Origin of the sequence: Bradyrhizobium lablabi (assembly GCF_900141755.1) — a bacterium.
In the GTDB taxonomy this organism is placed as follows: Bacteria; Pseudomonadota; Alphaproteobacteria; order Rhizobiales; family Xanthobacteraceae; genus Bradyrhizobium; species Bradyrhizobium lablabi_A.
In genome coordinates, this window is the sequence record NZ_LT670844.1 from 7,558,772 (window position 1) to 7,671,809 (window position 113,038).

Annotated in this window: 110 protein-coding genes and 1 pseudogene (1 of these 111 only partly in view); 75 read left to right on the top strand and 36 right to left on the bottom strand. The window is 62.2% G+C overall.

Annotated features, from left to right (window positions below; genetic code table 11):
• The 14 genes in view from nuoG to mtnK are tightly spaced (at most 39 nt apart) and all read left to right on the top strand, a layout consistent with a single transcriptional unit that may run on beyond the window.
• Window positions 1-376: the final stretch of an NADH-quinone oxidoreductase subunit NuoG gene (gene nuoG / locus B5526_RS35410; RefSeq protein WP_079544266.1), read on the top strand. The gene continues 1,700 nt to the left of window position 1, outside the view; only the last 376 of its 2,076 coding nucleotides appear in the window; its start codon lies off the left edge, out of view; its stop codon occupies window positions 374-376.
• A 10-nt stretch (window positions 377-386) separates the two neighbouring features.
• Window positions 387-1,457: an NADH-quinone oxidoreductase subunit NuoH gene (nuoH, locus tag B5526_RS35415; RefSeq protein ID WP_079544267.1), complete on the top strand. Its 1,071-nt coding sequence runs from the start codon at window positions 387-389 to the stop codon at window positions 1,455-1,457.
• Window positions 1,458-1,470: 13 nt separating this feature from the next.
• Window positions 1,471-1,959, top strand: coding sequence for an NADH-quinone oxidoreductase subunit NuoI (nuoI, locus tag B5526_RS35420; protein ID WP_079545908.1), 489 nt, complete (start codon window positions 1,471-1,473; stop codon window positions 1,957-1,959).
• 9 nt (window positions 1,960-1,968) lie between these two features.
• Entirely contained in the window at window positions 1,969-2,607 is a 639-nt protein-coding gene (locus B5526_RS35425; RefSeq protein WP_079544268.1) for an NADH-quinone oxidoreductase subunit J, read from the top strand.
• Window positions 2,604-2,912 carry an NADH-quinone oxidoreductase subunit NuoK gene (gene nuoK, locus B5526_RS35430; RefSeq protein WP_079544269.1) on the top strand — a complete coding sequence of 103 codons (309 nt, stop codon included), beginning with the start codon at window positions 2,604-2,606 and terminating at the stop codon, window positions 2,910-2,912. The genes B5526_RS35425 and nuoK overlap by 4 nt, the downstream gene beginning before the upstream one ends.
• Window positions 2,913-2,919: 7 nt before the next feature.
• Window positions 2,920-4,983, top strand: coding sequence for an NADH-quinone oxidoreductase subunit L (gene nuoL, locus B5526_RS35435; protein ID WP_079544270.1), 2,064 nt, complete (start codon window positions 2,920-2,922; stop codon window positions 4,981-4,983).
• Complete coding sequence (locus B5526_RS35440) at window positions 4,983-6,491, top strand: NADH-quinone oxidoreductase subunit M (RefSeq protein ID WP_079544271.1); 1,509 nt, start codon at window positions 4,983-4,985, stop codon at window positions 6,489-6,491. The genes nuoL and B5526_RS35440 overlap by 1 nt, the downstream gene beginning before the upstream one ends.
• A gap of 13 nt (window positions 6,492-6,504) precedes the next feature.
• Window positions 6,505-7,941: an NADH-quinone oxidoreductase subunit NuoN gene (gene nuoN / locus B5526_RS35445; RefSeq protein WP_079544272.1), complete on the top strand. Its 1,437-nt coding sequence runs from the start codon at window positions 6,505-6,507 to the stop codon at window positions 7,939-7,941.
• On the top strand, window positions 7,942-8,754 hold the full coding sequence (locus B5526_RS35450; protein WP_079544273.1) for a biotin--[acetyl-CoA-carboxylase] ligase: 813 nt from the start codon (window positions 7,942-7,944) through the stop codon (window positions 8,752-8,754). It abuts the gene before it with no gap.
• Complete coding sequence (locus tag B5526_RS35455; RefSeq protein ID WP_079544274.1) at window positions 8,754-10,424, top strand: ribonuclease J; 1,671 nt, start codon at window positions 8,754-8,756, stop codon at window positions 10,422-10,424. The genes B5526_RS35450 and B5526_RS35455 overlap by 1 nt, the downstream gene beginning before the upstream one ends.
• A gap of 23 nt (window positions 10,425-10,447) precedes the next feature.
• Window positions 10,448-10,852, top strand: a complete 405-nt coding sequence (mce, locus tag B5526_RS35460; RefSeq protein WP_079544275.1) for a methylmalonyl-CoA epimerase — start codon at window positions 10,448-10,450, stop codon at window positions 10,850-10,852.
• Between the two features lie 6 nt (window positions 10,853-10,858).
• Entirely contained in the window at window positions 10,859-11,134 is a 276-nt protein-coding gene (locus B5526_RS35465) for a DUF1467 family protein (protein WP_079544276.1), read from the top strand.
• A gap of 34 nt (window positions 11,135-11,168) precedes the next feature.
• Window positions 11,169-11,516 carry a hypothetical protein gene (locus B5526_RS35470; protein WP_079544277.1) on the top strand — a complete coding sequence of 116 codons (348 nt, stop codon included), beginning with the start codon at window positions 11,169-11,171 and terminating at the stop codon, window positions 11,514-11,516.
• A gap of 39 nt (window positions 11,517-11,555) precedes the next feature.
• Window positions 11,556-12,866, top strand: coding sequence for an S-methyl-5-thioribose kinase (mtnK, locus tag B5526_RS35475; protein WP_079544278.1), 1,311 nt, complete (start codon window positions 11,556-11,558; stop codon window positions 12,864-12,866).
• Between the two features lie 111 nt (window positions 12,867-12,977).
• Here the strand turns inward: mtnK and B5526_RS35480 are convergent, their stop codons facing one another.
• From B5526_RS35480 to B5526_RS35490, 3 genes are read right to left on the bottom strand one after another with little or no spacing between them, the layout of a single operon-like run.
• On the bottom strand, window positions 12,978-14,012 hold the full coding sequence (locus B5526_RS35480; protein ID WP_079544279.1) for an ABC transporter permease: 1,035 nt from the start codon (window positions 14,010-14,012) through the stop codon (window positions 12,978-12,980).
• Window positions 14,013-14,022: 10 nt separating this feature from the next.
• Window positions 14,023-15,525, bottom strand: a complete 1,503-nt coding sequence (locus B5526_RS35485; RefSeq protein ID WP_079544280.1) for a sugar ABC transporter ATP-binding protein — start codon at window positions 15,523-15,525, stop codon at window positions 14,023-14,025.
• A 6-nt stretch (window positions 15,526-15,531) separates the two neighbouring features.
• Window positions 15,532-16,554 carry a sugar ABC transporter substrate-binding protein gene (locus B5526_RS35490; RefSeq protein WP_079544281.1) on the bottom strand — a complete coding sequence of 341 codons (1,023 nt, stop codon included), beginning with the start codon at window positions 16,552-16,554 and terminating at the stop codon, window positions 15,532-15,534.
• Window positions 16,555-16,892: 338 nt separating this feature from the next.
• Between B5526_RS35490 and B5526_RS35495 the strand changes: the two genes are divergently transcribed.
• From B5526_RS35495 to B5526_RS35520, 6 genes are all read left to right on the top strand, one after another.
• Complete coding sequence (locus B5526_RS35495; protein WP_079544282.1) at window positions 16,893-18,311, top strand: M20 family metallopeptidase; 1,419 nt, start codon at window positions 16,893-16,895, stop codon at window positions 18,309-18,311.
• Window positions 18,312-18,614: 303 nt separating this feature from the next.
• Window positions 18,615-20,408 carry a peptide ABC transporter substrate-binding protein gene (locus tag B5526_RS35500; protein WP_079544283.1) on the top strand — a complete coding sequence of 598 codons (1,794 nt, stop codon included), beginning with the start codon at window positions 18,615-18,617 and terminating at the stop codon, window positions 20,406-20,408.
• Between the two features lie 27 nt (window positions 20,409-20,435).
• A complete protein-coding gene (locus tag B5526_RS35505) occupies window positions 20,436-21,395 on the top strand; it encodes an ABC transporter permease (RefSeq protein WP_079544284.1) in 960 nt (319 codons plus the stop codon).
• Window positions 21,361-22,278 carry an ABC transporter permease gene (locus tag B5526_RS35510; protein WP_079544285.1) on the top strand — a complete coding sequence of 306 codons (918 nt, stop codon included), beginning with the start codon at window positions 21,361-21,363 and terminating at the stop codon, window positions 22,276-22,278. The genes B5526_RS35505 and B5526_RS35510 overlap by 35 nt, the downstream gene beginning before the upstream one ends.
• A complete protein-coding gene (locus B5526_RS35515) occupies window positions 22,278-23,258 on the top strand; it encodes an ABC transporter ATP-binding protein (protein ID WP_079544286.1) in 981 nt (326 codons plus the stop codon). Before B5526_RS35510 ends, B5526_RS35515 begins: the two co-directional genes overlap by 1 nt.
• Window positions 23,255-24,223 (top strand): ABC transporter ATP-binding protein, encoded by a 969-nt coding sequence (locus B5526_RS35520; protein ID WP_079544287.1) that lies wholly within the window; start codon window positions 23,255-23,257, stop codon window positions 24,221-24,223. The genes B5526_RS35515 and B5526_RS35520 overlap by 4 nt, the downstream gene beginning before the upstream one ends.
• A 21-nt stretch (window positions 24,224-24,244) precedes the next feature.
• Here the strand turns inward: B5526_RS35520 and B5526_RS35525 are convergent, their stop codons facing one another.
• The 4 genes from B5526_RS35525 to B5526_RS35540 all read right to left on the bottom strand — a co-directional run bounded on the left by B5526_RS35525 (window position 24,245) and on the right by B5526_RS35540 (window position 27,273).
• The gene (locus B5526_RS35525; RefSeq protein WP_079544288.1) at window positions 24,245-25,231 is read right to left on the bottom strand and encodes an alpha/beta hydrolase family protein; all 987 of its coding nucleotides are present in this window, start codon (window positions 25,229-25,231) and stop codon (window positions 24,245-24,247) included.
• A gap of 42 nt (window positions 25,232-25,273) precedes the next feature.
• Entirely contained in the window at window positions 25,274-25,678 is a 405-nt protein-coding gene (locus B5526_RS35530; RefSeq protein ID WP_079544289.1) for a globin, read from the bottom strand.
• A 426-nt stretch (window positions 25,679-26,104) separates the two neighbouring features.
• Window positions 26,105-26,608 (bottom strand): formylmethanofuran dehydrogenase subunit E family protein, encoded by a 504-nt coding sequence (locus B5526_RS35535; protein WP_197688396.1) that lies wholly within the window; start codon window positions 26,606-26,608, stop codon window positions 26,105-26,107.
• A gap of 275 nt (window positions 26,609-26,883) precedes the next feature.
• Complete coding sequence (locus tag B5526_RS35540; protein WP_172842176.1) at window positions 26,884-27,273, bottom strand: COG4315 family predicted lipoprotein; 390 nt, start codon at window positions 27,271-27,273, stop codon at window positions 26,884-26,886.
• 201 nt (window positions 27,274-27,474) lie between these two features.
• On the opposite strand from B5526_RS35540, the gene B5526_RS35545 reads away from it, so the two are divergent.
• From B5526_RS35545 to B5526_RS35585, 9 genes are all read left to right on the top strand, one after another.
• Window positions 27,475-27,852 (top strand): DUF2946 domain-containing protein, encoded by a 378-nt coding sequence (locus B5526_RS35545; protein WP_079545913.1) that lies wholly within the window; start codon window positions 27,475-27,477, stop codon window positions 27,850-27,852.
• Window positions 27,853-27,910: 58 nt separating this feature from the next.
• A complete protein-coding gene (locus tag B5526_RS35550) occupies window positions 27,911-28,912 on the top strand; it encodes a hypothetical protein (protein ID WP_079544291.1) in 1,002 nt (333 codons plus the stop codon).
• Between the two features lie 2 nt (window positions 28,913-28,914).
• Complete coding sequence (locus B5526_RS35555) at window positions 28,915-29,271, top strand: copper resistance CopC family protein (RefSeq protein ID WP_079544292.1); 357 nt, start codon at window positions 28,915-28,917, stop codon at window positions 29,269-29,271.
• A 25-nt stretch (window positions 29,272-29,296) separates the two neighbouring features.
• Window positions 29,297-30,256 carry a copper homeostasis membrane protein CopD gene (gene copD / locus B5526_RS35560; RefSeq protein WP_079544293.1) on the top strand — a complete coding sequence of 320 codons (960 nt, stop codon included), beginning with the start codon at window positions 29,297-29,299 and terminating at the stop codon, window positions 30,254-30,256.
• Between the two features lie 100 nt (window positions 30,257-30,356).
• Window positions 30,357-30,863 carry a copper chaperone PCu(A)C gene (locus B5526_RS35565; protein WP_433994673.1) on the top strand — a complete coding sequence of 169 codons (507 nt, stop codon included), beginning with the start codon at window positions 30,357-30,359 and terminating at the stop codon, window positions 30,861-30,863.
• Window positions 30,860-31,273 (top strand): hypothetical protein, encoded by a 414-nt coding sequence (locus tag B5526_RS35570; RefSeq protein ID WP_079544294.1) that lies wholly within the window; start codon window positions 30,860-30,862, stop codon window positions 31,271-31,273. The genes B5526_RS35565 and B5526_RS35570 overlap by 4 nt, the downstream gene beginning before the upstream one ends.
• 200 nt (window positions 31,274-31,473) lie before the next feature.
• Window positions 31,474-32,793: a proline--tRNA ligase gene (gene proS, locus B5526_RS35575; RefSeq protein ID WP_079544295.1), complete on the top strand. Its 1,320-nt coding sequence runs from the start codon at window positions 31,474-31,476 to the stop codon at window positions 32,791-32,793.
• Between the two features lie 73 nt (window positions 32,794-32,866).
• Window positions 32,867-34,147 carry a lipoprotein-releasing ABC transporter permease subunit gene (locus B5526_RS35580; protein ID WP_079544296.1) on the top strand — a complete coding sequence of 427 codons (1,281 nt, stop codon included), beginning with the start codon at window positions 32,867-32,869 and terminating at the stop codon, window positions 34,145-34,147.
• An 8-nt stretch (window positions 34,148-34,155) separates the two neighbouring features.
• Window positions 34,156-34,854 carry an ABC transporter ATP-binding protein gene (locus tag B5526_RS35585; protein ID WP_079544297.1) on the top strand — a complete coding sequence of 233 codons (699 nt, stop codon included), beginning with the start codon at window positions 34,156-34,158 and terminating at the stop codon, window positions 34,852-34,854.
• Between the two features lie 102 nt (window positions 34,855-34,956).
• Here B5526_RS35585 and B5526_RS35590 read toward each other — a convergent pair whose 3' ends face one another.
• The 3 genes from B5526_RS35590 to B5526_RS35600 all read right to left on the bottom strand — a co-directional run bounded on the left by B5526_RS35590 (window position 34,957) and on the right by B5526_RS35600 (window position 35,897).
• Entirely contained in the window at window positions 34,957-35,223 is a 267-nt protein-coding gene (locus B5526_RS35590) for a DUF3551 domain-containing protein (protein ID WP_079544298.1), read from the bottom strand.
• Window positions 35,223-35,498, bottom strand: a complete 276-nt coding sequence (locus B5526_RS35595) for a DUF3551 domain-containing protein (RefSeq protein ID WP_079544299.1) — start codon at window positions 35,496-35,498, stop codon at window positions 35,223-35,225. Before B5526_RS35595 ends, B5526_RS35590 begins: the two co-directional genes overlap by 1 nt.
• A 117-nt stretch (window positions 35,499-35,615) precedes the next feature.
• Entirely contained in the window at window positions 35,616-35,897 is a 282-nt protein-coding gene (locus B5526_RS35600; RefSeq protein ID WP_079544300.1) for a DUF3551 domain-containing protein, read from the bottom strand.
• A 134-nt stretch (window positions 35,898-36,031) separates the two neighbouring features.
• Between B5526_RS35600 and B5526_RS35605 the strand changes: the two genes are divergently transcribed.
• The gene (locus tag B5526_RS35605) at window positions 36,032-36,277 is read left to right on the top strand and encodes a hypothetical protein (protein WP_244562144.1); all 246 of its coding nucleotides are present in this window, start codon (window positions 36,032-36,034) and stop codon (window positions 36,275-36,277) included.
• Window positions 36,278-36,355: 78 nt separating this feature from the next.
• Here B5526_RS35605 and B5526_RS35610 read toward each other — a convergent pair whose 3' ends face one another.
• Together B5526_RS35610 and B5526_RS35615 are read right to left on the bottom strand one after the other, a co-directional pair.
• Complete coding sequence (locus B5526_RS35610; protein WP_079544301.1) at window positions 36,356-36,526, bottom strand: RNA polymerase sigma factor region1.1 domain-containing protein; 171 nt, start codon at window positions 36,524-36,526, stop codon at window positions 36,356-36,358.
• A gap of 480 nt (window positions 36,527-37,006) precedes the next feature.
• Window positions 37,007-37,834: a hypothetical protein gene (locus B5526_RS35615; RefSeq protein ID WP_154071620.1), complete on the bottom strand. Its 828-nt coding sequence runs from the start codon at window positions 37,832-37,834 to the stop codon at window positions 37,007-37,009.
• Window positions 37,835-38,782: 948 nt separating this feature from the next.
• Here B5526_RS35615 and B5526_RS35630 point away from each other — a divergent pair.
• Window positions 38,783-39,802, top strand: coding sequence for a helix-turn-helix domain-containing protein (locus B5526_RS35630; RefSeq protein ID WP_079545919.1), 1,020 nt, complete (start codon window positions 38,783-38,785; stop codon window positions 39,800-39,802).
• A 1-nt stretch (window position 39,803) separates the two neighbouring features.
• Here the strand turns inward: B5526_RS35630 and B5526_RS38245 are convergent, their stop codons facing one another.
• A complete protein-coding gene (locus B5526_RS38245) occupies window positions 39,804-40,649 on the bottom strand; it encodes a hypothetical protein (RefSeq protein ID WP_154071621.1) in 846 nt (281 codons plus the stop codon).
• A gap of 478 nt (window positions 40,650-41,127) precedes the next feature.
• Between B5526_RS38245 and dnaE the strand changes: the two genes are divergently transcribed.
• From dnaE to lpxB, 17 genes are all read left to right on the top strand, one after another.
• On the top strand, window positions 41,128-44,637 hold the full coding sequence (gene dnaE, locus B5526_RS35640) for a DNA polymerase III subunit alpha (protein WP_079544306.1): 3,510 nt from the start codon (window positions 41,128-41,130) through the stop codon (window positions 44,635-44,637).
• 111 nt (window positions 44,638-44,748) lie between these two features.
• Entirely contained in the window at window positions 44,749-45,483 is a 735-nt protein-coding gene (locus tag B5526_RS35645) for a carbonic anhydrase (protein WP_079544307.1), read from the top strand.
• Window positions 45,484-45,757: 274 nt separating this feature from the next.
• Window positions 45,758-48,349 (top strand): caspase family protein, encoded by a 2,592-nt coding sequence (locus tag B5526_RS35650; protein WP_244562145.1) that lies wholly within the window; start codon window positions 45,758-45,760, stop codon window positions 48,347-48,349.
• A 246-nt stretch (window positions 48,350-48,595) separates the two neighbouring features.
• A complete protein-coding gene (locus B5526_RS35655) occupies window positions 48,596-49,594 on the top strand; it encodes a 30S ribosomal protein S2 (RefSeq protein ID WP_079544308.1) in 999 nt (332 codons plus the stop codon).
• Window positions 49,595-49,723: 129 nt separating this feature from the next.
• Window positions 49,724-50,677, top strand: a complete 954-nt coding sequence (tsf, locus tag B5526_RS35660) for a translation elongation factor Ts (RefSeq protein ID WP_079544309.1) — start codon at window positions 49,724-49,726, stop codon at window positions 50,675-50,677.
• Window positions 50,678-50,715: 38 nt separating this feature from the next.
• Window positions 50,716-51,432: a UMP kinase gene (pyrH, locus tag B5526_RS35665; RefSeq protein ID WP_079544310.1), complete on the top strand. Its 717-nt coding sequence runs from the start codon at window positions 50,716-50,718 to the stop codon at window positions 51,430-51,432.
• A gap of 77 nt (window positions 51,433-51,509) precedes the next feature.
• Window positions 51,510-52,073: a ribosome recycling factor gene (frr, locus tag B5526_RS35670; RefSeq protein ID WP_079544311.1), complete on the top strand. Its 564-nt coding sequence runs from the start codon at window positions 51,510-51,512 to the stop codon at window positions 52,071-52,073.
• A gap of 24 nt (window positions 52,074-52,097) precedes the next feature.
• Window positions 52,098-52,856: an isoprenyl transferase gene (locus B5526_RS35675; RefSeq protein ID WP_079544312.1), complete on the top strand. Its 759-nt coding sequence runs from the start codon at window positions 52,098-52,100 to the stop codon at window positions 52,854-52,856.
• On the top strand, window positions 52,853-53,713 hold the full coding sequence (locus B5526_RS35680) for a phosphatidate cytidylyltransferase (RefSeq protein ID WP_079544313.1): 861 nt from the start codon (window positions 52,853-52,855) through the stop codon (window positions 53,711-53,713). Before B5526_RS35675 ends, B5526_RS35680 begins: the two co-directional genes overlap by 4 nt.
• 4 nt (window positions 53,714-53,717) lie before the next feature.
• Window positions 53,718-54,941 (top strand): 1-deoxy-D-xylulose-5-phosphate reductoisomerase, encoded by a 1,224-nt coding sequence (gene dxr / locus B5526_RS35685; RefSeq protein WP_079545923.1) that lies wholly within the window; start codon window positions 53,718-53,720, stop codon window positions 54,939-54,941.
• A gap of 44 nt (window positions 54,942-54,985) precedes the next feature.
• Window positions 54,986-56,137: a M50 family metallopeptidase gene (locus tag B5526_RS35690; protein ID WP_079544314.1), complete on the top strand. Its 1,152-nt coding sequence runs from the start codon at window positions 54,986-54,988 to the stop codon at window positions 56,135-56,137.
• Between the two features lie 176 nt (window positions 56,138-56,313).
• The gene (bamA, locus tag B5526_RS35695) at window positions 56,314-58,869 is read left to right on the top strand and encodes an outer membrane protein assembly factor BamA (RefSeq protein ID WP_079544315.1); all 2,556 of its coding nucleotides are present in this window, start codon (window positions 56,314-56,316) and stop codon (window positions 58,867-58,869) included.
• A gap of 127 nt (window positions 58,870-58,996) precedes the next feature.
• Window positions 58,997-60,064: a UDP-3-O-(3-hydroxymyristoyl)glucosamine N-acyltransferase gene (gene lpxD, locus B5526_RS35700; protein ID WP_079544316.1), complete on the top strand. Its 1,068-nt coding sequence runs from the start codon at window positions 58,997-58,999 to the stop codon at window positions 60,062-60,064.
• Complete coding sequence (gene fabZ, locus B5526_RS35705; RefSeq protein WP_079544317.1) at window positions 60,064-60,519, top strand: 3-hydroxyacyl-ACP dehydratase FabZ; 456 nt, start codon at window positions 60,064-60,066, stop codon at window positions 60,517-60,519. The genes lpxD and fabZ overlap by 1 nt, the downstream gene beginning before the upstream one ends.
• A gap of 149 nt (window positions 60,520-60,668) precedes the next feature.
• Window positions 60,669-61,475: an acyl-ACP--UDP-N-acetylglucosamine O-acyltransferase gene (gene lpxA / locus B5526_RS35710; protein ID WP_079544318.1), complete on the top strand. Its 807-nt coding sequence runs from the start codon at window positions 60,669-60,671 to the stop codon at window positions 61,473-61,475.
• A 16-nt stretch (window positions 61,476-61,491) separates the two neighbouring features.
• Window positions 61,492-62,385, top strand: coding sequence for an LpxI family protein (locus tag B5526_RS35715; protein ID WP_079544319.1), 894 nt, complete (start codon window positions 61,492-61,494; stop codon window positions 62,383-62,385).
• Window positions 62,385-63,575, top strand: coding sequence for a lipid-A-disaccharide synthase (gene lpxB, locus B5526_RS35720; RefSeq protein WP_079544320.1), 1,191 nt, complete (start codon window positions 62,385-62,387; stop codon window positions 63,573-63,575). Before B5526_RS35715 ends, lpxB begins: the two co-directional genes overlap by 1 nt.
• Window positions 63,576-63,734: 159 nt before the next feature.
• On the opposite strand, the gene B5526_RS35725 is transcribed toward lpxB, so the two are convergent.
• Window positions 63,735-64,721: a helix-turn-helix transcriptional regulator gene (locus tag B5526_RS35725; protein ID WP_079544321.1), complete on the bottom strand. Its 987-nt coding sequence runs from the start codon at window positions 64,719-64,721 to the stop codon at window positions 63,735-63,737.
• A gap of 241 nt (window positions 64,722-64,962) precedes the next feature.
• Between B5526_RS35725 and B5526_RS35730 the strand changes: the two genes are divergently transcribed.
• On the top strand, window positions 64,963-65,157 hold the full coding sequence (locus B5526_RS35730; protein WP_079544322.1) for a hypothetical protein: 195 nt from the start codon (window positions 64,963-64,965) through the stop codon (window positions 65,155-65,157).
• Between the two features lie 29 nt (window positions 65,158-65,186).
• Window positions 65,187-65,390 (top strand): hypothetical protein, encoded by a 204-nt coding sequence (locus B5526_RS35735; protein ID WP_079544323.1) that lies wholly within the window; start codon window positions 65,187-65,189, stop codon window positions 65,388-65,390.
• A gap of 391 nt (window positions 65,391-65,781) precedes the next feature.
• On the opposite strand, the gene B5526_RS35740 is transcribed toward B5526_RS35735, so the two are convergent.
• A complete protein-coding gene (locus B5526_RS35740; RefSeq protein WP_079544324.1) occupies window positions 65,782-66,762 on the bottom strand; it encodes a helix-turn-helix transcriptional regulator in 981 nt (326 codons plus the stop codon).
• Window positions 66,763-67,011: 249 nt separating this feature from the next.
• On the opposite strand from B5526_RS35740, the gene B5526_RS35745 reads away from it, so the two are divergent.
• The 5 genes from B5526_RS35745 to B5526_RS35765 all read left to right on the top strand — a co-directional run bounded on the left by B5526_RS35745 (window position 67,012) and on the right by B5526_RS35765 (window position 69,097).
• Window positions 67,012-67,251, top strand: coding sequence for a hypothetical protein (locus B5526_RS35745; protein ID WP_154071622.1), 240 nt, complete (start codon window positions 67,012-67,014; stop codon window positions 67,249-67,251).
• Between the two features lie 27 nt (window positions 67,252-67,278).
• A complete protein-coding gene (locus tag B5526_RS35750; protein ID WP_079544326.1) occupies window positions 67,279-67,482 on the top strand; it encodes a hypothetical protein in 204 nt (67 codons plus the stop codon).
• A 174-nt stretch (window positions 67,483-67,656) separates the two neighbouring features.
• Entirely contained in the window at window positions 67,657-67,851 is a 195-nt protein-coding gene (locus B5526_RS35755; protein ID WP_154071623.1) for a hypothetical protein, read from the top strand.
• 29 nt (window positions 67,852-67,880) lie between these two features.
• Window positions 67,881-68,084: a hypothetical protein gene (locus tag B5526_RS35760; protein WP_079544328.1), complete on the top strand. Its 204-nt coding sequence runs from the start codon at window positions 67,881-67,883 to the stop codon at window positions 68,082-68,084.
• Window positions 68,085-68,155: 71 nt separating this feature from the next.
• A complete protein-coding gene (locus B5526_RS35765; protein WP_079544329.1) occupies window positions 68,156-69,097 on the top strand; it encodes an ADYC domain-containing protein in 942 nt (313 codons plus the stop codon).
• 46 nt (window positions 69,098-69,143) lie between these two features.
• Here the strand turns inward: B5526_RS35765 and gltA are convergent, their stop codons facing one another.
• Both gltA and gltX read right to left on the bottom strand, forming a co-directional pair.
• Window positions 69,144-70,448 carry a citrate synthase gene (gene gltA / locus B5526_RS35770; protein ID WP_079544330.1) on the bottom strand — a complete coding sequence of 435 codons (1,305 nt, stop codon included), beginning with the start codon at window positions 70,446-70,448 and terminating at the stop codon, window positions 69,144-69,146.
• Window positions 70,449-70,610: 162 nt separating this feature from the next.
• On the bottom strand, window positions 70,611-72,035 hold the full coding sequence (gene gltX, locus B5526_RS35775) for a glutamate--tRNA ligase (protein ID WP_079544331.1): 1,425 nt from the start codon (window positions 72,033-72,035) through the stop codon (window positions 70,611-70,613).
• A gap of 137 nt (window positions 72,036-72,172) precedes the next feature.
• Here gltX and B5526_RS35780 point away from each other — a divergent pair, with 137 nt between their 5' ends.
• The gene (locus B5526_RS35780; RefSeq protein WP_433994611.1) at window positions 72,173-73,855 is read left to right on the top strand and encodes a glutamine--tRNA ligase/YqeY domain fusion protein; all 1,683 of its coding nucleotides are present in this window, start codon (window positions 72,173-72,175) and stop codon (window positions 73,853-73,855) included.
• 168 nt (window positions 73,856-74,023) lie between these two features.
• On the opposite strand, the gene B5526_RS35785 is transcribed toward B5526_RS35780, so the two are convergent.
• Entirely contained in the window at window positions 74,024-74,689 is a 666-nt protein-coding gene (locus B5526_RS35785) for a TetR/AcrR family transcriptional regulator (RefSeq protein ID WP_244562146.1), read from the bottom strand.
• A 346-nt stretch (window positions 74,690-75,035) separates the two neighbouring features.
• Here B5526_RS35785 and B5526_RS35790 point away from each other — a divergent pair, with 346 nt between their 5' ends.
• The 3 genes from B5526_RS35790 to B5526_RS35800 are packed head-to-tail and all read left to right on the top strand — an operon-like array spanning window position 75,036 to window position 78,600.
• The gene (locus B5526_RS35790; protein WP_079544332.1) at window positions 75,036-75,839 is read left to right on the top strand and encodes an SDR family NAD(P)-dependent oxidoreductase; all 804 of its coding nucleotides are present in this window, start codon (window positions 75,036-75,038) and stop codon (window positions 75,837-75,839) included.
• 41 nt (window positions 75,840-75,880) lie between these two features.
• Window positions 75,881-77,002: a DUF5938 domain-containing protein gene (locus B5526_RS35795; RefSeq protein WP_079545929.1), complete on the top strand. Its 1,122-nt coding sequence runs from the start codon at window positions 75,881-75,883 to the stop codon at window positions 77,000-77,002.
• 59 nt (window positions 77,003-77,061) lie between these two features.
• Window positions 77,062-78,600 (top strand): AMP-binding protein, encoded by a 1,539-nt coding sequence (locus tag B5526_RS35800; protein WP_079544333.1) that lies wholly within the window; start codon window positions 77,062-77,064, stop codon window positions 78,598-78,600.
• Window positions 78,601-78,699: 99 nt separating this feature from the next.
• Here the strand turns inward: B5526_RS35800 and B5526_RS35805 are convergent, their stop codons facing one another.
• Window positions 78,700-79,035 carry a hypothetical protein gene (locus tag B5526_RS35805; RefSeq protein WP_079544334.1) on the bottom strand — a complete coding sequence of 112 codons (336 nt, stop codon included), beginning with the start codon at window positions 79,033-79,035 and terminating at the stop codon, window positions 78,700-78,702.
• Window positions 79,036-79,090: 55 nt separating this feature from the next.
• A complete protein-coding gene (locus B5526_RS35810) occupies window positions 79,091-79,288 on the bottom strand; it encodes a hypothetical protein (protein WP_079544335.1) in 198 nt (65 codons plus the stop codon).
• A gap of 266 nt (window positions 79,289-79,554) precedes the next feature.
• Between B5526_RS35810 and B5526_RS35815 the strand changes: the two genes are divergently transcribed.
• Window positions 79,555-81,831, top strand: coding sequence for a ComEC/Rec2 family competence protein (locus tag B5526_RS35815; RefSeq protein WP_079544336.1), 2,277 nt, complete (start codon window positions 79,555-79,557; stop codon window positions 81,829-81,831).
• Between the two features lie 131 nt (window positions 81,832-81,962).
• Here B5526_RS35815 and lexA read toward each other — a convergent pair whose 3' ends face one another.
• From lexA to B5526_RS35835, 4 genes are all read right to left on the bottom strand, one after another.
• Complete coding sequence (gene lexA, locus B5526_RS35820) at window positions 81,963-82,670, bottom strand: transcriptional repressor LexA (protein ID WP_079544337.1); 708 nt, start codon at window positions 82,668-82,670, stop codon at window positions 81,963-81,965.
• 212 nt (window positions 82,671-82,882) lie between these two features.
• The gene (locus tag B5526_RS35825) at window positions 82,883-84,094 is read right to left on the bottom strand and encodes a molybdopterin molybdotransferase MoeA (RefSeq protein WP_079544338.1); all 1,212 of its coding nucleotides are present in this window, start codon (window positions 84,092-84,094) and stop codon (window positions 82,883-82,885) included.
• Between the two features lie 11 nt (window positions 84,095-84,105).
• On the bottom strand, window positions 84,106-84,735 hold the full coding sequence (locus tag B5526_RS35830; protein WP_079544339.1) for an HAD family hydrolase: 630 nt from the start codon (window positions 84,733-84,735) through the stop codon (window positions 84,106-84,108).
• 36 nt (window positions 84,736-84,771) lie between these two features.
• A complete protein-coding gene (locus B5526_RS35835) occupies window positions 84,772-85,899 on the bottom strand; it encodes an alpha-hydroxy acid oxidase (protein ID WP_079545931.1) in 1,128 nt (375 codons plus the stop codon).
• Between the two features lie 361 nt (window positions 85,900-86,260).
• Here B5526_RS35835 and B5526_RS35840 point away from each other — a divergent pair, with 361 nt between their 5' ends.
• Both B5526_RS35840 and B5526_RS35845 read left to right on the top strand, forming a co-directional pair.
• Window positions 86,261-87,214 carry an alpha/beta fold hydrolase gene (locus tag B5526_RS35840; RefSeq protein ID WP_079544340.1) on the top strand — a complete coding sequence of 318 codons (954 nt, stop codon included), beginning with the start codon at window positions 86,261-86,263 and terminating at the stop codon, window positions 87,212-87,214.
• 128 nt (window positions 87,215-87,342) lie between these two features.
• Window positions 87,343-87,615, top strand: a complete 273-nt coding sequence (locus tag B5526_RS35845) for a DUF4242 domain-containing protein (RefSeq protein ID WP_079545933.1) — start codon at window positions 87,343-87,345, stop codon at window positions 87,613-87,615.
• A gap of 97 nt (window positions 87,616-87,712) precedes the next feature.
• Here B5526_RS35845 and B5526_RS35850 read toward each other — a convergent pair whose 3' ends face one another.
• Window positions 87,713-88,294, bottom strand: a complete 582-nt coding sequence (locus B5526_RS35850) for a hypothetical protein (RefSeq protein ID WP_079544341.1) — start codon at window positions 88,292-88,294, stop codon at window positions 87,713-87,715.
• An 88-nt stretch (window positions 88,295-88,382) separates the two neighbouring features.
• Between B5526_RS35850 and B5526_RS35855 the strand changes: the two genes are divergently transcribed.
• Window positions 88,383-89,258, top strand: coding sequence for an isocitrate lyase/PEP mutase family protein (locus B5526_RS35855; RefSeq protein WP_079544342.1), 876 nt, complete (start codon window positions 88,383-88,385; stop codon window positions 89,256-89,258).
• A 419-nt stretch (window positions 89,259-89,677) separates the two neighbouring features.
• Here B5526_RS35855 and B5526_RS35860 read toward each other — a convergent pair whose 3' ends face one another.
• On the bottom strand, window positions 89,678-89,848 hold the full coding sequence (locus B5526_RS35860; RefSeq protein ID WP_244562147.1) for a general stress protein: 171 nt from the start codon (window positions 89,846-89,848) through the stop codon (window positions 89,678-89,680).
• 84 nt (window positions 89,849-89,932) lie between these two features.
• Here B5526_RS35860 and B5526_RS35865 point away from each other — a divergent pair, with 84 nt between their 5' ends.
• The 3 genes from B5526_RS35865 (at window position 89,933) to B5526_RS35875 (ending at window position 93,655) form a co-directional block, all read left to right on the top strand.
• On the top strand, window positions 89,933-90,205 hold the full coding sequence (locus B5526_RS35865) for a hypothetical protein (RefSeq protein WP_154071624.1): 273 nt from the start codon (window positions 89,933-89,935) through the stop codon (window positions 90,203-90,205).
• Window positions 90,206-91,029: 824 nt separating this feature from the next.
• Window positions 91,030-92,226 carry an NADH:flavin oxidoreductase/NADH oxidase gene (locus B5526_RS35870; RefSeq protein WP_079545936.1) on the top strand — a complete coding sequence of 399 codons (1,197 nt, stop codon included), beginning with the start codon at window positions 91,030-91,032 and terminating at the stop codon, window positions 92,224-92,226.
• A 94-nt stretch (window positions 92,227-92,320) separates the two neighbouring features.
• On the top strand, window positions 92,321-93,655 hold the full coding sequence (locus B5526_RS35875; protein ID WP_079544345.1) for a S41 family peptidase: 1,335 nt from the start codon (window positions 92,321-92,323) through the stop codon (window positions 93,653-93,655).
• A gap of 98 nt (window positions 93,656-93,753) precedes the next feature.
• On the opposite strand, the gene B5526_RS35880 is transcribed toward B5526_RS35875, so the two are convergent.
• Window positions 93,754-96,492: a bifunctional diguanylate cyclase/phosphodiesterase gene (locus B5526_RS35880; protein WP_079544346.1), complete on the bottom strand. Its 2,739-nt coding sequence runs from the start codon at window positions 96,490-96,492 to the stop codon at window positions 93,754-93,756.
• Between the two features lie 103 nt (window positions 96,493-96,595).
• Window positions 96,596-97,846, bottom strand: a complete 1,251-nt coding sequence (locus B5526_RS35885; protein WP_079545938.1) for an MFS transporter — start codon at window positions 97,844-97,846, stop codon at window positions 96,596-96,598.
• A gap of 96 nt (window positions 97,847-97,942) precedes the next feature.
• Between B5526_RS35885 and B5526_RS35890 the strand changes: the two genes are divergently transcribed.
• On the top strand, window positions 97,943-98,536 hold the full coding sequence (locus tag B5526_RS35890) for a CGNR zinc finger domain-containing protein (RefSeq protein ID WP_079544347.1): 594 nt from the start codon (window positions 97,943-97,945) through the stop codon (window positions 98,534-98,536).
• A 45-nt stretch (window positions 98,537-98,581) separates the two neighbouring features.
• Here the strand turns inward: B5526_RS35890 and B5526_RS35895 are convergent, their stop codons facing one another.
• The 5 genes from B5526_RS35895 to B5526_RS35915 form a co-directional block, all read right to left on the bottom strand.
• Window positions 98,582-98,875: a hypothetical protein gene (locus B5526_RS35895; RefSeq protein ID WP_079544348.1), complete on the bottom strand. Its 294-nt coding sequence runs from the start codon at window positions 98,873-98,875 to the stop codon at window positions 98,582-98,584.
• A 109-nt stretch (window positions 98,876-98,984) separates the two neighbouring features.
• The gene (gene moaC / locus B5526_RS35900; RefSeq protein ID WP_079544349.1) at window positions 98,985-99,482 is read right to left on the bottom strand and encodes a cyclic pyranopterin monophosphate synthase MoaC; all 498 of its coding nucleotides are present in this window, start codon (window positions 99,480-99,482) and stop codon (window positions 98,985-98,987) included.
• A 3-nt stretch (window positions 99,483-99,485) separates the two neighbouring features.
• On the bottom strand, window positions 99,486-100,307 hold the full coding sequence (gene trpC, locus B5526_RS35905; protein ID WP_079544350.1) for an indole-3-glycerol phosphate synthase TrpC: 822 nt from the start codon (window positions 100,305-100,307) through the stop codon (window positions 99,486-99,488).
• Between the two features lie 16 nt (window positions 100,308-100,323).
• Window positions 100,324-101,337, bottom strand: a complete 1,014-nt coding sequence (gene trpD / locus B5526_RS35910; protein ID WP_079544351.1) for an anthranilate phosphoribosyltransferase — start codon at window positions 101,335-101,337, stop codon at window positions 100,324-100,326.
• Between the two features lie 177 nt (window positions 101,338-101,514).
• On the bottom strand, window positions 101,515-103,416 hold the full coding sequence (locus tag B5526_RS35915; protein ID WP_079544352.1) for a peptidylprolyl isomerase: 1,902 nt from the start codon (window positions 103,414-103,416) through the stop codon (window positions 101,515-101,517).
• 243 nt (window positions 103,417-103,659) lie between these two features.
• Between B5526_RS35915 and tpiA the strand changes: the two genes are divergently transcribed.
• The 3 genes from tpiA to B5526_RS35930 all read left to right on the top strand — a co-directional run bounded on the left by tpiA (window position 103,660) and on the right by B5526_RS35930 (window position 106,738).
• On the top strand, window positions 103,660-104,418 hold the full coding sequence (gene tpiA, locus B5526_RS35920; protein WP_079544353.1) for a triose-phosphate isomerase: 759 nt from the start codon (window positions 103,660-103,662) through the stop codon (window positions 104,416-104,418).
• A 128-nt stretch (window positions 104,419-104,546) separates the two neighbouring features.
• Window positions 104,547-104,939 (top strand): preprotein translocase subunit SecG, encoded by a 393-nt coding sequence (gene secG / locus B5526_RS35925; protein ID WP_079544354.1) that lies wholly within the window; start codon window positions 104,547-104,549, stop codon window positions 104,937-104,939.
• Between the two features lie 167 nt (window positions 104,940-105,106).
• Window positions 105,107-106,738, top strand: coding sequence for a CTP synthase (locus B5526_RS35930; RefSeq protein ID WP_079544355.1), 1,632 nt, complete (start codon window positions 105,107-105,109; stop codon window positions 106,736-106,738).
• A 3-nt stretch (window positions 106,739-106,741) separates the two neighbouring features.
• Here B5526_RS35930 and B5526_RS35935 read toward each other — a convergent pair whose 3' ends face one another.
• Both B5526_RS35935 and B5526_RS35940 read right to left on the bottom strand, forming a co-directional pair.
• Window positions 106,742-107,017 carry a BrnA antitoxin family protein gene (locus B5526_RS35935; RefSeq protein ID WP_079544356.1) on the bottom strand — a complete coding sequence of 92 codons (276 nt, stop codon included), beginning with the start codon at window positions 107,015-107,017 and terminating at the stop codon, window positions 106,742-106,744.
• Window positions 107,007-107,240: pseudogene (locus B5526_RS35940) on the bottom strand (BrnT family toxin); the annotation flags it as partial. The pseudogene B5526_RS35940 and the gene B5526_RS35935, both read right to left, overlap by 11 nt.
• Before the next feature lie 145 nt (window positions 107,241-107,385).
• Here B5526_RS35940 and B5526_RS35945 point away from each other — a divergent pair.
• The 5 genes from B5526_RS35945 to B5526_RS35965 all read left to right on the top strand — a co-directional run bounded on the left by B5526_RS35945 (window position 107,386) and on the right by B5526_RS35965 (window position 111,267).
• Window positions 107,386-107,712: an NIPSNAP family protein gene (locus B5526_RS35945; protein WP_079544358.1), complete on the top strand. Its 327-nt coding sequence runs from the start codon at window positions 107,386-107,388 to the stop codon at window positions 107,710-107,712.
• A gap of 25 nt (window positions 107,713-107,737) precedes the next feature.
• Entirely contained in the window at window positions 107,738-108,613 is an 876-nt protein-coding gene (gene kdsA, locus B5526_RS35950) for a 3-deoxy-8-phosphooctulonate synthase (protein WP_079544359.1), read from the top strand.
• Window positions 108,613-109,845, top strand: coding sequence for an MFS transporter (locus B5526_RS35955; RefSeq protein WP_079544360.1), 1,233 nt, complete (start codon window positions 108,613-108,615; stop codon window positions 109,843-109,845). Before kdsA ends, B5526_RS35955 begins: the two co-directional genes overlap by 1 nt.
• A 25-nt stretch (window positions 109,846-109,870) precedes the next feature.
• Window positions 109,871-110,302, top strand: a complete 432-nt coding sequence (locus tag B5526_RS35960) for a hypothetical protein (RefSeq protein ID WP_079544361.1) — start codon at window positions 109,871-109,873, stop codon at window positions 110,300-110,302.
• A gap of 116 nt (window positions 110,303-110,418) precedes the next feature.
• Window positions 110,419-111,267: an HD domain-containing protein gene (locus B5526_RS35965; protein WP_079545940.1), complete on the top strand. Its 849-nt coding sequence runs from the start codon at window positions 110,419-110,421 to the stop codon at window positions 111,265-111,267.
• A gap of 762 nt (window positions 111,268-112,029) precedes the next feature.
• On the opposite strand, the gene B5526_RS35975 is transcribed toward B5526_RS35965, so the two are convergent.
• The gene (locus tag B5526_RS35975; protein WP_079544363.1) at window positions 112,030-112,974 is read right to left on the bottom strand and encodes a hypothetical protein; all 945 of its coding nucleotides are present in this window, start codon (window positions 112,972-112,974) and stop codon (window positions 112,030-112,032) included.
• Window positions 112,975-113,038: the final 64 nt, after the last annotated feature.

Consider the following 113,038-nt stretch of genomic DNA (forward strand, 5'->3'; position numbering starts at 1 on the left):
CATCTATGTCAACACCGAAGGCCGGGTGCAGATGGCCAACCGCGCGGCGTTTCCCCCGGGAGAGGCGCGCGAGGATTGGGCGATCATCCGCGCACTTTCCGAGGTGATGGGCAAGCGTTTGCCCTACGATTCACTTGCCGCGTTGCGGCAGGCGATGTTCCGCGCCGTGCCGCATCTGATGCGCATGGATCACATCGAAGCCGGCAACGCCGACGACCTCAAGACGCTCGCCGGCAAGGGCGGCAGCGTCGAGAAAGCGCCGTTCAAGTCGTCGGTTGAGGATTTTTATCTGACCAACCCGATCGCGCGGGCGTCGGCGGTGATGGCGGAATGTTCCCGCCTTGCCTCCGGGCAAATGCTGACAGCGGCGGAGTGAGCGTGACCTGATGGATGAATTCTTCGCAAGCACCTTCTGGACCGGATTTCTCTGGCCGCTGATCGTCATGGTCGCGCAGAGCGTTTTGCTGCTCGTCGTGCTCTTGATCGCGATCGCCTACATCCTGCTCGCCGACCGCAAGATCTGGGCGGCGGTGCAGATCAGGCGCGGACCCAACGTGGTCGGCCCCTTCGGCCTGCTGCAATCCTTCGCCGATCTCTTAAAATTCGTGCTGAAGGAACCGATCATTCCTTCCGGCGCCAACAAGGGCGTGTTCCTGCTGGCGCCGCTCGTGAGTTGCGTGCTGGCGCTCGCGGCCTGGGCGGTGATCCCGATGGATCTCGGCTGGGTGATCTCCGACATCAATGTCGGCGTGCTCTATATCTTCGCGATCTCGTCGCTGTCGATCTACGGCATCATCATGGCCGGCTGGTCGTCGAACTCGAAATATCCGTTCCTCGCAGCACTTCGCTCGGCGGCGCAGATGGTGAGTTACGAGGTCTCGATCGGCTTTGTCATTATCACCGTCCTGCTTTGCGCCGGCTCGCTCAATCTCTCGGCTGTGGTCGAGGCACAGAACACCCATGGGCTCGGAAGTCTGATCGGATTGCCCAGGCTGACCTTCCTGAACTGGTACTTCCTGCCGCTGTTTCCGATGTTCGTGGTGTTCTACGTTTCGGCACTGGCGGAAACCAACCGCCCGCCGTTCGATCTGGTGGAAGCCGAATCCGAACTGGTCGCGGGTTTCATGGTCGAATACGGCTCGACGCCGTATCTCTTGTTCATGCTCGGTGAATATGTCGCGATCACCACGATGTGCGCGATGGCCACGATCATGTTCCTGGGCGGCTGGCTGCCGCCGATCGCGCTGCCGCCGTTCACCTGGGTGCCCGGGGTGATCTGGTTCGTGCTGAAAGTCTTTTTCATGTTCTTCCTGTTTGCGATGGCAAAGGCGATCGTGCCGCGCTACCGCTACGATCAGTTGATGCGGCTCGGCTGGAAGGTGTTCCTGCCGCTGTCGCTGGCGATGGTGGTAGTCGTCGCCGGCGTGCTGCATTTTGCTGACATCGCGCCGAAATGAGGTCGTCATGAGTATCAACATCAATGCCACGGCCCGTTCGCTTCTGTTGTCCGAATTCGTATCGGCGTTCTTCCTCGCCATGCGCTATTTCTTCAAGCCGAAGCCGACGCTGAACTATCCCTTCGAGAAGGGGCCGATCTCGCCGCGCTTCCGCGGCGAGCATGCGCTGCGGCGTTATCCCAATGGCGAGGAGCGCTGTATCGCCTGCAAGCTGTGCGAGGCGATTTGCCCGGCGCAGGCGATCACCATCGAGGCCGGCCCGCGCCGCAACGACGGCACCCGCCGCACGGTGCGCTACGACATCGATATGGTGAAATGCATCTATTGCGGGCTGTGCCAGGAGGCCTGCCCGGTCGATGCCATCGTCGAGGGCCCGAATTTCGAATTCGCGACCGAGACCCGCGAGGAACTCTACTATGACAAGGCGAAACTGCTCGCCAATGGCGACCGCTGGGAGCGCGAGATTGCGAAAGCGATCGAACTCGACGCGCCGTACCGGTGAGGTGAGGGCATGATCCTTCCCGCGCTGTTCTTCTATCTGTTTGCCGCCGTTTGCGTGGCTTCCGCGGTCATGGTGATCGTATCGCGCAATCCGGTGCACTCCGTGCTGTTCCTGATCCTGGCCTTCGTCAACGCCTCCGGGCTGTTCGTGCTGATGGGCGCCGAATTCCTGGCGATGATCCTGGTCGTGGTCTATGTCGGCGCGGTTGCGGTCCTGTTCCTGTTCGTGATCATGATGCTGGACGTCGATTTCACCGAGCTGCGCGAGGGTTTCATCGAATATTTGCCGGTTGGGGTCGTGATCGGCGGAATCTTCCTGTTTGAATTGCTGCTGACCGTCGGCGTTTGGGTGATCAATCCCGGCGTCACCAAGTCGATTACATCGGCGATCCCAACCAATGTCAGCAATACCGAAGCGCTTGGACTCGTGCTTTACACCAAATACCTCCATTACACCGAGATGGCCAGCATGGTGCTCTTGGTCGCGATGATCGGCGCCATCGTTTTGACCCTGCGCCACAAGGCCAACATCAAGCGGCAGGACATCAACGTGCAGAACGCGCGGACGCCGGAACTTGCAATGAGCATCCGCAAGGTAGCCTCCGGGCAGGGCCTGCAGGACGCGGACGCGGCGGAGTGGGTGCAATGACGATCGGTCTTGGACATTACCTCTCGGTCGGCGCGATCCTGTTCACGCTCGGAATCCTCGGCATCTTCTTAAACCGCAAGAACATCATCGTCATCCTGATGTCGATCGAGCTGATCTTGTTGGCGGTCAATGTCAACCTGGTGGCGTTCTCGACTTTCCTCGGCGACATCGTCGGCCAGGTATTTGCGCTATTGGTGCTGACGGTGGCCGCGGCCGAAGCCGCGATCGGTCTCGCAGTGCTGGTGGTGTATTACCGCAATCGCGGTTCGATCGCGGTTGAAGACGTCAATCTGATGAAGGGTTAATTCGCGCATGATCCAGGCAATCGTCTTTCTGCCGCTGATCGGCGCGATCATCGCCGGGCTGATCGCTATCGTTGGCGCGCATGCGCGCAATCCGGGCGGGGATGAGGTCGAACATCACGTCGATGCGCATGCCGACGCCCATGCGTCGGATGCCCATGACGATGACGCCGACGACCACGGCCACGACGATCATGCGGCCGAGCCGGCGGCGGCTGGTTCGCGCGCGGCCGAATTGATCACGACGGGACTGCTGCTGACTGCGGCGGCGCTATCCTGGCTGACCCTGGTCGATGTCGGCTTCATGCACCACGACGCGCGGATCGCGCTGTTCCCGTGGATCACCTCCGGCGATCTGCAGGTGTCCTGGGCGCTTCGGGTCGACACGCTGACGGCCGTGATGCTGGTCGTGGTCAACACGGTGTCCTCGCTCGTGCATCTCTATTCGATCGGTTACATGGATGAGGATCCGTATCGGCCGCGCTTCTTCTCTTATCTGTCGCTGTTCACCTTCGCGATGCTGATGCTGGTGACGGCGGATAATCTGGTGCAGCTGTTCTTCGGCTGGGAGGGCGTCGGCCTTGCGAGCTATTTGCTGATCGGATTCTGGTACCACAAGCCATCGGCCAATGCCGCGGCGATCAAGGCCTTCATCGTCAACCGTGTCGGCGATTTCGGCTTTGCGCTCGGCATCTTTGCGATTTTCGCGTTGATCGGCTCGACCGATTTCGAGACCATCTTCGCCGGCGCGCCGGGGCTGACCGGCAAGACCATCGATTTCTTCGGCTGGCACGCCGATGCGCTGACGCTGACCTGTCTCCTGCTGTTCATGGGCGCGATGGGCAAGTCCGCCCAGTTCCTGCTGCACACCTGGTTGCCGGACGCCATGGAAGGCCCGACGCCGGTCTCGGCCTTGATCCATGCCGCGACCATGGTGACCGCAGGCGTCTTCATGGTAGCGCGGCTGTCGCCGCTGTTTGAACTGGCGCCGACCGCGCAGGCGGTCGTGATGTTCTTCGGGGCCACCACCGCCTTCTTCGCGGCGACCGTCGGCCTCGTGCAGAACGACATCAAGCGCATCGTCGCCTATTCGACCTGTTCGCAGCTCGGCTACATGTTCGTCGCGATGGGGGCGGGGGCTTACTCCGTCGGCATGTTCCATCTGTTCACGCACGCCTTCTTCAAGGCGCTGTTGTTCCTGGGCTCAGGCTCGGTGATCTACGCGATGCATCACGAGCAGGACATCCGCAACATGGGCGGGCTGTGGCGCAAAATTCCGTATACATTCACCGTCATGTGCGTCGGCACGCTCGCCCTGACCGGATTCCCGCTGACCGCCGGCTATTTCTCCAAGGACGCGATCATCGAATCTGCCTATGCCTCGCATAATCCGATGGCGATCTACGGCTTCCTGATGACGGTGATTGCGGCCGGGCTGACCGCGTTCTACTCCTGGCGACTGATTTTCAAGACCTTCTTCGGTGAACCGCATGACCCCGAGCATTACGAAGCCGCCCATGAAAGTCCGCTCTGGATGCTGATCCCGATCGGCATTCTCGCGGTCGGCTCGATCTTCGCCGGCCTCCCGTTCAAGGAATTGTTCGCAGGCAATGGCGTGGAAGAGTTCTTCCGCGAGTCGGTGAAGATGCATCCGCACATCATCGAGGACATGGAAGAGCTGCCCGTGTGGGTGAAACTCCTGCCGACGGTGATGATGGCGATTGGCGCCTATATATCCTACGTCTTCTATATCCGCAGGCCGTATCTGCCGGTCGAACTGGCCAACCAGCAGCCGCTGCTCTACCAGTTCCTGCTCAACAAATGGTACTTTGACGAGCTTTACGAGCTGATCTTCGTCCGCCCGGCGAAGGCGATCGGCCGCTTCCTGTGGAAATACGGTGACGGTTACATCATCGACGGTTTTGGGCCCGACGGCGTGTCGAAGTGGGTGCTGAACGTCACCCGCAACGTCGTGAAGCTGCAGACCGGCTATCTCTATCACTACGCCTTTGCGATGCTGATCGGGGTTGCCGGATTGATCACCTGGTTCATGTTCGGCGCGGGAGGCCAGTGATGACGACCTGGCCGATTCTTTCCCTCGTCACCTTCCTGCCCACGGTGGGCGCCGTCCTCGTCTATCTGCTGGCGCGCGGCAACGATGAGGCCGCTGCCCGGAACGCGCGCTGGATCGCGCTGTGGACGACGCTTGTGACCTTCGCGGTGTCGCTCATCCTGGTGATGCGTTTCGACCCGGCGCAGACCGACTTCCAGTTCGTCGAGAAATTATCGTGGCTGTCGAGCGGCATCACCTACCATATGGGCGTCGACGGCATTTCCTTACCGTTCGTGATCCTGACCACCGCGTTGATGCCGTTCTGCATTATCGCAAGCTGGAAATCGGTGACGGTGCGGGTGCGCGAGTACATGATGGCGTTCCTGCTCCTGGAAACGCTGATGGTCGGCACCTTCTGTGCGCTCGACCTCGTGCTGTTCTATTTGTTCTTCGAGGGCGGCCTGATCCCGATGTTCCTGATCATCGGGGTGTGGGGCGGCCCGCGCCGGGTCTATGCCTCATTCAAGTTCTTCCTCTACACGCTGCTCGGCTCGGTGTTGATGCTGCTCGCGATCATGGCGCTGTACTGGAACGCTGGCACCACAGACATTCCGACGCTGATGCACACCGCCGTGCCGCGCTCCTTGCAGACCTGGGCGTGGCTCGCGTTCTTTGCTTCCTTTGCGGTGAAGATGCCGATGTGGCCGGTCCACACCTGGCTGCCGGACGCCCATGTCGAGGCGCCGACCGCGGGCTCGGTGATCCTGGCCGCGATCCTGTTGAAGATGGGGGGCTACGGCTTCCTGCGCTTCTCGCTGCCGATGTTCCCGCTGGCCTCGCATGACTTCGCGCCGCTGATCTTCTCGCTTTCGACCATCGCCATCATCTACACCTCGCTGGTGGCGCTGATGCAGGAAGACATCAAGAAGCTGATCGCCTATTCCTCCGTCGCCCATATGGGTTTTGTCACGATGGGAATTTTCGCCGGCACCACGCAGGGCGTCGCCGGCGGCGTGTTCCAGATGATCTCGCACGGCATCGTGTCGGGCGCACTGTTCCTCTGTGTCGGCATCGTCTACGACCGCATGCATACCCGCGAGATCGCGGCCTATGGCGGGCTCGTCAACCGCATGCCGCTCTACGCGCTGGTGTTCATGGTCTTCACCATGGCCAATGTCGGGTTGCCCGGCACCTCGGGCTTCATCGGTGAGTTCATGACGCTGATCGGTACCTTCAAGGTCTCGATCCCGACCGCCACGTTTGCGACAACGGGCGTGATCCTTTCGGCGGCCTATGCGCTGTGGCTCTATCGGAAGGTTATTTTCGGGGTGCTGAAACCCTCGTTCGCCGGCATCAAGGACCTCACGCTCCGCGAGAGCCTGACGCTGTTCCCGCTGGTCGCGCTCACCATCCTGTTCGGATTCTACCCGAAGCCGGTGCTCGACATGTCGGCGGCATCCGTGCAGCAACTCGTCAACAATTACGCGACCGCCGTCACTGCCGTGAAGGCAGCGGCGCTATTGCAGTGAACCGGATAACGCCATGAGCTTTGAGAGTGCAGGATATCAGTTGCTGCCCGTGCTGCCGGAATTGGTGCTGGCATTCGGCGCGATGGCGCTCTTGATGTTGGGGGCTTATCGCGGCCAGGAGACGACCCGACTCGTTACCGGCCTTGCAATCGGCCTGCTGGTGCTCACGGGCGTGCTCGAGCTGTGGTTGCCGACAGGCAAGCTGACGACATTTGCCGGCAGTTTTATTGTCGACGATTTTGCCCGGTTCCTGAAAATCCTGGCGCTGATCGGCTCCGCGGCGACCTTGGTCCTTTCCACGGAATATTTGGCCGATCAGTCCAGGCGCATCTTTGAATACGCGATCCTGGTGCTGCTCTCGACGCTCGGCATGATGGTGCTGATCTCGGCCGGCGACCTGATCATGCTCTATCTCGGGCTGGAGCTGATGTCGCTCGCGCTTTACGTGGTCGCGGCGAGCAACCGCGACAACCTCAAATCGACCGAAGCCGGCCTGAAATATTTCGTCTTGGGCGCGCTGTCGTCGGGGATGCTGCTGTATGGTGCGTCCCTGATCTACGGTTTCACCGGCACCGTCAGCTTCGCCGGGATCGCCGCGGCGGTGAAGACCGGCAGCATCGGCCTTGTGTTCGGCCTGGTATTCCTGCTTGCCGGGCTTTGCTTCAAGATCTCGGCAGTCCCGTTCCACATGTGGACGCCCGACGTCTATGAGGGCGCGCCGACGCCGGTCACCGCGTTCTTTGCCTCCGCACCGAAGGTCGCGGCCATTGCCGTGTTCACCCGCGTGGCGCTCACGGCATTTCCCGGCATCGTCCCGCAATGGCAGCAGATCGTGGTGTTCGTGTCGATCGCCTCAATGGCGCTCGGATCGTTCGCGGCCATCGGGCAAAAGAACATCAAGCGGCTGATGGCCTATTCGTCGATCGGCCATATGGGCTTTGCGCTGGTCGGGCTCGCCGCCGGCACGGCCGAGGGCGCCCAGGGCGTCCTAGTCTATATCGCGATCTATGTGGCGATGACGCTCGGCAGCTTCTCGGTGATCCTGGCCATGAAGCGTAACGGCGTCAACGTCGAGGACATCAGCTCCTTTGCCGGATTGTCGCGCACCAATCCGTTGCTCGCATTCATCTTTGCGATGCTGCTGTTTTCGCTGGCTGGCATTCCGCCGCTCGCCGGCTTCTTTGCAAAATGGTACGTCTTTGTCGCTGCGATCAAGGCCGGATTGTTCACACTGGCTGTGGTCGGCGTGCTCACCAGCGTGGTCGGCGCGTATTACTATCTCACCATCATCAAGGTGATGTATTTCGACGAGCCGCTCACCAAGCTCGACCCGATGCGGATGGAATTGCGCACGGTGGCGGCGGTCGCGGGTCTCTTCAACATCTTTTTCTTCGTCTATCCGGGGCCGCTGGTGAGCGTGGCTACGGCTGCGGCGAAGTCGCTTTTTTAGATGGAATTTTCCCTCGGTCCCCGGGCCATCGCGGCGGGTTACCGGCTCGCTGCCTTCGATCATATCGGCTCGACCAATGCCGAAGCTATTTCGCGCGCGCGAGACGGTGAGCGCGGGCCGATCTGGTTCGTGACCTCGGAGCAGACCGCGGGCCGCGGCCGGCGGCATCGCCCCTGGATCGCGCCGCGTGGTAACCTCGCCAGCAGCATTCTCGAGGTCATCGACGTATCGCCGGCGGTTGCCGCGACCCTGGGTTTTGCCGCCGGCCTTGCGCTGGAAGCGGCGCTGCGAAAAGTAAGCATTGAGGCCTCCCTGAGGTCGGGGGGATCGGACGACATGAAGTTTTCGCTGAAATGGCCCAACGACGTACTGGCGGGGCGGCAAAAGCTCGCCGGCATCTTGCTGGAAGCCGAAGCGGTCGCGCCCGACCAGCTCGCGGTCGTGGTCGGCATCGGCACCAATGTGGTCGCAGCACCGGAGGGCACGCCGACGCCGGCGACGTCGCTGGCAGCGCTTGGCGTCCATATCGGCGCGGAAGAATTGTTCGCTGAGTTGACGGACGCCTGGGCAGAATTCCGTGGCATTTGGGATGACGGGCGGGGATTTGGCGAAATCCGGCGGCTGTGGCTGGAGCACGCGGCCGGGCTCGGCGAGACGGTCGCAATCCAGACCGGCGGATCAACCGTCGAAGGGACATTCGACACCATTGATGAGGCCGGCTGCATGATCGTGCGGACGTCAGGCGGCACGCGGGTCCCGATCTCGGCGGGCGATGTCTATTTCGGCTCGGCCGCCTCTATAGGGGCAGCCTGATGGCGCGCCCGGATGAACTGACCTTTGCACCGCTCGGGGGCGTCGGCGAGATCGGCATGAACCTGTCGATCTATGGCCTCGGCAACCGCCATCAGCGCGCCTGGCTCGCAGTCGATCTCGGCGTATCCTTTGGCGACGAGGAACATCTGCCGGGCATCGACCTGATCATGCCCGATATCCAGTTCCTTGAGAAAGAGCGCAAGAACCTCATTGGCCTCGTGCTGACGCACGCCCATGAGGATCATTTCGGCGCCATCATCGACCTCTGGCCGAAACTAAAGTGCCCGATTTACGCGACCCAGTTCAGCGCCGCTTTGTTCGAGGCCAAATGCGCCTCCGAGCGCAATCCGCCGAAAATTCCGGTCACGGTGGTGCCGTCGGGCGGCCGTATCGATCTCGGGCCGTTCAATGTCGAGTTCATTCCGGTCGCGCATTCAATTCCCGAATCGCATGCGCTCGCGATCCACACCGAGGCCGGCACGGTGCTGCATACCGGCGACTGGAAGATCGATCCGACGCCGATCATCGGTAAGCCCACCAACGAGCGGCGGCTGCGCGAGCTCGGCGAGGCCGGCGTGTTGGCGCTGATTGGGGATTCCACCAACGCGGTGCGGGAAGGGCGCTCGCCCTCGGAAGCCGAAGTTGCAAAAACCATCACCGAACTGGTGAAGGGAGCAAAAGGCCGCGTCGCCGTGACCACCTTCGCCTCCAATGTCGCCCGACTGCGCGCGGTGGCCGATGCCGCCAAGGCCGCCGGCCGTGAGGTCGTCGTGGTCGGGCGCGCCATGGAGCGCGTGGTGCAGGTGGCGCGCGAAACCGGCTTTCTCGACGGTGTGCAGAACTTTCGCGGTGCTGATCTCTACGGCCATTTCCCCCCCGACAAGGTGCTGGCGCTGTGCACGGGAAGCCAGGGCGAGCCGCGCGCGGCGCTGGCGCGCATCGCCAATGACGATCATCCCGAAGTGACGCTGAATAAAGGCGACTGCGTGATCTTTTCCTCGCGCACCATCCCAGGCAACGAGAAGGCGGTCGGCGCCATCATCAACGGCCTTATCACGCAGGGCGTCGAGGTCATTACCGACCGCACCCACCTCGTCCACGTCTCCGGCCATCCACGCCGCGACGAGCTGCGCGACATGATCTCCTGGGTCCGCCCGCAGCTCCTGATCCCGGTCCATGGCGAGGCGCTGCATCTGTTCGAGCATGCGAATCTCGCGCGCGCCGCCGGCGTGCCGAAGGTTTTGGTCTGCCGCAACGGCGATCTGGTCAAACTCGGGCCGGGCGATCCCGGCGTTATCGATGAACTGCCGTCGGGGCGGCTCTACAAGGACGGCACGATCCTGGAGGATTCCAAGTCGCGTGCCGTGGTCGAACGGCGCCGGATGGCGTTTGCCGGTTGCGTCTTCGTGGCGGTTGCGGTGACCGAAAAGGGCGAGTTGGCCGACGATCCCGAGGTTGATCTGGTCGGAATCCCGGAGAAGAATGCGGCCGGTGAAGTCATCGACGAGATCGTGTTCGACGCCGTGGTTTCGACGGTCGAGAACCTGCCGCGGGCGCGCCGGCGCGATCCCGATGCGATGGCGGAATCGGTGCGCCGGGCGGTGCGGTCGACGATCAACGAGCATTGGGGCAAGAAACCCCTGTGCTACGTTCATGTGCTGACCGTCTGAAGTAACCGCGGAGGAGGAGTGTCATGCTTGGTCGGCTCAATCACGTCGCGATCGCGGTCAAGGACGCCGAGAAGGCCGCCAAAATCTATGGCGCGGCGTTCGGCGCCGATATTTCGAAAGCCGTAGCGCTGCCCGAGCACGGCGTCATCACCGTGTTCGTGACGCTGCCCAACACCAAGATCGAGTTCATCCAGCCGCTCGGCGAATCCTCCCCGATCGCGAAATTTCTCGAGCGCAACGCCGACGGCGGCATCCATCATATCTGCTACGACGTTCCGGACATCATTGCGGCGCGCGACACCTTGATCAAGGAGGGCGCGCGGGTGCTAGGCGACGGCGTGCCCAAAATCGGCGCCCACGGCAAGCCGGTGCTGTTCCTTCACCCGAAGGATTTTTCCGGCGCGCTGGTCGAAATTGAGCAGGCCTGAGGCGCGATGGCCTACACCATCGCCACTGCGTTTGCGATCTACTTCGTCATGTGGTGGATCGTGCTGTTCCTGACGCTGCCGTTCGGCGTGCGCAGCCAGCACGAGGACGGCGAAGGCGCGCCCGGGACCGATCCCGGCGCGCCGATCGCGACCAAAATGGGCCGCAAACTGATCTGGACAACGATTATCTCGGCGGTGATTTTCGCCATTGCGTGGCTTGCCTATAATGCGGGTTATCTGAATATCGAGCGGCTCTCGAAACTGATGGGGATGCCGTTCTGAGCGTTCAACAGAACGCCGTGTCCGGGGGGAGGAAATGACGTTTCAGCGAACAGTAATCGGGCTTTTGGTCCTTCTCATCATTGGCCTTGCGGCGGCTTTCTACATCGACTGGAAAATAAACGTCCAGGTCAGGACCCTGAAAGCCTTTGTCGAAGGCTCGGTCTTTGCCGAAGCGGTTGCGGCCTGCGAGCGCGCGCAGAGCTCGACCCCGTTCAAATGGAATACCGGCAAGAACACCTCCGTCGTCGGATTGAACTCGGTCAAGCTCGACAAATACACGGTGATTGCAAGTTACACGCTGCTCGCCGATGGCGTGTTTTGCGATTATGATCCGATCAAGAAGAAGGCCGATATCGGATCGAACTTCCTCGAACGGGATTAAGGCGGTAATTCCCGCTGGGAGCACTGGAGACGACATCCAATGATCTCGCAGCATCGACCGTTGGACCCCTCCCGGCAGGAGCAATACCGGATCCTGCGCGATACGGATTTGCGGGACTATCTTGCGAAGCTCCCGGCGGTCGCAACGAAGCTCGGGGGATGGCCGACGGACTGGTCGATCAGCGAGGTCGGCGACGGCAACCTCAATCTGGTGTTCATCGTCAAAGGGGCGGAGCGCGGAATTGCCGTCAAGCAGGCGCTGCCCTATGTGCGGCTGGTCGGCGAGAGCTGGCCGCTGCCGCTGTCGCGCTCGCATTACGAACATCTGGCGCTGGTGCATCAGGCAAGACTGGCGCCCGGTCTGGTGCCGGCGGTGCTCCACCACAATGAGGCGCTAGCGCTGATCGCCATGGAGCTGCTCGAGCCGCACATCATCATGCGCAAGGGGCTGGTGGCCGGGCTCCGCTATCCGCGCTTCGTCGACGACATCACGACCTTTCTGGCACGGACGTTGTTCTTCTCTTCCGACCTCGCGGTGCCGGCGGCGCGGAAGAAGGAAGGAATCGCCGCCTTCTCCGGCAATCATGCGCTGTGCAAGATCACCGAGGATCTGATCTTCACCGAGCCGTATTTCCCGGCCGAACAGAACCGCTGGACGTCTCCCTGGCTCGATGCGACCGCGGCTTCCTTCCGCGAGGACCTCGACCTGCATGTCGCGGTCTCCAGGCTCAAGCTCAAATTCATGGCAAGCCCGGAGGCGCTGATCCACGGCGACCTCCACACCGGATCGATCATGGTGACGGAGACCGAGACCAAGGTGATCGATCCGGAATTCGCTTTCTACGGTCCGATGGGATTCGATCTCGGCGCTATCATCGCCAACCTCATCATGAGCTATCTGGCGTCGCCCGGCCACGAACGCTCGGCTGGTGAACGGCGGTCGTTCGAGGCTTGGGTGTTGGATACGATCGAAGCCGTATGGACCGAGTTTTCCCGCAAATTCGTCGAGCTTTGGCGCACCGAGGCCCATGGCGACGCCTATCCCGCACCGCTGTTTGCCGGAGAGGCCGGCGCGGCGCGTCTTGAGGCCGAGCGGCAGGCCTATTTGGACCGGCTGTTCCAGGACACCGTGGCGTTCGCGGCTGCGAAGATCATTCGCCGTATCCTCGGCCTTGCGCACAATATCGATTTCGAATTGATCGAGGATCCAAAACTTCGGGCGGTCTGCGAGGCGCGAAGCCTGCATCTCGCCCGTATGATGATGCTGGACACGCCGTCGTTCCGCACCATCGGCGCGGTGACGCAAGCGGTGCGAGAGCTGCGCGATTGGCAGCCGGATTTCGACCGCTAAAGCATGATCCGGAAAAGTGGGTACCGGTTTTCCGAAAAGATCATGCTCAAACAAAAAGTTAGAGCGGGATGACGTTTCAAAGAAAAGTCATCACGCTCTAGGGGTAAAGGCTTATTCGATCGTCCTGGCCCGCAGCCTCTGCGCATAGACGTTGATGACGAGCGCCGCGAGCAGAATGAGGCCGCGGATCAATATCTTCAGGAAGCTATCGATGTTGACGTGATCGAGCCCGTTGTTGAGCACGCCGAGCACGAACAGCCCGACAATGGTATTGCCGATGCCGCCGCGGCCGCCGAACAGGCTGGTGCCGCCGACCACGACGGCGGCGATCGAATCCAGGAGATAAGTGTCGAACTCGTTCTGCTGGGCGCTGCCGAAATGCGCTACCCCCAGCATGCCGCCTATCCCTGCGCAGACCGCCGAGATCACCATGACGCTGCCGAGGATCAGCTTGACGTTGAGGCCGGAATATTCCGCCGCCTCGCGGTTTCCCCCGACCATGTAAATGTAGCGGCCGAAGCGCGTATAGGTCAGCACCAGATGGCCGCCGAGCAGCATCAAGGCGGCGACGATGACGATCCATGGCACGCCGCCGATTGACGACGATCCGAGCGTGGCGACCAAATCGGGCACCTTGTAGGCGATCTGCCCGCGCACCAAGAGCGCCGAGATGCCGGCCGCGATCTGCATCATGGCGAGCGTCATGATGAAGGAGGGGATGCCGATCACCGTGAGCCCGAGCGCGTTGACGAGACCGAGCGTCGCGCACAGCGCAAGCGCAAGCCCGATGGCCGCCCATCCCGGCATCGGGATGTTGGCGATGTTCACATAGGATTCCTGCTGGGTGAAATAGGCGACCGCGATGCCGGTGACGTTGGCGATGCTGGCGATCGACAGGTCGATCTCGGCGCACAGGATCACGAAGGTAAGGCCGACGGCGATGATGCCGGTGACCGAAACTTGGGTGAGGATATTGCCGACATTGTCGAGCGTCGCAAAGGAGGGGCTGGCGGCGGCGAAGAAGCCGGAGAGGCAGATCAGCGTCAGGAACGGTGCGATGTTGCGCATCTGGGAGCGCAAGATCACGGCGATCCGATGTGGACGCTTGTGATCCACGGAGGCTGTCACGCTTTCACCGGTCGTCATCTGCCTCTCCTCACGCCGCTTCCAGCAGGCGATCCTTGCTGATCGCTTCACCTGCGAATTCGCGCACCACCGCGCCGCGCTTGAGCACGATGATGCGATCGGCGAGCGACAGCACGGTCTCGGGCTCGGTCGAGAGCACGATGATTGCGAGGCCCTTCGCGCGCAGATCCCTGATGATGCTGATGACGTCGCTCTTGGCGCCGACATCCATGCCGCGCGTCGGCTCACACAGCACCAAAAGACGCGGCGGATAACTTAGCCATTTCGCCAGCGCGACTTTCTGCTGATTGCCGCCGGACAGCATTCCGAGGTCGAGCTCGACGGCCGCCGGCCTGATCTGCAACTGCTCGACCTGCCGCTTGGCGATTGCGCGCTCGCGGGAGGGCTTGAGGAGCAGGGACGAGATGCGATTCAGGATGCTGATCGAGATGTTCTTGTAGACCGGCTCCTGGTGGAACAGCATGGCCCGGCGGCTCTCGGGAACGAAGGCGATGCCGGCGCGCCGCGCAGCCGCCGTGCTGGCGAAGGTCTTTTGGTCGCCGGCCACAACAAGGTTGCCTTGGTCGGGCCGGAGCTTGCCGAACAGGATCCTCGCCAATTCGAGCTGACCGCAGCCCATGAAGCCGTAGATGCCGAGCACTTCGCCGGAACGCACCTTGAATGAGACGTCCCGAAGACCACGGGCGAGCGACAGCCGGTCTGCCTCCAGCACCACCGGACGATCGCTCCTGGGCGGCAGCGGGATATCGTCGGTGTAGCTCTCTTCCAGCGCCTCGCGCCCCTTGCCGATCATGGCTTCGATCAGGCCGGCCTTGCTGGTCGCGGCGGCTTCGGCGTCGGCGACCTTCCTGCCGTTGCGGAACACCGTCACGGTGTCCGAGACGCGGAGAATGTCCTCGATGAAATGCGAAATGAAGACGATGGCGGTGCCTTCGTCGCGAAGCCGCCGCAAGGTCGAAAACAGCCGTTCAACTTCCGGTGGGGAGAGGGCGGAGGTCGGCTCGTCCAGGATAATGATGCGGGCGCCCGAGAACAGCACGCGGGCGATTTCGATCAGCTGCTGCAGGCCGATCGGCAGGTCGCCGAGCCGCGACGTCGGATCGACGTCGATGCCCAGTCGGGCGAGTTGTTCCCCGGCTTGCCGCGCCATGCGCCGCCATTGCACGAGACCGAAGCGGTTGGTCGGCTGCGCGCCGAGAAACACGTTCTCCGCCACTGACAGGTCGGGCGCCACGCTGAGCTCCTGATGGACCATGGCGATCCCGGCCGCGCGCGCGTCGCGTGCCGAGCGAAAACGGGTATCCTTCCCGTCGATCACAAAACGGCCGGAAAATTCCGTATGCACGCCGGCGATGATTTTCATCAGCGTGCTTTTTCCAGCGCCGTTTTCGCCGACGAGACCATGGATCTCGCCGGCGGAAAGCGCGAAGTCCACACCACGAAGCGCCTCGACGCCGCCGAAGGCTTTTGTGATCTGGTGCAGTTCGAGGATCGGTGAGCGGCCTTGCGACATAGCTGCTCAGATCAGGAAGTGATCCTCCATCCACTGCATCCCCGCCGCATTGGCCTTGGTCACGACCGGACCGTCGGTTACGACGCTCTTCGGGATATCCTTTCCGCTCTTTTCGCCCTTGGCGAGGGCTGCTACGCCGGCCACGATGGCTCCGCCATGGATGCGGCAGGAAGGATTGCGGACGGTTGCGAACATCCGGCCTTCGCTCACCGCCTGGATCGCCGGCGGCATCGCATCGACCCCGCCGATCAGGATGTTGGTGCGGTTATGCGCCTTCATGATGTTGTAGGCGGCCAGCGCCATGTCGTCATTGTGGAAGAAGGCCGCGTCGATCTGCGGGTATTTTGTCAAATAAGTCTCCCACAGCCGCGCCGTCTTGGAGACGTCCCAATCCGCGGGTTGCGTATCGAGCACTTCGATGCCCGGATATTGTTTGACGACCGCGTTAAAACCCTTGGCGCGGCCTTGCGCGCCGGTGTGGCCGAGCGCGCCCTGGGTCATGATCACCTTGCCCTTACCGTTGAGGGCATTGACCAGGGCCTGCGTCACCGAGGCGCCCATGAATTCATTGTCGGGCGCAAGGAACGAGTGGACGTTGATCTGGTCGAGCGGCGCGATCAGCGTGTCCATGTCGATGACCGGTATGCCGGCATCGATCATCTTCTGCACCGGCTGCGTCAGCGTGCCGATGCCGAACGCTTGAATGGCCACAAAATCCCATTTCTGCGAGGCCATGTTGTCGATGGCGGCGCGCTGCTTGACGGCGTCGAGCTGGCCGTCGAACCAGGTGACCTCGACGTTGAACAGCTTGCCCCAATATTCGGCCGCCTGCTTGCCCTGGGCGCACCAGGTGGCCTGCAGCCCTGCGTTGGAGAACGCGGCCTTCAGCGGTTTCTCCGAACGTCCCATTTCCGCCGCGAGCGCAGGGCTTACGCCCAAGCCGCCGAGCAGCGCGCCGGCAGCACCGGCGGTCGCCGCCACTTGTAGAAGGTCACGCCTGGTCGTTGAGGATTTTTCAGTCCCGGACATTGTTTGCTCCCTCGCTATGTTGTTGCCGATGGCGTCGTTTGGATGCGCCGCGGACGGGGCAGTGTCTCACAATCGGGATGTTCGCGCCACCTGAGCCTGATCGGATGTCCTTCTCAACCCGCCACGTTCTTATGCGGAACCGCGAGGAGGACAGGCGCCCGCGCTCTCGCGGTGCGATGCCTCGAGTGATGCCTCGAGTGATGCCTCGAGTCTTGCACGAACCATCCGCCCACGTTTCCTTCTTGCTGGCCGCATGGCTGGTGCCCCGGCCGGCGCTAGGCGGGGCCTGGCGAAGCTGATAACGATTTCACTCTCACATTGGATCGGGGGGCTGATAGATGGACAACCGCAGTGACATTTGGCTTGGCGTTGACGCTATCAAGGCGCGTTTCATCGCCCTGAGCGACAAGGTCTGGGCGACGCCCGAAGTGTGCTACACCGAGGCGCGCTCCTCCGCCGAACATCTGGCCGAGCTGCGCCATCAGGGTTTCCGCATGACAGAGAATGTCGCAGGCATTCCGACGGGCCTGATGGGCGAATGGGGTGAGGGTGGCCCTGTCATCGCCTTCCTTGGCGAATACGACGCCTTGCCCGGTCTAAGTCAGGAGGCGGGCGTGGCAGAGTCTCGCCCGGTGGAGGTGGGAGGGCATGGCCATGGCTGCGGCCACAATTTGCTCGGCTCGGCCGCGTTGCTCGCCGCCACGGCCGTGAAGGATTGGCTTGCCGCCCACAAGGTGCCCGGGCGCGTGCGCTATTACGGCTGCCCCGCGGAGGAGGGCGGCGCGGCGAAGGCCTTCATGGTGCGCTCGGGGGCTTTCGATGACGTCGACATCGCCCTCACCTGGCACCCGTCCAGCTTCTGGGAAGTGGTGGTAACGCCTTCTCTGGCGAACACGCGAGCCGATTTCACCTTCACCGGGCGCACCTCCCATGCCGCTGTCTCGCCCCATCTGGGCCGCAGCGCCCTGGACGCGGTGGAGCTAATGAATGTCGGCGTGAACTACATGCGCGAGCACATGCCCAGCGACGCCCGCATACACTATGCTTTGCTCGACGCCGGCGGCATTGCTCCTAATGTGGTGCAGGCCCATGCCCGCGTGCGCTATTCCATCCGCGCCCGCGACCTGCCCGGCATGAATGAGTTGGTGGAGCGTGTCCACAAGGTCGCGCAGGGGGCGGCGCTGATGACCGAAACCAAGATGGAGATGCGGATCGTTTCCGCCGTCTCCAACGTCTTGCCCAACACTCCTCTTGAGGAAACGCTCCATCGGATCATGGAGGAGCTCGGTCCCCCGCATTTCGACGAGGCGGACAAGGATTTCGCCACGAAAATCCGCTCGACGCTGACCGAGAAGGACATCGGCACCGTCTATCAGGCCATCGGCATGGATCCCACTGACCGCCCGCTGGCCGATTTCCTCGTGCCGCTCGACGCCAAGCGCAACCCACAGATCGGTTCGACCGATGTGGGCGACGTGAGCTGGGTCGTCCCGACCGTTCAGGTCCATGCCCCGACGGTTGCCATCGGCACCCCGTTTCACACCTGGCAGGTGGTGGCGCAGGGCAAGAGCCCGGCCGCCCACAAGGCCATGGTGCAGGCCGCCAAAGCCATGGCGGGACTCGGCGTCAAGGCGCTGACGGAACCTGATCTGATCGCCGCCGCCAAGGCCGACCTCAAAAAGCGCACTGCCCGCACGCCTTATGTCAGCCCGCTGCCGGACAATGTTGCGCCGCCACTGGACATGTCCCTGAACTGATCCTTGAGGTGACTTGGAGGTGACTTGGAGGTGACTTGGACCTGACTTGGACCTCTGACTTGGCGAACAAATTTTTAGCAACCCAGAGCGCGCTGAAACGCGCTTTGGCGCCCGGGTACCGGCGGATTGCTGAAGCGGTGTGCGCCAAAGCGGCCTTTTGCCCAAGCAACAACCAGAAAACCCTCCGCGTCCACGCCGCAAGAAGTTGACCCGCGGGGCGTTCGGTGTGCCATCTTCCCCGGGACACTTGGCGCGGCTGCCCTGCGGCCGACTGCAACCACACGAGAACCGGACGAGGCGTCGATGTTGGACATTGAACTGCGAACCATGATCGACGGGGTCAAGGACGGCCACATGGATCGCCGCGCCTTCATTCAGCGCATGATCGGTCTTGGCCTCACCGCGCCCATGGCCACGCAGCTTCTGGCCATCGGCGGCGTCGCCATGGCCCAGAGCCCGTCACCGTACAAGCCGACCAAGCGCGGCGGCGGCGGCCCGCTGAAGCTGCTCTGGTGGCAGGGGCCGACCCTGCTCAATCCGCACTTTGCCACCGGTACCAAGGACCAGGACGGTTCACGCCTGTTCTATGAGCCGCTCGCCTGCTGGGACGCCAACGGCAACCTGAACCCTGTCCTTGTAGCCGAAATTCCGTCCATCCAGAACGGCGGTCTGTCCGCCGATGCCAAATCGGTCACCTGGAAACTCAAGCCCGGCATCAAGTGGCACGACGGCAAGCCCTTCACCGCCGACGACGTGGTGTTCAACTGGGAGTACGCCAAGGATCCCGCCACCGCGGCGACAACCATCGGCCTCTATCGCGACATCACCGTCGAAAAGGCTGACGACCTCACTGTCCGCATCCAGTTCGAGAAGCCGACTCCGTTCTGGGCCAATGCCTTCGTCGGTGCCACCGGCTGCATCATCCCGAAGCATCTGTTCGCCGACTACAAGGGCGACAAGTCCCGCGACGCTCCGAACAACCTCAAACCCGTCGGCACCGGCCCTTACAAATTCGCCGAGTTCAAGCCCGGCGACCTCATCCGCGGCGACATCAACCTCGACTACCATATGCCCAACCGCCCGTACTTCGACACGCTCGAAATGAAGGGCGGTGGCGATGCCGTCTCGGCGGCACGCGCGGTCATCCAGACCGGCGAGTATGACTTTGCCTGGAACATCCAGGTGGAAGACGAGGTCTTGCTGCGTCTCGAGAAGGGCGGCAAGGGCAAGACCATCTATGCGGTGGGCGGGGATACCGAATTCATCGCCCTCAATTTCACCGACCCCAACACCGAGGTCGACGGCGAGCGCTCCTCGATCAAGACCAAGCATCCGCTGTTCTCGGATGCGGCCGTGCGCAAGGCCCTTGCGCTGCTCGTCGATCGCGACGCCATCAAGAAAGTCATATACGGCCGTGCCGGGCGGACCTCCGCGAATTTCCTCAATGGGCCCGAGCAATTCGTTTCCAAGAACACCTCGTGGGAGTTCAATATCGAAAAGGCAGCCAAGCTGCTCGACGAGGCCGGGTGGAAACCAGGCGCTGACGGCATCCGTGAGAAGGATGGCAAGAAGCTGAAACTGCTTTACCAAACCGCGATCAACGGGCCGCGCCAGAAGACCCAGGCCATCGTCAAGCAGGCCTGCCAGAAAGCCGGTATCGATGTGGAGCTGAAATCGGTCGTGGCGTCGGTGTTCTTCTCCTCAGATGTCGCCAATCCCGACACCTATGCGAAGTTCTACGCCGACATCGAGATGTTCCAGATTCCGATGAGCCAGCCCGATCCTGCCCAGCACATGCGCCGCTATCATTCGCGCTACGTGGCCACCAAGGAGAACAAGTGGCAGGGCCCGAATTTCCCACGCTATGTCAACCAGGACTACGACGCAGCAGTCGATGCCGCTGACAATGAGGTCGACCCCGTCAAGCGCGCGGCCCTTTACATCAAGGCCAACGACCTCCTGTGGCAGGACACCGTTTTCATACCCGCGATGCACCGCCTGAAGGTGGAAGCCTGCTCCAACGCGCTGCGACCGCTAATCAGCGGCTGGGCCAACGAAACGGACAATCTGCACGACTGGTACCGGGAGGAGGCGTGAGGACGGGCGCGGGCAGAGTGTTCCCTCATGAGCCAGTACATCCTGCGTCGCCTGCTGATCGCCGTTCCAAGCCTGCTCGGCATTTCGCTCGTTCTGTTCACCGTGCTTGCGCTTGCGCCCGGTGATCCGTTCTCGGAACTGGCGACCAATCCGAACGTGCCGCCCGAAGTGCGCTTCGCGCTTCGGACCAAGTTCGGCCTCGACGATCCGATCTATCTTCGCTACCTGCATTGGCTCGTTGCCATGGCGCAGGGCGACTGGGGCTTTTCCTTTGTCAGCCGGATGAATGTGGACACGCTCATCCTGCAGCGCCTGCCGACCACGCTCTATGTGATCGGCTCGGCGCAGCTGCTTGCACTTCTGATTGCGATCCCGGTCGGTGTCTATGCCGCCACCAGGCCCTATTCGATTTTCGACCAGATCGCCAACACGCTCGCCTTCATCGGCTTTTCGCTGCCGACCTTCTTCACCGGCCTCCTGTTCATCCTCATCTTTTCGGTCAAGCTGGACTGGTTGCCCTTCGTCTATTCGACCGACATCAAGGCGACCGGCATAAACTGGTTCGGCGAACAGGTGCGGCAGGCGATCATGCCCGTCATGGTGCTCGGCCTGTTTCAGGCGGCTTCGATGACCCGTTTCGTGCGCTCGGCCATGCTGGACGTGATCCGCCTCGATTACGTTACCACTGCCCGTGCCAAGGGCCTGGGGCAGACCAGGGTCATCGTCAGGCATGTGATGCGCAACGCCATGATTCCGGTCGTCACCCTGATCGCGCTGCAGATACCGGCCGTGTTCGGCGGCGCCATCGTCACGGAGCAGATCTTCCGGATTCCCGGCGTCGGCTCGCTGCTGATTTCCTCCATTCTCGCCAATGACACGCCGGTCGTGATGGCCGTGACCTTTGTATTCGCTTGCCTTGTGGTGCTCTTCAACCTTATTGCGGACCTTCTGTATGGCTGGCTTGATCCTCGGATTTCCCTCCGCTGAGCGGCGCACCTATTCGCCCTTGCGCGAGACCTGGCTGCGTTATCGCCGCCACAAGCTCGCCGTGGTCAGCGCAGTCCTGCTCCTCGTTCTGGTTGCGGCGGTGGTGTTGGGCCCCTTCCTGTGGCGCGTCGCCATCAACGAAATCGATTTCAACGCGCGCCTCGAGGGTCCCTCGCTCGCCCATCCCTTCGGCACGGACGATCTGGGGCAGGATATCCTCGCCCGCATGATCTATGGCGGACGCATCTCGCTCGCCGTCGGCCTTGCCGCGATGATGGTCTCCGTGATCGTCGGCACGCTGATCGGCGCGCTCGCAGGCATGTCGCGCGGCGCGCTCGGTCATGCGCTGATGTGGCTCACCGATCTCTTTCTCTCGCTGCCGCAATTGCCGCTGCTACTCCTGCTGATCTATCTGTTCCGCGACGGGCTCAAAGCCGTGTTCGGCCCCGAGGGCGGCATTTTCATCCTCATCGTGCTGGTGATCGGCGGACTGCGCTGGATGCCGGTCGCCCGCCTGGTGCGCGCCCAGTTCCTCTCCCTGCGCGAGAAAGAGTTTGTCGAAGCCGCCCGCGCGCTCGGCGCCAGCCGCACCCGGCAGGTGGCCCGCCACATCCTCCCCAACGCGGTCGGACCGGTGATCATTGCCGGGACGATCGATGTCGCCGCCGCCATCATCGCAGAATCGACGCTTTCTTTTCTGGGTCTTGGCTTTCCGCCTGATACTCCGACCTGGGGACGCCTCCTGTTTGACGCCAAGGACTATCTCGACATTTCTGCCCATTGGGCGTTGTTTCCGGGCGGCGCCATCTTCATCGCGGTCGTGGCCATCAATTTCATCGGCGACGGGTTGCGCGACGCTCTCGACGCGCGACGGGTGATCTGATGGCGCCCTTGCTCGAGATAAAAGGCCTGAAGACCCACTTTGCCACCGACGACGGCATCCTTCAGGCCGTCGACGGCGTGGACATCACCATCAACAGGGGCGAGACGCTTTGTGTGGTGGGGGAGTCCGGCTGCGGCAAGACTGTCACGGCCATGTCGATCCTGCAGCTGATTGCCATGCCGCCGGGCCGCATTGTCGAAGGCCAGATCATCTTCGAGGGCCGTGACCTTGTGCCGCTCACCAGCAGCGAGCTCGACGAGGTCCGGGCGAAGGAGATCGGCTTCATCTTCCAGGAGCCCATGACCTCGCTCAACCCGGTGCTGACCGTCGGCGAGCAGATCGCGGAAAGCCTGCGTCGCCATGAGGGCTTGCCGCAGAAGCACGCGCTCGCCCGGACGGTTGAGATGCTGAAGCTGGTGCAGATTCCCAATGCGGAAGCGCGCGTGCATGATTATCCGCATCAGTTCTCGGGCGGCATGCGCCAGCGCGTCATGATCGCCATGGCGCTTGCCTGCAAGCCCAAGCTCGTCATTGCCGACGAACCCACCACCGCGCTCGACGTGACCATCCAGGCGCAAATCCTCGACCTGTTGCAGGACATGAAGGAGCGCTTCGGCATGGCCGTGATGCTGATCACCCATGCCATGGGCGTGGTGGCCGAAACCGCGCAGCGCGTGGTGGTGATGTATGCCGGCAAGGTTGTCGAAGAGGCCACCGTCGACAGCCTGTTCGAACACCCGAGCCATCCCTATACGCAGGGTCTGATCCGCTCCATTCCACGGATTGACCTCGACAGCGAGCATAAGAGTAGGCTGGAGGCCATCGGCGGGTCCGTGCCGATCCTGATCAATCCTGCCCCCGGTTGCCGGTTCGCGCCGCGCTGCCGCTACGCCATGAGCCTCTGCACCGAAACGGAGCCGGTCTTGCGCGAGATCGCGCCGGGCCATCGCATGGCCTGCCATCTGGGAGAGGCGCCATGAGCGAACCCTTGCTGCGCGTCACCAATCTCACGAAGCATTTTCCCGTCCTAGGCGGCCTGTTGTCGCGTGAGATCGGGCGCGTTCATGCGGTGGACGGCGTGTCATTTGCGGTCAATCGCGGCGAAACGCTGGGACTGGTCGGCGAATCCGGCTGCGGCAAGTCCACCACAGGCCGCTGCATCCTGCGCCTCATCGAGCCCACTTCAGGCGAGATCGTCTTTGACGGGCAGGACGTGCTGGGCCTCGGCGGCAATGACTTGCGCGCCTTGCGGCGCAAGATGCAGCTCGTCTTCCAGGACCCCTTCGCCTCCCTCAATCCGCGCATGACCGTAGGCGCGATCCTTGGTGAAGCATTTACGATCCACAAGCTCGCCTCATCGGCAGGGGAGCGGGACGACCGCGTCGCGAGCCTGCTCGTCAAGGTGGGGCTGAAGGGCGAGCACATGCGCCGCTACCCGCACGAATTTTCCGGAGGCCAGCGCCAGCGCATCGTGATCGCGCGCGCTCTCGCGGTAGAGCCCGAGCTCATCGTATGCGACGAGCCGGTTTCGGCGCTCGATGTGTCCATTCAGGCGCAGGTGATCAATCTCCTGGAAGATTTGCAGAGCGAGCTGAACCTCACCTATCTGTTCGTGGCTCACGATCTCTCCGTGGTGGAGCATATCTCGGACCGCGTGGCGGTCATGTATCTCGGCCGCATCGTCGAACTGGCCAAGGCAAGCGATCTCTACCGCAATCCCCAACACCCCTACACGCAGGCCCTGCTCTCCGCCGTGCCGGTGCCGGACCCGAAGGCGAAGCGCAAGAGGATCCGCTTGCGAGGCGACGTGCCAAGCCCGATGAACCCGCCGAAAGGCTGTCATTTTCACACGCGCTGCCCCAAGGCCGAGCCACGCTGCCAGCAAACTGCGCCCGAACTGAAGCAAGGAAGCGACGGGCATCTCGTGGCCTGCCATTTGGCTTGATACGGATCCATGAGAAATAGCTCACGGTGCGTTCATGAGCTGCATCCGAAGGAACGCGAGTACATCTGCATTGAATTGCCGGTGGAAGGCGACGCGGTCGAAGCCATTCGCATCGACGCAGATCTGCGGAACTTCCTTCGCCAACGGCGGCGGACAGGGCGCCAGGAACGCGAAGTGACCGGCGTTCGCAACGAAATGAAATTCATGTTTCGAGGGCAGGTTTCGATCCGCGATGTCGGCGGTATGAGGGAGCACGCCGTCGCCACCGAGCTCCGACGCCCATAACTGAACCGGAACTCCGACGGCAGCAAAACTTTCTGATGTAAAGAAGACGGTGAGGGGGTCGGCGATGACGGCGGCCTTGATCCTCGGATCGTGCGTCACCGGCTGCGTCGGGAACTGCTTGGCGCGAATTTGCTCGCAGACATGAGTCGTGGATTGCTGGCAAAGTTCGGTGACAATGCTCCAATCCGGATTGGCGCCGATCACCGCAAGCCCGGTATAGCCGCCCCTTGAGAACCCAAAGAGGCCGATGCGTTCGCGGTCGATGCTGGAAGCGAAAGCGGACGCGCCGACCATGAAATCGATCAGGCGCTTGATGTCGTTTGGCCGCGAGACGTAGACCGAAAGATCGTCGGTCCGGCTCAAATCCGAGACGGTATCGCCGGGATGATTGATCGCGGCCACGATAAAGCCGGCGTCGGCGAGCGCTTGAGCGGTGTCGATATGGCCGAGGAAATTGCCCCTCCGGCCGTGCGAGACGACGATGAGCGGCAATTTCCCGCCCGGCAGCGGGCAGTCCTTGACCCCGGGCAGGGTGAACTTCCCGAAATCAACCTCTCCCGGCGGCTGGGAGCAGGGCGACCATATCGCTCCCTTGAGCGCCGGGCCGTCGGCGTCGGCTGGTATATCGATGGCCCGGAGACCGGCAGCGTCCGCGAGCGTCGCGGCGAGACAGAGGATAGTCGCGACGAGCAATTTGGAGCCGACAAATTTGCGAGGGTGCATCGGTAGGTCTCCTGCCAACAGCAAGTGTACCAGATATTCGACCTAAGTTTGGTGCTGCGCGACGACACCCTCGATCTCATCAAGCACCTTCCGCCACGCGTCGTCGATCTCGGGCGACCAGTCGGCCCCGAGAATGTCGCGCATGGTGTCGGCGATCACGGCAAAGAATGCGACGAACAATTCACGCGGCGTGCCATAGGCGTCGTGCGACGACACTTCGCATTCGATCAGGCGAAAATGACCGGTGCGGTCGCCGGCAAAATCCAGAATGGCGTCGATGGTCAGCGCCAGCATCGAGCCTTTCACCGGCGCGCTGCCTTCAGTCCGGAACATCGCTTCGGCTTCGGGGTGCTCGCGGAACAGCCGGCGATAGACCAGCGGCGTCAGATCCTCGCAACGCTCGGCGGCCATTTCGAAACTGCGCTCGATCGGATTCGTTGGCGCCATCGCGTTCGCTGCGTCGTGAGTGAGAGGCGTGCGAGAGTTTTTGCAAGCATCTCGAAAAGAAAACCAGCCGCTGCCAAAGAAAAAAGAGCAGGGCTTTCGCCCTGCTCCAAAAATTGTGTCGACCCTATTTTCCCGAAAATTTGGATTTGATCTTGATTGACGGGGCGACGCTGCTTGTGCGCGTCAGGGCTCCTCCCGAGACTTGGACCACCAGACTAAAACCTCTCGGCCAGCCTGAACCTGCATTGCTAGACCATCTTTTTCGTCTTGTCACCATTTTCGGCAACGATTGTTCAAAATTCGAGCAATTTTCGAAATGATTGGGATTTCGCCACCCCGGGTTGCAGGCCTTGCAGTTAGGTCAAGGAAATCGGGCTCGGATGGGCCGGAAGGCGCCTCACGCCGCTCCGGCGCGGTCCCAAGGGGCTATGGCGCTGGCTCGGACTTGAACAGTCCTTCGGCAGCCATCGCCGCGTCGAATCGATCTGCCGGCCCGGATTTGTTCCAGCCGAGGATCTTCGGCAGCCATTCGTCGGAAATCGTGTATTTGAGGCCTTCGCCGGTCTTGCGATTTCGAATGATGACCACAGCCATCATTCCCGGCGGGGCCTTCTCCGGGGAGATCAGCAAGGTACCCTGTCCAGGGCTGGCCTGGGTCGCAATCATCACCCCGTCGGCGACGCAGGGGCAGGGCGGCTTCTCGCCGTTGTAGAAGGTCACGCTGAGACCGCGCGCGTCCGCCTTCAATCGCTCTTTGGCGTCGAGACCAATCCGAATGCCGACCGGGATAAAGGCGCCGAAGGCGCCGTGAACTCGTGCGCCGATCTCGATCCATTGTTCTCTGGTTTCCGAATGTGCGGGGTACAGGCCAGTCAACGCTAGAAGTATCGCCGCGACGGCGAGGAGTGGCTTTTTCACGACGATCTCCAATTTGGGCAGTAAGCAGTTTGTCCAAAGATAGCCGTGTACGGCAAGGAGGTGCCTTGTTGCGAGGTCGGAAAAGCGTTTAGCGCCTCGCCCTTTGGAGCCTGAGCCGCGCCGCAGTCTGTGTCGCCGCTTCCTTCGCCGCCTTGATATGGGGCGGGCGTTAAGGTTTTAGACTCCGATCAAAACATGCAACGATCGAAAAAAACCCCGACGCGTTCGCGTCGGGGTTTTTGCTGTCTCCAACAAGGTGCCGTATCGGCGCGTCCGGATCAGCGGGATCAGGGCGCCGCCATGTGCCATACGCCATTGTTGAAGCCGTCGCCGCTGGTGTCGCCGGGCGCGCCATCCTTCTTCCAGGTGTAGAGGGGCTTGCCCTTATAGGCCCACATGGTCTTGCCATCGTCGCGCGTGACGATCGTCCAGTCGCCCATCGCCTTGGCGTCGGCGCTGGCCATCAAAGGCGGCCAGTTGTCCGCGCAGGGACCGTTGCACATCGACTTCCCGCCGGCGTCCTTGTCGAAGGTGTAGAGGGTCATCCCCTTGCCATCCACCAACGCTTTGCCCTTTGCGGTATCGGCGATTTTTGCAGGGGCCATTTGCGCGAACGCCGGCGAGCTTGCGCAGATAAGGGCTGCTGCCGCGATTGCGGCGACTGTTTTCGATATCATGGTATAATTCCTTCCCCTTTGGTTGCTCTTATGCGAGCGACAGCACGCAAAACTCCGGCCATTCGGATATATTCCCGCATGGCTCCTTTGCCTTGTACAAAGGCCTCCGGGGTGGACACATGGTACCAATGCGCTGCCGCAAGTAACCTCGACATGCAGCGATGCGGGTGGTAGGACACCCAAGGCGTCTTGGGGAAAATCATGCGACGGCGGCTGGAAGCGTTCATTCCAATCGTTCTGCTCTCGATATTGGTGCAGTTGTTTGCGCCGATCGCGGCATTTCGCGTGGTCGCTTATGCTGCAAGCGATCCCCTCTATATGCTCTCGATCTGTGCGGAAACGGCGGCTTCTCCGGACGCGCAGACGGCTCCAGCCAAGACCCAGCATGATCACGGAGATTGCTGCGTGCTTTGCGCGGTTGGTCATGGCGGCGCCGCTGCCGTCGCGCCGCCCCCGCCGATTTTTGTAAGTCTGCAACGCCAGTACCAGCGCGTATCATGGCTGGAAGCCGGAGACGCGATGCCGACCGTTCGGGTCGGCTCGAACGCCCAAGCCCGCGCACCTCCGCAGTTGACGTGAACCGTGGCGGCCATCGGCCGCCGATGCATTCACAGTTCAACATTTGCGGAGAATTTTCATGTCACCCCATCTTTGGCGCGCGGGCCTGTCAGGGCTCGCGATCGCGCTCATTCCACTCTCTCAAAGCCCCGCCCACGAAATCGTTGGCAATCGCTTTTTCCCGGCAACCATTGGCATCGACGATCCCGGCGTCAACGATGAGATGTCGCTTCCGACCGCCGACAGCTTCAAGACCGGCGACGTTCCGCCGGTGCGGCAGCGCGATGTATCCACGGAGTTCTCCAAACGCATCACCGAGGATTTCGCGGTGTCGTTTGGCTCGACCTATACCTTCCTCAGCCCGACCGATCCGACCGCACCAGGCGCCAACGGCTTTCAGAACCTCGACACGACCTTCAAGTACCGCGTGTTCAGGGACCCCGTGCATGAGTTCGTGATGTCGGTCGGTGTCAGCGTCGAGTGGGGTGGTACCGGCTCCGAAGACGTGGGCGCGGAGACGTTCAACCACTACACGCCGAACCTGTATTTCGGCAAAGGGTTGGGTGATCTTCCGGACACGCTGTCCTGGATCAGGCCGGTCGCGATCACCGGCCAGGTCGGTTACTCGATCCCGGAGAAAAATTTCACGCAAACCTTCGGAGTCGATCCTGACACCGGCAATCCGACCGTCGACACCCAATTCCACCCGCGGGTTCTCAACTGGGGCGCGACTATCCAATACAGCATGCCCTATCTGAAATCGGCCGTGATCGACCTCGGCCTGCCGGAGTTCATCAATCACATGATCCCGCTGGTCGAAGCGACCATGCAGACGCCCGTTGCAAATACAATCACCTCCGGAACGATGACGACGGGCACCATCAATCCCGGGGTCATCTGGGTCGGAAACACCTTCCAAATCGCTGTCGAGGCGCTGATCCCGATCAACCGGCAAAGCGGCACCAATGTCGGGGTGATCGCGCAATTGCACCTCTACCTCGACGACATCGATCCGCGCGGCATCGGCAAGCCGATCTTCGGCGGCCCCGTGCAGCCCGCAAGCCCATTTGCAAGGAACTGACCATGCACCGCTCATCTCTTTTCGGAATAATCCCGCTGATTTTCCTGCTGGCTGCGGGCGAAGCTTCAGCCCATGCTTTTCTCGATCATGCCGAACCGCGTGTCGGCAACAAGGTCGCCAGCCCCCCGCGCGAAGTGACGCTGTGGTTCACGCAAAAGCTGGAAGCAGCGTTCAGCAATATCACCGTGACCAACGCGAGCGGCGAACGCGTCGATACCGGCAAGCCGCGCGTTGCCGGCAACCAGATGTCGGTCGCGCTGCGTCCGGGCGGCAGCGGGACTTACCACGTGACGTGGCATGTGCTTTCGGTCGACACCCACAGGACCGAGGGCAATTTCACCTTCCAGGTCGGTCAATAGAGTGATCGGTTAGCGGGAAAGACTGATGACCTGGTTCGGGGCGGAGATCGACGGCCCCATGATCGTCGTTCGTACAATCCACTTCGCCGCCACGGCGGTGACGGCCGGCGCCCTTATGTTTCGCGGGGTCGTCGCCGAACCCGCCTTGCGTTCGCAGCGAGACGCAAGCGCGATCGTGGATTCGCGAATTCGCAAGGTGGCGTGGATCAGTCTCGCCATCGCAATGGTCTCCGGGTTGACCTGGGTGCTGTGGCTGACGATGTCGTTGAGTGGCGAGAGCCTCGGCGAAGCGGTGATGTCGGGGGCGCTGCGCGACGTTCTCAACCTGACGCAGTTTGGATGGATATCGCAGATCCGCTTGGCGCTCGCGATCGTGCTGGCGATTTGTCTCGTCTTCCAGCGCTCTGCGTTGTGTCGCGGGCTCGCCCTGGCGGCGGCTGTGGGCCTCGTTGCTTCCATCGCCTGGACCGGACATGCCGGGTCAACCCCGCACAAATTGGGGTATCTGCATCTCGCCTCCGATGCCCTGCATCTTATTGCCGCGGCGGCCTGGATCGGCGGCCTGGTGCCGCTCGCGCTTCTGCTCACTGCCGGCAGGCGATATCACCTCTTGGCATGGGCTGCGCTCGAACTCGAATTGGTCAGGCGGTTTTCGTTGCTCGGCATCGTCAGCGTGGCGACGCTGATTGCATCGGGCTTGATCAACGCGTGGATTCTGGTCGGTTCATTCGCCGGGCTTGTCGTTACCTTATACGGTTGGATATTAATGCTGAAGCTCATCGTTTTCGCCATCATGGTGGCGTTGGCGACGGTCAACCGGTTCAGGCTGACGCCTCAGCTTGCCTTGTCACGGGGGAGTGAGGCGCAATGCGATGCGCTTCGCTCCCTGACGCGCAATACGGTCACCGAGATCGCGTTGGGGCTTCTCGTCTTCGCCATCGTAGGCCTGCTCGGGACGCTGCATCCGGCGAGCCATTTTATGTGAGATGTCCGGGACGCAGCGATGCAATCTCGGAAACAATCGGAAGAGGAACAAGAAAATGCAAATCGAAAAGCCAACCTTCATGTCGGTCACCCGGACAATCATGGGCGCTGCGGTGCTCGCCTGCTTCCTCGCAGCGCCGGTGCGCGCCGAGGAGGTCAAGGCCGGCGATCTCGTCATCACGCAGGCCTGGAGCCGCGCCACGCCAGGCGGTGCGAAAATCGGCAGCGGGTATCTCACCATCGAAAACAAGGGATCAGCGCCGGACCGGCTGGTCGGCGGCTCGGCCGACATCGCCGGCAAGCTCCAGGTCCACGAGATGGCCACCACCAACGGCGTGATGACCATGCGCCCGCTCGATAACGGGTTGACCGTCGAGCCCGGCAAGACCGTAAAACTGGCGCCGGGCGGTTATCATCTGATGCTGTTCGATCTGAAGAGCCCGCTCAAGCAGGGCGACAAGGTGCCGGTGACGCTCGAGTTCGAAAAGGCCGGCAAGGTGAAACTCTCGCTCGACGTGCAGGGCGTCGGCGCGCAAGGGCCGGCGGGGGCGGGCGATGCGGGCGGCCACATGGACATGAAGAAGATGCCCGACGGCATGAAGATGTGACGCCGACGATGCGCAGCGCCGGTTACGCCTGGTACCTCGTCACCATAGCAGCACTTGCGGCGTCGCCGGTGACCGCGCAACAGCCGCCGCTGGCGCTCCATATCCATACCGAGCACGCGATGTTCCAGGTGCTGATCTCGCCCGGTCACGTCGGCACCGACAGCTTTGTGCTGCAACTGATGTCCGGCGATGGAAGCCTGCTGCCGGTGAAGGAAGCGACGCTTACGCTGAGCCTGCCCGGGCGCGGCATCGCGCCGCTGGCGCGCAAGGCCACGCTCGGCGGTGACGGCTACTGGCACGTCGCCGACGTGCCGATCCCGCAACCCGGCCGCTGGCACCTGCGCATCGACGCCAGAACCGCCTCTCAAAACATTACGCTGGAAGACGACGTTGAGGTGCCGGCGCGCTGAGCCGTCGTTTGCGGGTTTTTTCGTTCATCGGCGCTTGACCGACCCGCTCGCGCCTTATTCGCGCCGTCAATGTCGGGCGCAAAGTAGCAGGAAATCCGTTTGCTGAGCGGCCTTTTTGCCGACCGGCGGCCTTGTGTTTTGGCACCCGATCCGGTTTCACTGCTCATCTCCAATGTCAGAGCGATTCTACCGGTGTACCCATGCGATTGTCGCGGTTCTTTCTGCCCATCCTGAAAGAGAATCCGAAAGAGGCGGAGATCGTGTCGCATCGGCTGATGCTGCGCGCGGGCATGATGCGGCAGGAGGCGGCGGGCATCTATGCCTGGCTGCCGCTGGGCTTGCGGGTGCTTAAGAAGATCGAACAGATCGTCCGCGAGGAACAGAACCGCGCCGGCGCGCTGGAACTGTTGATGCCGACGCTGCAGCTCGCAGATCTTTGGCGCGAAAGCGGCCGCTACGATGCTTACGGTCCAGAAATGCTGCGCATTACCGACCGCCACAAGCGCGAATTGCTGTTTGGTCCGACCAATGAGGAAATGATCACCGAGATTTTCCGCGCCTACGTGAAATCCTACAAGAGCCTGCCGCTCAACCTCTATCATATCCAGTGGAAATTCCGCGACGAGCAGCGGCCGCGGTTCGGCGTCATGCGCGGCCGCGAATTCCTGATGAAGGATGCCTATTCGTTCGACATCGACGAGGCCGCGGCGCGGCGCTCCTACAACAAGATGTTCGTCGCCTATTTGCGCACCTTTGCACGGATGGGACTGAAGGCGATCCCGATGCGCGCCGAGACCGGCCCAATCGGCGGCGATCTCAGCCACGAATTCATCGTGCTCGCGGAAACCGGCGAGTCCGCCGTCTATTGCGACAGCGACGTGCTCAGTCTGCCTGTGCCCGGCGAGGAGATCGATTACGACGGCGATCTCGAGCCGATCATCAGGCAATGGACCTCGGTCTATGCCGCGACCGAGGACGTCCACGACGCCGCGCGTTTCGACCGCGAGGTGGGGCCTGAGAAGAAAGTCCACACCAGGGGCATCGAGGTCGGCCAGATCTTCTATTTCGGCACCAAATATTCCGACACCATGAAGGCCATGGTCGCCGGTCCCGACGGCGCCGATGTGCCGATCCATGGCGGCTCCTACGGCGTCGGCGTCTCGCGTTTGGTCGGCGCCATCATCGAGGCCTGCCATGACGATGCCGGCATCAAATGGCCGGAAGCGGTGGCCCCGTTCAAGGCTGTCATCCTCAATCTGAAGCAGGGCTCCGATGACACCGACACCGCCTGCGAAAAGCTCTACCAGGAACTCACCGCCAAGGGCGTCGAAGTCCTCTACGACGACACCGACCAGCGCGCCGGCGCCAAATTCGCCGCCGCCGACCTGATCGGCATTCCCTGGCAGATTCTGGTCGGGCCGAAAGGGCTCGTCGACGGCAAGCTCGAGCTCAAGCGGCGCGGCGACGGGACGCGCGAGAATCTCAGCCCGGCCGAGGTCGTGGCGCGATTAACCTCGTGACGAATTATCCACCGGGCCTGCTGGCGGACAGACGTAACGCCACAATTCGCCCGAATCGTGTGAAAATCGAACTATGGATGAATCCATGAGCGAGCCAGTTCGAACCCCACCTTTCGCGCCATTCGAATGGCTGCTGTCCGGACGCTATTTGCGGGCACGTCGCAAGGAAGGTTTTATCTCGGTCATCGCCGGTTTCTCCTTCCTCGGCATCATGCTCGGCGTCGCCACGCTGATCATCGTAATGGCGGTCATGAACGGTTTTCGCAAGGAGCTGTTGGACAAGATCCTCGGCCTCAACGGACATCTCCTGGTGCAGCCGCTGGAATCGCCCCTGACCGACTGGAAGGACGTCGCCGAGCGTATCAACCAGGTCGCGGGCATTAGGCTCGCGGCACCCGTCGTCGATGGCCAGGGACTGGGATCCTCGCCGTTCAACGCGGCCGGCGTCTTCATCCGCGGCATCCGCGCCGACGATCTCAACAACCTCACCTCGATCGCCAAGAACATCAAGCAGGGCTCGCTCGAGAATTTTGACGAGGGGCAGGGCGTCGCCATCGGCCGCAGGCTGGCCGATCAATTGTCGCTGCATGCCGGCGACAGCATCACGCTGGTCTCGCCGAAGGGCGCGGTGACCCCGATGGGCACGACGCCGCGCATAAAACCGTACAAGATCGCGGCCGTGTTCGAGATCGGCATGTCGGAATATGACGCGAGCTTCGTGTTCATGCCGCTGGCCGAGGCGCAAGCCTATTTCAACCGCAACAACGACGTGACCGCGATCGAGGTGTTCACCACCAACCCCGACAAGATCGACACCTACCGCAAGACCGTGACCGAAGCCGCCGGGCGGCCGGTGTTTCTGGTCGACTGGCGGCAGCGCAACTCGACCTTCTTCAACGCGCTGCAGGTCGAACGCAACGTGATGTTCTTGATCCTCACCATGATCGTGCTGGTGGCGGCACTCAACATCGTCTCCGGCCTGATCATGCTGGTGAAAGACAAGGGCCAGGACATCGCGATCCTGCGCACCATGGGCGCCTCGCAGGGCTCGATCATGCGGATATTCCTGATCACCGGCGCCTCGATCGGGGTCGTCGGTACCATGACCGGCTTTTTCGTCGGCCTTCTGATCTGCCTGAATATCGAATCGATCCGCCAGTTTCTGTCCTGGCTCACCAACACCGAATTGTTCTCGCCGGAGCTTTATTTTCTCTCCAAGCTGCCGGCCGAGGTCGATTTCGGTGAGACCAGCGCGGTCGTGATCATGGCGCTGACGCTGTCCTTCCTTGCCACCCTCTATCCCTCCTGGCGCGCCGCCCGGCTCGATCCCGTCGAAGCGCTCCGGTACGAGTGAGGGAAAAGATGGAGCAGGGGGCGGAAGATGTACCGGTCGTCTATCTCCACGAGATAAAACGCCAGTACACGCAGGGGGAAACCACCCTGACCATCCTCAACGGCGCCAAGCTCGCGCTGTGGGCCGGACAGTCGGTAGCGCTGGTGGCGCCCTCCGGCGCCGGCAAATCGACATTGCTGCATATCGCGGGCCTGCTCGAGAGCCCCGACGACGGCGAGGTCTATATCGGCGGCACCGCGACTTCGGGATTGTCGGACATCGAGCGCACGCAAATTCGCCGCACCGACATCGGCTTCGTCTATCAGTCGCATCGGCTCTTGCCGGAATTCTCCGCACTCGAAAATGTCATGCTGCCGCAGATGATACGAGGGCTGAAGCGTGCCGAGACCGTCAAGCGCGCCACCGAGATCCTGGCCTATCTGGGCCTCGGCGAACGCATCAAACACCGGCCGGCGGAATTATCGGGCGGCGAGCAGCAGCGGGTGGCGATCGCGCGCGCGGTCGCCAACGCGCCACGGGCGCTGCTGGCGGATGAACCGACCGGAAATCTCGATCCGAACACCGCCGACCATGTGTTCCATGCGCTGATGCAGCTCGTCAAAGCCACCCGCGTCGCGATGCTGATCGCGACCCACAACATGGAGTTGGCGGGCCGGATGGACCGCCGGGTGTCGCTGGTGGACGGCCTGGTGGTCGAATTGGATTAGAGCATGATCCGGAAAAGTGGGCACCGGTTTTCCGAAAAGATCATGCTCAAACAAAAAGATAGAGCGGGATGACGATTCGAAGAAAAGTCATGCCGCTCTAGGTCAATAAACCCGGCGATGCCGCTTGGGGTACCGTCCGTACGGCTCCTGATACGCGCTCGCGAAGTACGGATTGACCAGGCATTGGGCGGCGCGGCCGGAGGCGGAAAGATTGCACTGCGCCAGCGACGTATATCGGCATTCGTAATAGGTCGCCTTGCCATACACATGCAGGCAAACCGGATAACTGGGGTCGTAGGTCTGGGCCCGTGCCGACCCGGCCATCGACGCCGTCGCGATCGCCAAGATCGCCAAACCCAGGATGCGCATCAGAACCTCCGGTGGGACAGGCGGCTGTGGGCCGGCTGCAATTCGGCCCGGGCGCTGTAATAGGGATTGGCGTCGCACCAGGCGGTCCGCCCCGCGGCGCTGGCGCGGCACTGCGCGTAGCTGGAAAAGCTGCAGTCACCGCGGCCGGAGCCGAAATCGCAGCCCTTGATGCAGAACGGATATTCCTGCGCCGCCGCCGGCAGCGCGGCGGAGGTCCAGGCGGCGCCGCACAGCGTCAGCGCCCAAAATGCCGTTTGCCAGGAAGTCCCGCGCATTTGCGTTCCTCCGTTGCCGGTTTCGCCGCCATGTCAGATCGCAAGCAGACAGGCCTTGCCGTTCGCAGTCAATTCACGTTCACGCGTTATGGCAGCGCGGTCCGCGCTGCCATGCGATCAGTAGGCGGGATATACCGAGCGTGTGCGATTGCGGCCGCGAGTGGGGCGCGGGGCGTAATCGTCGTCGGCCCTGTAATAGGGATTTTCGATGCAGTAGAGAAACCGCCCCGAGGCCGTGGCCTGACACTGCTCGTAGCTGTCCCAGACGCAGTTGCTCAGCCCCGGATATTGGTTGCCCTGAAGACAAAAGGGATGGCGGGTGCCGACGGCCTCGGCCGGCGCAAGCCCAACCACCGCCAAGCCGCCCGCGGCCACCAGGATGAGAGCGATGTTACGCATAACGTCTCCTTCGGCCGCAGCCGCTTGCTTGATCGATTCCTTCCGGGCAAACCCAAGCCGGAGCGGCTCCTTCCGTCAACTCACATTCCGGGAATTCGGCGCCCGCGCCCGCGCCTGTGGCAAAACGGTGGTTTTTGATTGATCTCAAGGGCATCCTGTTAGATAGCGCGATTATGCTGCCGCCTATGTTTGACGTCGTGATCATCAAGCGCCGCCCGACCAAATGGGTTTGGCAAGTGCGCGACCGCGAGGGAACCATCCTGATGCACGGATGGGAGCCGACCCGCCGCGCCGCCAAATACAAAGGCGACCGCGCGCTGTTCCTGCTGCTGGCCGCCGGGGCCTATGGCCCGCCCCAGGGGATCCTGGGCACCGAATGAGACCGGCCGATTCTGCCGATCGCGGCTTGAGCCCTGCCGCCGGACAATCTCGACTGCGAACCGAGGAAATAAGCGGGCCTATTCTTCGACGAGCCGGATGTCCGCATCGCTCAGCGCGGAGAGAAGGGCTTCAATGTCCTCCGGCCCAACTTGATCGGATGGGACCAAGTCATTGAGTTGATTGAACGTGATGGTGCCTGTCGGCTCTGCCATCTCAATCGCCCTTCGGATTAATTCCGCCAATTTCATCTAGCTCTCCTCAAAATGGGGCTCCTACTAAAGGGAGGAGAGGCGGCGGCTCCGGAATTAAACCAAGGCATTCATTCGTCGAGCCGGTAGTGGGTCAGTTTGATTGTTGCAGACTTCCGGGCTGGAAAACGGGTGGTTCCGGGCGCATATTTCGGGGATGGCGACAATTGTTCAATGCAATTGCGGCGCCGAGTACAGACGCACTGAAGAGAAGTTCTTGGTACCGCATACGGGTGACGCGGTCTGCACGGTCTGCGGGGCCGCGCTAGAATCGTGGGAGGAAAGCACTCACGTTCCCTCATACGAACTTATTGAACGTCCACAGACAGAAAGCCGGCATGACAAGCCACCCCAAACGCCGTAGGGACCCCGACCAACTCGCTAAGTCGGGTCATTTTTCAAACTGACCCACTACGCCTCTTGACTGATGGTAAATGGGCCGCGTCGGGCCTACCGGCCGAAGCTGGCGCACCCAAGAAGCTAAGCGGCCGTCCCGCGAGTTGGGACGACCGCCGCAAGACTGAGGGCGATTTGCCCAGCGTCGCCGTCGGTCATACTGACCTTGGGAGGCCAGCTAATATCCCCCCCATACGGGTGAACAAGGCTGAGAACGTCACCCAAGCGTCCCTTGAATCCGTAAAAGGTATTAGGGACAGTTGTGCTGAAAACGTGGATGTACAATTGACCTCCACAGATGGTCGTCGTCTGTATGTTTCGTCTCTCACATTGACCGAAATTTTTGACTGACGCCATTTGACTAGGGCCAAGGAATGCTCCGTTGTGAATCATTCGTTTTCCTTGGCTCCAAGTGGTGCCGGTATATTGGCCGATCCAAATTTTCCAGTCGTTAAAGGGCTTTCTATCAGAATAGAATTGCTTCGCCGCCTGCGGACGCATGGCTGCGGATTTAGGGTCGTCCGTTTCTATGACTAGCGTCTTTAGAGTGGTCCAAGTTGCTATGATTTGTTGCACCTCGGCGGTCAACGTTATGGGCTGCCCCAGAATCATCGGGGTGAGAATTGGGATAGATGCCGTCTCGATTTGACTCATCCAGCCCTGATTACATTCTTTGCATGGCGCCTTCAGTTTGCGACTTGCGATATCACCTTCTCTGCGAATGAAGGCGATATCGGGTGAAACGGTATGGTCCACGACGTTCGCACGAATGCTATGATGCCGTTCTTCGGTTCGTGGGACAATCTTGCTGAACCATTCCGGGAATACATGTTCGCCACTGCGCTTGCCGCGCTTACCGCAGAAAATGCATTGTCCTGGCGGGTTGGGCTGCTTCTTTTCGCGTCGCGTCATTTGCGGTGGCCATAAGCCGGAACTTGAGATGAACAAGAAATCAAGGGAAATACAGCGGCGAAGAAGCCGGCTCCGGTTTGTGGCGGCCTCGAAAAAACTTTGGGAAGTGTCCGATATCGTCGAGATGCTTGAGCAGTGGGGGTTAGCGAACTTCAAGCTGGAATATCAATTCGTAGCCCGGCAATACAAGATCGGGACGGGACACTCCGTTAGATCAGGGTCTCAAGCGTGGTTGCTAAACCAACGCTAATAAAAATGCCCCAGGCGTATCCCCTAGTGTTCGGGGGGCCGAAGGGCATCTTTCTTACCGCCTTAACCCCTTCAGCAAGCGCGTTGCGTTCGCTTCGTCCGGGTTTACGTCGCGAGCCCCGCTTTGATTAGAAGCGAGAACCCTTTTTCCCTTCTCGCCGCAACTGCGACCGGGGGAGGGGCAAACTCCCGCTTAGGAGTTTTCCGGGGCAATCAAAAGTTTGGTCATCGCGACCTCATTTTTCTTGTACCCGGCGCTCACACTGGCAGATTCGGCTCAGGACGTTAACCAGAACTGTCGCTTTTCAAACTGACCCCCACTACCGCCTCTTGGGTAGTGGGTCAGTTTGATTGTGGCGGCGTTTCCGGCTGGAAAATGGCCGATTCTGGGCGCATATTTTGCCGCATGAGCAGATTCGGCGAAATCAAAGATCGGCTACAATGGGTCGTAGAAAGCGACCGTGAGGACCTTGCGGACCATCCAGATGGCGAAGACATTACGGGGAGCGAAGTATCCTCACTCTCAGAGCGCATTCACCGGAATTTGGCGCTAATCCGGGCATACGAGACCCGAGACGATGAATAGCCACCCCAAACGCCCTAGGGACCCCAACCAGCTCGCCAAGTCGATAATCGACATTGCGACGGGGGAGAAGCCTGACCGCGATCCTACGCCCGAGGAACAGGGTAAGGACCCGGCTGCCGCCGCACAAGCTTTCCAGACAGCAGCGCGCCCAAATCCTCCATCTCCTTTGCGAGGGGCAATCGATCCGCGCCGTGACCCGGCTGACCGGGTGCAGCAAGAACACCGTCGCGAAGCTACTGGTTGAAGCCGGTCACGCTTGCGCCGCCTATCAGGACAAGGCGCTTCGCAAGCTTCCCTGCAAGCGCGTCCAGATGGATGAAATCTGGTCGTTCGTTTACGCCAAGAACGACAACGTAAAGGATGCCAAGCGCGCACCGGCGACCGCTGGCGACGTTTGGACCTGGACCGCCATTTGTGCCGATACCAAGCTGATTGTTAGCTGGTTGCTCGGCTCTCGCGATATGGACGCCGCTCTAGCATTCACCCATGATCTGGAAAGCAGGCTTGCCAATCGCGTGCAGCTAACCAGCGATGGTCATCGCCCGTATCTGCAAGCCGTTGAGGCGGCGTTTGCGGATCAAGTTGATTATGCGATGTTGATCAAGATTTATGGCGCGGACCCGCAGGCAGAGACACGCTACAGCCCGGCAAAATGCATCGGCGCAGAGAAACAGCCAAAGATCGGTTCGCCCGACGACAAGCACATCAGCACGTCATACGTTGAGCGCAGCAACCTCACCAAGCGGATGCACATGCGCCGCTTCACGCGGTTGACGAATGCATTCTCAAAGAAGGTTGAGAACCACGCAGCCGCGATTGCGCTCCATACGATGTACTACAATTTCGTGCGCATCCATCAAACCCTCCGCGTTACTCCCGCAATGGCCGCTGGCGTTACCGACAAGCTTTGGGAAGTATCAGACATCGTCGAGATGCTTGAGCAGTGGGAGCTAGCGAACTTCAAGCCGGAATATCAATTCGTGGTGCGGCAGTACAAGATCGGGAAGGGGCATTCGATAAGCGTTCTTTGGCGCGGCGGTGAAGTCGACACGATTTTCGGATTTGAGAAAGAGGATGACGCGCTGCAATGGATCAAGGAGAAGTCGCAAGCTTGGTTGCTTGAGCATAAATAACTTATTTGTCTCCCAAGACTTGGGATGATTCGATTTCAGTACGCTTCTGTTTAAGTGCCGGCATTACCTTCTTGAGATAAATTTCGAAATCCTGGTTCGCGCTGCGCAGTTCGAACATACTCATGTCACGGTCTAGAAGTTGAGTAAAATACGAAGGCTGAACAGCGCTTTTGAAAAGCTCGATTGTGCTGATCATATTTTTGGACGCGTTTGTTTCATTGAGACCATTAAACATTGGTTTCTGTTGCAGCACTTGAACTATGTCAGGGTGATATTCCCATTTCTTTAGCAGCCCAGATAAGTTGTTAAATGCTGTCTCAACATTTTTCGCGTGGTCACTGAGCCTTTGCGGAGTGCCATCCCCTATTGTGGATACAAGGTTGATGAGCATCGTGTGCCCCTCCGCAAATGCCGGTGAGATTTGAGTGGCGAACACATTGTAGATTTCATCTATCGCCCGTAGTCGCTGCTCTTTTTCATATGCGGTATATCGCCTAGGTGGTTGGGGCTCGGCAGCGAGAGGCGGCGCAACTTGCGGTGGGAGAGCACGGATAATTTCCGGGCTTGGCATTACCCACAATGCGGCCGAAAGGCCGCCACTAAGCCCTAATGCAAGCCAAAGCCACCATCGTCTTTGTAATGGTTGCCAACCTGCGATCATGCGACGACACCAGTTGATAACCTGCGGGTGGTCCGCAAATCGATCGAGATAAGTGTCGTGGCCCCTCTTTGAAGCATATGTTCTGATGTTGGCGCTGATAATCGAGCTAATGACAGCCAAGACAAGGAAAGAAAAAATGCCTGTGGCAATTCCGCGAAAAGACATGCGCACGTCTCCTGCCGCCATGGGGGGCTCCCAGAGCCGATAGGGGCGTGGTCTGCAACTATCACAATTTCCTCCGATCAATTGGAGGTAGTCGATCCAGTCAAGAATTAACCACAGGGGTTATTTTCCAAACTGACCCACTACCGCCTCTTGACTTCAAGAACAAATAAGGAACAATGTTCTTCTTATGTTCCGCATTGAGGAGTCAGCCATGTTGAAGATGTTCGTGGAAGAAGCGGCGGCGCTGGCGTCGATCGCCCTGTTCGTCGGGATGATCGCGGTCTGGGCGCAATTGATCCCGCAGCTCTGAGGGGCGGGCAGGCAGGGCGGCGAGGCGTTCGGCTTGGGGAAAAGCCGGACGGCGGGTCACAATCGCGCCTTCCGCGTGGACTCAATCCTCCCGAGGCATCACCATTGCGGAGCGAGTCGGCCCTCCAAAGGTGGCGCGCTCCCTCAAGCCCTGTGATCGCCTGCCTCCATGACCCAAAAACCGTCGGCCATGTCCAACGCCGGATTTGTCCATCTCCACGTCCATTCGGCCTATTCGCTTCTGAAAGGGTCGATCAAGATCCAAAAACTCGGCGAATTGGCAAAAGCCGATCGCCAGCCGGCCTTGGCGCTGACCGATACCGACAACATGTTCGGGGCGCTGGAATTCTCCGACAAGATGGCCGGCTACGGCATCCAGCCGATCATCGGCTGCGAGCTTGCGGTCGATTTTGGCGACCAGGATCCCAATGCGCGCAATGCGCTGGCGGCGACCCCGTCGCGGATCGTGCTGCTGGCGGCGCGAGAACGCGGCTATCGCAGCCTGATGCGGCTCAATTCGCGGGCCTTCCTGGAGACGCCGACCCATCAGTCTCCCCACATAAAATTCGAATGGCTGCAGGGCGAGGCCGAGGACCTGATCGCGCTGACCGGCGGCCCCGACGGGCCGATCTCGCTCGCGCTCCACGCCGATCAAGCAGGTCTCGCGGCAAGTCGCTGTGAGGCCCTGGCGAGCCTGTTCGGCGACCGCCTCTATATCGAACTGCAGCGCCACGGCGTCGACAGAGAGCGCCGCGTCGAGGCCGGCCTGATCGATCTCGCCTACACCAAAGGCTTTCCGCTGGTCGCGACCAACGAGCCGTATTTTGCGACCTCGGACGATTACGAGGCGCACGACGCGCTTCTATGCATCGCCGGCGGGCGGCTGATCGCCGACACCGACCGCGATCAGCTCTCGCCGGATCACCGCTTCAAGACCCGCGCCGAGATGGCGGTGCTGTTTGCCGACGTGCCGGAGGCGCTTGCCTCCACCGTCGAGATTGCGGAGCGCTGCGCGTTCCGCCCGGTCACGCGCAAGCCGATCCTGCCGCGCTTTACCGTCGGCGCCGGTGCCAACGCCGCCGACGCGCAGAGCGACGAGGCCGCCGAACTGCACCGCCAGGCCGAGGAGGGGCTGAACCGCCGCCTGAAAATCCACGGCCTCGCCAAGGGCACCACCGACGAAGATTACCGCGCCCGGCTCGCCTTCGAGCTCGATGTCATCACCCGTATGAATTATGCGGGCTACTTCCTGATCGTCGCGGATTTTATCAAATGGGCGAAATCCGAGGGCATTCCGGTGGGTCCCGGCCGCGGCTCCGGCGCGGGCTCGCTGGTGGCGTATGCGCTGACCATCACCGATCTCGATCCGATCCAGTTTGGCCTCTTGTTCGAGCGGTTTCTTAATCCGGAACGCGTGTCGATGCCGGACTTCGACATCGATTTCTGCCAGGACGGCCGCGACCGGGTGATCCGCTATGTGCAGCAGCGCTATGGCCGCGATCAGGTCGCCCAGATCATCACCTTCGGCACCCTGCAGGCGCGCGGCGTGCTGCGCGACGTCGGGCGCGTGCTGCAGATGCCCTATGGCCAGGTCGACAAACTGACAAAACTGGTGCCGCAGAATCCGGCCGCGCCGGTGACGCTTGCGGCCGCGATCGCGAGCGAACCAAAACTGCAGGCATTTCGCGACGAGGATCCGGTGGTGGCGCGCGCCTTCGACATCGCGCAGCGCCTCGAAGGCCTGACCCGGCACGCCTCCACCCACGCCGCGGGTATCGTGATCGGCGACAGACCTTTAAGCGAACTGGTGCCGCTCTATCGCGATCCGAAATCCGACATGCCGGTCACCCAATTCAACATGAAATGGGTCGAGCCGGCAGGGCTAGTAAAATTCGACTTCCTCGGGCTGAAGACGCTGACGGTGCTCGATCTTGCCGTAAAGCTGTTGAAGCGGCGCGGCATCGAGCTCGATCTGGCGCGGTTGCCGCTCGACGATGCGCCGAGCTACGCGATGCTGGCAAAGGGCGATGTGGTCGGTGTGTTCCAGGTGGAAAGCCAGGGCATGCGGCGCGCGCTGGTCGACATGCGGCCCGACCGTTTCGAGGACATCATCGCGCTGGTGGCGCTGTATCGCCCGGGTCCGATGGCGAACATTCCGACCTATTGCGCGCGCAAGCATGGCGACGAGGAGCCGGAATATCTCCACCCCATGCTCGAGCCGATCCTGAAGGAGACGTTCGGCGTCATCATCTATCAGGAACAGGTGATGCAGATCGCGCAGGTGATGGCCGGCTATTCGCTCGGCGAAGCCGATCTGTTGCGCCGCGCGATGGGCAAGAAAATCCGTAAAGAGATGGAGCAGCAGCGCGAACGCTTTGTCACAGGCTCCGTCGAACGCGGCATCGCGCGCGGGCAGGCGGATACGATCTTCGAGCTGTTGGCAAAATTCGCCGACTATGGCTTCAACAAGAGCCATGCCGCGGCCTATGCGCTGCTGTCGTATCAGACCGCCTACATGAAGGCGCATCATCCCGTCGAATTTTTGGCGGCGTCGATGACGCTCGACCTCAACAACACCGACAAGCTCTCGGAATTTCGCGCCGAAGCGCAGCGGCTCGGGATCAAGGTCGAGGCGCCCTCGGTCAATCGCTCCAGCGCCACGTTCGAGGTCGCCGACGGCACCATCTATTACGCGCTGGCGGCTCTCAAGGGCGTCGGCCAGCAGGCGGTCGAACTGATCGTGGAAGCGCGCAAGAATGGATTGTTCACCTCGCTCGCCGATTTCGCCTCCCGCGTAAATCCGCGCGCGATCAACAAGCGCGTGATCGAGAGCCTGGCCGCGGCTGGCGCGTTCGACAGCCTCGATTCCAATCGCGCGCGGGTGTTCGCGGGCTCAGAGGCGATCCTGGCCGCCTGCCAGCGCAGCCACGAGGCCGCGACCATCGGGCAGAACGACATGTTCGGCGGCGCGGCGGATGCACCGACCATCATGCTGCCGCAGGTCGAGCCGTGGCTGCCGGCCGAACGGCTGCGGCGCGAATATGACGCCATCGGCTTCTTCCTGTCGGGCCATCCGCTCGACGATTACGCGACCGTGCTGAAACGGTTGCGGGTGCAGTCGTGGGCGGAATTTTCTCGCGCGGTCAAAACCGGCGCGACCGCCGGCAAGGTGGCGGCAACTGTCGTCTCGCGGATGGAACGGCGCACCAAGACCGGCAACAAGATGGGCATCATGGGCCTGTCCGATCCGACCGGCCATTTCGAGGCGGTGCTGTTCTCCGAAGGGCTCGCGCAATATCGCGACGTGCTGGAGCCGGGCGCTGCCGTGTTGTTGCAGCTCGGCGCCGAGCTGCAAGGCGAAGACGTTCGCGCCCGCGTGCTGCACGCCGAGCCGCTCGATGATGCCGCCGCGAAAACCCAAAAAGGTCTTCGGATTTTCGTCCGCGATACCAAGCCGCTCGAATCCATCGCCAGGCGCTTGCAGATGCCCGAGGCAGGGCCGCAAGGCGCCGCCGCGCGCAGCCCGCAGGCAAAGCTGGCTGCGCCTTCCGGTGGGGCCGACGGCGATGTCTCGCTGGTGATGATGCTCGACCTCGAAACCGAGGTGGAAATGAAACTTCCTGGCCGCTTCAAGGTCTCACCGCAGATTGCCGGCGCGATCAAGGCGGTCTCGGGCGTGGTCGACGTGCAAACGCTTTAAAGCCTGATTCAACTCAGCTGAAATCAGGCTTTAAAGGTATCCTTTTTGTTTGAGCATGATCGGAAAGCCGGTTTCCACTTTTCCGGATCATGCTCCAGAGCGGAGTTTCCGATGTGCGAGATGTGCCCCCAAAAAGCTACTCTCCGCTTCGGACCTTCCCGGCGCGGCCTGCTGCTCGGTGCGGCGTCGCTGCTTCTTTGCAACGCCGCCGTCGCCAAGGAAAAAGAAAAGGAAAAGAAGCCGCCCAAGCCTGAGAACGTGCTGTCGCCCGATGCAGCGCTCAAGCGGCTCATGAAAGGAAATGAGCGCTACGCCGAGGGCGAATCGCGGCGCCACGATTTCAAGCGTGAGAGAGAGGCCTTGGTCGGAGGTCAAAATCCTTTCGCCGCCATCCTGAGCTGCGCCGATTCCCGCATCGCGCCGGAATACGCCTTCGATACCGGCCGGGGCGATCTCTTCGTTTGCCGCGTGGCTGGCAACTTCGCCAGTGAAGAGACGATCGCCAGCCTGGAATATGCCGTCGCCGTGCTGAATACGCCCCTTATCCTGGTGCTAGGCCACGAGGCCTGCGGCGCCGTCGATGCGACCATAAAATCGCTCAAGGACGGTACGACGTTGCCGGGGCACATGCCCTCGCTGGTCGAAGCGATCGCCCCCGCGGTGAAGGCCGTATCCCAGCAAGGCGGCGATACACTCACAAAGGCTATCCGCCAGAATGTGGTCGACAACGTCGCCAAGCTGCGCTCGGCAACGCCGATCCTCAGCGCCGCGGTCGAGCAGGGCAAGATCAAGGTGGTCGGCGGCATCTACCGGCTGAAGGACGGCGAAGTTGATATGGTCGCCTGAGGGGCGACCTGCGTATAATGCGGTACCGTTGGCGGGCAACCTCGCGCGGAGCCGCAAGGGACGGGGAACCCGCTGATCCCAGTCAATTGCTGCATGTGCGCGCCGCTCGCGCGTCATGCATCGCGGTCACGGCCACGCCTTAATGGCAGCGCTTTTCGTTCAAGCGGCGTTCAGCTAATTGCGCGCCCAATGCGCGCGGATGTCGCAATTGAACCTTGAGCGGACAAAGATCATGTGCGGGACCAAGAGCTCTTCAATTTTTTCGCTATGCCTGATGCTGTTTGTGACCCTTCCGGGGATCGTGAGTTCCGCCAGCGCCCAGCAGCAGGAAAAGCGCATCGCGCTGGTGGTCGGCGACGGTGCCTACGCCAAGGGGCAGCTTGCGACCGCGGCCAACGATGCCGGCCTGATCGCGCAGACCCTGCAGGCGGCCGGCTTCGACGTGGTCGGGGCCCGTGACCTCGACGCTGACACCCTGCGCGGAAGCTTTCGCGATTTCATCCAGAAGGCCCAGGCGTCAGGTCCGGGCACGGTCGCGATGGTCTATCTGTCCGGCTACGGCATGCAGCTCGCCGGCGAGAATTATTTCATCCCGGTCGATTCCTCGCTGAGCCGCGACGTCGACATTCCCGTCGAAGGATTGCGGATCTCTGACTACACCCGCCAGCTCGCATCGCTGCCGCTGAAGGCCTCGATCGTGGTGCTCGACGCGGCGCGCCAGCAGCCCTTCATCGAGGGCGGCCAGCCGATCGCGGGCGGCCTTTCGCTGGTCGAGCCGGATCCGCACATGCTGATCGCGTTCAACGCCGCACCGGGCACGGTCGCTCCCAACGAGCAGGGGAACTATGGCGTTTACGCCCAGTCGCTCGCCGAGATGATCCGCACCGGCGGACTGCCGCTGCCGGAGGTGTTCAACCGCTTGCGGCTGCGCGTCAACGAGGCCAGCAAAGGCGCGCAAGTGCCATGGGACGCCGAGAAGATCGACGCGCCGTTCATGTTCTTCGATCGCGCGCCGGATGCGCCCGCGCCGCCACCGCAGGACCAGGTCGCGGCGATCAGGAGCAAGCCGATCCGCGATCTCGGGGTGCAGGATGCCTATGCCGCGGCGCTCGAACGCGACACGCTGCCTGCTTATGAGGATTTCCTGGCCGCCTATCCCGGCGATCCCCTCGCCAGACGGGTCCGCGCCATCGTCGCCGCGCGGCGCGAGGCAATCACCTGGCTGCGTACCTACCGGAACGATACGCCGCAGGCCTACTGGTCGTATCTGCGGCGCTATCCGCGCGGGCCCCATGCCTGGGACGCCCGTCGCCGCCTCGCCATCCTCACCGCGCCGCTGGAGCCGCCGCCGGCATTCGCCGTGATCGATTATGACGTGCCGCCGCCGCCGCCCGATGAGATCGTCTATGTCGATAGGCCCGTGCTGGTGTTCAGCGATCCCGAGTTCGACTTTGTGCCGCCACCGCCGCCGCCGGTATTCTTCCTGCCGCCGCCGCCACCGGATTTTGTCATCCTGGCGCCGCCGATCGTGGCGGTCGGGCTGTTCGTCCTGCCGCAGCCGTACTTTGTGCCGATCCCGGTCTATTGCCAGACGCCGGTCTATGTGTCGCCGCCGCCGAACAACATCATCTTCGCCAATATCCACAACACGACCGTCATCAACAACGTCATCAACCAGCCGCCTCCGGTCGCGCCGGCGGCACCGGCTGCTGCCGCCACGCCGGGCGCTCCCGCGACCCCGGGCGCCCCCGCGACCCCGGGTGCTCCCGCTACCGCTGGGGCTCCCACCGCCCAACCCGGAGCTGTGTCGGCAGCCGCAAAGGGCGGACCGGGGCAGGGCACTGTGACGGCGGCGGTCACCACCGGTGCGCAGGTTCAGACACCGCTGACGGTGAAGAACAAGGCCATGGCGATCCAGAGAGGGGATCAGGCGGCGCCGCAGAGCACAATAATCAATGGAACAGCAAAGTCTGCTGGAATTGCGAGCGTACAGTCCGGTCAGAAGGCGACGACATCGACGACGCTGCAGACAAACACAGCCCCTAACTCGCTGAAGGACAAAACCCTGCCGGGCATGGGAGCTACTCCCTTGCCGAAGGGCGCGAACGATTCCACGCCGGGCCTGGCGAACCCAAGTACGAAGCCCGGTCCTGAAAACAAATCGGCGACGACAAGCCCGACCACCTCTCCGGCGGGGGCGGCGTCCGGTGCCGGAGCTGCGGGGAGCCCGAAAACGCTGGGCACCACGGGACCTGCTCAGGGCGTGACAGCCCCCAGTGGGAAGCCCACCCCTGAAACCAAATCGGCGACGACGACCCCGTTGACGACATCGCCGACGGGGCCGGCCTCTGGTGCCGGAGCTGCGGGGAGCCCGAAAACGCTGGGTACCACCGGACCTGCTCAGGGCGTGACAACCCCCAGTGGGAAACCCACCCCTGAAACCAAATCGGCGACGACGACCCCGTTGACGACATCTCCGACGGGGGCGGCGTCCCGTGCCGGAGCTGGAGGCACCCCGAAAACGTTGGAAATGGGCCGAAAACCAAAGGAAGTTCTGCCGCCACCACCGTCAGCGAAACCTGCTGCGGCGCCGCCAAAACCGCCGCCGCCGGTCGCACATGTTGAACCCACGCACCGGGTTGCGCCGCCGCCTCCACCGCCGCCGCGCCCGGCACCGCAGGTCGCAAGACCGGCACCGCCACCGCCGCCTCGTCCGGCCCCGCCGCCGCCTCCGCCGCCGCATCCGGTGGCTCAGGCCGTCCGTCCGGCGCCGCCCCCACCGCCACCGCGGCCAGCTCCTCCGCCACCGCCGAAGCCGGCACCCGCGGCAGCCAAGAAATGTCCGCCGAACGTGCCGAAATGCTGAAGACGGATCCGGTCGGGCCGCAATTCGGGGCCTGACCGGACGCTGCATGGGAATCGTCGACCGATGCGGAATCGGTTGCCTGAGGTGCCGAAAACCGGCCGTATTTCCTTGCTTCTCGCGAAAATACCGCTATATACCGCGCCATCTCACACGGAAACATGGCTCAAAAGGCCGTCCGGTGGCAGCCGGGCCATAAGGCTCGTTTGCTCACACGTTTCCGGAGGAACCAACCGGAGAATTTTTAACATGGCACTACCCGATTTCTCTATGCGTCAGCTATTGGAAGCTGGCGTTCACTTTGGCCACCAATCGCACCGCTGGAATCCGAAAATGGCGGATTACATTTTCGGTGCCCGCAACAACATCCACATCATCGACCTCGCGCAGACCGTGCCGCTGTTGCATCGCGCTCTGCAGGCGGTCTCCGATACCGTCGCCAAGGGCGGCCGCGTGCTGTTCGTCGGCACCAAGCGGCAGGCGCAGGACGGCGTCGCGGAGGCCGCAAAGCGCTCGGCGCAGTATTTTGTGAACTCGCGCTGGCTCGGCGGCACCCTGACCAACTGGAAGACCATTTCCGGTTCGATCAAGCGGCTGCGGCATCTCGATGAGGTGCTCAATTCGGGCGATGCCAATGCCTACACCAAGAAGGAGCGGCTGACGCTGCAGCGCGAGCGCGACAAGCTCGACCGCTCGCTCGGCGGCATCAAGGACATGGGCGGGCTGCCCGACATGATCTTCGTGATCGACACCAACAAGGAAGACATCGCGATCTCCGAAGCGCAGCGGCTCAACATTCCCGTCGCCGCGATCGTCGACACCAATTCCGACCCCAAGGGCATCACCTATGTGATTCCCGGCAATGACGACGCCGGCCGCGCCATCTCGCTCTATTGCGATCTGGTCGCGCGTGCGGTGATCGACGGCATTTCGCGCGCGCAAGGCGAGGCCGGGATCGATGTCGGCGCCTCCGCCCATCCGGTCCGCGAGGAGATTCCGACTGCACCGCAGGTCTCGGGCTTCCAGGGTCTGGCCGGGCCGCGCGGGGCTCCCGACGATCTCAAGAAGCTTACCGGCGTGTCGGGCACGATCGAGAAGAAGTTCAACGATCTCGGCATCTTCCACTACTGGCAGCTCGCCGAACTCGATCACGACACCGCCCACAAGATCGGCGAAGATGTCGGGCTTCCGTCGCGCGCCGATGGCTGGGTGGCCCAGGCCAAGGCAATGACCGCGGAAGCCGAATAACGCGAACGCGCTGGCCGGAGCCTTCCGGCCACGGGCTTCCACCCTAGATTGTTCCCTGACGATGGGCGGCGGCGAGGCGGCAAGGGGCCGCATCGCGGTCGCCCTGACAGGCAAGAGGAATTTTTGACGATGGCAACGATCACAGCAGCGATGGTCAAGGACCTGCGCGAGTCGACCGGCGCGGGCATGATGGATTGCAAGGCAGCCCTCACCGAGAGCGGCGGCGACATGCAGGCCGCCCAGGACTGGCTGCGCAAGAAGGGTCTGTCCAAGGCCGCGAAAAAGGCTGGCCGCGTCGCGGCTGAGGGCCTGATCGCCGCCGCCACCTCGGGCCCCAAGGGCGTTGTCGTCGAGGTCAATTCCGAGACCGACTTCGTCGCCCGCAACGAGCAGTTCCAGGGCCTGGTCAAGATGATCGCCCAGGTCGCGCTCAGCGTCGGCGCCGATCTCGAGAAGATCAAGGCCGCCAAGGTCGGCAGCGTGACGGTCGAGACCGCGATCGCGGACGCGATTGCGACCATCGGCGAAAACATGACGCTGCGCCGCGCGGCCATGCTCGAAGTGCCCAAGGGCGTGGTGTCAAGCTATGTTCACAACGCCGTGGTCGAAGGCGCTGGCAAGATGGGCGTGATCGTGGCGCTCGAATCCGCCGGCAAGACCGAAGAGCTTGCAGCACTAGGCCGCCAGCTCGCGATGCATGTCGCCGCCGCCAATCCGCAGGCGCTCGATCCGGCCGGCCTCGATCCGGCGGTGGTCAAGCGCGAAAAGGACGTTCTGGCAGACAAATACCGTCAGCAGGGCAAGGCCGAAAACGTGATCGAGAAGATCGTCGAGTCCGGCTTGAAGACCTTCTACAAGGAAGTCTGTCTGCTGGAGCAGGCCTTTATCCACGATAACGCCAAATCGGTCGCCCAGGCGGTGAAGGAAGCTGAGGGCAAGATCGGCGGCGCTGTGAAGATCACCGGATTTGTGCGCTATGCTCTGGGCGAGGGAATCGACCGGCAGGAGTCCGATTTCGCGGCCGAGGTTGCGGCGGCGAGCGGACAGAAGAAACCGCCGGAAGGCACCGCGACCGTGTCGTAAGCGGGAGCTGACGCGCGGAGAAGGAAAGCGTTTCGAAAATGGCTGAGCCGGTCTATCGTCGCGTGGTGATCAAGCTCTCGGGCGAATATCTCGCCGGCGCGCAATCCTTCGGCATCGACCAGCCAACATTGGACCGCATCGCCGGCGAGTTGATATCAGCTCAAAAACTCGGCGCTGAAATTGCCGTCGTGGTCGGCGGCGGCAACATCGTTCGCGGGGTCGAAGTATCCTCGCGCGGCGTGTCGCGGCCGACCGGTGACACCATGGGCATGCTCGCGACCGTGATGAACTGCCTCGCGCTGGAGGCCGCCATCGAGCGCCGAGGGGCGGCGGCACGCACGCTATCGGCGTTCGTGATGCCGCAGGTCTGCGAACTCTACACCAGAGCTGCGACGCACAAATATCTGGCCGAGGGCCGCATCGTGCTGCTCGGCGGTGGAACCGGCAATCCGTTCTTCACCACCGACACCACGGCGGTATTGCGCGCGGCCGAAATCGGCGCGCAGGCGGTGCTGAAGGCCACCAATGTCGACGGCGTCTACAGCGCCGATCCCAAAAAAGACCCGTCCGCCAAGCGGTTCGACCGGCTGACGCATTCAGAGGCGATCGCGGGCGGCTACAAGGTCATGGATACGACCGCTTTCGCGCTTGCCCGCGAGACGTCGCTGCCTATCATCGTGTTCTCGATCGCCGAGCCGGATGCGATGAGTGCGATCCTGCTCGGCAAGGGTCACGGCACCATCGTCGCCGGCTGACGGGTTCGCGCAGGCCATCGCTCGCGCGAAAAAAGCCTGACGGCCTCGACGAAGAGTTTTTCAGGAGGGAGAGCGTTATGCCCACCGGTACATTTGACATCAACGAATTGAAACGCCGCATGCAGGGCGCCACCCAGGCGCTCAAGCACGAATTGGGGGGCTTGCGAACCGGCCGCGCCGCGGCCTCGATGCTGGAACCGGTGCAGGTCGATGCCTATGGCACCCACATGCCGCTGAACCAGCTTGCGACCATCAGCGTGCCGGAGCCGCGGCTGCTCTCGGTGCAGGTCTGGGACAAATCGATGGTCAAGGCGGTGGAGAAGGCGATCGTCGATTCCAATCTCGGCCTGAGCCCCGCCACCGAAGGGCAGGTGCTGCGCCTGCGCATTCCCGAACTCAACGAGGAGCGACGCAAGGAACTGGTCAAGGTCGCGCACAAATATGCCGAAGCGGCGCGCGTCGCGGTCCGCCACGTCCGCCGCGACGGCCTCGATACCGTCAAGAAGCTCGAGAAGAATCACGAGATATCCGAGGACGATCAGGAACGTCTGGCCGCTGATGTGCAGAAGGCAACCGACGGGACGATTTCGGAAATCGATCAGTTGCTTGCGGCCAAGGAAAAAGAAATCCTCACAGTCTAAGGACTGATCGCTAAGGACTGATCGATGTCGAACGCCACAGCCCCCGCAACCGATGGACCGGATCGAACCGATCCTCCTCTGCACGTGGCAATCATCATGGATGGCAACGGGCGCTGGGCGGCGGCCCGCGGTCTGCCGCGCGCGGAAGGCCATCGCCGCGGCGTCGAAGCGTTGCGCCGCGTGGTTCGCGCCGCCCATGAACTCGGCATCCTCTATTTGACGATCTTTTCCTTCAGCTCGGAAAACTGGTCGCGTCCGGCGACCGAAATCGGTGACCTGTTCGGCCTGCTTCGCCGCTTCATCCGCAACGATTTGGCGACGCTGCATCGCGACGGCGTGCGGGTGCGGGTGATCGGCGAGCGCGCCGGTTTGGAGGGCGACATCTGCGCGCTCCTGAATGAAGCCGAGGAACTGACCAAGGACAATACAAAGCTCAGTCTCGTGGTCGCCTTCAACTACGGGTCGCGGCAGGAAATCGCGCAAGCCGCGCAACGGCTGGCGCGCGAGGTCAAAGACGGCAAGCGCGAGCCGTCGTCGATCGACGCCGACGCGCTCGGCCAATACCTCGATGCGCCGGATATTCCCGATCCCGATCTGATCATTCGCACCAGCGGCGAGCAGCGGCTGTCGAATTTCCTGATGTGGCAGGCGGCTTACAGCGAACTCGTGTTCGTGCCGATCCATTGGCCGGATTTCGACAAGGCAGCGCTCGAGGGCGCGATCGCCGAATATGCCAGACGGGAACGCCGATTCGGCGGTCTGGCCGCGAAAACCGGATCGTGACCGACAGCAAGGCCGCGCCCGCGGCCATGGCCGAGCAGGGTTCGCGCAATCTCCTGGTTCGGATCCTCGTAGCCTTGGTGCTGGCGCCCCTTGCCATTGCGATCGCCTATGCCGGCGGCTGGCCGTGGGCCGTTCTGGTGACGCTCGCTGCGGCCGGCCTCTATGTCGAATGGCTGATGATTATTGGCGTGGCGCGTGAGACGCGGGTGGCCGCGTCAGGGACCGCGGCGCTGGCGATATCGGGGCTTTGCCTCGCCGTGGGGTGGATCGATGCCTCGCTTGTCGCAGCTGGGCTCGGACTAGCCGCCGTAGCGTTGCTATCGCCGCAGCGCCGGATCTGGGCCGCGACCGGATTTTTATATGCCGCCGCGGCCGAGATCACTTCCGTGCTGGTGCGCCTCGACCAGGTTTACGGCTTCGTCGCGCTGATCCTGATCCTGCTCGTGGTATGGGTGACCGATATCGGCGGTTATTTCGCCGGTCGCGGCATTGGCGGGCCGAAATTATGGCCGCAGGTCAGTCCCAAGAAGACCTGGGCGGGCGCCATCGGCGGCTTTGTGGCGAGCCTTGCGGTCGCAGCAGGCTTTGCCGCCTTTGCCAAAACAGTTCCACCCCTTAAGCTCGGTCCGCTGTTGCTCCTGGCCGCGGCGCTCTCGGTGGTTTCACAGCTAGGCGATCTCTTTGAATCTGCGGTAAAACGGCGTTTCGGCGTCAAGGACTCAAGTCACATAATCCCCGGCCATGGCGGGCTAATGGATCGGCTCGACGGCTATGTCGCGGCGGTCGTCGTGGCGGCTATTTTCGGGCTTTTGCGGGGTGGCGTGGATGGCGTCGGCCGCGGTCTTATGGTTTGGTGAAAACATGAGCGCAGTTCCCTTGCGTAACAGCAAAGCCGCGGTATCCGATATACGCACCGTGAGCGTCCTCGGCGCCACCGGTTCCATCGGCGACAGCACCATGGATTTGCTGCGGGGCGCGCGCGACCGCTATCAGGTCGAGGCGCTGACCGCGAATTCCAACGTCCAGGCGCTGGCAAAACTGGCAAAAGAGTTCGGCGCGCGGTTTGCGGCGGTGGCCGATCCCGCGCGCCTCGCAGAATTGAAGGATGCGCTCGCCGGCACGCGGACCGAATGCGGCGCCGGCGAAAGCGCTGTCATCGAGGCGGCGGCGCGGCCGGCGGATTGGGTGATGGCGGCAGTCAGCGGCGCGGCCGGATTGAAGCCTGCACTCGCCGCGGTCGATCGCGGCGCAACCGTTGCGCTCGCCAACAAGGAATGCCTGGTCTGTGCGGGCGACTTCTTCATGCAGCGCGCGGCAAAAGCTGGCGCCTGCATCCTGCCCGCCGATTCCGAGCATAATGCGCTGTTTCAGGCGCTGGGCTCGGGAAATCGCGAAGAACTGGTCCGCGTGATCATCACCGCCTCCGGCGGGCCGTTCCGCACCTGGGCCATTGCCGATATCGAGCAGGCGACGCTGGCGCAGGCCCTAAAACATCCGAACTGGAGCATGGGGCAGAAGATCACCATCGATTCCGCCTCGATGATGAACAAGGGGCTCGAAGTCATCGAAGCCTCCTATCTGTTCGCGCTGGCGCCGGATGAAATCGACGTGCTGGTGCATCCGCAATCGATCATCCATGGCATGGTGGAATTCTCCGATCGTTCGGTGGTCGCGCAATTGGGCGCGCCGGACATGCGGACCCCGATCGCGCATTGCCTCGGCTGGCCCGACCGCATCAATGGGCCGGCAGCCAAGCTCGACCTGGCAAAAATCGGACAGCTGACCTTCGAGGCGCCGGATTTCGACCGGTTCCCGGCGCTCCGGCTGGCTTACGATTCTTTAAGGACCGGACGCGGTGCAACTACGGTATATAACGCCGCGAACGAGGTGGCGGTCGCAGCCTTCATCGCCGGCAAGATCAGGTTCGGCGCGATCGCGCGGCTGGTTGAAGCCACCATCGAGGCCTGGATTCGCGCCGGCAATCTGGCACCGTTGACGTCGGCCGACGACGCCATTGCCGTTGACCATAACGCGCGAAATAAAGCTGCCACCCTATTGCCTCAAATTGCCTTAAAGGCATCCTAGAGGGTTGGGGAGACAGGGCCTCCAGCTCTGGTTAGGGGAATCGGATGTCCGAGTTTTTTCTTCATGGTTTCAGCACGTTGAGTCATGGGCTCATCGGTTACATCATCCCCTTTTTGTTCGTCCTGACGATCGTCGTGTTCTTCCACGAGCTCGGCCATTTCCTGATTGCGCGCTGGACGGGCGTGAAAGTGTTAACGTTCTCGCTCGGCTTCGGGCCGGAATTGTTCGGCTTCAACGACCGCCATGGGACGCGCTGGAAGATCTCGGCGGTCCCGCTCGGCGGCTACGTCAAGTTCTTCGGTGACGACAGCGAGGCCTCGACGCCATCCGTCGACGTGCTCGCGGGCATGACCGAGGAAGAGCGCAAGGGCAGCTTCCATCACAAGAAAGTCGGAGCGCGCGCGGCGATCGTCGCCGCCGGGCCGATTGCCAATTTCATTCTGGCCATCCTGATCTTCACCTTCCTGTTCACGTTCTTCGGCAAGCCCAGCACGACTGCGCTCGTCGATCAGGTAGAGGCGGGCAGCCCGGCGGCGGCCGCCGGTTTTCAGGTCGGCGACGTCGTCACCGCGATCGACGGCACCAAGATCGACAGTTTCTCGGACATGCAGCGGATCGTCACCGTCAGGCCCGGCGAGCATTTGACGTTCACGATCAAGCGTGGCGATGCCACGCTGCAACTGCATGGCATCCCCGAACTCCGCGAACAGAAGGACCCGTTCGGCAATGTCCATCGGGGCGGCGTGCTGGGGATTACCCGCAAGACCGTTGCCGGCGACATCACGACCGAGCGGGTTGATCCCGCCACCGCGCTCTGGCTCGGGGTCAAGGAAACCTGGTTCGTGATTGACCGGACACTGGCCTATATCGGCGGCATCTTTACCGGCCGCGAGGCGGCCGACCAGGTCGGCGGCCCGCTTCGAATCGCCCAGATTTCCGGTCAGGTCGCCACCTTCGGGCTTGGCGCGCTGGTGCATCTGGCGGCCGTGCTCTCGATCTCGATCGGGTTGTTGAATCTATTTCCCGTACCGCTGCTCGATGGCGGTCATCTTTTGTTCTACGCGGTCGAGGCTGTGCGCGGGCGCCCGCTGTCGGATCGGGCCCAGGAGATGGGGTTCCGGATCGGGCTCGGTCTGGTGCTGATGCTGATGGTGTTTGCCACCTACAACGACATCCTGCATCTGGCGGCATCCTGAAGGCGGCTTTTTTGTGACGTGGCCAATAGGCAACGTCTTGGAATGAAATTGGAATTACACTGCGATAGGACTTTTGCCCCCTTGCCAAAATTGGCTACAAGCTGAGCAATCAATGGGAATCTGCCGGCTCGCGTGGGGGCGGGGGCCGGCACTGGAATGACAAGGGCGCTTTGCGCATGAATGTTGGAATGCGAGTGCGGGGGGGCTTGTTTGCCGCCTTGGTCATGTGCGCCCTGCCGGTCGCCGGGATGATGGCGGCTATCCTGGTGTCGTCGCCTGCCGCGGCCCAGTCGGTGTCTTCGATCGAGGTCGAAGGGAACCGGCGCGTCGAAGTCGAGACCATTCGCTCGTATTTCAAGCCGGGACCCGGAGGGCGGCTCGATCAGGCGGCGATCGATGACGGGCTGAAAGCGCTGATCGAGACCGGGCTGTTCCAGGACGTCAGGATCAACCAGGCGGGCGGCCATTTGGTGGTGACCGTGGTCGAAAATCCGGTGATCGGGCGCGTCGCCTTCGAGGGCAACAAGAAGATCAAGGACGAGCAGCTCTCGGCGGAAATCCAATCCAAGCCGCGCGGCACGTTTTCTCGTCCGATGGTGCAGTCCGACGCCCAGCGCATCGCCGAAATCTATCGCCGCTCCGGCCGCTACGACGTCCACGTCGAGCCCGAAATCATCGAGCAGCCGAACAACCGCGTCGATCTCGTTTTCACCATCACCGAGGGCCCCAAGACCGGCGTCAAATCCATCGAATTCATCGGCAACGTCACCTATTCGGCGTATCGCCTCAAGGACGTCATCAAGACCCACGAATCGAATCTCCTGAGCTTCCTCGGCAGCGGCGACGTCTACGATCCGGACCGGGTCGAAGCCGATCGCGACCTGATTCGCCGCTTCTATTTGAAGCACGGCTTTGCCGATGTGCAGGTGGTGGCGGCGCTCACCGAATATGATCCGGAGCGCAAGGGCTTTCTGGTGACCTTCAAGATCGAGGAGGGCCAGCAGTACCGGGTTGCGTCGGTCGAGCTTCAGTCCAGCATCTCGACACTCAACGGAAACGATCTTCGCAGCTTCTCGCACGTCAATGTCGGCTCGCTCTACAACGCCGAGGCATTGGAGAAATCCGTCGAGGAAATGCAGATCGAGGCCTCGCGGCGGGGTTACGCCTTTGCGGTGGTGCGCCCGCGCGGCGACCGCAATTTCGAGAACCACACCGTTTCGATCATCTTCGCCATCGACGAAGGCCCGCGAACCTATATCGAGCGCATCAATGTGCGCGGCAATACCCGCACAAGGGACTACGTGATCCGCCGCGAATTCGACATCTCCGAGGGCGACGCCTACAACCGCGCGCTGGTCGACCGCGCCGAGCGCCGGCTGAAGAACCTTGATTTCTTCAAGAACGTGAAAGTCTCGGCCGAACCCGGATCCTCGAGCGATCGGGTGATTCTCAACGTCGATCTGGAAGAGAAATCCACCGGTGACTTCTCGGTATCGGGCGGCTATTCGACAACGGACGGCGCGCTCGCCGAGGTCAGCATCTCCGAACGCAACTTCCTCGGCCGCGGATTGTTCGCCAAGGCGACGGTCACTTACGGCCAGTACGCGCGCGGCTACTCGCTGTCCCTGGTCGAACCTTACCTGTTGGATTATCGGGTGGCGCTCGGCCTCGACCTGTTCCAGCGCACGCAGCTGGCCAACTCCTTTATCTCGTACGGCACCAAGACGCTGGGCTTCAGTCCGCGGCTCGGATTCTCGCTGCGCGAGGATCTTTCGTTGCAGCTCCGCTATTCGATCTATCAGCAGCAAATCTCGCTGCCGTCCTATCTGGCAAATTGTAACAACAACCCGAGCAACGGTCTGCTCGCCTTCAATCCGTCGCCCTCGTGGGTGAATGCGAACGGCGTTGCCGCAGCGAACGCTTTGGGCGCGACAGACGCGACGGGACTCGGTCTTTGGTGTTACAGCGATGGCGAGGCGTCGCTGCCGGTCCGCAAGGAGCTCGCGAGCGGCAAGACGCTGACCTCGTCGGTCGGCTATTCGCTGGACTACAACACGCTGGACAACAACAAGAACCCGACCGACGGCCTCTTGATCGATTTCAAGCAGGACTTCGCCGGCGTCGGCGGCGACGTCAGCTATCTGAAGAGCGCGTTCGACGCGAAATACTACACGCCGCTGGTTTCCGATATCGTCGGGCTGATCCACGTCCAGGGCGGCATCCTCAACAAGGTCGGCAACACCGAACTGCGGATGCTCGATCAGTTCCAGATGGGCCCGAATCTTGTCCGCGGTTTTGCCCCGAACGGCATCGGGCCGCGCGACATCTATCCGTACGGCACGATGGACGCGCTCGGCGGCACCAAATATTGGGGTGCGTCATACGAGTTGCAGATGCCGTTCTGGTTCCTGCCGAAGGAAGTGGGCTTGAAGGGCGCGGTCTATGCCGATGCCGGCGGGCTGATGGATTACCAGGGACCGACGTCGTGGGCTGCCACCGGCGAAGTCAACGTGCCCGGCTGTATTCCGTCGACGCCACAGCCTACCCCCAGCCCCGGAACCTGCTTGGGATTGCAGTTCGACAAGGGTAACGTGGTTCGCAGCTCCGTGGGTGTCGGCTTGATCTGGGCATCGCCGTTCGGTCCGCTGCGCTTCGACTATGCAGTGCCGCTGACCAAGGGTAGGTTTGACCGCGTGCAGCAGTTCAAGTTTGGCGGCGGGACATCGTTCTGAGGCGTTTGCGAGCGAAGTGGGCACCGGTTCGCGTGAAGAAAACGCGTCAAGACAGAGAGAGGGTCAGGTTCTGATTTCCCAGGACCGGAGCTCTGGTTCGATCACCGGCCGGACCGCGACGGGTGGAATGGCGCAGCCGAGATTCTTCGAACAACCGCCTCCGTTGACGCTGGCCGATATCGCCGCGTTGACAAGAGCGCTTTTGGCCGATCCGTCGCGCGGCGGGCAACAGGTCAGGGGGCTGGCATCGCTCGACGAAGCCGGCCCGATGCATCTGACGTTTTTCGACAATCTGAAATATGCCGACCAGTTAAAGTCGACCAAAGCCGGGGCGTGTCTGGTCAGTGCCCGTTTCGAAGCCGACGTCCCCGCCCACGTCGCCGTCTTGCGCGCCACCCAGCCGTTCCGCGAATTTGTGAAGATTGCGCGTCACCTGCACTCCGAGGCGCTTCGGCCGCAGTCCTGGTTCGGCAATGCCGGCATCGCGGCCTCCGCCATCATCGATTCGAGCGCCCACCTGGAAGACGGCGTCATCGTCGATCCCTTGGCCGTCATCGGCCCCAACGTCGAAATCGGCGCAGGCACTGTGATCGGCGCGGGGGCCGTGATCGGCGCCAATGTCAGGATCGGCAGGGATTGCAACGTCGGGGCCCATTGCTCAATTCAGTTTGCGCTGATCGGCAACAATGTCCTGATCCATCCCGGCTGCAGCATCGGGCAGGATGGCTATGGGTTTGTCTTCTTTGGACTGGACGGGCACCTGAAAGTGCCGCAGACCGGCCGCGTCCTGATCCAGAACGATGTCGAGATCGGCGCCGGAACCACCATCGACCGCGGCAGCCTGCGCGACACCGTGATCGGCGAGGGCACCAAAATCGACAATCAGGTCCAGATCGGTCACAATGTGACGATTGGCCGACATTGTCTGCTGGCGGCCCAGATCGGGCTCGCGGGCAGTTTGACGATCGGCGACAATGTCGCGCTGGGAGCCAAGGTGGGCATCAACAACCATCTTCATATCGGCGACGGCGCCCAGGTCACGGCGATGAGTGCCGTCAAGGATGACATTCCACCAGGCGGGCGCTGGGGTGGCCACTTTGCAAAGCCGACCAAGCAATGGTTCCGGGAGATCATTGCGGTGGAGCGTCTGGTGCGCGACGGCAGCGCCGGTCCGAAGGACGAGGGGCGCGATTGATGGAGGCAGCGGTCCGATTCGAGCTTGTGGACATCAACGAGATTCTCAAGACGCTTCCGCATCGCTATCCGATGCTGCTGATCGATCGGGTCATCAATATCCGTACCGATTACTCAGGCATCGGCGTCAAGAACGTCACCTTCAACGAACCGCCGTTCCTCGGTCATTTTCCAGACCGCCCGGTCTATCCCGGCGTGATGATGATCGAAGCGATGGCGCAGACCGCCGGCGTGATCGGTATCAAATCGGTCGAGGGCACCGAAAAGCCGCGCGCGGTTTATTTTCTCACCATCGACAAGTGCAAATTCCGTAAGCCCGTGATGCCCGGCGACACCATCGAATATCACATGCGCTCGATCGGCCGGCGCAAGACCATGTGGTGGTTTCACGGCGACGCCAAGGTCAGCGGCGCAACGGTGGCAGAGGCCGACGTCGGCGCGATGCTGACGGACTGATAGGGCGGCGACCGGTCTCGGGACGGCCAATCGGCATTAACGAAATACGGCGTAACCATACGTCACTAGACACCATCGGCATGTCGCGGTAACCACCTGAAAACCCAACATTTTAGCGACCGGCGCATAGCCAATTCTGGACCCATTCGATGAGCATGATCGATCCCACCGCGCGGATTGAAGATGGCGCTGTGATCGGCGAGGGTACCTCTGTTGGTCCCTATTGCATGATCGGCCCGCACGTCGTGATCGGCAACAACTGCAAGCTGATCGGGCATGTGCATATCACCGCGCAGACCACGATCGGCGATGACTGCACGATCTATCCGTTCGTCTCATTGGGCACGCCGCCACAAGCGCTGAGCTATCGCGGCGAACTGACGAGACTCGAGATCGGCCAGGGCTGCACCATCCGCGAACAGGTGACCATGAACGCCGGCAGTGTCGGCGGCGGCGGCGTTACCCGCGTTGGCGACCGCGGTTATTTCATGAACTGCAGCCATGTCGGTCACGACTGCCAGGTCGGCAATGACGTGATCTTCGCGACTTCGGCGACGCTCGGCGGCCACTGCGAGATTGGCGATTTTGTCTTTATCGGCGGATTGTCCGCGGTGCATCAGTTCACCCGGATCGGACCGCAGGTGATGGTCGGCGGCGTCTGCGGCGTGCGCGGCGACGTGATCCCGTTCGGCCTCGTCAACGGCCAATATGCGAGCCTCGAGGGTCTCAACATCATCGGCATGAAGCGCCGCAAGTTTACCCGCGAGCGGCTCGCCACGGTACGCGCGTTCTATCAAAAGCTGTTTCACGGGCCGGGCATTTTTGCCGAAAGGCTCAGTGAAGTGCAGCCGCTGGCTGCCGAAGACCCCGCGATCGCGGAGATCCTGGCCTTCATCGCCGGCGGCCAGCACCGGGCGCTGTGTCTTCCCGCCGACGGCGGCAACCGACTGGGATGACGAGGTCGCCGGAGCCATGACCGCCAATACTTTGGAGACTTCAAAGGCTTTGGAGAGTTCAAAGGCTTTGGAGATTTCATCACCGGTCGGCCTGATCGCGGCAGGCGGCGTCATGCCGTTCGCGGTCGCCGATTCGCTTGCCGCGCGCGGCATCGATCCCGTCCTGTTTGCGCTGAGGGGGGCCTGCGATCCGGTGGCGGTAGCGCGTTTTCGCCATCACTGGATTTCGGTCGGCCAGCTCGGCCGCGCGATCAAACTGTTTCGCAGCGAGAACTGCCGCGACCTCGTGTTCATCGGCACGCTGGTGCGGCCGGCATTGTCGGAGATCAGGCTGGATTGGGGGACGCTTCGGGTCATCGGCCGGGTGTGGGCCGCGTTCCGGGGCGGGGACGATCATCTGCTCTCCGGGATCGGCCGCATTTTCGAACAAGACGGTTTCCGCATGGTCGGGATCAGGGACGTCGCCCCGGACTTGCTGATGCCCGAGGGATGCCTCACGCGCGCAACCCCCGACCAGGATGCCGCCGCCGATATTTTGAGGGGACGCGAGGTGCTCCGCGCGCTCAGTCCGTTCGACATCGGCCAGGCCGCGGTCGTGATCGACGGTCATGTGGTCGCGGTGGAGGATATCGAGGGCACCGACGGATTGCTTAAGCGGGTGGCGCGGCTGCGCGGGGAAGGCCGCATCCGCGCTAGCTCCGGGCGCGGCGTGCTGGTGAAGGCGCCGAAGAGCGGCCAGGACCTGCGCTTCGATCTTCCGACGGTCGGGCCGCGAACCGTCGAGGGCGCGGCGGCAGCAAAACTTGCCGGGATCGCGATCGTTGCCGGCAACACGGTTGTCGCCGAACCGCAGGCGGTGATCGAAGCCGCTGACGCGGCAGGCCTGTTCGTGACCGGTTTGCCCGCGTGATGCAGGCGCGAACAACCACGGACGTCGCGCGCAAGATATTCCTGGTCGCGACCGAGGAATCCGGCGACCGCCTCGGCGCCGGGCTGATGAAAATATTGCGCCAGCGTCTCGGCGGCGCGGTGTGGTTCGAAGGCGTCGGCGGCCAACAGATGAAGCGCGAGGGATTGACGTCGCTGTTTCCGATCGAGGAATTGTCGATCATCGGTTTCGCCGGCGTCGTCAGGCAATTGCCGAAGATCCTGCGCCTGATCCGGACGACTACCGCGGCGGTGACGGAGACCTCGCCCGACATTCTGGTGATCATCGACAGTCCGGATTTTACCCATCGCGTGGCACGGCGCGTCCGTGCCCGCGATCCCTTAATTCCCATCATCGACTACGTATCGCCATCGGTCTGGGCGTGGCGGCCCGGCCGCGCGCGCGCGATGCGCACCTATATCGATCACGTCCTTGGCCTGTTGCCGTTCGAGCCGGCGGAATATTCAAGGCTGCGCGGTCCGCCCTGCAGCTATGTCGGCCATCCCCTGACCGAGCAGATCGCAACGCTGCGGCCGAACCCCGATGAGCAGCGGCGGCGGAGCGCGGCGCCGCCGGTTCTGCTGGTGCTTCCCGGCAGCCGCCGCAGCGAGATCAGGCATCATTTGGCGGTGTTCGGCGAGACGCTGGACCGGCTCAAGGCGGAAGGCACAGCGTTCGAACCGGTCCTGCCGACCATGCCGCATTTGCAGGAAGCGGTTCGCGAGGGAGTCAAAAACTGGAAGGTCGAGCCGCGGATCGCGATCGGCGAGCAGGAAAAGCGGTCGGCATTCCGGATCGCCCGCGCCGCACTTGCCAAGTCGGGCACGGTGACGCTCGAACTTGCGCTCGCGGGCGTGCCGATGGTCACGGCCTACAAGGTCGGCGCCGTCGAGGCGTGGATCCTGCGCCGCGCGATCCGCACAAGTTCGGTCATCCTTGCCAACCTCGTGGTCGGCGAAAATGTCGTTCCCGAATTTTTGCAGGAGGAATGCACGGCCGAGAAGCTGTCGCGGGCGCTGCGCGAGGTGCTTGAGGAGTCTCCCTTGCGACAGCGGCAGGTCGAAGCGTTTGCAAAAATCGACACCATCATGTCGACCGGCGATCAGCCGCCGAGCGTGCGGGCCGCCGACATCGTGCTGGCGACGATGCGGAAGGCGCGGCGCGCGAGTTAGTAATCCGTCATCCTGAGGAGGCTGAACGGAAATGCATCCAGCATTTGACTCGATATTTCGTCATGGCCGGGCTTGTCCCGGCCATCCACGTCTTTCTCGTCTAGATACCACAAAGACGTGGATGCCCGGGGACAAGCCCGGGCATGACGAGTTTCGCGATCAGCCTTTTATTGCCACGCCCTGCGCCCGCACCTCCGAGGGCGTCATGCCGAACTGCCGGCGAAAAACGCGATTGAAATAAGAGAGATCGCCAAACCCGCATTCATAGGCGATGGCGCTGATCGTGTGTCCGGCGCGGGCGGGATTACGCAATTTGCGCAGAACCAAGGCGAGCCGCCGGCCGGTGACAAAGTCGGAGAATGTCGTTTGCTCGCCCGCAAACAGCATACGGAGGTAACGCGGGGTGATGCCGTGGCGGTCGCAAACAACCTCAATCGAGAGATTGCGGCTGAGCAGATTTCCCAGGATGTCGCTCTTGATCGCGCTCAGCCGCGCCGCCGGGATGCCGCGGCCCCTGGCGACCTCGATCGCGTCGCGTGTCCCGCCAACCGCTGCGGCAACGAGATCGTAGATGTGGTCGACGACTATTCGTTGAAATTCCGGCCGCAACGGTCCGCCGGTATTCTGCAAGATGCCGGCGTAGTTGATCAATAGGCGCAGCGCGTCGCAACCGGGCGGAATCGGCCGCATGACGGCATCGTCTGCATTTGGGACAAGCGGGCCGATCGCCGCGCGCGGCAAGTTGAGCATAAGAATGCGATGATCCGGCGTCGGCCAGGTGACTACAGCGATCTCGCCGAGCGTAACGAGCGTCGCCGCCCGCTCATCGAGCACGAACTGCTGACCTCGTTGCGTCACGAGGCTCGGGCTTTGCAGGTTCATGATCATGACAAGGTCATCGCGGCCGTCGGCGAGAAGCTCGGGGGTTCGCCATGCGCGCATGCCGCCGCCCACGTTCAACGACATCGAGGCGCCGCCGAGCGATCGGATCCGGATCGTCATGGCGGAACGAAATCCGGCGTCCGGCAGCGGCTCGATGTCAAGCCCGAAAACACTGCGCCCGAACTGCCCGCGAACGATCGCGACGCCGTCGCGTTCGAGAGAATTCTCTGTCGAATACCGAATGATGTCTGAGTTCTGCTGCATCAACCATCAACACCGCTGAACCCGGGTCAACACCGATGAACCCGGATTATTCTCTTCAAATGAGTGCGATGCATCAAAAAGCGCGTGAGATTTCCTTTTAGTCCGTATGTACTTCCGCCGAGTCCAAGCCAGGAGCGCGCGGACGTGGTTTGGAGGGTGTGCAGGCCTTTTCGGCCATAGCTTCGAACCTGTGCCCGATCTGGCGCTGCGTCAAACCTGTATGATGCAATGGAGATTTCGGATGACACATAAGATCGTGAAGATGATGTTGACGGGTGTTGCGCTCGCCGTGCTCGGAGCGGCGCCAGCTTTGGCCGATCCCGGGCTCGGGACTACCAACGCGCGGTCCACCAACTTGCTCAGCACTAACGCACAGTCGACCAATTCCGCGGGCGAGTTCGGCCGCGTGGTTGCGGTCGAACTTCCGCGCCGTTAAGCGCAGCACGCGATAAACGGAGATTTCGGATGACACATAAGATCGTGAAGATGATGTTGACGGGTGCCGCGTTCGCCATGCTGGCAGCGGCGCCAGCTTTGGCCCAGTGCCCGACGTGCGGGCTCGGGACATACAATGGGCTGTCCACCAACTTGCTCAGCACTAACGCACAGTCGACCAATTCCGCCGGCGCGCTCGGCCGCGTGGTTGCGGTCGAACTTCCGCGCCGTTAAGCGCAGCACACGACAAACGGGGTGGCCATCATCGCGACCGCCCCGTTTTCCTGGCGCGGCGAACGAATTAGCCTAGAGCCTGATGATTTTGAGTTGAATCGTCGCCTGCGCAAGTTCGATCACCTCGCCCCGCTCGCGGGGAGAGGTCGGATCGCGCAGCGATCCGGGTGAGGGGGATTCTCCGCATACGTTGTGCTTCAGCATTCGCGGAAACAGCCCCTCACCCCAACCCTCTCCCCGCGAAGAGCGGGGCGAGGGAGAAGTCACCGCTGCGCCTCAACCTAAAGTCATCACGCTCTAGACCTCATGGTGAGGAGCGCGGCAACGCCGCGCGCCAGCGTATGCCCGCCACGCCCGCATATAAGCTGATGCCTGAAAGTCTCGATCGGTATCAGCGTCTTGTTGCGACACCCTGCGCCCGCACGTCCGAAGGCGTCATGCCGAACTGGCGACGAAAAACGCGATTGAAATAAGAGAGATCGCCAAACCCGCATTCGTAGGCGACGGCACTGATCGTGTGTCCGGCGCGGTCGGGATTACGCAATTTGCGCAGAACCAAGGCGAGCCGCCGGCCGGTGACAAAGTCGGAGAATGTCGTTTGCTCGCCCGCAAACAGCATGCGCAGGTAGCGCGGCGTAATGCCGTGGCGGGCGCAGATAGTCTCAATCGAGAGATTGCGGCTGAGCAGATTTCCCAGGATGTCGCTTTTGATCGCGCTCAGCCGCGCCGCCGGGATGCCGCGGCCCCTGGCGACCTCGATCGCATCGCGTGTCCCGCCAACCGCTGCGGCAACGAGATCGTAGATGTGGTCGACGATGCATCGTTGCAATTCCGGCTGCAAAGGCGCGTCAATGTCCAGCAGGGCGCCGGCATATCGGATTAGCAGGCGGAGCGCCGTGCAATCCGGCGCAATCGGCCGTAACACGGCGTCGTCTGCATTAGGCATAAGCGGGCCAATCGCGGCCCGCGGCAGGTTCACAATGAGGCTGCGATGGTTCGTTTGCGGTCGCAGGATTCCGCCGAATTCGCCGATCGTGCCGAGGGTAGCCGACCGCTCATCGAGCACGATCTCTTCGCCCCGTTGCGCAACGACACTCGGGCCTTGCAAGTTCATGATCATGATAAGGTCATCCCGGCCGTCGGCAAGGAACTCGCGGGTTCGCCATACGCGCACGCCGCTACCCACGTTGGAGGTGATCACGGCCCCCGGCAGCGACCGCATCGTCGAGGTCAATCTAAATGGAACTTGCGGCAGCGCCGCGATGTCGAGCCCGAACTGGCTGCGCCCGAACTGCTCGCGAAAGATCGCGACGCGGTCGCGTTCGGGAAAATCCTCCGTCGAAAGCCGGATAATGCTTGAGTTCTGCTGCATTTCAACTCCGCTGAACCCGGGGTCAACACCGCTGAACCCGGATTATTCTCCTCAAATGAGTGCGATGCATCAAAAGATGCATCAAAAAACGTGCCAATTTCCTTTTAGTCCGTACGTACTTCCGTTGAGTCCAAGCCAGGAGCGCGCGGACGTGGTTTGGATGGGTGTGCGGGCCTTTTCGGCCACGGCTTCGAACCTGTGCCCGATCTGGCGCTGCATCAAACCTGTATGATGCAATGGAGATTTCGGATGACAGACTACATAATGAATGTGGTGTTGGCGGGTGCCGCGCTCACCGTGCTCGGAGCGGCGCCAGCTTTGGCCGATCCCGGGCTCGGGACCACCAACGCGCTCTCCTTCAACACGCTCACCGCGAACGCGCTCAGCAGCAACTCGCTCACCACCAACACGCTCACCACTAACGCACAGTCGACCAATTCCGCCGGCGCACTCGGCCGCGTGGTTGCGGTCGAACTTCCGCGCCGTTAAGCGCAGCACACCGAATGGAGATTTCGGATGACACATAAGATCGTGAAGATGATGTTGACGGGTGCCGCGTTCGCCATGTTGGCGGCGGCGCCAGCTTTGGCCCAGTGCCCGACGTGCGGGCTCGGGACCGTCAACGGGCTGTCCACCAACTTGCTCACCACTAACGCACAGTCGACCAATTCCGCCGGCGAGCTCGGCCGCGTGGTTGCCGTCGAACTTCCGCGCCGCTAAGCGCAGCACACGACCAACGGGGTGGCCATCATCGCGACCGCCCCGTTTTCGTCTCCAACTGTGGGGGCGGCATGGCCGAACTTATGCCTCGGTCTGGCGCCGCATCAAAACCTGTATCGTGCCAAAACCTGTATCGTGCCAAAACCTGTATCGTACAATGGATGGAGATTTTCTATGACACGTAAGATCATGAATGTGATGTTGACGGGTGTCGCGCTCGCCATGTTGGCGGCGGCGCCAGCTTTGGCCGATCCCGGGCTCGGGACTGCCAACGCGCGGTCCACCAACTTGCTCACCACTAACGCACAGTCGACCAATTCCGCCGGCGCACTCGGCCGCGTGGTTGCGGTCGAACTTCCGCGCCGCTAAGCGCAGCACACGACAAACGGAGATTTCGGATGACACATAAGATCGTGAAAATGATGTTGACGGGTGTCGCGCTCGCCATGCTGGCAGCGGCGCCAGCTTTGGCCCAGGGCGTGCCGTCCGGGATCCTGACCCTCAACGGGCTCACCTCGAACATTTTGTCCACTAACGTGCAGTCCACCAATTCCGCCGGCGAGTTCGGCCGCGTGGTTGCGGTCGAACTTCCGCGGCGTTAAGCGCAGCACACGACCAACGGGGTGGCCATCATCGCGACCGCCCCGTTTTCGCCTCCAACTGTGGGGCCGACATGTCGTTATCTAGACCGATTGATATCGCGTTACGCGCGGCGTGGCTTGCTGCGCTGCTTACCGTTCTGACCGCCGTGGCCATTCCGCTCGGTGTTGCCGGGCCCGCCACCGATGCCGCGCCTGTGCAAACGCTCGAGGTCGAAGGCACGCGCTTCAAGATCACGCTCGCCGACGGCCGCGTGCTGCGCTCGCCCGATCTCATCGGCGCCAATCTGCTGATCGATCAGGGCAACCGCGTGCTGCGTGTCCGCCTCGACGGCATCGAGCCCGACCCTGACGACAAGCGCGCCGAGGTTTCCGAGGCCGATCGGCTCTGGCTGCATAGTCTGTCGGTCGAGGCGCCGGATGGATCCTGGGAACCCGTATGCCAGGCCGGTCCTGACGGGCGGCGTCAGGCAATTCCGGTTCGCGGTCGCTTCTCGGCGGCGGATGGACGCTTCGCTGACGGCGAGGCCGGTGCGTTCGAGCTCGCCTGCACCGGCGGCGCCATGGGCAAGTGCATCCGCTTCGGTTATCACCCGTGGCAGAAGCGGGCCTGGCCGGTGTATACGCTTTCCGGGGAGGCCGTGAACGAGAAGGCCTTGCAGCAACAAACCGAGGCTTCCCCGCCGTCGTATCTGACGCTTTACAATGCGTGCCTGCGCATGGTGCGGGCGGACTACGGCGGCGACGGCAGCGGCACCACCAGGAACGGCATGCGCATCGATCTCTATGATGCGCGCAGCACCCGGGTCCCCGCGAATGATCCTCGCATGGCCTTCGAGGCCGGCTGGACCGATGCGGGCGCCGTGTGCGTCAACCATCCGCGCGTGGTGGAGAACGTCACGCTCGCCGACATCACGGAACGCTGGCCCAGGCTCGCCGGCAAGACCGGCGCCATCTGCACGGAAGAATTCGCCCGCTCGCTCGGCGCGCTGTTGTTCAACCGTTCGGTGCCGTAGCGTGTCCGCTGCGTGATGCGGACCGGCCGCATCCGCCGTCGACCTGTTATTTGCGCTTGTCGATATCGACGTATTCGCGGCGCGGCACGCCGGTGTAGAGCTGGCGCGGCCGGCCGATCTTCTGCTGCGGATCCTCGATCATCTCGCTCCACTGGCTGATCCAGCCGACGGTGCGGGCGACCGCGAACAGCACGGTGAACATCGAGGTCGGGAAGCCCATCGCCTTCAGCGTGATGCCCGAATAGAAGTCGACATTCGGGTACAGCTTGCGGTCGATGAAATACTGATCGTGCAGCGCGATCTTTTCCAGTTCCAGCGCGACCTTCAGCATCGGGTCGTCGCCATGGCCGGTCTCGGCCAGCACGGCGTGACACATCTTCTGCATGATCTTGGCGCGCGGATCGTAGTTCTTGTAGACGCGGTGGCCAAAACCCATCAGGCGGACTTCGCTGTTTTTATCTTTCACCTTCCTGATGAACTCGGGAATGTTGTCGACCGTGCCGATCTCGGCCAGCATCGCAAGCGCAGCCTCGTTGGCGCCGCCGTGCGCCGGGCCCCACAGGCAGGCAATGCCGGCGGCGATGCAGGCGAAGGGGTTGGCGCCGGAGGAACCGGCGATCCTCACCGTCGAGGTCGAGGCGTTCTGCTCGTGGTCGGCGTGCAGGATGAAGATTTTGTCGAGCGCGTTCGCCAGCACCGGGTTGATCTTGTATTCCTCGCAGGGCACCGCGAAGCACATGTTCAAAAAGTTCTCGGCGAAGGAGAGCGAGTTCTTCGGATAAATGAAGGGCTGACCGATGGTGTATTTGTAGGCCATCGCGGCCAGCGTCGGGACTTTCGCGATCATCCGCATCGATGCGATCATGCGCTGGGTCGGATCGTTGATGTCGGTGGAGTCGTGATAGAACGCGGCCAGCGCGCCGACGGCGGCCACCATGATCGCCATCGGATGGGCGTCGCGGCGGAACCCCTGGAAAAACCGCGCCATCTGCTCGTGGACCATGGTGTGATGGATCACGCGGCTATCAAAATCTTCCTTCTGCGCCTTGGTCGGCAGTTCGCCGTACAGCAGGAGGTAGCAGGTTTCGAGGAAGTCGCCGTTTTCCGCGAGCTGCTCGATCGGGTAGCCGCGGTATTCCAGGATGCCGGCATCGCCGTCGATATAGGTGATCTTGGACTGGCAGCTCGCCGTGGAGGTGAATCCGGGGTCGTAGGTGAACATCCCGGACTGGCCGTAGAGCTTGGCGATGTCGATGACATCAGGCCCGACGGTGCCGCTTAAAATCGGGAAATCGTAGGTCTTGTTGCCGACCGTCAGCGTTGCAGTTTTGGCGTTGGATGTTGCGTCCATCGTGAAGTCCCCGATGAGATCGTTGCGTGAACCGGCGTCTCGGGCAGGCCCTACCAATATAGGGATGGCGCGGGAAGCCGGCTGTTCAGAAGGCACCTCTTAAATGGGTATCTTATTGCTGTGTGCACTGCAAGATGGGCATTCCCGGCCCGCAATACCACCCTATGAGGGGGCCTGATCGGCAAGCCGGGCCAGGCATTCCTGTTTCCCCAATACTGAAAGCACGTCGAAGATGCCGGGCGAAGTGGTGCGGCCGGTCAGCGCCGCGCGCAGCGGCTGGGCCACCGCGCCGAGCTTGAGATTGTTGGCCTCGGTGAAAGCCCGCATCGCGGCTTCCGTGGTTTCCGAAGTCCAGGGGTCGACCGCTTCGAGCGCGGCACGAAGCCTGGCGATCAGCGTGCGATTTTCGTCCGTCAATACCGCAGCCGCCTTCGGCTCGATCTCGAGCGGCCGGTCGGCGAAGATGAAATAGGAGCCGTCGATCAATTCGATCAGCGTCTTGGCGCGCTCCTTCAGGCTCGGCATCGCCTGCAGCAATTGCGCGCGCGTGGTGTCGTTGAGTTTTGCCTTGAGATCGGAACCGTTGGGGACGTAATCCAGAACGCCTTCGAACATGGTCACGAGAGATTGATCGTCGGCGTGGCGGATATAATGGCCGTTGAGGTTTTCCAGCTTGGCGAAATCGAACCGCGCCGCCGAGCGGCCGATGCCGGAGAGGTCGAAGGCTGCGATCATCTCGTCGGTGGAAAATATCTCCTGGTCGCCATGGCTCCATCCGAGCCGGACCAGATAGTTGCGCAGCGCCGCCGGCAAATAGCCGAGCGCGCGATAGGCCTCGACACCCAGCGCGCCATGGCGTTTTGACAGCTTCGAGCCGTCGGGGCCGTGGATCAGCGGAATATGCGACATGTTCGGAATGTCCCATCCGAGCGCGTCGTAGATCTGCTTCTGGCGCGCGGCGTTGATCAAATGGTCGTCGCCGCGGATGACGTGGGTGACGCCCATGTCGTGGTCGTCGACCACGACCGCGAGCATATAGGTCGGATTGCCGTCGGCGCGCAGCAGGATGAGATCGTCGAGGGTCTCGTTCTGCCAGACCACGCGGCCCTGGACCTGATCCTCGATCACGGTCTCACCGGTCAACGGCGCCTTGAGGCGGATCGCGGGCGGCACACCAAGGGGCGCTTCGGAAGGGTCGCGGTCGCGCCATAACCCGTTATAGAGACGGGTGCGGCCCTCGGCCCGCGCCTTCTTGCGCATATCGTCGAGCTCATCCGGGGTGGCATAGCAGCGGTAGGCCTTGCCGCTGGCGAGCAGTTGTTCCGCCACCTCGCGGTGGCGCGCGGCCCGGGAGAACTGGTAGATGACCTCGCCGTCCCAATCGAGCTCGAGCCATTTCAAGCCGTCCAGGATGGCCGCAATCGCCTCCTTGGTCGATCGCTCCCGGTCGGTGTCCTCGATCCGCAGCAGCATCTTGCCGCCGAGCTTGCGCGCGTAGAGCCAGTTGAACAGCGCCGTGCGGGCTCCTCCGATATGGAGAAAGCCGGTCGGCGAGGGGGCGAAGCGGGTGACGACGGGAGCGGTCATTACGGGAGCAGGTCGCGGACAAAAGGGGCATGCCAGAGGCGCGGTGGTGTATAGCAGGAACTATGCATAACTAAAGCCTTCCTTAGGGGGTGCGGATTTGGCAGAACGTCCGCATGAATCCCGAACTGGACATGAGAATGACGACAGAACCGGTAGCGGCAGAGGCGGGGCGCGATTTCATTCGCGACATCGTCCAGGCCGACCTCGACAGCCATAGACACAGCGTGATCGTGACGCGCTTCCCGCCGGAGCCGAACGGCTATTTGCATATCGGGCACGCCAAGTCGATCGCGCTCAATTTCGGCATCGCGCAGGAGTTTTCCGGCCGCTGCCATCTGCGGTTCGACGATACCAATCCCACCAAAGAAGAGCAGGAATATATCGATTCCATCCAGGCCGACGTGCACTGGCTCGGCTACGACTGGGGCAAGAACCTGTTCTATGCCTCCGATTATTTCGAGCGGCTTTACGAGTGGGCGGAGATCTTGATCCGCAACGGCGACGCCTATGTCGACGACCAGTCGCAGGAAGAGATCCGGCTCACGCGGGGCACGCTGACAGAGCCCGGCAAGAACAGTCCGTTTCGCGACCGCCCGGTTGCGGAAAATCTCGACCTGTTTCGCCGCATGAAAGCCGGCGAATTTCCAAACGGCGCGCGCGTGCTGCGCGCCAAGATCGACATGTCCTCGGGCAACATCAATCTGCGCGACCCCGTGCTCTATCGCATCCTGCACGCGACGCATCCGCGCACCGGCGACAAATGGTCGATCTATCCGAGCTATGATTACGCCCACGGCCAGTCGGACGCGATCGAGGGCATCACCCATTCGATCTGCACGCTGGAATTCGAGGACCACCGGCCGCTTTACGACTGGCTGCTCGACAAGCTGCCGGTGCCCTCGAAACCGCACCAGTATGAATTCGCGCGGCTCAATCTGACCTATACGCTGTTGTCCAAGCGCGTGCTGACAGAGCTCGTGCGCGGTGGCCACGTCTCGGGCTGGGACGATCCGCGCATGCCGACGATCGCCGGATTGAAACGCCGCGGCGTGCCGCCGGCCGCGATCCGCGAATTCGTCAAGCGCATCGGGGTTGCCAAGGCCAACAGCGTCGTCGACGTCAACATGCTGGAATTCTCGATCCGCGAGGCTCTCAACAAGACGTCACTGCGGCGCATGGCCGTGCTGCGGCCGCTGAAAGTCGTGATCGAGAATTATCCGGAAGGGATGAGCGAAGAGATCGAGGCGCAAAACCATCCGGACGATCCCGCCGCCGGCACCCGCCGGATCGCGTTCGGCCGCGAGCTCTTCATCGAGCGCGACGATTTCATGGAAAACCCGCCGAAGAAGTTTTTCAGGCTTTCGCCGGGAACCGAAGTCCGGCTGCGCTACGCCTATTTTATCACGTGCCGCGAGGTCGTGAAAAATGCCGCCGGCGAGGTGATCGAACTGCGCTGCACCTACGATCCCGCAACCCGCGGCGGCAATGCGCCCGACGGACGCAAGGTCAAGGCCACCATGCACTGGCTGCCGGCGGCCCAGTCGGTGCCGGCCGAAATCCGCATCTACAACCAGTTGTTCTCAAAACCCACACCGGACGCCGCTAATTTCGCCGCCGATCTCAACCCGCAATCGCTGGAAATTCTGCACGACGCGCGGGTCGAGCCGGCGATCGCTGAAGCCAATTCGCCCGAACCGATGCAGTTCGAGCGGCAGGGCTATTTTGTCAAAGACAAGGACTCGACGCCGGATCACCTCGTGTTCAACCGCACCATCGGCTTGCGCGACACCTTTGCGAAGGAAGTCGGCGGGAAGGGGTGATCCTGCGCGAGCGATCTTTTTTTGATCGTCATTGCGAGGAGCCAACGGGTCGCGCGGACGCGCGCCCGATGACAGGCTCCGCGACGAAGCAATCCAGCTTTCTTCGGTTCTCCAAAGCTGGTTTGCTTCGCTTGGCTTGCAATAGCCAGTTTGAACGGCCGCCAGCCGTTATGCAACGGTCGGGAGAAGGCGCTCCACTTCTTCCCGCAGGTCCGCGATCGCCTTGCGATCGCCCGAGAGATGCCGCAGCAGGCATCGCTGGAAGAGTCCATCAAACAGCGCATAGAGAGCGCCCCGGGAGACGACAGGCTGTCGGCCACCAAGTGAGGCGAAGCGGGACGCGACGCGCCACACCATATCTTCCAGGCTCTTGTCGATCTCGGCGACGTCGTCGCGAAAGGCCTCTTCAAACAGAGACTGCGAGCGAAGGTCGTACCAGAGGCGATGCATCCGCGCCTCGTCGCGAACCGTCTCGCCGAGCTTTTCCAGAAAACCCTTCATCAGTTCGTCGCGGCTCTGCGCGCTCGACGTGACCTGGTCGTAACGCGTGACGCACTTCGCCTTGTAGTGACGAACGCAACAGCAGATCAGGTCGACCTTGTCGCTGAAGTAATAGTGCAGCACGCCGTGCGTAAACTCGGATTTCTGCGCGATCTCGCGCAGGCTGGTCCTCGCATAGCCGAGTTCGGCCAATGTTTCCAACGCGGCTTCGGCAAGTTCGATTCGTCGCGCACTGAATTTGTCGACACGCGAGCGCTCGATTCGATCCGAGGGCCTATTCGGCCGTCTCGTCGTTTCAATTTTCCGCTGCATCACTCCGGATTCTTTGCGCACGCCTAAACTCCGAATCACCGCGTCACCTCGGCAGCAATCATGCCCCGAAGCGCCCTGCGAAATCATCCTCCACCCTCGTGGTTCAAGGATTACTTGACAAGTGTATAGATTTTGGACAATCGTCAAGATATTCTTGGGCAAGTGTCAAGTTTCCAAGCATCGCAGCCGGAAGAAGCTGCGCACGGGGAGGAAGAGCAGGCAGCACACCAGCGCTACCCAACCGTTCATTCCGGTCAGCCGACAGTCTTTTCTGATGAGCAACAGGCTCGCCCACCGGGCGGCATCCTGACCGCTCGGCAGGCAGCGGCGCGTCACAACAATGAAATCATGAAGGGAGGAGTATACGATGGGTGAAAAAAGTCTGGCAGGCCGCAAGGCTCTGGTCACTGGCGGCGCGCGAGGCATCGGCGCTGCGATCGCAGCGGCGCTTGCGAATGCCGGCGCTTCCGTGATGATCGGCGACATTCTCGCCGATCTCGGCAAGCAAACCGCCGGCCGTCTTGCAGAAACAGGCGCCAAAACCGGCTTTGTGGAACTGAACGTCACCGACGACGCGCAATGGGAAACGGCTGTCGCAGCCACCATCGCCACACTCGGTGGTTACGACATTCTGATCAACAATGCAGGCATCGAGATTACCTCGCTCGTCGTCGATCTTAAGGCTGAGGATCTGCGCCGGATGTGCGACGTCAACATCGTCGGCACCGGTCTCGGTATGAAGCATGCGTTTCGTGCGATGCGGCCTGGGGGGAGTGCAGGAGCCGGCGGCGCCATCGTCAATATCGCCTCGGTCGCGGCCACGATCGCATTCCCGGCCATTGCCGGGTACTCCGGCACTAAATCGGCTGTTGACCGCATGACGCGGGTCGCCGCGATGGAAGCGGGCAAGCTGGGTTACGGCGTGCGGATCAACTGTCTCTATCCCGGACTTGTCCCCACCGACATGGGCATGCAACTGGCCAACGACATCGTCGCCGCAGGACTCGCACCCGACGTCGCCGCCGCCGTCGCCTCGGTCGTCGAGCAGACGCCGCTTGGCCGGTTGGGCGAGGTCGGCGACATGGCCGACGCCGCTGTTTTCCTTTGCTCCAACGAGGCGCGCTTCATCACGGGTGCCGGCTTGCCGGTCGACGGCGGCATGGGCATGTAAATCGCCAAACGCAAAGAATAGAAATTCGGGAGGATATGAACATGAGCGAGAAAAAACCTGTCGTCGTCTATGGTGTTTCTGGCTACACGGGGCGTCTGGTTTGTGAATATCTGCGGGAATACAACATTCCCTTTATTGCCGCCGGCCGCGACGCCGCCAAAGTGAAAGCGGTTGTCGAAAAAATTCCCGGCATCGAGACCGCGGACTACGAAGTCGCCGAGGTTGAGCACACAGTCGAAGCGCTGACTAAGCTGTTCAAGGGCGCGAAGGTCGTGAGCAATATGGTCGGCCCATTTATCAAGTATGGTCCGGAGGTTGTCGAAGCCTGTCTTGCGGCCGGCTGTCATTATTCTGATACGACCGGCGAACAGGACTGGGTGCTGCTAGCGCAGGAACGCTGGGGGACAAAATTTGCGGAAAAAGGATTGCTGCTCGCGCCCAACGTCGCGCAGATGTACACAACAGGAGAAATCGCAGCGAACATATGCCTCGAAACGCCCGGGCTCGATACGCTCGATATCCTGGTCCTGTGGAAGGGCTTCCCCACCTATGCCTCGACGCAGACGATTTTCACCATCCTCAAGGCGAACTGGTACTACCTCGTCCAGAACAAATTTGTTGAATGGGATGTCACTGCCAATTTCGAGGTCAACGTTCCCGGTCAGCATGAGGGCGCCATCGCCGTGCCGTGGGGCGGCACTGCGCATCCGGTCTGGTTCAAGAACGATCCGCGCGTGTCGAACTGCAGGGTGCTCGGCGGCGTCATGCAGCGGGACGTTATGTTGGGCGTGGTTCAAACCCAGGAGATGGTGAAACAGAAAATCAAGCCGCTTCCGCCCGACCAGCAAGAGAAGGCGCTGGCCGATATAGCGGCGACGCTGCAAGCAACCATGCCGCCGCGCGAGAATCCGCGCATCAATACCTCGATCGACTCCGTCTATGCGTCGGGACCGCTTGGTCGCGCCCATTGCGTGATCCACGGAAATTGCAACTACAAGCAGACCGGAATGCTGCAGGCCTACGCCGCATTCTCGCTGCTGCAGGCTGCTCCCAAGAAGGTTGGCTTTGCCTCCGCCTGTCAGGCGTTCGGGCATCGGGAACTGCTGGGCCAGTTGCGAAGCTTCGGACTGGTGATGAACCCAATTCTGACGGTTCACAATTGATGCAACCGGTGGCGCGTACGACCGCGCCACCCGCCTTCTTTCCGGGAGGGAGGTAGTCCGTGCGGCTTGTCGACTATTTGGATAAGGGCGCGTCGCTTGGTGCTGATGCGCCATGTCTGACCATGGACGGAAAGGACCTGAGCTATGGTGACGTGCAGCGCCTTAGCTATCGGATCGCACGCGGGCTCGCCAATTCCGGCACTAGCCCCGGGGAGAAAGTCGCGATCCTGTCCGGCAACGATCCGACCGCCTTTGCCTGCGTATTCGGCATTTCGCGCGCCGGAGCTGTCTGGTGTCCGATCAATCCACGCAACGAGGCGGCAGAAAACCAGTTCATTCTCGATGCGTCCGATTGCAGCCTGTTGCTGTTTCACAGCGGCTTCGCGCCGATGGTCGACAAATTAAGGTCTCATCTGCCGAAGCTGCGCAAGCTCGTATGTCTCGACACCGAGATATCTTTCGCGCCGTCGTTCGAGCGTTGGCTTGCCGATGTCGACGGCCAGCCCTTTCAGCTCGATCCCGTTGATGATCTTGCGCTCATACCCGGCACCGGCGGAACGACCGGCAAACCCAAAGGCGTGATGCTCTCGGGACGCAACATCGAAACGATGACTGCGCTGACCCTGATGGGCTATCCGTTCAAGGGGCGCCCGACCTATCTGGCGCTGGCGCCGCTGCCGCATGCTGCCGGTGTGCTGTGCTTTCCCATCATGGCGCTCGGAGGCAGGGTGGTTATCATGCATCATCCAGACATCGGCGAATTCCTCGATCTGATCGCACGCTACCGGGTCACGCACACGTTCCTTCCGCCAACCGTCATCTACATGCTGCTGGATCATCCGAAGCTCGAAGGCGCTGATCTCGGCTCGCTGCAATGCTTCTGGTACGGCGCGGCCCCGATTTCGGTGGTGCGCCTGACCGAGGCGCTGGAAAAGATCGGCCCGATGGCACAGCTCTTTGGGCAGACCGAAGCACCGATGATGATCTCGATGATGCCGCCTGAGGACCATTACAATGCCGACGGTTCGATCGCGACTGAACGTTTGTCGTCGGCGGGCCGTGTCGGGCCGCTGGTTCGGGTCGGCATCATGGATGGCGAGGGCAATCTGATGCCGGCCGGAGAACGCGGCGAAATCGTCGTTCGTGGGTCGCTGGTGATGGATGGGTACTACAAGAACGCCGAAGCAACGGCGGAGGCCTCCGTGCACGGCTGGCATCATACGGGTGATATCGGATACCTGGACGCGGACAATTTTCTTTACATCGTCGATCGCGCAAAAGACATGATCATTACCGGCGGCTTCAACGTCTATTCCGTCGAGGTTGAGAACGCCCTTCAGGCCCACGAAACCATTCAGGATTGTGCCGTCATCGGTTTGCCGGACGAGAAGTGGGGCGAACGCGTTGTCGCCGTGGTGCAGCCGAGAGCAGGACGCACCGTCGATGTCGCCGCGGTATCGGCCTTCGTGAAGCAGCGGGTCGGGAGCGTCAAAACGCCCAAGCAGATTGAAGTCTGGGATGACCTTCCGCGTTCCAAAGTAGGCAAGGTGCTGAAATCCGAGATCCGCGCCAGGATGCTGGCGAACGGGAAGACATGACGACGGATCAGCAAGTACTCGTCGCAGGGGTCGGCATGACCCGCACCAGCAAGATTGGAAAATGGCTCATCGAGCAAGCAGCAATCACGAGTACGCCACCTAAAAGCAGTACCCGTAAAGCCCGCACACATAGGGCAGCCGGACGGCGTATCCTACGTAAGGCCCGCCGTAATACGGGCCGGGGTAATACCACGACCACGACGAACCGTAATTATAGATGCCGCGATTCCACGGCGGGTTCGGAAGCAGATTGTACGGGATGATCGGAGCCACATATTCGCGTGCGCGATAAGCCTCGACGCGGGCCTCGACACGAACTTCCGAAGGCTCCGCGAAAATCGCTCCCAGCCGGCTCTGGGTCGGAAGATCGGCGGCGCTTGCGGTCATCGCGGTGACGGCGGTAGCGAAGACGGACAGCATGATCCGGCGCGACATTTGCGAAGACCCCCGATTGATTCGGAAATCCTAGTCGCGCGGCCGTTAGGAATGGTTAACGCGGCAAGTCCGACTTCGGCTTCGCCAGTCCGAGGCCCGCCACTTGCTCGCGGACGGCTTGTTCCGAGAGCTTTTGCCTCGCCTTCTCTTCGATCAGGAGATTGATCAGCGCCAGCCGTTTTGGCCCGTCGACGGCTTCCGCCAGCAGCCTGTGATAACGATCGTAATCGAATCCCGCTTCCGTTTTGCCCATAGCCCCTGTCCCCAAGGCTTGATCCAGCAACCTATTTCAAGAACTTAATTCCAAGAACCTAATTCCAAGAATTCGATTCCAAGAATTCGATTTCAAGGTCTTGGTTAAAAGGCAAATTCCACCCGTTGTGATTGTCTCGCAACCGGCATCAAGGGCACAAGGCCCCGGACGCGGCTTTCCCCTGGTTTCTGCATCCGTTCCGCTATCGGGCGCTTGATGCCGTGCGGTAGCATCGTGCTCCCGGGTCAGTTGCAGGGTGTAGCCGGATGGCAGAGCGGGGCGGGGCCAGGACGCGCGGGGTTGCAGGAACCTGGCCGCCGCGCGGAATCGCGCCCGCGGCCGGCATCGCGCCTTCGGGTTTTGCCATCTGGCCGTCGTTTGCCGCGCGCCTGCGCGAATGGATCGCGGCCGAGGCGGGGGCCGGCCGGCTGTTGCCCTGGGTTCCCATCGCTTTCGGCACGGGAATCGCGTTCTATTTCACCGCCGATCATGAGCCGGTGGCCTGGGTCACCGCCGCTGCCGCAATCGGGCTTTGCCTCGCCGCGTACCTCGCGCGGCGGAAGAAGCTGTTTGCCGCTGCCGTGATGATCGCCGCGATGTCAGCGGGCTTTGCGGCGGCGACGTGGAAAACCGCGCGCATCGCCCATGGCGTGCTGGCGCGGCCGATGTTTGGCGTGTCGCTGTCGGGTTTTGTCGAGACCCGCGACATCCGCGAGCGCACCGACCGTTTTGTGTTGCGCGTCACGCAGATGGAAAGTCAGCGTTCGCAGATGAAGCTCGAGCGGGTTCGCCTCTCGGTGCGCAAGGGCACCGCGCCCGAGGTCGGCAGTTTTGTGGAGTTGAAGGCGCGGCTGCAGCCGCCGCTCTCCCCATTACGGCCGGGCAGCTACGATTTCGGCCGCGACATGTACTTTCAAGGCATCGGCGCGTCCGGTTTTGTCACGGGTGCGATCAAGACCGTTGAGCCGCCCGTGAGCGGCGGGCTGGCGCTGCGCTATGCCGCGTTCATGCAGGGCTTGCGCGATGCGATCGATGCGCGGATCCGGACCACGCTCGATGGCGACAAGCGCGCCATTGCGACCGCGCTTCTGACCGGCCGCCGCGACGCCATCACCACGCCGGTCAATGATGCGATGTTCATCTCAGGACTTGGTCACGTCCTCTCGATCTCCGGCTATCACATGGCGGTGGTCGCGGGCGTGGTGTTCTTCGCGATCCGTGCGCTGCTGGCGCTGATCCCGGCTTTGACCACGGGCTTTCCGATCAAGAAATGGGCCGCCGCCGCAGCACTCGCCGCGGCGGCGTTTTATCTGTTGCTGTCGGGTGCTGAGGTCGCCACGCAACGCTCGTTCTTCATGACGGCGGTGGTGCTCATCGCGGTCATGGTCGACCGCCGCGCGGTGACATTCCGCACGCTCGCGGTCGCCGCGATGATCGTGCTGGCGCTTGCGCCGGAGGCGCTGGTGCATCCGAGCTTTCAGATGTCTTTTGCGGCAACGCTCGGCCTCGTGGCGCTGGTGCAAATCGGCATGCCGCGTTTGTTTGCCTCGCCCGACAATTCGGCGACGGCAAAAGTGGCGCTATGGGGCGGCCGCGAGATCATGACGCTGGCGCTGGCCTCGCTGGTGGCGGGGTTTGCGACCACGCCCTATGCCGCCTTTCATTTCCACCGCGTCACGCCCTATGGCGTGCTCGCCAATCTCGCGGCGATGCCGGTAGTTTCAGCCGTGGTGATGCCGGCGGGCATGCTTGGCCTGCTCGCGATGCCGTTCGGCCTCGACGGTGTGTTCTGGTGGCTGATGGGCGTCGGCATCGACTGGATGATCGTGGTGACGGAGTGGGTCGCTCGCCTGCCGGGCGCGATCGGCCGCATGGCGGCGTTCGGGACCGGGCCCATGATCGCGGCGAGCGCGGGGATCATCCTGCTCGGGCTGTTGCGGACGCCGCTGCGCTGGTCGGGTGCGGCCGTGCTGGTGCTCGCCACGGTGTGGGCGCTCGCCGTGCCGCAGCCGGATATCCTGATTTCCGGCGACGGCCACAATGTCGGCGTCCGCGGCAAAGACGGCCGGCTGCATCTGATGCGGACCGGAAAGGACACGTTCTTAATGAAGGAATGGCTCGCCGCCGATGCCGACGAGCGGCAGCCTGTCGATGCTTCCCTGGCAGAGGGCGTCTCCTGCGATGATTCAGGCTGCGTGGCGCAGCTCGCCGATGGCGGTTTTGTCGCGCTGTCGCTCAAGCCCGAGGGGCTCGCCGACGACTGCGCCCGCGCTACGCTCTTGGTGGCCGCGCGGCAAACGCCGCCGGCGTGCGCGTCCCTCGTGATCGACCGCGATCGCTTGCAGCGACAAGGCACCATCGCGCTCCGACGGACCGGAGCCGGATTTGCGGTCGAGGCGGTGAGGCCGAAGGGTTATGACCGGCCGTGGTCGCCCGCGGTCGCAGGCGATAGCGAGACCGAGGCGGCGCTCGTTCGTCCCGCGGCTGTGCCGAAGGCCGTGGACGCGACGCCGGCGGAGGCCGATCAGCAGGGGGAGGAGTGAGGTGGACACGTCTCTTCTCCTCATCCTGAGGAGCGGCCTCTTGGCCGCGTCTCGAAGGATTAGGCCCGCACTGGGGCCTCATGGTTCGAGACGGCGCAAGGGCGCCTCCTCACCATGAGGAGAGAGGAAGTTCAATACTTCCGATAAAGCCCGATCAGCTTGCCCTGAATCTTGACCCGGTTGGGCGGCAGGATGCGGACCTCATAGGAGGTGTTGGCGGGCTCGAGCGCGATCGAGGCGCCGCGGCGGCGGAAGCGTTTTAGGGTGGCTTCCTCGTCGTCGATCAGCGCCACCACGATGTCACCGGTCTCGGCCGTCTCGTTGCGCTGGATCAGCGCCATGTCGCCGTCGAGGATGCCGGCATCGACCATGGAATCGCCGCGCACTTCGAGCGCGTAATGCTCGCCGGAGCCGAGCATGTCCGGCGGCACGCTGATGGTGTGGCTTCTGGTCTGCAGCGCCTCGATCGGCGTACCGGCGGCGATCCGGCCCATCACGGGGACCGCGACCGGACGGCTGCCATCATCATCCGCGCCGACGCTCGAAGAGCGCACCTTGCCGAGCGTGCCTTCGATGACCGAGGGCGTAAAGCCGCGGCGGCTGTTGCCGTTACCGGCGGCCGAAAGCTCCGGCAGCTTGATGACCTCGATGGCGCGGGCGCGGTTAGGCAGGCGGCGGATAAAGCCGCGTTCTTCCAGCGCGGTGATCAGGCGATGGATGCCGGACTTCGAGCGCAGATCGAGCGCGTCCTTCATCTCGTCAAAGGAAGGCGGGACGCCTGATTCCTTCAGGCGTTCGCTGATGAATCGCAGGAGTTCATATTGTTTGCGCGTGAGCATCTCGAGCGTTCCTCAGTTTGATCATGTTGATTGATTCCGAGACGTCTCTAGGAAAGACCCTTGGCGAAACACGAAGGGGAGCCAGCTCCCATTTGTAGACACCAAGACTCGAAACAAATCATGAACGGACACTATATGTTCCATATGTGTTCCGCAACCACTTAATTAATCGTCAACGAGGCAGCTTTTGTCGGAACCGCGGCCCTGAGACGTCAGTCCGGAAGCCGCAGGATGTCGCAAGCCGAGCCCGCTTTAGCTGCGGGCGCAAACGGCGGACGTATCACAAGTGCCCGTGCCGCAGCGAGATTCGCAAGCAGCGAAGAATCCTGATGGTTGACCGGCGTGGCGATCAGTTTGCCGTCGTCGCGCACCTCAAGCCGTGCGCGCAGATAGTCTTCGCGCTGGTCGTTGGCGACGACGTCGCGTCCGAGCAACGCGGTTTCTCGCGCGTGGTGGATGTCGGCGCGGCCCGACAATGTGCGAATCAGCGGCACCAGGAACAGGAACGCGCAGACATAGGACGAGACGGGATTGCCGGGCAGGCCGATCACCCGCATCGCGCCGAGTCGTCCGTGCATCATCGGCTTGCCCGGCCGCATCGCGATCCGCCAGAAGGCCATCGTGACGCCTTCGGCCTCCAGCGACCGCTTGACGAGGTCGTGGTCGCCGACCGACGCGCCGCCGGTGGTGATGAGAATGTCGGCGCCAGCCTCGCGGGCGCGGCGGATGCCTTGCGTGGTGGCCTCCACGGTATCGGCGGCAATGCCGAGGTCGACGGTCTCGGCACCCTCGGCGCGCGCCAGCGCCCGCAGTGCATAGCCGTTGGAATAGACGATCTGGCCCGGGCCGGGGGTCTGGCCCGGCATCACCAGTTCATCTCCGGTCGCGAGCAGGGCGACCTTCGGCCGGCGGCGCACGGCGAGGGTCGGGTAGTTCATGCCGGCGGCGAGCGAGAGATCGCGGTCGGCGAGACGCGTCCCCTTGGCCAGCAGCACATCGCCCTTTTTGAAGTCGATGCCGGCGGGGCGGATATGCCGTCCAGCGACCGCGGCTTCCGTGATCGTGATGCCGCCATCCTCGGCGACCGTATCTTCCTGGATCACGACGGCATCGGCGCCGTCGGGGATCACGCCGCCGGTGAAAATCCGCACCGCCTCTCCCTTACCGACCGTTCTTTCGAACGGCCGGCCGGCCGCGACCTCGCCGGTGACCTTGAGCCGCGCGGCGACCGCAGACGCATCGGCCGACCTCACCGCATAGCCGTCCATCGCCGACATCGCCTGCGGCGGCTGGGTGCGCAGCGCCGCGACGTCGCGCGCGAGCACGCGATGATGGGCCGCGTCGAGCGCGACCATTTCCTCAAGGAGCGGCTCGGCGCCCGCGAGCACCGCCGCTAGCGCCTCAGTGACCGGCATCAATGCCACGGTATCACTCCCTAAATCCCAAGCGCGGCCAGCGCCCGGGCGACGTCATCGGACGACGTCACCTGAACCGCCGTCAAGCCCCGCGCCCGCGCCCCTTCGACGTTCTCGGCGAGATCATCGAAGAACAGGATGCGCGAGGCAGGAACGCCGATCGCGTTGACCACATGATCATAGGCCGCCGCATCCGGTTTCCGAAGCCCGATCGTGGATGACAAGAATATTTTACGGAAATGGCCGAGCAGGCCGGCGTATTTTACCGAGAAATATTCGACATGGGCATTGTTGGTATTGGAGAACACGTAGAGCGGCAGGTGTTTTGCCGCGCGCGCCAAAAGCGGTGCGATGCCGGGCATTTCGCCGGCAAAGATCGCGTTCCAGCCTTCCAGGAACTCCGCATCCGACAGTTTTATGCCGAGTGCTGCGCGCAAGGTTTCAAAATAGGCGGCGTCGCTGATCTTGCCGACCTCATGACGCCGATAGGCCTCGGCCCGAACGAAGCGTTTGACGATATCCTCAGGTTCGCAGCCGGCATGACCGGCCCAGCAGCTAATCGCCTTGCCGAAATCGATATCGAGCACGACGCGGCCGAGATCGAACAACAGCGCGTCGGCGGAGCCGGGAGAGAGTGGGGGGTGGGTCATTGGCGGTCGCATACAGAAAAGGAAGCGTATTGGCCGTCAATACCGATACGGCTCGATCTCCAGCAACGGAAACGCGCTGAACACGCTCGGCAAATTGGTCGGGCTCGCCGCGTGCAGATAGGATTTGTCGAGCTCGGCGAACGAGGTGAGGCCGAGTAGCCCGAGGCACCGGATCACTTCGTCCTCGAGCAATTCTAGCATCCGCACGATCCCGGCTTCGCCCTTGGCCGCGAGCGCCCAGCATTGCAGGCGCCCGATGCCGACGAGGTCGGCGCCGGAGGCGATCGCTTTCACGATATCGGTGCCGCGGCAGAACGAGCCGTCGACCATGATCTTCGCGCGACCGGCGACGGCGGCCACGACCTCGGGCAGCACCTGCATGGCGCCGCGACCGTGATCGAGCTGGCGGCCGCCGTGGTTGGAGACGTAGATCCAGTCGACGCCGTGATCGAGCGCGATCGCGGCATCCTCTGCCGTGGCGATGCCCTTGATCACCAGCGGTATCTTGAATTTGTCTTTTATCAATTTCACCGTGCGCCACTCGAGTCCCTTTTGAAAATCGCCACCGGTGGCGCGGACGCGGCTGGCGCGGACATAGCGTTTGGCGATGTCGCGCTCACGCCGGCTGTAATGGGCGGTATCGACGGTGAGACAGAACGCGGAATAGCCGCATGCGGTCGCGCGGTTGACGCAATCTTCGACATAGGCGTCGCCGCCGCGGACATAGAGCTGATACATTCTCAGAGCATCCGGCGCGGCCTCGGCGGTCTTCTCCAGGCCGGGCTCGGAGACCGAACTCAGCATATGGGCCGCGCCGAAGCTGCCGACCCCGCGCGCGACGCTCGCAGCCGCCCCGGGATCGAATAATTCGAGGGCGCCGACCGGCGCCAGCACCACCGGCAAGCGCAATTTGCGGCCGAACAATTCGACCGACGGATCGACCTTGGTGACATTGCGCAAGACCCGCGGCCGGAACGCGATCTCGTCGAGCGCCATGCGGTTGCGCCGCATCGTGGTCTCGGTCTCGGCGGCGCCGACGATATAGTCCCAGCAATTCTGGTTGAGGTTGGCGCGCGCCTTGCGCACGAATTCGTGTAGGTTCTGGAACTCTTCGCCGCTGGCGCCGAGCTCGACCGCCGGTGGGATGCGGGTCGCTTCGTTCATCAAATCCTCCCCTTCGAATGCCTTGCCTTTGTCATCGCCTATCGCGTCCTGCGCTTCCGCGCCATCCCGAAATTTGCCATGGCAGGTATCGGCGGGGCGGGAGCCCACCACCCATGTCGTCCCGGCCTTGAGCCGGGACCCATCGGTTTCAGTTGTTAGAAAGCCGTCTGGCCCCAGCGCTACATTGAGGAGCCGCGGCGCCGCGATGAGCGCAATTGCGCTCACGCTGGGGTCCCGGCTCAAGCCCGGGACGGCACCGGAGCTATTGCAGCGCCCACATGCTGTCACCGTAATTCTGATATAGTCAGCAGCGTCACGTGCAATTCGACGACGACGAATATCAGCAATCGGCGAGGGCATCATGAATTTTGTCACCGTTAAGAACGGGCCGATCGATCTCAACGTGGCCATCGAAGGTCGCGGCCCCTTGATCCTCTGCGTTCATGGCTTTCCCGAACTCTGGTATTCGTGGCGCCACCAGATCGCTCATTTTTCAGAGCTTGGATACCAGGTGGCGGCGCTCGACGTGCGCGGCTATGGCGGTAGCTCCAAGCCGCGCGAGATCGCGGCATATTCAATTCGCAATCTGGCGTCGGATGTTGCGGCCGCGATCGATCAACTCGGTGGTGGAACGGCCATCCTCTTCGGCCACGATTGGGGCGCGCCAATTGTGTGGAATACGGCACTCCTCCACCCAGGCAAAGTGAGAGCAGTCGCAGGGTTAAGTGTTCCATACGTTCCGAGGGGAGCCGCGCCGTTTATCGAAATGGCCAAGGCCTTGTACAAGGACCGCTTTTTCTATCAGCTCTATTTCCAGAAAGAGGGGGTGGCCGAAGCGGAGTTTGAGGCCGACATCCCCACCGGCTTGCGAAAGGCTTATTTTGCTCTCTCAGGCGCGGCGCCCCTCAATAAGTGGCTCGAACATAAGCCTACTGACGCGAAGCTATTGGATGGATTGATCGATCCTCAACCGTTTCCCGATTGGCTCAGCGAGAAGGATTTGCAGGTCTACGCTGAAGCATTTCGAGCGGGTGGCTTTCGCGGTCCGCTCAATCGCTATCGGGCGCTGAACATTGATTTTGAGGAAATGGCGGACTTCGCCGGAAAGCCCGTGACGCCACCGTCATATTTTATCGGCGGCGAGCGTGACGCGGTTCGCGCTTTCGTTCCGGGAACCGATCGGTATGCGAACCCGGGGATGGCCTGCTCCGACTTTCGTGGCTCCGCTATTCTGCCGGGCATCGGTCACTGGGTGCAGCAGGAAGCGCCACGAGAGACCAACGCGGCGCTCGAGGGTTTTTTGAAGGGAATTTAGAAAGACTCAGAGCTCCCGGGCGAGGGGCTGCAAGCCTCCTATATTCGGCTTTCCAATTTCAAAAAACCTGCGACAATCTTATTCGCCTGAAACCTAAAGTCGCTTCCACTGCTTGAAGGAGAATGGCCATGCCGCAATTCGTCATCGAAAGAAACATGCCGGGGGTCGGGAAACTCAGTCAAAATGATCTCAAAGCGGCGTCTCAGGGTTCATGTACAGTCATTCGAAATCTTGGCCCGGAAATTCAGTGGGTGCACAGCTACGTCACCGACGACAAGGTCTACTGTGTCTATCGGGCACCCAGCGAGGATCTCATTCGCAAGCACGCCGAAACCGCTGGTTTCCCAGCGAACAGCATTGCGCGCGTGCGCGCGACCATCGATCCGACGACCGCTGAATAACGCGGCTTGAGGCGGCTGGAAGTAGGGCGGATTAGCGATAGCGTAATCCGCCGTTACGCCGGCCCGAGATGGCGGATTACGCTGACGCTAATCCGCCCTACGTGCTGCCATCACGGTTGGCCATCGCGAACGGGTCGACGGCCCATGCGTTGCCGCCTGCGATGCAACTGTTGAAGGCGGCAAGCCACTGATCGATTGGCATCAGACGTACGCCACCCTTGTCCTCAGGACCGATCGCTTCGCTGACGAACGGCATTCGATCAGCCGGGCGACGCACCACTTGAGCGATATGATTGATACCTCGCGTGCGAGGGAAGTTTGTCTCCCAACCAAAGGTTCCAAGGTTGAGCCCGATGGTTGCGTAATTTGGCAATGTCGCAACCGTGATTTCACAACCAGTAAGAAGGGTTGGCGTGCGAGATTCGATTTCCGACACGATTCGATCAGACCACGCCACGCAGGCGCCGATATCGGCGGCATCGAAGATATCTTTGCCCGCGGCGCTATTCTGCGCTCGCATGGCCTCCGTCAGTAGCACGCCTACCCAGCCCGAGCAGTCGATAACCGGTGGCAGCGCATCAAGCCCCGCAGCCTTGGTGCCCCGGCGATAGCCAACCCGGTCCGTGTATCTCTCGACAAGCTCCCACATGCGCAACTCGGCCGCCGAGAAGTCTGGCATCTGGTTATATCCTGGTGACCCATCCTAATTATATCATCGTTGCCGACCAGGATAAGATGACTTTTCAAATCGAAAGGGAGATCGGCCGATGCCGTCCACACACATTGCGGACCTGCGTGCGCTGCTGGAACGGGAAAAAGGCGTGCTGGTGCCCGGCGCGCCGAACGCGCTGGCCGCGCGGATCATCGCCGATCTCGGCTTCAAGGCGATCTATCTGACCGGCGCGGGCCTGACCAATATGCATCTCGGGCTGCCCGATCTCGGCTTCATGGATCTCACCATGGTCGCCGAGCACACCATGGCCATTCGCGGCGTGGTCGATCTGCCGCTGATCGTCGATGCCGACACTGGATTCGGCAACGCCATCAACGTCACCCACACGGTCCGCTCCCTGGAGCAGGCCGGCGCCAGCGCGATCCAGCTCGAAGACCAGCACGCGCCAAAACGCTGCGGCCATTTCAGCGGCAAGGAATTGATTCCGGCTGAGGAGATGGTGAACAAGATTCGCGCCGCCGTGGACGCCCGCCGCGACGGTCTCGTGATCATCGCGCGGACCGACGCCTGCGCGGTCGAGGGGTTTGAGGCCGCGATCGATCGCGCCAGCCGCTATGTCGAAGCCGGCGCGGACGTGACCTTCGTCGAGGCGGTCAAATCCATCGCCGACCTCAAAGAAGTGCCGAAGCGTCTCGCCGTGCCGCAGCTCTTGAATATGGTGCTCGGCGGCCAGACCCCGATCGTGGACCAGAAGGCCGCCGCCGAAATGGGCTTTAGCATCGTGCTCTACGCCAACGCCGCGCTGCAGGGCGCCGTCCAGGGCATGCAGACCGTGCTGAAGGCGTTGCGTGATGCAGGCCGGCTCGATGAGGCCTCCGTCGCCTCATTCGAGGAACGGCAGCGCCTGGTCGGCAAGCCGGCATATGATGCGATGGAAGCGCGATACGCGACGGCGTCGCATCGCTACTAGAGCGTGATGACTTTAGGTTGAGACACAGCGGTGACTTCTCCCTCGCCCCGCTCTTGCGGGGAGAGGGTTGGGGTGAGGGGCCGTTTCCGCGAATGCTGAAGCACAACGTACGCGGAGAATCCCCCTCACCAGGATCGCTGCGCGACATAGCCGAAGCTTCGCTTCGGCGTCCTTCTTATCTAAGGACGGCCGCCGTAGGCGGCCTATGCCTCTCCCCGCAGGCGGGGCGAGGTGATCGAACTTGCGCAGGCGACGATTCAACCTAAAGTTATCACGCTCTAGAAAACCGTCATTGCGAGCCAACGGGTCGGCAGGGTGTCGGCGTGCGCCGCGTTCAGCGCGCCGGTTAGAATCAAGATAGTGCCAATGATCGTGCGTTTCATTTGATTTCTCCTTGTCGCGCAAGTTCATCAGCGCAGTCATCGGTCGCGATGGCGCAGGCAAGGGGTTCGAACGCGGGCGATTACAAATTGGACAGGAAACCGCATGACCCCGGCTTTGTCGCCGCGATGCGATCCACCCGCGCCCTTGCGACCCGCCTCTGAAGCCAGCTCATGGTCCTGTGAAAAAGGTCGTTTTTCATCGGGCACGCTTTGGCCGCCCTTACGTGCGAGTTGCCGTTTGTCGGGGTGAACCCAACGCGCCAATTGTTTAGCTGGTTGGTGGAAAAAAGCTTGATGAAGATCAACGCGGCAATGCGATTCACGGCCCTAAGATTTCACGCAAGCGACTGTGAAGCCGTGGGCGGCATCATGAAGCGCACCCGACCAAGAACCAAGTCATTTGAAGACCGAATAGCCGAGCATGGCCGGAAGCTGAAAGAAGAGGCTAACCTGCTGCCGCCCGGCAAAGAGCGTGACGAGTTGGTGGAGAGGGTGAGACAAACCGAAATGGCTACTCGCGTTACCGAATGGCTCGGGTCAGGCGGAGTGCGGTCGTCCAAATAGTTTGCCCGACGGGCAAATCAGCAAATTTGTGTCCAGCCCCCTTTGCAAAAATATTCCGCTTCGCGTCCAACCCAAATCACTTTTAAAATAATCGCCGTCTCGTCCCACTCGAGGGGCGCTTCGCGGTCGTCACGAACGCGGGATGGGATGCGGTGGACGCTGATAGTGCCATTGACGAACGGCACGAAGGCGGACGGCGAAGTCGTGTGGTCCTGACACCCCGACGCTGGTGTCAAGTTGGCGGAAGTAATTCCGCCGATGACGGTGGCAAAAGAGCCCGGTCACCGGGGAGAGCACGAAGTAAGCCGTTAAAACCATTGCGTGCGGGAATGCCGGGTTGTTCCGGTGGACCTGTGGTGACTAACGCGCGTGATTACTACACTACACGCGCGGCTGCGGGTGCATCGGCACCCGGCATTCCCCACGCCCTCTAAGGGGCGGAGAATTCTTTCAAGACTCGGACGCATTGCGCCGCGGGAATGCGAAGTTGTATCCAACCGTCATTGCGAGGAGCCAACGGGTCGCGCGAACGCGCGCCCGATGACAGGCTCCGCGACGAAGCAATCCAGCTTCGTTGTTCTCGGCACCGAAGCTGGATTGCTTCGCTAGTAATGACGATCGGCCAAGAACCGCGAAGCCGGGCGATCCCTATCCCCGTGGGCCAGCATTCCGAATCCCCCTCTCGATTACAAAATGGACAGGAAACCCGTATGATTCCGGCTTTGCCGCCACGGGGGCCGCGTATATCCTCTGCCTATTCGGCGGGAACCGCGATGCCGGGATTTTGATACCGGACGCCGGACCACGAAATAGCGGAAATGGTAATGTCTGACATGCTGCTGTTTTCACCGCTGACCATCCGGGATGTCGAGCTGCGTAACCGCATCGTGGTGCCGCCGATGCATCAATATTCCGCGGTGAAGGGATTTCCGACCGACTGGCATCTGATGAACGCGGGAAAATTCGCCGCCGGCGGCGCGGGCCTCGTGGTGGTCGAGTCGACAAAAGTCGAGCGGCGCGGCTGCGGCACGGTCGGCGATCTCGGCATCTGGGACGACGCTTTTATCGAGCCGCTGTCGCGTCTCGCAAAATTCATCAAGCAGCAAAACGCGGTCGCGGGAATCCAGCTCGGTCATTCCGGCCGCAAGGCGCGGGCGCGGCGGCCGTGGGAAGGCGACGGGCCGTTGCCGCGAACGAGCGAGATCGATGACTGGGAGGCCTGGTCGCCGGTCGCGCCGAGCGCGATCGCGCATAGCGACAAGTGGCCGGTGCCGAAGGCGCTCGAACGCTCCGAGGTGAAAGACCTCGTGCAAGCCTGGGGCAATGCCGCGCGGCGCGCCCATCAAGCGGGTTTTGAAGTGCTGGAGCTGCATGGCGCGCACGGTTATCTCGTGCACGAGTTTTTGTCGGAACGCTCCAACCAACGCGCGGACGAATATGGCGGCTCCGAAGCGAACCGGATGCGCTTTGTGATTGAGATCGCCGAAGCCGTGCGCACCCATTGGCCCGATAACAAGCCGCTGTTCGTAAGGCTGTCGGTGGAAGACAATGCGGGGTGGGGACCCGAACAGAGCGCGCGGCTCGCGAAAATTCTCAAGACAAAAGGCGTCGACGTGATCGATTGCTCGTCGGGCGGCATCACCGAAGCGGCGCCGATCCTGGGCAAGGAGATAAAATACAATTACCAGGTGCCGCTTTCGGAATATGTCCGCCGCCACGCCGATATCATGACCATGGCGGTCGGCCTCATCATCCACGGCGATCAGGCCGAGCAGATTTTGCGGGACAAGCAGGCCGATCTGATCGCGGTCGGCCGCGAGATCCTCAACAATCCGAACTGGCCGATGGACGCCGCGCTGAAACTCGGCGTCGAGGGCCCGTTCCGCAATGTCCCGCCGCAATTCGGCTATTGGCTGGGCACCCGCGCCAAACGCGGGTTCGGCACCATGCCGTCGACCTGGCAAAACGGCCTCCAAGACGGCCTCCAAGACGGCCTCAATGAAAACAGAAAGCTATTGTGAGTATCTCCAGCGAGTACCACATCAAAAACAGCAAGCTGCCGACTTAACCGCCCACTTTCGGGCCACACTTAACAAGCGAGAAGGTTCGCCAACAATGCGCAAGAATGCCCTGTTTTTCCTCGGTGCGGCGTCAGGTATCTGTCTAACCCTTCTCGTCACCGGGCCGCAGGGCGCGCAATGGGTCGCCGCCGCCAAGGCTGCCGCCGGCGCCGATACCTACTCCCAGCTCAATCTGTTCGGCGAGGTGTTCGAGCGGATCAAGAGCGACTACGTCGAAAAGCCCGAGGACAACAAGCTGATCGAAGGCGCGATCGACGGCATGGTCACCTCCCTCGATCCGCATTCGCGCTACATGAACGACAAGGCCTGGCGCGACATGCAGGAGACCACCCAGGGCGAGTTCGGCGGACTCGGCATCGAGGTCACGATGGAGGACGGCCTGATCAAGGTGGTGGCGCCGATGGACGATACGCCGGCGAAAAAGGCCGGCATCCTCTCGGGCGATCTGGTCACCCAGATCGACGATGACGTGGTGCAGGGGCTCTCGCTCGAGCAGGCCGTGAACAAGATGAAGGGTCCGGTCGATACCAAGACCCGGCTCAAGATCATACGCAAGGGCGTGGACAACCCGATCGACGTCACCATCGTGCGCGAGATCATTCGGGTGCGCCCGATCAGTTATCACACCGACGGCGGCGACATCGGCTATATCCGGATCTCCTCGTTCAACGAACAGACCACCGATGGCTTGAAGAAGGCGATCGCCGACATCGCCAAGGAAATCCCGCAGGACAAACTGGCCGGCTATGTCGTCGACCTCCGCAACAATCCCGGCGGCTTGCTCGATCAGGCGGTTTCGGTATCGTCTGCCTTCATGGCGCGCGGCGAGGTGGTCTCGACACGGGGGCGGACGCCCGAGGAAACCCAGCGCTTCACCGCGCGCGGCGGCGATCTCACCAAGGGCAAGCCGCTGGTGGTCTTGATCAATGGCGGATCGGCGTCGGCTTCCGAGATCGTCGCCGGCGCGCTGCACGACCACAAGCGCGCCACCCTGATCGGCACCCGCTCGTTCGGCAAGGGCTCGGTGCAGACCATCATCCCGCTCGGTACCGGCAATGGCGCATTGGCGCTGACCACGGCGCGCTACTTCACGCCGTCAGGCCATTCGATCCAGGCGCTGGGCGTCAAGCCCGACATCGAGGTGCTGCAGGAAGTGCCCGACGAATTGAAGGGCCGTCCCGAGCTGAAGGGAGAGGCCTCGATGCGCGGCCATCTGTCCGCCGAGGGCGCCGAGCAGACCGGATCGCAATCCTATGTTCCGCCGGATGAGAAGAACGACAAGGCGCTGAGTGCGGCCTACAATTTGTTGCGCGGCGTCACCGTCAACGCGGATGTCCGGCCATCGCCGAAGGCGGCGGTGCCGAATTAGAGCGTTTTCGAGCGAAGTGGATGCCGGTTCGCGTGAAGAAAACGCGTCAAACAAAAAAATAAAGCCCGATCGGTTCAGTACCGATCAGGCTTTAAGCCTTAGCGGCGGCTGGAGTTCGCCGTCGCTTTCGCGCGGGATTGAGGGGAACGGCCGCCGGCCGTTCGCGGTGCGCGGTGCGCGAACAGCAATTGCCTGACTTCGATGGCCGGTTTTGCCGCGCTGAACAGGTAACCCTGCATCTCCGAGCAGCCGAGCTCGCGCAGCAGTTCCTGTTGCTGCTCGGTCTCGACGCCCTCCGCGGTCGTGGTCATGTGGCGTTCGGCGGCGATGTTGACCACCGCCCGCACGATGCCGGAGGAGCCGCCGGGCTCGGCGATATCGTTGACAAAGCAGCGGTCGATCTTGATCTTGTCGAACGGAAAGCGCTGCAGATAGCTCAGCGAGGAATAGCCGGTGCCGAAATCGTCGAGCGCGATCCGCACTCCGATGGCGCGAAGTTGATGCAGGATGGCGAGCGCCGCCTCGTCGTCGCGGATCAAGACCGCCTCGGTGATCTCGAGCTCGAGCCGGTTTGCCGGCAGGCCCGACGCCGCAAGGGCTGCGACGATCTTCAGCGCCAGCGTGCCGCTGCGAAATTGCACCGGCGACACGTTGACCGCGAGCCTGGTGTCGTCGGGCCACCTCGCGGCCTCTTCGCAGGCCGTGGTCAGCACCCACTCGCCGAGTGCGTTGATCAGACCGGTCTCCTCCGCAATCGGCACGAATTCGGCGGGCGATATCATGCCGCGCTCCGGGTGCCGCCAGCGCACCAGCGCTTCGCAGCCGGTGATGCCGTTGTCGGCGAGGCTGACGCAGGGCTGGTAGTGGACCTCGAGCGCGCCCTCGGCGATCGCCTGGCGCAAATCCACTTCCAGCTTGCGGCGGGCCTTGACCTGTGCGTCCATCTCGGGCGCGAAGAAGCGATAGGTCCGCCGTCCGGCCGATTTGGCGGCGTACATCGCCAGATCCGCATTTTTCAGAATCTGGTCGAGGTCCGCGCCGTGCTGTGGAGCAAGCGCAATGCCGATCGAGGCATCGGTCGTCAAATGATGACCGAGGCAGTCATAGGGCTTACGGATCACCTCGAAGACCCTGGTCACGAGATCGGTGACATCGCGCTCCGTTTTCACCGCGGTCTGGACGATGGCGAACTCGTCGCCACCGAGCCGGGCGACGAAATTGGCGGCTCCGACGCAGCGGCAGAGGCTCTCGGCCACCGATTTCAGCAATTCATCGCCGATCAAATGACCGAGCGAATCGTTGACGCTCTTGAATTCGTCGATGTCGATATAAAACACCGCGAGCTGCTGGCGAGGGGCGATGCGATCCAGCTCGAACTGCAGCCGCTCGTGGAACAGAGCGCGGTTGGGCAGGTCGGTCAGCGCATCGTAATGGGCGAGGTGGGTGATCTGCTGTTCGGCGCGCCGGCGCTCGGTGATGTCCTCGTGGGTGGCGACCCAGCCGCCGTCCGCCAGCGGTTCGTTCACGATCTGGATCGAACGTCCGTCGGGGGGCTGGATGATGTTGACGTTTCGCTTCGAGATGTCCCGCAAGGTGGCGGCGTAGTATTCGTCGTCGTCACCGACGAACGATCCGGTGGCTTTGCGATGGGCGATAATCTCGCGGAAACTGCAGCCCGGTTTCACGACCTCGGTCGACAGGCCGTACATCTCGATATAGCGCTTGTTGCAGATAACGAGCCGCTCCGAGGCGTCGAACAGCAACAGGCCTTGCGTCATATTGTTGACGGCGGTGTCGAGGCGCTGCTTTTCCTGCGTCAGCCGTTGCTGCGACGCGCGATGCTGCTGCGACAATTTGCGGATCACGAGAAACAGCATCACCGTGATCACCAGCACCGAGAGCCCGGCGACCGCGACCAGAAATCTGATTTCCTCGCGCCAATCGGCGAGCGCCGCCGATACCGTGGTGCTCGCGATCATCACAATCGGAAAATTGGTCAATGTGTGAGACGCCGCCAGCCGCTCCAGTCCATCGATCGGACTGGTCAGGCGCAAGGAGTCATGGTCCTTGTTGAGCAATCTCTGTTGTATCAAGTCGGCTGTCTTGAGCTTGTGGCCGATCATCTCGTCGGCATGAGGATAGCGCGCCAGCAACGTGCCGTCGCTGTGCTGCATGGTGATCGACGCATCTTTCCCGAGCGCTACGGATGCGAAGAATCTTTCGAAATGCGCCGGCGCGATCGCACGCGTGACGACGCCCAGGAACTGACCTTTCGGCCCGGTCACCCTGAGAGCAATGACGGTGACCCAGGTCCTGGTGAAACGTCCTTGCACCAGTTCGACCTGGGCGGGCGTCGCCGCCGATCCCGTCTCGAGAGTCTTGAAGAACGCGCGATCGACGATATTGACGTCCGGAACCGGCCAGATTTCCGACGAGTTGATCAGCAGCCCGTCCGAATCGAACACGTTGACGCCGGCGACGTCGGCATAGGCGCCGACCTTGGCGCGCAGCGCTTCGTGCCAGTCCAGCGTCGAAATCTGTCCGCGGAAGCTGTCCGGCGAGGCGACGCCGGTGCGCTCGATTTGCGCGACGACGTCTCTTTGCATGACGGTGAAGTCCGCGAGCTGGTGGTCGAAATGACGGGCCAGCAGCAGCACGGTGTTTTCCAGCTCGCGCTCGTGACTGGCCAGCGCGCGCTCGCGAAAATTATCGGCCATCATGGTCGTGCCGATCATGATCGCCGCGATCAGCAATGCGCCGCCAACGACGAGCCAGCGGATCGCCCCACTCCGAACGGACGCTTTGATGTTGAAGGAGGCGGTGCCGGTTGCCGTCATCGGTATTGATTGCTGCCAAGGCATTGACGCCGGAAGCAGTTTCTCTCCCCCAGCCCAAGAGATAACTACTGCGCCGGAATGGAAGTGAGGTTAGGAATCGAGGTTAAGGGAGGGTTAACCGGTCCCTTGGTGCGGCGCTCGATGTCGCCGCGACGATGGCCGCGGCGACGATGTTGGCAGCGGCGCTAACGAGGATCGGGAGCGTGTAACTGTGGCTGAGGTCAAAGGCGAAGCCTGCGGCGCTCGGGCCGATCAGGGTGCCGAACGCCACGCTGGTGTAGAGTATTCCGATGAGGCCAGAGACATTGCGGCCGCCGAAATAGTCCATCACGACACTGGGAAGCACCGCGACCCAGCCGCCGTAGAACACTCCGTAGACGAAGGCGAAGGCGGCGAGCGAGGTAAGGTCGGTCGCGAACACCCAAATGGCCAGCGCAAACGCCATGCCGATGAACATCAACAACAGCGAAAGCCGGCGGCCAATCCGGTCGGCGAGGCCGCCGAGAAAGAAACGTCCGGCGGTAGAGCCTATGCCGATCACGCCGAGCAGCAACACGGCCGAGGCGGGGGCTATGCCGTGATCTTGCGCATAGGGTACGAGATGAACGAACGGCACGAACACTCCGAACGCGCAGATCAGGCAGGCGGCATACAGGCTGATAAAGCGCGGTGAGCGGATCGCCGCGCGCACCGACGCGCCTTCCACCAGGGCCGGCTGCGCGCCCGGTCGCGGTGGATCGCCGTCGGGACCGAGGCCGCGGCGGCGCGGGTCGTTCTCAATCAGGAGCGCAAGCCCGCCACCGACGCCGGCGGCGAGCGCCCCGAGCGCGAGATAAGCGCCGCGCCACCCCAATGTCGCGATCAAGAGGGAAGCCAGCGGCGGCATCACCAGCGTGCCGATGCCGATGCCGCTCACGGCAAGACCGGAGGCAAAGCCGCGGCGCCGGACGAACCATCGCTGCACCGCGCCGATCGCGGGCACATAGGCGCAGCCGACGCCTAGTCCGACACCCAGTCCGTAGGCCGCGTAGACCTCCGGCAGGCTGCGAGCCGCGCTCGCGGCTGCGAGCCCGAGGCCGGTCAGGAGCATGCCGGCGACGGCAAGCCGGCGCGAGCCAAAGCGGTCGGCGAGCGGGCCGCTGACGACCCCGAGGCCGAAATAGAGGAAACCGGCGAGCGAGAACACCAGCGATACCGAACCGCGCGAGGCGCCGAAATCGCGCTGCAGCGGTTCGACAAAGGCACTGAATGTGTAGGCAGAGCCGAAGCCCACAAAAGTGACCGCAAACGCGGCCAAGACGACGAACCAGCCGTAGAAAGTGCCCGGATGGCGCGATGCGGCCTCGCTGGTCATGACGTCCTCCATCGACTGTTCTTTGCAACACCAGTATAAAATCTATACAGGTGTTTCTTGCTGTCAACCAGTAAATGTGTTTTACTGGTGTCTGAGATGTCGAAGGAGTCGAAAAAATTCAAGGTTCCGGACGAGCTGGCAAATCTCTATGATTTCGCCAATTCGCTCGATGTCAGGCATTTCACGCATCATGGCGTGGCGCATCTGCAGGGCGACGAACTGGCCGGTCCGCGCCAGCTTGGCGCCTGGATGGCGCGGCGGGGGCTATTGTGGACAGGCGCCAAAATTATGCCCGCGATGTTCGACGTCGCGTTGCAACTGCGCGGCAGCGTGCGCGACTATCTGCAATGCGATCCCGCTGAACGGCGCCGGAACAAGGATGCCATTCGATCGCTGAACGATGCGCTAAAACTGTTTCCGCTCGCGGTGGAAGCGCGGCGCGATGGCGGCATGGTGCTACGGCCTGCGCGCCGCGATGCGCTGGCGGGGCTGTCGGCGATATCCGCCGAGCTTTACGACGGTTCCATCACGGGAACCCTGGATCGGCTGAAGATGTGCGCGGCCGAAGAATGCCGCCGTGTGTTCTTTGATCGCTCGAAGCCGGCGACGCGGCGGTGGTGCATGTCGACGCTGTGCGGCAACCGGATCAAGACCCGAGCCTATCGCGAGCGCCAGCGCGCTGCCGGCTAAAATCTCAGGCGGCAGCCTTTGCCGGCATTCGCAAGCTCTCGATCGCTACTGCGGGCGTGCCGAGGAGGAAACCGAGCGATGGGTCCTCGACCGTTTGCCGGCAACGCCGACGGTCTCCCCGGATGACCACGCCTGACTATTTTGCGCGGCGTTGCGACGATAATTCGGATCGCTATAGGGGTTGCCAGGGCCCTTGTTCTGGCAGTTCGCATTAGGGTAGTAGAACGCGCAATAAGCGGGCTCGGACATCGCCTGCTGGGCCAGCACTGGCGCTGAAAGCGTGGTCGCCGAGATGGCCACCGCGCCAATAAGTTTGAAGGTCGGCGTGAGAGTCGACATGGCGTTTTCTCCGCGTTCGATTCTGCGCTGAGAGCACGAACAGAATAACACCGGCGCTGGTGCACTCTTCCATTCGGATTGATCACGCCGCCGTGAGAGCGGAGGCTCCTCAGGCGCGGTAATGCCCGGACTTGCCGCCCTTCTTTTCGACCAGATGGATGCCATCGATGCGGACGCCGCGCTCGACCGCCTTGATCATGTCATAGATCGTGAGGCACGCGACCGCGACCGCGGTCAGCGCCTCCATCTCGACGCCGGTCGGGCCGGTGACTTTCACGCTGGCGCGGACCACGCAGCCGGGCAGTTTCTTGTCGGGCGTGATGTCCAGCGTGACCTTCGACAGCGCGAGCGGATGGCAGAGCGGTATCAGGTCCGAGGTCCGCTTCGCCGCCATGATGCCGGCGAGCCGCGCGGTGCCGAGCACGTCGCCCTTCTTGGCATCGCCGGAGACGATCAATTCGAACGTCGCCTTGCTCATGACGACGCGGCCTTCGGCGACTGCGAGGCGTTCGGTCGCGGGTTTGGCGGACACATCGACCATCCGCGCTTCGCCTTTGGTGTCGATGTGGGTGAGGGCGGGGCCGTCCTGGGAGGCTTTGCGCGCCATGCGTCAGCGCGTTCCCGTCGCCCGCGGCGCATCGCTTCGTGCGAGCAGCGCGCGGGTCGCCGCTGCGACGTCGGCCTGCCGCATCAGGCTTTCGCCGACCAGGAACGTCGACATGCCGAGCCGCTCAAGCCGCGCCAGATCGGCGGGTGTGAAGATGCCGCTCTCGCCGACCATCAGCCGATCCCGGGGGATCAGCGGCGCCAGCGCCTCGCTGGTCGCAAGGGCGGTCTCGAAGGTCCGCAAATTGCGGTTGTTGACGCCGATCATCGGCGAGCGAAGTTTTAGCGCGCGATCGAGCTCGGCATGGTCGTGGATCTCGATCAGCACATCCATGCCATGGGCGATCGCCGTGTCCTCGATATCCTTGGCCGCGCCATCGGCGAGCGCCGCCATGATGATCAGGATGCAGTCGGCGCCGTGGGCGCGGGCCTCGACCACCTGATAGGTGTCGTAGATGAAATCCTTGCGCAGCACCGGCAAATTTGTCGCCGCCCGCGCCGCCACCATGAAATCGAGATGGCCCTGGAACGACGGCGTATCGGTCAGCACCGAAAGACAGGCCGCGCCCCCGGCTTCATAGGCCTTGGCGAGCGCCGGCGGATCGAAGTCGGCGCGAATGAGGCCCTTCGACGGCGAGGCTTTTTTCACCTCGGCGATCAGGGCATATTCGCCCCGGCCGAGCTTGTCGCGGATCGCCCGGACAAAACCACGCGGCGCGGGGGCCGTTTTCGCCAGCGCCTCAACGCTTGCCGGCGGATGAGTGCGCTTGGCGGCAGCGATTTCCTCGCGCTTGTAAGCCTCGATCTTGGTCAGGATGTCGGACATCGCAAAGTGCCTCAGGTCAGCCGTTGGAGACCGCGATCAGGTGCTTCAGCCGCGCGGCCGCAGCCCCTGAGTCGAGCGATTTTGTGCCCATCGCGACACCGTCCTTCAAGCTCTTAGCGCGGCCGGCCACGATCAGCGCGGCCGCGGCGTTCAACAGTGCGACATCGCGAAAGGGGCTCGGCTTGCCATCGAGCACGCCTTGCAGCGCGACCGCATTGGCGTCGGCGTCGCCGCCCTTCAGCGCATCGCCACCGACGCGCGCGAGGCCGGCTTCCTCCGGCGTCACCTCGAAGGTGCTGATATCGCCGTTCTCGAGCGCCGCCACGAAGGTCGGACCGGTGAGGGTGATTTCATCGAGGCCATCGGAGCCATGCACCACCCAGGCCTTTTCGGCGCCGAGATTCTTGAGCACCTGCGCCAGGGGCTGCACCCATTGCCGCGAGAATACACCGACCATCTGCCGTTTCACACCGGCTGGATTGGACAAGGGGCCCAACAGATTGAAGATCGTGCGGGTCGCAAGCTCGACCCGGGTCGGGCCGACATTCTTCATCGCCGGATGGTGCGAGGGCGCGAACATGAAACCGATGCCGGCTTCGTGCACGCAGCGGCCGACATGCTCCGGCTTGATGTCGATCTTGACCCCGAGCGAAGACAGCACGTCGGCTGCGCCCGAGCGCGACGACAGCGCGCGATTGCCGTGCTTGGCGACGGGGACGCCTGCGCCCGCCACGATGAAGGAAGCGCAAGTCGAGACGTTGACCGAGCCGGAACCGTCGCCGCCGGTGCCGACCACGTCGACGGCGTCCGCGGGCGCTTTTACGCGCAACATCTTGCTGCGCATCGCCGATACCGCGCCGGTGATCTCATCGACGGTTTCGCCGCGGACGCGCAACGCCATCAATAGGCCGCCCATCTGCGAGGGCGTGGCCTCGCCCGACATCATGCTGTCGAAGGCGGATGCCGCCTCGTCGCGCGACAGGGTCGCACCGGTCGCGACTTTTCCGATGATAGATTTGAGGTCGTCCATCGCGTGCTTTCAAAATCGAGGCCTCATGGTGCGGAGGCGCTCTTGCGGCGTCTCGAACCATGAGGATGCACATCCTTCGAGACGCGGCCAAGAGGCCGCTCCTCCAGCGATAACGGCGAAGCCGTTACGCAGGGATGAGGGAAGGGTTGTGATGGGCGGCGGACCTTCATGTGATGCTCAATTATTCGCACCCGTCACCTGCGCGAGGGCGGCCTGATTGACCGACGTGCCGATGTCGGATTCGAGCTTGGTGACGTATTGCGCGACCTGTTCGTCGGTCAGCCCGCGCTCCAGCGTCTCCTTTAGCTTCTTCATGTCCTCGGACGCGAGGTCGACCGGCGGCACCGTGATATCGGTGACGCGGAACACGATCCACTCGCTCGCGCCGGATCCCTGGGCTTGCCCAGCGCCGTCCTTGGCGGTGCGGAACGCCGCCGAGACCACGCTGGTCGGCAGGCCGGGCGGCGAGGCGTCACGCCGGAAGCTCGCAGCGGTTTCGACCTTCAACCCGTTAGCCGCCGCTTCGTCGGCGAGCTTGCCGCCCTGGTCGAGCTTCTGAACCATATCGGTGGCCTTGGCCTTCAACCGGCTCATGATCTGGTCGTCCCGCCATCTCGTCTCGACCTGGTCCTTGACCTCCTCAAGGCTGCGCTCCCGCGAGGGGGTGATGCCGACAACATCATACCAGACATAGCCGCCATTGAACGAAATCGGGTCGTTGTCGACGCCGACGTCGCTGTTGAAGGCCTGCGAGACGACATCGAGGCCGCGGGGAATGTTGGCCACCGGCTGGCCGTTGGGCTGACGGCCGGAGCGGTCGACGGCCTCGATGGTGACCGCGGCGAGCTTCAGTTTCTGCGCGGCCTCGATGACGCTGGCGCCACCGCCGCGCTCGTCCTCCATCTTGTCGCGCAATTCGCCGACTAGTTTGCGCGCCCGTTCGGCGGCAATTTCCTTCTTCAGGTTGGCGGCGACGCTTTCATAGGACGGTTCGACACCCGGCTCGATCTTGCCGATCTTGACGATCGCTACGCCGAACTGGCCCGGTACCGGCTGGCTCACCTCGCCGGAGGGCAGCGCAAACGCCGCGTCCGCAATCGCGCTATCGATGATGCCCGATTTGGCGACCATGCCGAGATTGATGTCGGAGGCACTCAGGCCGCGCTCCTTGGCGAGATCCTCGAACGAGGTTCCGGACGCGATGCGGCTTCGGGCCGTCGCGGCTTCCTCGGCGTTCGGGAACACGATTTGCGACACCTCGCGCTTTTCCGGCGTGCCGAGCCGGTCGCGGCGCTGCTCGAACAGTTTCTTGGCGTCCTCGTCGGACACTTCCGACCATTTGCCGATCTCTTCCGGCGTGATCGCGACAAAGGCGATCTTGCGATATTCGGGGGCGCGGAACTGGAGCTTGTGGTCGTCGAAATAGCCCGCCAGCGTCTCCGGCGACGGCGGATCGATGGTTCCCGCCTGCGCGGCGTCCAGCTTGACGTATTCGATCGAGCGCTGCTCGTTTTGGAAGCGGCTCAACGCCTCGATCATCGTTTTCGGCGGCGCGAGGCCGGCCGAGATGGTGCCGGCGATCTGACGGCGCAGCGAGACCCGCCGCTGATCGGCGACATAACGCGGCTCGCTATAGCCGAATTGCCGGATCACGGCCTGGAAACGGTTCGGATCGAAATTGCCGTTCACGCCCTTGAAATTCGGATCGTTGAAAATCATGCGCTGGGTCTCGGCGTCCGACTGCCCGAGGCCGAGCCGCCGCGCCTGCTCGTCAAGGGCGGCTTCCGCAATGGTTTGCTGCAGCACCTGGCGGTCGAAGCCGAAGGCACGCGCCTGATCCGCGGTCAGCGGGCGGCCGAATTGACGGCCGACCTGCTGCAGCTTGTCGTTGTAGAGCTGGCGGAATTCATTGATCGAGATCTCGGTGCTGCCGACGGTTGCGAGCCTCGACTGACCGAAATTCTTGAAGATGTCGGCGATGCCCCAAATGCCAAAACTGACGATTAAAACGCCCATCACCACGGCCATGATGGTTTTGCCGAGCCAGTTTGATGAGGCTTTACGCATTCCTCGAAGCATGGGTCCAACTTGTTGGCAGGAGGGAACCGGGTCGCGCCCAGGGGAATTCGGTATCGAATTCCGCAACAGGGCGTCGCCGGCTTGATAAAGCATCATAAAGTGGCAGCCGCCTCGTCGCAACCTTGGCGGGGAGGACGAATTGAAGCGGACGGCCGGGCTGTTGCAGGCAGGGTATCTGGAACTCGCTGCCGTCCTCTGCTAGCGCAGGCGTGAGCCAGGTATTCCGCAAGGGGTGATCCCGACATGAGCAACGCCATCCGGCCGCTGATTGCCGGCAACTGGAAAATGAACGGCCTGAAATCCTCTTTGGGTGAATTCGAGGCCATGCTTGCCGGCGCCGCCGCCGTCGCGGCCAAAGCCGATCTCTTGGTTTGCCCGCCGGCGACGCTGATCGCGGCATTCGCGGAGAAGGCGCGGGGGTCAAAAGCCCTTGGCGTCGGCGCGCAGGATTGCCACCCAAAACCGTCCGGCGCCCATACCGGCGATATTTCGGCCGAAATGCTCGGCGATGCCGGTGCCCGCGCCATCATTGTCGGCCATTCCGAGCGGCGCGCCGATCACGGCGAGACCGACGCGCTGGTTCGCCAGAAGGCGGAAGCGGTTTGGCGGGCCGGCCTTACCGCGATCGTCTGCATCGGCGAAACCCAAAAGCAGCGCGATGCCGGGCAAACGCTCGAAATCTGCGGCAGCCAGCTCAGCGCCTCGCTGCCGGATGGGGCCACGGAGAAGAACCTCGTGGTGGCCTATGAGCCGGTCTGGGCGATCGGCACGGGCCTGACGCCGACGGCTGGAGATGTCGAGCAAGTTCATCGCTTTGTCAGGGAACTCCTGATAGAGCGATTTAAGGGGGAGGGGGCTAAAATCCGCATCCTCTATGGCGGCTCGGTAAAACCCTCGAACGCCGCCGAATTGATGGCAGTTGCGAACGTCAACGGCGCGCTGGTTGGCGGCGCCAGCCTGAAAGCGGCCGATTTCCTTGCGATTGCGCGCGGTTGTCCCTAACTAACGCCTGACCGGCGTGGGGGTGACAATGCCCCATCCAATCGTGTAACACCGCGCCACTTCAAACCCCGCAAACCCGTCAGAGCAGCCGACGCCCGGCGCCTTTGGTTTGTGACGGAAGGTTAGAGATGCAGACTGTCGTTATCATAATTCACCTGATGATCGTTGCGACCCTGATCGCGACCGTGCTGCTGCAGAAATCCGAAGGCGGCGGCCTCGGCATCGGCGGCGGCGCCGGCTTCATGTCGAGCCGCGGCACCGCGAATTTGCTGACGCGCGCGACGGCAATTCTGGCGGTGGGTTTCTTCGCCACCAGCCTGTTCCTGTCGTGGTGGGCAAGCTATGGCCATAAGCCGACTTCTATTCTGGGTACGCCGGCCTCGCAGTCCCAGCCGGCAGGACCGGCGACGCCGGTTACACCGCCGACCTCGGGCGGCATCCTGGATTCGCTGAAGAAAACCGACGAACAGCAGCAGAACCAGCAGGCGCCATCAGGCCCGCAGGCACCGCGCTCGCAATAAAGCAGGGGCGCCATGCAAGAGAGTGGCTACTGTCTTGCATCAGAAGTTCCCATCAATACCCTGATATCGCTTTAAATTTCACGTCACCCACAGCTCCAGGGAATGTTGGCTTCGGCCAAGCGATTCGCTTTGGCGAATCGGCCCCGTGGCCTTAAAGGTTAAGTCCCATGGCGCGGTATATCTTCATCACCGGCGGCGTGGTTTCCTCGCTCGGAAAGGGGCTGGCTTCAGCGGCACTTGGTGCGCTGTTGCAGGCGCGCGGCTACAAGGTCCGGCTCCGCAAGCTCGACCCCTATCTCAATCTCGACCCCGGAACGATGTCGCCGTACCAGCACGGCGAAGTGTTCGTGACCGATGACGGCGCCGAGACCGATCTCGACCTCGGCCATTACGAGCGCTTTACCGGGCGGCCGGCCAGCAAAGCCGACAACATCACGACGGGGCGCATCTATCAGGACATCCTGACAAAGGAGCGGCGCGGCGACTATCTCGGCGCCACCATCCAGGTGATCCCGCACGTCACCAACGCGATCAAGGATTTCATCCTCGACAGCAATGACGAATTCGACTTCGTGCTGTGCGAGATCGGCGGCACCGTCGGCGATATCGAGGGCCTGCCGTTCTTCGAGGCGATCCGCCAGATCAAGAACGATCTGCCGCGCGACCACGCCATCTACATTCATCTGACGCTGTTGCCGTTCATTCCGAGCGCCGGCGAACTCAAGACAAAGCCGACCCAGCATTCGGTCAAGGAACTGCGCTCGATCGGCATCCAGCCGGATATCCTATTGTGCCGCACCGACCGGCCGATCCCCAAGGAGGAGCGGCGCAAGCTCGGACTATTTTGCAACGTGCGCGAAAGTGCTGTCATCGAGGCGCGCGACGTCGACAACATCTATGCCGTGCCGGAGGCCTATCATGCCGCTGGCCTCGACGACGAGGTGCTGGCCGCGTTCGGCATCGCGCCCAAAATTCCGCCGGCGCTGCAGAGCTGGAACGTCATCAACGAGCGCATCCGCAATCCCGAGGGCGCGGTGACGATTGCCATCGTTGGCAAATACACCGGCATGAAGGACGCCTACAAATCGCTGATCGAGGCACTGTCGCATGGCGGGATCGCCAACAAAGTAAAAGTCAATCTCGACTGGATCGAGAGCGAAGTGTTCGAGAACGAAGACCCCGCGCCTTTCCTCGAGCACGTCAACGGCATCCTGGTGCCCGGCGGTTTTGGTCAGCGCGGCGCCGAGGGCAAGATCCGCGCGGCGCAGTTCGCCAGGGAGCGCGACGTGCCCTATTTCGGCATCTGCTTCGGCATGCAGATGGCGGTGATCGAGGCGGCGCGCAACCTGGTCGGCATCGAGGCTGCGAATTCCACCGAGTTCGGCCCGACGCAAGAGCCGCTGGTCGGCCTGATGACGGAGTGGCTGCGCGGCAACGAATTGGAGAAGCGCACAAAATCCGGCGATCTCGGCGGCACCATGCGGCTCGGCGCCTACCCTGCGGTGCTCAAGCGCGGCAGCCGGGTGTCGGAAGTCTATGGCGGCGCCACCGAGATTTCCGAGCGCCACCGCCACCGCTACGAGGTCAATACCGCCTACAAGGACCGGCTCGAACAGCACGGCCTGAGATTTTCCGGCATGTCACCTGACGGGGTGCTGCCGGAGATCGTCGAATATGACGACCATCCCTGGTTCATCGGGGTGCAATTCCATCCCGAACTGAAATCGCGGCCGTTTGAACCGCATCCCCTGTTTGCGTCGTTCGTGCAGGCGGCGGTGGTGCAGTCGAGATTGGTTTAGAGCCTATCCAGCCTTGATCTTGGCGATCTTGCGCAGCGCGTCGTCGATCCGCGATTGCCAGCCCGGGCCTTTGGCCTTGAAATGCGAAATGACCTCGGGGCTCAGCCTGATCGACACAGCAACTTTCGTTGGCGCTTTTTGCGGCCCGCGCGTCTTCTTGAACTGAGCGAGCAACTCCGATGGAAGGACCTCCGCAGGAGGCCTTGCCCTGGCGAAATCTTCTTTGGTCCATTCCGGATTGTCGTCGTCGAAAATTGGCTCTTTCGACTTACGAGACATAGCGCCTCATCTCCTTTGTGTGTGCGCGTCGAAGGCTTATTGGCCGCACCTGTCCATTTCGCGTGGTGAAGGCCAGGCAATATGCGATGCCGTCAATGTAGCCGTAAGCGCGGTAGCGGACCTCACCGTAGTCGTAGCGGTCGTCTACAAACGCCACCTTGATATCGAGATCGATCCAGCGTGAGAGGGATACGCCGTGCTTTGAGCGATTAATGGCCTCCTTGTCCGGATCGAAGTCAGCCGTTTATCGTATATACGATTTGCTAAGCTTTGGTCAAGCCGAGACAGAGGTGCCATGTGATGATCGCCTCAAGACAGCTATCCGTCCAGCGGCTATAAGCGCCCGCGAAGCAATCAGGGAGGAACCCATGATCTATGAAATGCGCGTCTACCGCTGTATTCCCGGCCGTCTGCCGGCACTCTTGAAACGCTTCGAAACCATCACGCTGAAAATCTGGGAGAAGCACGGCATCCGCCAGGCCGGTTTCTTCACCACGCTGATCGGCGAATCCAATCAGGAGCTGACTTATTTCCTGGCATGGGAATCGCTTGCCGATCGCGACAAGAAATGGACCGCATTTCAGGCCGATCCGGAGTGGATCGACGCACGTGCCAAAACCGAAGCCGACGGCCAGATCGTGGGCAACATCGTCAGCCAGTTACTGGTGCCCACCGCATTCTCGGCGGTGAAGTGACCACGGCCAACAAGGAAAGAGGCTTTTGAGCACCGCCAACGCAGCTGCGCCGATCGTGACGGCTGGCTCGGTCAAATTCGGCAATGATTTGCCGATCTCGATCATCGCCGGCCCGTGCCAGCTCGAGAGCCGCTCCCATGCGCTCGAAGTGGCTTCGGCGCTGAAGGAGATCGCGGGCCGGCTCGGAATAGGGCTCGTCTACAAGACCTCGTTCGACAAGGCCAACCGCACCAGCGCCTCCGCTGCCCGCGGCATCGGCTTGAAGCAGGCGCTGCCGATCTTTGCCGAGATCAGGTCCTCGCTTGGCATGCCCGTGCTGACCGATGTCCACGAGGCCGCGCAATGCACGGAGGTTGCGCAGGCCGTCGACGTGCTGCAGATCCCGGCCTTCCTGTGCCGGCAGACCGATCTTTTGCTGGCCGCGGCCGCGACCGGCAAAACCGTCAATGTCAAGAAAGGCCAGTTCCTGGCACCCTGGGACATGGCCAATGTCGTCGCCAAGATCACCGGCGCCGGCAACGAAAACGTCCTGGTGACCGAGCGTGGCGCCTCGTTCGGCTACAACACGCTGGTGTCGGACATGCGCGCGTTGCCGATCCTCGCCCGCACCACCGGCGCGCCGGTGATTTTCGACGCCACCCATTCGGTGCAGCAGCCGGGCGGCAAGGGCGCCTCATCGGGCGGCGAGCGCGAATTCGTCCCCGTGCTGGCGCGCGCCGCTGTCGCGGTCGGCGTTGCCGGCGTGTTCATCGAGACCCATCCAGATCCCGATCGCGCGCCGTCGGACGGCCCCAACATGGTGCCGCTCGCCGAGTTCGAGGGCCTGGTGCGGACGCTGATGGCGTTCGACGCCCTTGCCAAAAATCTTCAAAAGCATCCCACGAAGAATGTAGCGCGTTGATGCCGCAAACAGGAGTGCGGCCGCACGATCAGCGCATGCCGCCGGCCATCAACATCATCGCACTTACGACCTTTGCGGCGAGCCTGTCGGCACGCGCGCTCGATCCGGTGCTTCCCCATGTCGCCGACGAGTTCGGCGTCAGCATCGCCACCGCGGCAAGCTTCTCGGCCGTGTTCGCCTTCACCTTCGCGATCGTCCAGCCCGCGCTTGGTGCGGCCGCCGATCTGTTCGGCAAGGCGCGGCTGATGATCGTGTGCCTGGTGCTGCTGGGCCTAGCGAACATCCTCGGCGCGCTGTCGACATCCTTTCCGCTGTTGTTCGCGACCCGAATTCTCGCCGGTATAGGCTCCGGCGGCGTCTTTCCAGTTGCGCTCGGCCTGACCAGCGATCTCGTGGCTCCGGAAAAGCGCCAGGTCGCGATCAGCCGGACCCTGGCGGGCTCGATGACGGGCAATCTGTTGGGCGCGTCCGCCTCCGGCGTGATCGGCGATTTCACGGGCTGGCGCGGGGTGCTGGCGGTGCTCGGGCTCCTCGCGATCGTGGCGTCGGTTGCCGTGGCCGCCGGCTTTCGCGGTGCTGCGTTGAAGCGGGCTCCCCGGACCAATCTGTCGACGCTCAGGCACGGTTATCGCACCATTTTCTCCAATCCGAATGCGCTGTGTTACGGCGCGGTGTTCGTCGAGGGATGCTGCGTGCTCGGGTTGTTTCCGTTTCTCGCCTCGTTCCTGTTCGAACTCGGCGAAACCAGCCTGTCGATCGCGGGGATTGTGATCGCCGGATTTGCCGTCGGCGGCCTGTTCTATACGCTGACGGTTTCCCGCTTCCTGCCTTTGCTTGGCGTCAAGGGCATGATGATCGCGGGTGCCTCGCTGGTCGGCGTGCAACTCGCGGTCACCGCGTTGGGGCTGGGATGGAAGGTTCAGGCGATCTCGCTTTTGTTCATGGGCTGGGGATTTTACACCATCCATGGCTGCCTGCAGGTGTTTGCCAGCGAACTCTCGGTCGAAGCCCGCGCCACCGCGCTGTCGTTGCACTCGTTCTTCTTCTACATGGGCCAGACCGTGGGTCCGATCGCCTACGGGTTCGGCATCCAACATGTCGGCAAGAGTTCAACCTTGCTGACGGCGGCAGCCGTGATGGTTGCACTTGGGCTCGCCTGCGCGCGGCTGCTGCGGCAGACGAGAGCGGCGGATACGGTATCTTCCAAACCGCAGGAAAAAGGCCTAACCTGAACGTAGCAATCCGTGGGTTACGGCGATGCGATCCCGCGTGAGAAAATTTGCCCATGTCCTCGAACGCATTGGGCTTGCGATGGCCGGGGCGGCAAGCGGATTGTTTGTCGCCGTCCATGTGGGGTCGAGTATCGCAGCGCTCACGTCCCAGGGTTTTCTCGTCATCATGATGATCGGTGGTGCGGTCGGATTTTACCTTGGCATCGATACTCCGCCTCTCTCGTTTCATGCACCGGATAGAGAGCATTCAGTCAATTCGGGCGGCAAGATCGATGCTGCGGAGTTCTTGAGCGCCGTCGGTACATTTCTCGCCGCGTTGACGGCTTTTGTATCGGTCAGCGTGATTGTGCTTCGTGAAAATCTGCAGATCTTTTGGACGATCATGATCATGCTGGGATGGGTGGTTGGTGTTGCAATGCAAATCGTTGCCGGAGCCATCGCCCGCTTTCGTGGGTGATCTGTCGACCGCGACGATTGGACAGATTGGCTGACCAAACGCTTTACTGGACAAGTGATTGTAGACAATGCGGTAATGAACAGATTGGCGGCGGCTGCCTCAGGCGGAGAATGTCGATGAAAACCATCACGGCGTCGGCGGCTCGAAGACTCGGAAAATATCTCGCCAACGACTTCCGTGAAATCTTTGGTTCAAAATACGACGAATCGGCAGAGCGTCTCGGCTCACTGGCGCGGATCACCATCGAGTGCATCGGTCGAAGCGACGCGCTGTATCACAATTTCGAACATACATGGCTGGTCACCATGGTCGGCCGCGACATTTTGCAAGGCTTGACGATGTCGCGTCGGATCGAGCCTTCCGACTACCTTCATCTCATCCTCGCCTGCCTGTTTCATGACATCGGCTATGTTCGCGGCGCGTTGAGCGGCGACACGGACGACGAATTTGTCGTGAACGACAAGGGAGACCGGATCACATTGCCTCGTGGCGCGTCGGATGCTTCGCTTACGCCGTACCACGTGGACCGGTCGAAGCTGTTTGCGATCGAGCGGCTTAGAAAAACTCCCTGGATAGATACCGAGCGAATTGCGGAAGCAATCGAACATACGCGCTTCCCACCTTCGCCCGAGAGAAAGGCCACGGACGCGGGTACGCTGCCCCGCCTGGTCCAGGCGGCCGACCTGATCGGGCAGCTCGGCGATCCCATGTACGCCAAGAAGGTGAACGCGCTGTTCTATGAATTCGAGGAAATCGGCATGAACCGGCAGCTCGGCTATTCGTCGCCCGCCGATCTCGTCGACAAATATCCGGAATTCTTCTGGAACTCGGTCTCGATGCATCTCGACGAGGGCATCAAATATCTGAGCCTGACCGTTTCCGGCCGGCAGTGGATCGCCAACCTGCATCACCACGTGTTGTGCGCGGAAAATGCCCAGCGCCTGATGGGCCCGCAGCTGACGTAGCTTGCGAGGCTGGGTTCGTTTGCCCTCAGTCCAGGATGTTCGCTCGGTTCGCTGTGCGGGCGATGCCCGCGTGAAGCACCGATACGGACCAAGTACCGAACTCGTGACGGTGCGACCCCCCGACCTCGCGATGCGTTGATACGACGTGAGGAAATGTTTTCTTTTAGCGGACCAATCGCTTCACCATTTCCATAGTGAACCCAAAACGCCGTCAGCTTGCTTCGGGAGAAATTAAAATGAAAAAGCTTTCACTTTGCGCAACGGCAACATGCTTTTTTGTTGCCCTGGCGAGTACCGCACACGCGCGATCGGCCTACGATGGCTCCTGGGACCTCGCCTTCGTGACGCAACGCGGCGCATGCGACCCTGCCTACAACTTCACTGTCAATATCTCTAACGGAGTTGTGACGCATCCTAATCTCGTTAGGTTCAGGGGATACGTCGCAAGATCCGGCGCGGTTCGCGCTTCGGTGACCGTTCAAGACAAATACGCCTCGGGCTCAGGCAGACTCTCCAGCACCTCTGGCCGCGGGACATGGAGCGGCTACGCAGGAAATGCGCGATGCTCGGGCTACTGGACCGCGCAACGAAATTGAAATCTCTACAAAAAAACGGGAGTTATTTGAACCCGAGATTCAAACCGCAGGCTTTTGGCCAGCCTCCTCGCAATCTCGATGTGATGCTCGCTTTCACTGGCGCAAGTCCAGGCCTGGCCAGCAGCTGACGTAAGCCATCAGCTCCGGACGCGACAGAGCCTTCGCCCTATCGTCCCATGGCAGCGGCCAGCAGCGCCTGCGCCTGCTTTGTTGCCTCGGCAAACGATGGCTGCTGTGTCGCACGCCGGCTGAAGCAGCGGCTGTACGCGTTTTCACCCTGTTGGCGCAGGTCGCCCGACTTCTTGGCGTCGCCAGCCTCGGCCCTCTTGTTGTATTCAGCCCGCATCGCAATACAGGCCGGAATCTGCATGTTGGGCTCGATTGATCCATAGGCGATATACACCTTGCCGTTCGCGAGCGCGGCAACGAACACCTCATCTGCCGCGTCGGGAATGGTGTCCTGGGTTCGGCCTGCCAACGTTGCATAGGCAAATGTGGCGGAGGCCGGCTTGGTAATCGGCAGAGAGTTGAAGTTCACCACCGCAGACCCGCCCGCGGCCGCAATCGCCTGGGTATAGAAACTTTCGTCCTTGAGGGCTGCGCCGATCTGTTGCGGCACGTTCTTGCTGTCCTTGCCCCACCAGTCCTTGTGGGCGCGCAGCCAGCGCACGAGCAGCGTCTGCGTCGTGACGACGATACGGGCCTTGGGCTCGACATACTTGCCGTCGGCGCCGTTCTCACCAGCCTTCTCTCCGGTCTTGCCAACATTGGCGTCGAACCGCAGACTATCGAGCATGCCAAAACCTTCATCCCCCTTGTAGAGGGTTTCGAGATTGAGCGTTGCTGGTCCGAAGCCCGGGCGAGCAGCTTCGCCCAGAATCTCGCTCAATTGCGCCTGGAGATCGGTGCGCGCAGCGTCCTCAGCCTTTTGCGCCGTGTCATCGAACTTTCCGGCGTCGTATTCTTTCGAGAATTTCTGGATCGCCTTATCCCGCGCAGCGATGTAGCGATCCTCAAGCGACGGAGTGAGGGGTGCTGCGGCAGCTTTTGAGAGCATCGAACAACAAACGGTCGCCAGAAGTCCGAAGATGATGGGTAAGGTCTTGTGCATGTGAGGTGGTCGTTCGCGCGGGCGGCTAGGTTCAAGGCGAAGCTTGCCCGAGCCGGGGAGTTAA

Coding starts and splice junctions, on each gene's coding strand:
- lpxB (WP_079544320.1), top strand. CDS start 62,385: ATGCAGGCGCGAACAACCACGGACGTCGCGCGCAAGATATTCCTGGTC.
- B5526_RS35515 (WP_079544286.1), top strand. CDS start 22,278: ATGGCGCCCTTGCTCGAGATAAAAGGCCTGAAGACCCACTTTGCCACC.
- B5526_RS35760 (WP_079544328.1), top strand. CDS start 67,881: ATGACACATAAGATCGTGAAAATGATGTTGACGGGTGTCGCGCTCGCC.
- B5526_RS35440 (WP_079544271.1), top strand. CDS start 4,983: ATGACGACCTGGCCGATTCTTTCCCTCGTCACCTTCCTGCCCACGGTG.
- B5526_RS35655 (WP_079544308.1), top strand. CDS start 48,596: ATGGCACTACCCGATTTCTCTATGCGTCAGCTATTGGAAGCTGGCGTT.
- B5526_RS35750 (WP_079544326.1), top strand. CDS start 67,279: ATGACACATAAGATCGTGAAGATGATGTTGACGGGTGCCGCGTTCGCC.
- B5526_RS35805 (WP_079544334.1), bottom strand. CDS start 79,035: ATGTCGCGCCGGATCATGCTGTCCGTCTTCGCTACCGCCGTCACCGCG.
- B5526_RS35580 (WP_079544296.1), top strand. CDS start 32,867: ATGGATGAATCCATGAGCGAGCCAGTTCGAACCCCACCTTTCGCGCCA.
- B5526_RS35715 (WP_079544319.1), top strand. CDS start 61,492: ATGACCGCCAATACTTTGGAGACTTCAAAGGCTTTGGAGAGTTCAAAG.
- B5526_RS35495 (WP_079544282.1), top strand. CDS start 16,893: ATGGACAACCGCAGTGACATTTGGCTTGGCGTTGACGCTATCAAGGCG.
- B5526_RS35465 (WP_079544276.1), top strand. CDS start 10,859: ATGGCCTACACCATCGCCACTGCGTTTGCGATCTACTTCGTCATGTGG.
- B5526_RS35470 (WP_079544277.1), top strand. CDS start 11,169: ATGACGTTTCAGCGAACAGTAATCGGGCTTTTGGTCCTTCTCATCATT.
- B5526_RS35810 (WP_079544335.1), bottom strand. CDS start 79,288: ATGGGCAAAACGGAAGCGGGATTCGATTACGATCGTTATCACAGGCTG.
- fabZ (WP_079544317.1), top strand. CDS start 60,064: ATGGAGGCAGCGGTCCGATTCGAGCTTGTGGACATCAACGAGATTCTC.
- frr (WP_079544311.1), top strand. CDS start 51,510: ATGCCCACCGGTACATTTGACATCAACGAATTGAAACGCCGCATGCAG.
- mce (WP_079544275.1), top strand. CDS start 10,448: ATGCTTGGTCGGCTCAATCACGTCGCGATCGCGGTCAAGGACGCCGAG.
- B5526_RS35530 (WP_079544289.1), bottom strand. CDS start 25,678: ATGGCGCCAACGAATCCGATCGAGCGCAGTTTCGAAATGGCCGCCGAG.
- B5526_RS35735 (WP_079544323.1), top strand. CDS start 65,187: ATGACACATAAGATCGTGAAGATGATGTTGACGGGTGCCGCGTTCGCC.
- tpiA (WP_079544353.1), top strand. CDS start 103,660: ATGAGCAACGCCATCCGGCCGCTGATTGCCGGCAACTGGAAAATGAAC.
- B5526_RS35830 (WP_079544339.1), bottom strand. CDS start 84,735: ATGACCCACCCCCCACTCTCTCCCGGCTCCGCCGACGCGCTGTTGTTC.
- B5526_RS38245 (WP_154071621.1), bottom strand. CDS start 40,649: ATGGCGGCAGGAGACGTGCGCATGTCTTTTCGCGGAATTGCCACAGGC.
- B5526_RS35890 (WP_079544347.1), top strand. CDS start 97,943: ATGTCGAAGGAGTCGAAAAAATTCAAGGTTCCGGACGAGCTGGCAAAT.
- B5526_RS35590 (WP_079544298.1), bottom strand. CDS start 35,223: ATGCGCATCCTGGGTTTGGCGATCTTGGCGATCGCGACGGCGTCGATG.
- B5526_RS35725 (WP_079544321.1), bottom strand. CDS start 64,721: ATGCAGCAGAACTCAGACATCATTCGGTATTCGACAGAGAATTCTCTC.
- B5526_RS35960 (WP_079544361.1), top strand. CDS start 109,871: ATGCGATCCCGCGTGAGAAAATTTGCCCATGTCCTCGAACGCATTGGG.
- B5526_RS35765 (WP_079544329.1), top strand. CDS start 68,156: ATGTCGTTATCTAGACCGATTGATATCGCGTTACGCGCGGCGTGGCTT.
- B5526_RS35645 (WP_079544307.1), top strand. CDS start 44,749: ATGTGCGAGATGTGCCCCCAAAAAGCTACTCTCCGCTTCGGACCTTCC.
- B5526_RS35875 (WP_079544345.1), top strand. CDS start 92,321: ATGCGCAAGAATGCCCTGTTTTTCCTCGGTGCGGCGTCAGGTATCTGT.
- copD (WP_079544293.1), top strand. CDS start 29,297: ATGACCTGGTTCGGGGCGGAGATCGACGGCCCCATGATCGTCGTTCGT.
- B5526_RS35550 (WP_079544291.1), top strand. CDS start 27,911: ATGTCACCCCATCTTTGGCGCGCGGGCCTGTCAGGGCTCGCGATCGCG.
- B5526_RS35945 (WP_079544358.1), top strand. CDS start 107,386: ATGATCTATGAAATGCGCGTCTACCGCTGTATTCCCGGCCGTCTGCCG.
- B5526_RS35965 (WP_079545940.1), top strand. CDS start 110,419: ATGAAAACCATCACGGCGTCGGCGGCTCGAAGACTCGGAAAATATCTC.
- B5526_RS35690 (WP_079544314.1), top strand. CDS start 54,986: ATGTCCGAGTTTTTTCTTCATGGTTTCAGCACGTTGAGTCATGGGCTC.
- B5526_RS35555 (WP_079544292.1), top strand. CDS start 28,915: ATGCACCGCTCATCTCTTTTCGGAATAATCCCGCTGATTTTCCTGCTG.
- trpD (WP_079544351.1), bottom strand. CDS start 101,337: ATGGACGACCTCAAATCTATCATCGGAAAAGTCGCGACCGGTGCGACC.
- nuoL (WP_079544270.1), top strand. CDS start 2,920: ATGATCCAGGCAATCGTCTTTCTGCCGCTGATCGGCGCGATCATCGCC.
- proS (WP_079544295.1), top strand. CDS start 31,474: ATGCGATTGTCGCGGTTCTTTCTGCCCATCCTGAAAGAGAATCCGAAA.
- B5526_RS35610 (WP_079544301.1), bottom strand. CDS start 36,526: ATGAAATTGGCGGAATTAATCCGAAGGGCGATTGAGATGGCAGAGCCG.
- mtnK (WP_079544278.1), top strand. CDS start 11,556: ATGATCTCGCAGCATCGACCGTTGGACCCCTCCCGGCAGGAGCAATAC.
- B5526_RS35755 (WP_154071623.1), top strand. CDS start 67,657: ATGACACGTAAGATCATGAATGTGATGTTGACGGGTGTCGCGCTCGCC.
- B5526_RS35840 (WP_079544340.1), top strand. CDS start 86,261: ATGAATTTTGTCACCGTTAAGAACGGGCCGATCGATCTCAACGTGGCC.
- B5526_RS35955 (WP_079544360.1), top strand. CDS start 108,613: ATGCCGCAAACAGGAGTGCGGCCGCACGATCAGCGCATGCCGCCGGCC.
- B5526_RS35650 (WP_244562145.1), top strand. CDS start 45,758: ATGCTGTTTGTGACCCTTCCGGGGATCGTGAGTTCCGCCAGCGCCCAG.
- B5526_RS35880 (WP_079544346.1), bottom strand. CDS start 96,492: ATGACGGCAACCGGCACCGCCTCCTTCAACATCAAAGCGTCCGTTCGG.
- B5526_RS35915 (WP_079544352.1), bottom strand. CDS start 103,416: ATGCTTCGAGGAATGCGTAAAGCCTCATCAAACTGGCTCGGCAAAACC.
- B5526_RS35895 (WP_079544348.1), bottom strand. CDS start 98,875: ATGTCGACTCTCACGCCGACCTTCAAACTTATTGGCGCGGTGGCCATC.
- lpxA (WP_079544318.1), top strand. CDS start 60,669: ATGAGCATGATCGATCCCACCGCGCGGATTGAAGATGGCGCTGTGATC.
- B5526_RS35835 (WP_079545931.1), bottom strand. CDS start 85,899: ATGAACGAAGCGACCCGCATCCCACCGGCGGTCGAGCTCGGCGCCAGC.
- B5526_RS35520 (WP_079544287.1), top strand. CDS start 23,255: ATGAGCGAACCCTTGCTGCGCGTCACCAATCTCACGAAGCATTTTCCC.
- B5526_RS35545 (WP_079545913.1), top strand. CDS start 27,475: ATGCGACGGCGGCTGGAAGCGTTCATTCCAATCGTTCTGCTCTCGATA.
- B5526_RS35525 (WP_079544288.1), bottom strand. CDS start 25,231: ATGCACCCTCGCAAATTTGTCGGCTCCAAATTGCTCGTCGCGACTATC.
- B5526_RS35850 (WP_079544341.1), bottom strand. CDS start 88,294: ATGCCAGACTTCTCGGCGGCCGAGTTGCGCATGTGGGAGCTTGTCGAG.
- B5526_RS35935 (WP_079544356.1), bottom strand. CDS start 107,017: ATGTCTCGTAAGTCGAAAGAGCCAATTTTCGACGACGACAATCCGGAA.
- B5526_RS35485 (WP_079544280.1), bottom strand. CDS start 15,525: ATGTCGCAAGGCCGCTCACCGATCCTCGAACTGCACCAGATCACAAAA.
- bamA (WP_079544315.1), top strand. CDS start 56,314: ATGAATGTTGGAATGCGAGTGCGGGGGGGCTTGTTTGCCGCCTTGGTC.
- B5526_RS35505 (WP_079544284.1), top strand. CDS start 20,436: ATGAGCCAGTACATCCTGCGTCGCCTGCTGATCGCCGTTCCAAGCCTG.
- B5526_RS35510 (WP_079544285.1), top strand. CDS start 21,361: ATGGCTGGCTTGATCCTCGGATTTCCCTCCGCTGAGCGGCGCACCTAT.
- B5526_RS35490 (WP_079544281.1), bottom strand. CDS start 16,554: ATGTCCGGGACTGAAAAATCCTCAACGACCAGGCGTGACCTTCTACAA.
- nuoN (WP_079544272.1), top strand. CDS start 6,505: ATGAGCTTTGAGAGTGCAGGATATCAGTTGCTGCCCGTGCTGCCGGAA.
- B5526_RS35455 (WP_079544274.1), top strand. CDS start 8,754: ATGGCGCGCCCGGATGAACTGACCTTTGCACCGCTCGGGGGCGTCGGC.
- moaC (WP_079544349.1), bottom strand. CDS start 99,482: ATGGCGCGCAAAGCCTCCCAGGACGGCCCCGCCCTCACCCACATCGAC.
- tsf (WP_079544309.1), top strand. CDS start 49,724: ATGGCAACGATCACAGCAGCGATGGTCAAGGACCTGCGCGAGTCGACC.
- B5526_RS35975 (WP_079544363.1), bottom strand. CDS start 112,974: ATGCACAAGACCTTACCCATCATCTTCGGACTTCTGGCGACCGTTTGT.
- nuoH (WP_079544267.1), top strand. CDS start 387: ATGGATGAATTCTTCGCAAGCACCTTCTGGACCGGATTTCTCTGGCCG.
- lpxD (WP_079544316.1), top strand. CDS start 58,997: ATGGCGCAGCCGAGATTCTTCGAACAACCGCCTCCGTTGACGCTGGCC.
- dnaE (WP_079544306.1), top strand. CDS start 41,128: ATGTCCAACGCCGGATTTGTCCATCTCCACGTCCATTCGGCCTATTCG.
- B5526_RS35565 (WP_433994673.1), top strand. CDS start 30,357: ATGGGCGCTGCGGTGCTCGCCTGCTTCCTCGCAGCGCCGGTGCGCGCC.
- B5526_RS35885 (WP_079545938.1), bottom strand. CDS start 97,846: ATGACCAGCGAGGCCGCATCGCGCCATCCGGGCACTTTCTACGGCTGG.
- B5526_RS35745 (WP_154071622.1), top strand. CDS start 67,012: ATGACAGACTACATAATGAATGTGGTGTTGGCGGGTGCCGCGCTCACC.
- pyrH (WP_079544310.1), top strand. CDS start 50,716: ATGGCTGAGCCGGTCTATCGTCGCGTGGTGATCAAGCTCTCGGGCGAA.
- B5526_RS35855 (WP_079544342.1), top strand. CDS start 88,383: ATGCCGTCCACACACATTGCGGACCTGCGTGCGCTGCTGGAACGGGAA.
- B5526_RS35585 (WP_079544297.1), top strand. CDS start 34,156: ATGGAGCAGGGGGCGGAAGATGTACCGGTCGTCTATCTCCACGAGATA.
- B5526_RS35500 (WP_079544283.1), top strand. CDS start 18,615: ATGTTGGACATTGAACTGCGAACCATGATCGACGGGGTCAAGGACGGC.
- B5526_RS35845 (WP_079545933.1), top strand. CDS start 87,343: ATGCCGCAATTCGTCATCGAAAGAAACATGCCGGGGGTCGGGAAACTC.
- secG (WP_079544354.1), top strand. CDS start 104,547: ATGCAGACTGTCGTTATCATAATTCACCTGATGATCGTTGCGACCCTG.
- B5526_RS35790 (WP_079544332.1), top strand. CDS start 75,036: ATGGGTGAAAAAAGTCTGGCAGGCCGCAAGGCTCTGGTCACTGGCGGC.
- gltA (WP_079544330.1), bottom strand. CDS start 70,448: ATGGACGCAACATCCAACGCCAAAACTGCAACGCTGACGGTCGGCAAC.
- B5526_RS35795 (WP_079545929.1), top strand. CDS start 75,881: ATGAGCGAGAAAAAACCTGTCGTCGTCTATGGTGTTTCTGGCTACACG.
- B5526_RS35600 (WP_079544300.1), bottom strand. CDS start 35,897: ATGCGTAACATCGCTCTCATCCTGGTGGCCGCGGGCGGCTTGGCGGTG.
- trpC (WP_079544350.1), bottom strand. CDS start 100,307: ATGTCCGACATCCTGACCAAGATCGAGGCTTACAAGCGCGAGGAAATC.
- B5526_RS35540 (WP_172842176.1), bottom strand. CDS start 27,273: ATGATATCGAAAACAGTCGCCGCAATCGCGGCAGCAGCCCTTATCTGC.
- lexA (WP_079544337.1), bottom strand. CDS start 82,670: ATGCTCACGCGCAAACAATATGAACTCCTGCGATTCATCAGCGAACGC.
- B5526_RS35675 (WP_079544312.1), top strand. CDS start 52,098: ATGTCGAACGCCACAGCCCCCGCAACCGATGGACCGGATCGAACCGAT.
- gltX (WP_079544331.1), bottom strand. CDS start 72,035: ATGACCGCTCCCGTCGTCACCCGCTTCGCCCCCTCGCCGACCGGCTTT.
- B5526_RS35740 (WP_079544324.1), bottom strand. CDS start 66,762: ATGCAGCAGAACTCAAGCATTATCCGGCTTTCGACGGAGGATTTTCCC.
- B5526_RS35930 (WP_079544355.1), top strand. CDS start 105,107: ATGGCGCGGTATATCTTCATCACCGGCGGCGTGGTTTCCTCGCTCGGA.
- B5526_RS35870 (WP_079545936.1), top strand. CDS start 91,030: ATGTCTGACATGCTGCTGTTTTCACCGCTGACCATCCGGGATGTCGAG.
- dxr (WP_079545923.1), top strand. CDS start 53,718: ATGAGCGCAGTTCCCTTGCGTAACAGCAAAGCCGCGGTATCCGATATA.
- B5526_RS35480 (WP_079544279.1), bottom strand. CDS start 14,012: ATGACGACCGGTGAAAGCGTGACAGCCTCCGTGGATCACAAGCGTCCA.
- nuoK (WP_079544269.1), top strand. CDS start 2,604: ATGACGATCGGTCTTGGACATTACCTCTCGGTCGGCGCGATCCTGTTC.
- B5526_RS35450 (WP_079544273.1), top strand. CDS start 7,942: ATGGAATTTTCCCTCGGTCCCCGGGCCATCGCGGCGGGTTACCGGCTC.
- B5526_RS35815 (WP_079544336.1), top strand. CDS start 79,555: ATGGCAGAGCGGGGCGGGGCCAGGACGCGCGGGGTTGCAGGAACCTGG.
- B5526_RS35780 (WP_433994611.1), top strand. CDS start 72,173: ATGACGACAGAACCGGTAGCGGCAGAGGCGGGGCGCGATTTCATTCGC.
- B5526_RS35425 (WP_079544268.1), top strand. CDS start 1,969: ATGATCCTTCCCGCGCTGTTCTTCTATCTGTTTGCCGCCGTTTGCGTG.
- B5526_RS35615 (WP_154071620.1), bottom strand. CDS start 37,834: ATGACGCGACGCGAAAAGAAGCAGCCCAACCCGCCAGGACAATGCATT.
- B5526_RS35595 (WP_079544299.1), bottom strand. CDS start 35,498: ATGCGCGGGACTTCCTGGCAAACGGCATTTTGGGCGCTGACGCTGTGC.
- B5526_RS35730 (WP_079544322.1), top strand. CDS start 64,963: ATGACACATAAGATCGTGAAGATGATGTTGACGGGTGTTGCGCTCGCC.